This is a genomic window from uncultured Arcticibacterium sp. (genome assembly GCF_964021845.1).
GTDB lineage: Bacteria > Bacteroidota > Bacteroidia > Cytophagales > Spirosomataceae > Arcticibacterium.
Map to the genome: position 1 here is coordinate 115,344 of NZ_CAXHZC010000005.1, position 115,343 is coordinate 230,686.

At 36.8% G+C, this 115,343-nt stretch carries 84 protein-coding genes and 2 tRNA genes (2 of these 86 cut by a window edge); 44 read left to right on the top strand and 42 right to left on the bottom strand.

All coding sequences use genetic code 11. The features are described from left to right. Nucleotides 1-88, bottom strand: partial view of a LytTR family DNA-binding domain-containing protein gene (locus AADJ06_RS15025; RefSeq protein ID WP_341227298.1) — the beginning only. Its footprint begins 242 nt before the window's first position; 88 of the gene's 330 nt are visible here — the first part of the coding sequence; its start codon is at nucleotides 86-88; its stop codon lies off the left edge, out of view. 188 nt (nucleotides 89-276) lie between these two features. Here AADJ06_RS15025 and AADJ06_RS15030 point away from each other — a divergent pair, with 188 nt between their 5' ends. Together AADJ06_RS15030 and AADJ06_RS15035 are read left to right on the top strand one after the other, a co-directional pair. Continuing rightward, nucleotides 277-1,191: an ATP-binding cassette domain-containing protein gene (locus tag AADJ06_RS15030; protein WP_341227299.1), complete on the top strand. Its 915-nt coding sequence runs from the start codon at nucleotides 277-279 to the stop codon at nucleotides 1,189-1,191. Between the two features lie 5 nt (nucleotides 1,192-1,196). Beyond that, nucleotides 1,197-2,537: an ABC transporter permease gene (locus tag AADJ06_RS15035; protein ID WP_341227300.1), complete on the top strand. Its 1,341-nt coding sequence runs from the start codon at nucleotides 1,197-1,199 to the stop codon at nucleotides 2,535-2,537. A gap of 73 nt (nucleotides 2,538-2,610) precedes the next feature. Here AADJ06_RS15035 and AADJ06_RS15040 read toward each other — a convergent pair whose 3' ends face one another. Continuing rightward, nucleotides 2,611-3,333 carry a DUF6503 family protein gene (locus tag AADJ06_RS15040; protein WP_341227301.1) on the bottom strand — a complete coding sequence of 241 codons (723 nt, stop codon included), beginning with the start codon at nucleotides 3,331-3,333 and terminating at the stop codon, nucleotides 2,611-2,613. Nucleotides 3,334-3,558: 225 nt separating this feature from the next. Between AADJ06_RS15040 and AADJ06_RS15045 the strand changes: the two genes are divergently transcribed. Genes AADJ06_RS15045 through AADJ06_RS15055 form a run of 3 tightly spaced genes read left to right on the top strand, consistent with a single transcriptional unit; the run spans nucleotide 3,559 to nucleotide 5,257 of the window. After that, a complete protein-coding gene (locus AADJ06_RS15045) occupies nucleotides 3,559-4,146 on the top strand; it encodes a Crp/Fnr family transcriptional regulator (RefSeq protein WP_341227302.1) in 588 nt (195 codons plus the stop codon). A 51-nt stretch (nucleotides 4,147-4,197) separates the two neighbouring features. Next, nucleotides 4,198-4,536 carry a darcynin family protein gene (locus tag AADJ06_RS15050; RefSeq protein WP_341227303.1) on the top strand — a complete coding sequence of 113 codons (339 nt, stop codon included), beginning with the start codon at nucleotides 4,198-4,200 and terminating at the stop codon, nucleotides 4,534-4,536. Beyond that, nucleotides 4,523-5,257, top strand: a complete 735-nt coding sequence (locus tag AADJ06_RS15055) for an SDR family NAD(P)-dependent oxidoreductase (protein ID WP_341227304.1) — start codon at nucleotides 4,523-4,525, stop codon at nucleotides 5,255-5,257. The genes AADJ06_RS15050 and AADJ06_RS15055 overlap by 14 nt, the downstream gene beginning before the upstream one ends. Here the strand turns inward: AADJ06_RS15055 and AADJ06_RS15060 are convergent. The 9 genes from AADJ06_RS15060 to AADJ06_RS15100 all read right to left on the bottom strand — a co-directional run bounded on the left by AADJ06_RS15060 (nucleotide 5,254) and on the right by AADJ06_RS15100 (nucleotide 14,466). Beyond that, entirely contained in the window at nucleotides 5,254-5,913 is a 660-nt protein-coding gene (locus AADJ06_RS15060; RefSeq protein WP_341227305.1) for a peptidoglycan DD-metalloendopeptidase family protein, read from the bottom strand. The genes AADJ06_RS15055 and AADJ06_RS15060 overlap by 4 nt on opposite strands. Nucleotides 5,914-5,939: 26 nt before the next feature. Further along, a complete protein-coding gene (locus tag AADJ06_RS15065; protein ID WP_341227306.1) occupies nucleotides 5,940-6,395 on the bottom strand; it encodes a GNAT family N-acetyltransferase in 456 nt (151 codons plus the stop codon). Between the two features lie 6 nt (nucleotides 6,396-6,401). After that, a complete protein-coding gene (locus tag AADJ06_RS15070) occupies nucleotides 6,402-6,983 on the bottom strand; it encodes a hypothetical protein (RefSeq protein WP_341227307.1) in 582 nt (193 codons plus the stop codon). Nucleotides 6,984-7,070: 87 nt separating this feature from the next. After that, nucleotides 7,071-7,490, bottom strand: a complete 420-nt coding sequence (locus tag AADJ06_RS15075) for an energy transducer TonB (protein WP_341227308.1) — start codon at nucleotides 7,488-7,490, stop codon at nucleotides 7,071-7,073. A 25-nt stretch (nucleotides 7,491-7,515) separates the two neighbouring features. After that, the gene (locus tag AADJ06_RS15080; RefSeq protein WP_341227309.1) at nucleotides 7,516-8,253 is read right to left on the bottom strand and encodes a GLPGLI family protein; all 738 of its coding nucleotides are present in this window, start codon (nucleotides 8,251-8,253) and stop codon (nucleotides 7,516-7,518) included. Nucleotides 8,254-8,261: 8 nt separating this feature from the next. Beyond that, a complete protein-coding gene (locus AADJ06_RS15085; protein WP_341227310.1) occupies nucleotides 8,262-11,084 on the bottom strand; it encodes a TonB-dependent receptor in 2,823 nt (940 codons plus the stop codon). A 134-nt stretch (nucleotides 11,085-11,218) separates the two neighbouring features. Further along, nucleotides 11,219-12,649, bottom strand: coding sequence for a M56 family metallopeptidase (locus AADJ06_RS15090; RefSeq protein ID WP_341227311.1), 1,431 nt, complete (start codon nucleotides 12,647-12,649; stop codon nucleotides 11,219-11,221). A 190-nt stretch (nucleotides 12,650-12,839) separates the two neighbouring features. Continuing rightward, complete coding sequence (locus AADJ06_RS15095) at nucleotides 12,840-14,060, bottom strand: TonB family protein (RefSeq protein ID WP_341227312.1); 1,221 nt, start codon at nucleotides 14,058-14,060, stop codon at nucleotides 12,840-12,842. Between the two features lie 37 nt (nucleotides 14,061-14,097). Beyond that, nucleotides 14,098-14,466: a BlaI/MecI/CopY family transcriptional regulator gene (locus AADJ06_RS15100; protein WP_341227313.1), complete on the bottom strand. Its 369-nt coding sequence runs from the start codon at nucleotides 14,464-14,466 to the stop codon at nucleotides 14,098-14,100. A 211-nt stretch (nucleotides 14,467-14,677) separates the two neighbouring features. Here AADJ06_RS15100 and AADJ06_RS15105 point away from each other — a divergent pair, with 211 nt between their 5' ends. Then, a complete protein-coding gene (locus tag AADJ06_RS15105) occupies nucleotides 14,678-16,132 on the top strand; it encodes a peptide MFS transporter (protein WP_341227314.1) in 1,455 nt (484 codons plus the stop codon). Nucleotides 16,133-16,171: 39 nt separating this feature from the next. Here the strand turns inward: AADJ06_RS15105 and AADJ06_RS15110 are convergent, their stop codons facing one another. Next, nucleotides 16,172-16,510 (bottom strand): translation initiation factor, encoded by a 339-nt coding sequence (locus AADJ06_RS15110; protein ID WP_341227315.1) that lies wholly within the window; start codon nucleotides 16,508-16,510, stop codon nucleotides 16,172-16,174. Beyond that, nucleotides 16,507-17,376 carry a diacylglycerol kinase family protein gene (locus tag AADJ06_RS15115; protein WP_341227316.1) on the bottom strand — a complete coding sequence of 290 codons (870 nt, stop codon included), beginning with the start codon at nucleotides 17,374-17,376 and terminating at the stop codon, nucleotides 16,507-16,509. The genes AADJ06_RS15110 and AADJ06_RS15115 overlap by 4 nt, the downstream gene beginning before the upstream one ends. Nucleotides 17,377-17,421: 45 nt before the next feature. Here AADJ06_RS15115 and AADJ06_RS15120 point away from each other — a divergent pair, with 45 nt between their 5' ends. Then, entirely contained in the window at nucleotides 17,422-17,841 is a 420-nt protein-coding gene (locus AADJ06_RS15120; protein ID WP_341227317.1) for a MaoC family dehydratase, read from the top strand. Nucleotides 17,842-17,917: 76 nt separating this feature from the next. On the opposite strand, the gene AADJ06_RS15125 is transcribed toward AADJ06_RS15120, so the two are convergent. Continuing rightward, nucleotides 17,918-18,097, bottom strand: coding sequence for a histone H1 (locus AADJ06_RS15125; protein WP_341227318.1), 180 nt, complete (start codon nucleotides 18,095-18,097; stop codon nucleotides 17,918-17,920). A gap of 163 nt (nucleotides 18,098-18,260) precedes the next feature. Further along, nucleotides 18,261-19,523, bottom strand: a complete 1,263-nt coding sequence (locus tag AADJ06_RS15130; RefSeq protein ID WP_341227319.1) for a pyridoxal phosphate-dependent aminotransferase family protein — start codon at nucleotides 19,521-19,523, stop codon at nucleotides 18,261-18,263. A 335-nt stretch (nucleotides 19,524-19,858) separates the two neighbouring features. Here AADJ06_RS15130 and AADJ06_RS15135 point away from each other — a divergent pair. The 4 genes from AADJ06_RS15135 to AADJ06_RS15150 all read left to right on the top strand — a co-directional run bounded on the left by AADJ06_RS15135 (nucleotide 19,859) and on the right by AADJ06_RS15150 (nucleotide 23,936). Then, a tRNA-Ser gene (locus AADJ06_RS15135) sits at nucleotides 19,859-19,946 on the top strand. A gap of 48 nt (nucleotides 19,947-19,994) precedes the next feature. Then, nucleotides 19,995-20,069, top strand: a tRNA-Pro gene (locus AADJ06_RS15140). Between the two features lie 175 nt (nucleotides 20,070-20,244). Beyond that, nucleotides 20,245-22,560 carry a glycoside hydrolase family 3 N-terminal domain-containing protein gene (locus AADJ06_RS15145; protein ID WP_341227320.1) on the top strand — a complete coding sequence of 772 codons (2,316 nt, stop codon included), beginning with the start codon at nucleotides 20,245-20,247 and terminating at the stop codon, nucleotides 22,558-22,560. 77 nt (nucleotides 22,561-22,637) lie between these two features. Further along, nucleotides 22,638-23,936 (top strand): MFS transporter, encoded by a 1,299-nt coding sequence (locus AADJ06_RS15150; RefSeq protein ID WP_341227321.1) that lies wholly within the window; start codon nucleotides 22,638-22,640, stop codon nucleotides 23,934-23,936. 49 nt (nucleotides 23,937-23,985) lie between these two features. Here AADJ06_RS15150 and AADJ06_RS15155 read toward each other — a convergent pair whose 3' ends face one another. Continuing rightward, nucleotides 23,986-25,014, bottom strand: a complete 1,029-nt coding sequence (locus tag AADJ06_RS15155) for a mechanosensitive ion channel family protein (RefSeq protein WP_341227322.1) — start codon at nucleotides 25,012-25,014, stop codon at nucleotides 23,986-23,988. 73 nt (nucleotides 25,015-25,087) lie between these two features. Beyond that, nucleotides 25,088-26,464 (bottom strand): DNA repair protein RadA, encoded by a 1,377-nt coding sequence (gene radA / locus AADJ06_RS15160; RefSeq protein ID WP_341227323.1) that lies wholly within the window; start codon nucleotides 26,462-26,464, stop codon nucleotides 25,088-25,090. Between the two features lie 197 nt (nucleotides 26,465-26,661). On the opposite strand from radA, the gene AADJ06_RS15165 reads away from it, so the two are divergent. From AADJ06_RS15165 to aroQ, 3 genes are all read left to right on the top strand, one after another. Beyond that, nucleotides 26,662-27,282 (top strand): outer membrane beta-barrel protein, encoded by a 621-nt coding sequence (locus tag AADJ06_RS15165; RefSeq protein WP_341227324.1) that lies wholly within the window; start codon nucleotides 26,662-26,664, stop codon nucleotides 27,280-27,282. Nucleotides 27,283-27,389: 107 nt separating this feature from the next. Then, on the top strand, nucleotides 27,390-28,118 hold the full coding sequence (locus AADJ06_RS15170) for a hypothetical protein (protein WP_341227325.1): 729 nt from the start codon (nucleotides 27,390-27,392) through the stop codon (nucleotides 28,116-28,118). Nucleotides 28,119-28,516: 398 nt separating this feature from the next. Beyond that, nucleotides 28,517-28,936 (top strand): type II 3-dehydroquinate dehydratase, encoded by a 420-nt coding sequence (gene aroQ / locus AADJ06_RS15175; protein ID WP_341227326.1) that lies wholly within the window; start codon nucleotides 28,517-28,519, stop codon nucleotides 28,934-28,936. Here aroQ and AADJ06_RS15180 read toward each other — a convergent pair. Continuing rightward, entirely contained in the window at nucleotides 28,933-30,003 is a 1,071-nt protein-coding gene (locus tag AADJ06_RS15180) for a DUF4412 domain-containing protein (RefSeq protein WP_341227327.1), read from the bottom strand. The genes aroQ and AADJ06_RS15180 overlap by 4 nt on opposite strands. A gap of 176 nt (nucleotides 30,004-30,179) precedes the next feature. On the opposite strand from AADJ06_RS15180, the gene AADJ06_RS15185 reads away from it, so the two are divergent. Further along, complete coding sequence (locus tag AADJ06_RS15185) at nucleotides 30,180-31,379, top strand: hypothetical protein (RefSeq protein ID WP_341227328.1); 1,200 nt, start codon at nucleotides 30,180-30,182, stop codon at nucleotides 31,377-31,379. Nucleotides 31,380-31,382: 3 nt separating this feature from the next. Here AADJ06_RS15185 and ychF read toward each other — a convergent pair whose 3' ends face one another. After that, nucleotides 31,383-32,486 (bottom strand): redox-regulated ATPase YchF, encoded by a 1,104-nt coding sequence (ychF, locus tag AADJ06_RS15190; protein WP_341227329.1) that lies wholly within the window; start codon nucleotides 32,484-32,486, stop codon nucleotides 31,383-31,385. Nucleotides 32,487-32,628: 142 nt separating this feature from the next. Between ychF and AADJ06_RS15195 the strand changes: the two genes are divergently transcribed. Then, nucleotides 32,629-32,841, top strand: a complete 213-nt coding sequence (locus AADJ06_RS15195; protein WP_341227330.1) for a DUF2892 domain-containing protein — start codon at nucleotides 32,629-32,631, stop codon at nucleotides 32,839-32,841. Nucleotides 32,842-32,911: 70 nt separating this feature from the next. Next, entirely contained in the window at nucleotides 32,912-33,787 is an 876-nt protein-coding gene (locus AADJ06_RS15200) for an aldo/keto reductase (protein ID WP_341227331.1), read from the top strand. Nucleotides 33,788-33,861: 74 nt separating this feature from the next. Here AADJ06_RS15200 and bla read toward each other — a convergent pair whose 3' ends face one another. Both bla and AADJ06_RS15210 read right to left on the bottom strand, forming a co-directional pair. Continuing rightward, nucleotides 33,862-34,578, bottom strand: coding sequence for a subclass B1 metallo-beta-lactamase (gene bla, locus AADJ06_RS15205; protein WP_341227332.1), 717 nt, complete (start codon nucleotides 34,576-34,578; stop codon nucleotides 33,862-33,864). Nucleotides 34,579-34,652: 74 nt separating this feature from the next. Then, on the bottom strand, nucleotides 34,653-35,828 hold the full coding sequence (locus tag AADJ06_RS15210; protein WP_341227333.1) for a DUF4407 domain-containing protein: 1,176 nt from the start codon (nucleotides 35,826-35,828) through the stop codon (nucleotides 34,653-34,655). Nucleotides 35,829-36,069: 241 nt separating this feature from the next. Here AADJ06_RS15210 and AADJ06_RS15215 point away from each other — a divergent pair, with 241 nt between their 5' ends. From AADJ06_RS15215 to AADJ06_RS15245, 7 genes are all read left to right on the top strand, one after another. Continuing rightward, nucleotides 36,070-37,308 (top strand): DEAD/DEAH box helicase, encoded by a 1,239-nt coding sequence (locus AADJ06_RS15215; protein ID WP_341227334.1) that lies wholly within the window; start codon nucleotides 36,070-36,072, stop codon nucleotides 37,306-37,308. 363 nt (nucleotides 37,309-37,671) lie between these two features. After that, nucleotides 37,672-38,238 (top strand): hypothetical protein, encoded by a 567-nt coding sequence (locus tag AADJ06_RS15220; RefSeq protein ID WP_341227335.1) that lies wholly within the window; start codon nucleotides 37,672-37,674, stop codon nucleotides 38,236-38,238. A 60-nt stretch (nucleotides 38,239-38,298) separates the two neighbouring features. Then, the gene (locus AADJ06_RS15225) at nucleotides 38,299-39,078 is read left to right on the top strand and encodes a hypothetical protein (protein ID WP_341227336.1); all 780 of its coding nucleotides are present in this window, start codon (nucleotides 38,299-38,301) and stop codon (nucleotides 39,076-39,078) included. Nucleotides 39,079-39,210: 132 nt separating this feature from the next. Beyond that, nucleotides 39,211-41,826 carry a hypothetical protein gene (locus AADJ06_RS15230; protein ID WP_341227337.1) on the top strand — a complete coding sequence of 872 codons (2,616 nt, stop codon included), beginning with the start codon at nucleotides 39,211-39,213 and terminating at the stop codon, nucleotides 41,824-41,826. After that, nucleotides 41,823-42,341 carry a hypothetical protein gene (locus AADJ06_RS15235; protein ID WP_341227338.1) on the top strand — a complete coding sequence of 173 codons (519 nt, stop codon included), beginning with the start codon at nucleotides 41,823-41,825 and terminating at the stop codon, nucleotides 42,339-42,341. Before AADJ06_RS15230 ends, AADJ06_RS15235 begins: the two co-directional genes overlap by 4 nt. Continuing rightward, nucleotides 42,341-42,817, top strand: coding sequence for a hypothetical protein (locus AADJ06_RS15240; protein WP_341227339.1), 477 nt, complete (start codon nucleotides 42,341-42,343; stop codon nucleotides 42,815-42,817). The genes AADJ06_RS15235 and AADJ06_RS15240 overlap by 1 nt, the downstream gene beginning before the upstream one ends. 41 nt (nucleotides 42,818-42,858) lie before the next feature. Beyond that, complete coding sequence (locus AADJ06_RS15245; RefSeq protein ID WP_341227340.1) at nucleotides 42,859-43,335, top strand: hypothetical protein; 477 nt, start codon at nucleotides 42,859-42,861, stop codon at nucleotides 43,333-43,335. 42 nt (nucleotides 43,336-43,377) lie between these two features. Here the strand turns inward: AADJ06_RS15245 and AADJ06_RS15250 are convergent, their stop codons facing one another. After that, nucleotides 43,378-44,331 carry an alkaline phosphatase family protein gene (locus tag AADJ06_RS15250; RefSeq protein ID WP_341227341.1) on the bottom strand — a complete coding sequence of 318 codons (954 nt, stop codon included), beginning with the start codon at nucleotides 44,329-44,331 and terminating at the stop codon, nucleotides 43,378-43,380. Between the two features lie 427 nt (nucleotides 44,332-44,758). Between AADJ06_RS15250 and AADJ06_RS15255 the strand changes: the two genes are divergently transcribed. From AADJ06_RS15255 to AADJ06_RS15265, 3 genes are read left to right on the top strand one after another with little or no spacing between them, the layout of a single operon-like run. Further along, the gene (locus AADJ06_RS15255; RefSeq protein WP_341227342.1) at nucleotides 44,759-45,853 is read left to right on the top strand and encodes a VWA-like domain-containing protein; all 1,095 of its coding nucleotides are present in this window, start codon (nucleotides 44,759-44,761) and stop codon (nucleotides 45,851-45,853) included. 3 nt (nucleotides 45,854-45,856) lie between these two features. After that, complete coding sequence (locus AADJ06_RS15260; protein ID WP_341227343.1) at nucleotides 45,857-46,972, top strand: AAA family ATPase; 1,116 nt, start codon at nucleotides 45,857-45,859, stop codon at nucleotides 46,970-46,972. A gap of 3 nt (nucleotides 46,973-46,975) precedes the next feature. Then, the gene (locus AADJ06_RS15265) at nucleotides 46,976-49,717 is read left to right on the top strand and encodes a hypothetical protein (protein ID WP_341227344.1); all 2,742 of its coding nucleotides are present in this window, start codon (nucleotides 46,976-46,978) and stop codon (nucleotides 49,715-49,717) included. 112 nt (nucleotides 49,718-49,829) lie between these two features. On the opposite strand, the gene AADJ06_RS15270 is transcribed toward AADJ06_RS15265, so the two are convergent. The 10 genes from AADJ06_RS15270 to AADJ06_RS15315 all read right to left on the bottom strand — a co-directional run bounded on the left by AADJ06_RS15270 (nucleotide 49,830) and on the right by AADJ06_RS15315 (nucleotide 66,025). Beyond that, nucleotides 49,830-52,094 (bottom strand): aconitate hydratase, encoded by a 2,265-nt coding sequence (locus AADJ06_RS15270; RefSeq protein ID WP_341227345.1) that lies wholly within the window; start codon nucleotides 52,092-52,094, stop codon nucleotides 49,830-49,832. A gap of 270 nt (nucleotides 52,095-52,364) precedes the next feature. Further along, the gene (locus tag AADJ06_RS15275; protein ID WP_341227346.1) at nucleotides 52,365-53,585 is read right to left on the bottom strand and encodes a WG repeat-containing protein; all 1,221 of its coding nucleotides are present in this window, start codon (nucleotides 53,583-53,585) and stop codon (nucleotides 52,365-52,367) included. A gap of 467 nt (nucleotides 53,586-54,052) precedes the next feature. Further along, on the bottom strand, nucleotides 54,053-55,267 hold the full coding sequence (locus tag AADJ06_RS15280) for a WG repeat-containing protein (RefSeq protein WP_341227347.1): 1,215 nt from the start codon (nucleotides 55,265-55,267) through the stop codon (nucleotides 54,053-54,055). Nucleotides 55,268-55,487: 220 nt separating this feature from the next. After that, on the bottom strand, nucleotides 55,488-56,678 hold the full coding sequence (locus AADJ06_RS15285; RefSeq protein WP_341227348.1) for a WG repeat-containing protein: 1,191 nt from the start codon (nucleotides 56,676-56,678) through the stop codon (nucleotides 55,488-55,490). Between the two features lie 308 nt (nucleotides 56,679-56,986). Then, on the bottom strand, nucleotides 56,987-58,207 hold the full coding sequence (locus tag AADJ06_RS15290) for a WG repeat-containing protein (protein ID WP_341227349.1): 1,221 nt from the start codon (nucleotides 58,205-58,207) through the stop codon (nucleotides 56,987-56,989). A gap of 165 nt (nucleotides 58,208-58,372) precedes the next feature. Further along, nucleotides 58,373-60,139, bottom strand: coding sequence for an ABC transporter ATP-binding protein (locus AADJ06_RS15295; protein WP_341227350.1), 1,767 nt, complete (start codon nucleotides 60,137-60,139; stop codon nucleotides 58,373-58,375). Nucleotides 60,140-60,221: 82 nt separating this feature from the next. Further along, nucleotides 60,222-61,511, bottom strand: coding sequence for a glutamate-1-semialdehyde 2,1-aminomutase (gene hemL, locus AADJ06_RS15300; protein WP_341227351.1), 1,290 nt, complete (start codon nucleotides 61,509-61,511; stop codon nucleotides 60,222-60,224). Next, nucleotides 61,504-63,180 (bottom strand): ABC transporter substrate-binding protein, encoded by a 1,677-nt coding sequence (locus AADJ06_RS15305; RefSeq protein ID WP_341227352.1) that lies wholly within the window; start codon nucleotides 63,178-63,180, stop codon nucleotides 61,504-61,506. The genes hemL and AADJ06_RS15305 overlap by 8 nt, the downstream gene beginning before the upstream one ends. A gap of 71 nt (nucleotides 63,181-63,251) precedes the next feature. Continuing rightward, nucleotides 63,252-65,114, bottom strand: coding sequence for a membrane protein insertase YidC (gene yidC / locus AADJ06_RS15310; protein ID WP_341227353.1), 1,863 nt, complete (start codon nucleotides 65,112-65,114; stop codon nucleotides 63,252-63,254). 149 nt (nucleotides 65,115-65,263) lie between these two features. Continuing rightward, nucleotides 65,264-66,025 (bottom strand): SDR family oxidoreductase, encoded by a 762-nt coding sequence (locus AADJ06_RS15315; RefSeq protein WP_341227354.1) that lies wholly within the window; start codon nucleotides 66,023-66,025, stop codon nucleotides 65,264-65,266. 222 nt (nucleotides 66,026-66,247) lie between these two features. On the opposite strand from AADJ06_RS15315, the gene hslV reads away from it, so the two are divergent. Together hslV and AADJ06_RS15325 are read left to right on the top strand one after the other, a co-directional pair. Then, a complete protein-coding gene (gene hslV, locus AADJ06_RS15320) occupies nucleotides 66,248-66,787 on the top strand; it encodes an ATP-dependent protease subunit HslV (protein ID WP_341227355.1) in 540 nt (179 codons plus the stop codon). 48 nt (nucleotides 66,788-66,835) lie between these two features. After that, on the top strand, nucleotides 66,836-67,669 hold the full coding sequence (locus AADJ06_RS15325; RefSeq protein WP_341227356.1) for a helix-turn-helix transcriptional regulator: 834 nt from the start codon (nucleotides 66,836-66,838) through the stop codon (nucleotides 67,667-67,669). Here AADJ06_RS15325 and AADJ06_RS15330 read toward each other — a convergent pair. The 5 genes from AADJ06_RS15330 to AADJ06_RS15350 form a co-directional block, all read right to left on the bottom strand. Next, complete coding sequence (locus AADJ06_RS15330; protein WP_341227357.1) at nucleotides 67,661-68,359, bottom strand: hypothetical protein; 699 nt, start codon at nucleotides 68,357-68,359, stop codon at nucleotides 67,661-67,663. The two genes, AADJ06_RS15325 and AADJ06_RS15330, sit on opposite strands and share 9 nt — an antisense overlap. Then, on the bottom strand, nucleotides 68,334-69,404 hold the full coding sequence (locus AADJ06_RS15335) for an AMP-binding protein (protein WP_341227358.1): 1,071 nt from the start codon (nucleotides 69,402-69,404) through the stop codon (nucleotides 68,334-68,336). Before AADJ06_RS15335 ends, AADJ06_RS15330 begins: the two co-directional genes overlap by 26 nt. Further along, on the bottom strand, nucleotides 69,405-69,878 hold the full coding sequence (locus AADJ06_RS15340; RefSeq protein ID WP_341227359.1) for a Rieske (2Fe-2S) protein: 474 nt from the start codon (nucleotides 69,876-69,878) through the stop codon (nucleotides 69,405-69,407). Between the two features lie 102 nt (nucleotides 69,879-69,980). Next, complete coding sequence (locus AADJ06_RS15345) at nucleotides 69,981-70,556, bottom strand: MarC family protein (RefSeq protein WP_341227360.1); 576 nt, start codon at nucleotides 70,554-70,556, stop codon at nucleotides 69,981-69,983. Beyond that, nucleotides 70,546-71,631 (bottom strand): aminotransferase class V-fold PLP-dependent enzyme, encoded by a 1,086-nt coding sequence (locus tag AADJ06_RS15350; RefSeq protein ID WP_341227361.1) that lies wholly within the window; start codon nucleotides 71,629-71,631, stop codon nucleotides 70,546-70,548. The genes AADJ06_RS15345 and AADJ06_RS15350 overlap by 11 nt, the downstream gene beginning before the upstream one ends. Nucleotides 71,632-72,130: 499 nt before the next feature. Here AADJ06_RS15350 and AADJ06_RS15355 point away from each other — a divergent pair, with 499 nt between their 5' ends. The 4 genes from AADJ06_RS15355 (at nucleotide 72,131) to hslU (ending at nucleotide 90,801) form a co-directional block, all read left to right on the top strand. Beyond that, entirely contained in the window at nucleotides 72,131-84,091 is an 11,961-nt protein-coding gene (locus AADJ06_RS15355; protein WP_341227362.1) for a CUB domain-containing protein, read from the top strand. 117 nt (nucleotides 84,092-84,208) lie between these two features. Next, nucleotides 84,209-87,163 (top strand): hypothetical protein, encoded by a 2,955-nt coding sequence (locus tag AADJ06_RS15360; protein WP_341227363.1) that lies wholly within the window; start codon nucleotides 84,209-84,211, stop codon nucleotides 87,161-87,163. 128 nt (nucleotides 87,164-87,291) lie between these two features. After that, a complete protein-coding gene (locus AADJ06_RS15365; RefSeq protein WP_341227364.1) occupies nucleotides 87,292-89,289 on the top strand; it encodes a T9SS type A sorting domain-containing protein in 1,998 nt (665 codons plus the stop codon). Nucleotides 89,290-89,424: 135 nt separating this feature from the next. Further along, nucleotides 89,425-90,801 (top strand): ATP-dependent protease ATPase subunit HslU, encoded by a 1,377-nt coding sequence (gene hslU, locus AADJ06_RS15370; RefSeq protein WP_341227365.1) that lies wholly within the window; start codon nucleotides 89,425-89,427, stop codon nucleotides 90,799-90,801. Between the two features lie 10 nt (nucleotides 90,802-90,811). Here the strand turns inward: hslU and AADJ06_RS15375 are convergent, their stop codons facing one another. Both AADJ06_RS15375 and AADJ06_RS15380 read right to left on the bottom strand, forming a co-directional pair. Further along, entirely contained in the window at nucleotides 90,812-91,558 is a 747-nt protein-coding gene (locus AADJ06_RS15375) for a hypothetical protein (protein WP_341227366.1), read from the bottom strand. Between the two features lie 137 nt (nucleotides 91,559-91,695). Then, nucleotides 91,696-92,583: a pyridoxal-phosphate dependent enzyme gene (locus AADJ06_RS15380; protein ID WP_341227367.1), complete on the bottom strand. Its 888-nt coding sequence runs from the start codon at nucleotides 92,581-92,583 to the stop codon at nucleotides 91,696-91,698. A 38-nt stretch (nucleotides 92,584-92,621) separates the two neighbouring features. Between AADJ06_RS15380 and AADJ06_RS15385 the strand changes: the two genes are divergently transcribed. After that, a complete protein-coding gene (locus AADJ06_RS15385) occupies nucleotides 92,622-93,653 on the top strand; it encodes an RluA family pseudouridine synthase (RefSeq protein WP_341227368.1) in 1,032 nt (343 codons plus the stop codon). A gap of 12 nt (nucleotides 93,654-93,665) precedes the next feature. Continuing rightward, nucleotides 93,666-94,115, top strand: coding sequence for a GNAT family N-acetyltransferase (locus AADJ06_RS15390; RefSeq protein WP_341227369.1), 450 nt, complete (start codon nucleotides 93,666-93,668; stop codon nucleotides 94,113-94,115). 14 nt (nucleotides 94,116-94,129) lie between these two features. Here AADJ06_RS15390 and AADJ06_RS15395 read toward each other — a convergent pair whose 3' ends face one another. Together AADJ06_RS15395 and AADJ06_RS15400 are read right to left on the bottom strand one after the other, a co-directional pair. Next, nucleotides 94,130-94,504, bottom strand: coding sequence for a helix-turn-helix domain-containing protein (locus AADJ06_RS15395; protein WP_341227370.1), 375 nt, complete (start codon nucleotides 94,502-94,504; stop codon nucleotides 94,130-94,132). 4 nt (nucleotides 94,505-94,508) lie between these two features. Then, nucleotides 94,509-94,805: a type II toxin-antitoxin system HigB family toxin gene (locus AADJ06_RS15400; RefSeq protein ID WP_341227371.1), complete on the bottom strand. Its 297-nt coding sequence runs from the start codon at nucleotides 94,803-94,805 to the stop codon at nucleotides 94,509-94,511. A 172-nt stretch (nucleotides 94,806-94,977) separates the two neighbouring features. Here AADJ06_RS15400 and AADJ06_RS15405 point away from each other — a divergent pair, with 172 nt between their 5' ends. Together AADJ06_RS15405 and AADJ06_RS15410 are read left to right on the top strand one after the other, a co-directional pair. Beyond that, nucleotides 94,978-95,241 carry a hypothetical protein gene (locus tag AADJ06_RS15405; RefSeq protein WP_341227372.1) on the top strand — a complete coding sequence of 88 codons (264 nt, stop codon included), beginning with the start codon at nucleotides 94,978-94,980 and terminating at the stop codon, nucleotides 95,239-95,241. Between the two features lie 69 nt (nucleotides 95,242-95,310). Beyond that, nucleotides 95,311-96,495, top strand: a complete 1,185-nt coding sequence (locus AADJ06_RS15410) for a multiheme c-type cytochrome (RefSeq protein ID WP_341227373.1) — start codon at nucleotides 95,311-95,313, stop codon at nucleotides 96,493-96,495. Here AADJ06_RS15410 and AADJ06_RS15415 read toward each other — a convergent pair. After that, nucleotides 96,492-100,544 carry a two-component regulator propeller domain-containing protein gene (locus AADJ06_RS15415; protein ID WP_341227374.1) on the bottom strand — a complete coding sequence of 1,351 codons (4,053 nt, stop codon included), beginning with the start codon at nucleotides 100,542-100,544 and terminating at the stop codon, nucleotides 96,492-96,494. The two genes, AADJ06_RS15410 and AADJ06_RS15415, sit on opposite strands and share 4 nt — an antisense overlap. An 88-nt stretch (nucleotides 100,545-100,632) precedes the next feature. Here AADJ06_RS15415 and AADJ06_RS15420 point away from each other — a divergent pair, with 88 nt between their 5' ends. The 7 genes from AADJ06_RS15420 to AADJ06_RS15450 all read left to right on the top strand — a co-directional run. After that, on the top strand, nucleotides 100,633-103,902 hold the full coding sequence (locus AADJ06_RS15420; RefSeq protein ID WP_341227375.1) for a TonB-dependent receptor: 3,270 nt from the start codon (nucleotides 100,633-100,635) through the stop codon (nucleotides 103,900-103,902). Nucleotides 103,903-103,934: 32 nt separating this feature from the next. Beyond that, nucleotides 103,935-105,440, top strand: coding sequence for a RagB/SusD family nutrient uptake outer membrane protein (locus tag AADJ06_RS15425; RefSeq protein WP_341227376.1), 1,506 nt, complete (start codon nucleotides 103,935-103,937; stop codon nucleotides 105,438-105,440). Nucleotides 105,441-105,732: 292 nt separating this feature from the next. Beyond that, nucleotides 105,733-106,770, top strand: coding sequence for a GntR family transcriptional regulator (locus tag AADJ06_RS15430; protein ID WP_341227377.1), 1,038 nt, complete (start codon nucleotides 105,733-105,735; stop codon nucleotides 106,768-106,770). 1 nt (nucleotide 106,771) lies between these two features. Then, the gene (locus AADJ06_RS15435; protein ID WP_341227378.1) at nucleotides 106,772-110,062 is read left to right on the top strand and encodes a VCBS repeat-containing protein; all 3,291 of its coding nucleotides are present in this window, start codon (nucleotides 106,772-106,774) and stop codon (nucleotides 110,060-110,062) included. 1 nt (nucleotide 110,063) lies between these two features. Further along, the gene (locus tag AADJ06_RS15440) at nucleotides 110,064-111,713 is read left to right on the top strand and encodes a PKD domain-containing protein (RefSeq protein WP_341227379.1); all 1,650 of its coding nucleotides are present in this window, start codon (nucleotides 110,064-110,066) and stop codon (nucleotides 111,711-111,713) included. Nucleotides 111,714-111,924: 211 nt separating this feature from the next. After that, the gene (locus tag AADJ06_RS15445; protein WP_341227380.1) at nucleotides 111,925-113,154 is read left to right on the top strand and encodes an Hsp70 family protein; all 1,230 of its coding nucleotides are present in this window, start codon (nucleotides 111,925-111,927) and stop codon (nucleotides 113,152-113,154) included. Nucleotides 113,155-113,739: 585 nt separating this feature from the next. Next, on the top strand, nucleotides 113,740-115,343 hold the 5' portion of the coding sequence (locus AADJ06_RS15450; protein ID WP_341227381.1) for a patatin-like phospholipase family protein. 28 nt of this gene lie beyond the right edge of the window; 1,604 of the gene's 1,632 nt are visible here — the first part of the coding sequence; it begins with the start codon at nucleotides 113,740-113,742; its stop codon lies beyond the right edge, outside the window.

Consider the following 115,343-nt stretch of genomic DNA (forward strand, 5'->3'; position numbering starts at 1 on the left):
CAGTATAATTGGCGTCTGCTTTCAAACGAACAATTTGACTTGGTTTCACATGTCTTTTGCCTATTAATCGTATTTCTGATGTCATCATTGTAAGTCTATGGAAAGTTTCTGGTCGAATTATACTTTAATGACTCAAACTGATGAAGAATGGTTGTAAGCGGATACAAAAAAAGTTAAAATTCCGATTAAATCATTTTCTCTCCTTTTATCCCACATACTTTAAATGCTAATGAAACCTTAACTATTTTTGAGTAGATAACCACAAAATAAAAGCACGTGAGTAATATTTTAGATATTCGGCACATAGTTAAAAATTATGCCAACCATTTAGCCTTAGATGATGTAAGCATTTCCATACCAAAAGGAATCATCTTTGGACTTTTGGGACCCAATGGTGCCGGAAAAACATCATTAATTAGAATTGTTAATCAAATTACCGCTCCAGATTCTGGTGAAGTGTTGATTGATGGTGAGCCATTATCAGAGAAACATATTTATGATATAGGTTACCTACCAGAGGAGCGTGGTTTATATAAAAAAATGAAAGTTGGCGAACATCTTCTTTATTTAGCAAGGCTTAAGGGGCTGTCAAAGTCCGAGGCCATGGATAAGCTAAAGGAGTGGTTTGTCAAGTTTGATATAAAAACATGGTGGGATAAGCCAGTAGAAGACCTTTCAAAGGGGATGCAGCAGAAAATACAGTTTGTAGCTACGGTTTTGCACAAACCTAAATTGTTGATTTTAGATGAACCTTTTAGTGGTTTTGACCCTATCAATGCCAATATTATTAAAGACGAAATTCTAGAATTAAGAAAAGAAGGGAGTACCATTATTTTTTCAACACACCGCATGGAGTCTGTGGAAGAATTATGTGATAATGTGGCTCTTATAAATAATTCAAGAAAGATTTTAGATGGCTCAAAAGAGGCTTTGAAAGAGCAATTTAAGACCAATACTTTCGAAATAAATTATTTTGGCGAGCTTAAGCCCAATGAGAGTCTTTATAGTATAGTGAGTGCTGAGGATGGTGTGTCAGGTGAAAAAAGAGGTCAAATTAGGCTTCATGAAGGAGTATCTACCAATGCCATGATTAGTAATCTTATTAATCAAGTGGAGTTAAAAGGTTTTAATGAGAAGATACCTTCCATGAATGATGTTTTTATTGCTGCCGTAAACGGTCAAAAATCTTAAGGAAAATGAAGAATATTTTACTGATAATTCAAAGAGAATATCTAACGCGAGTTAAAAAGAAGAGTTTTATTTTATTGACATTACTGGTTCCTCTTCTAGTTTTTGGAATGTATGCCGGCATAATCTATGCCGCTCTAAGTGGTACAGACCAAAAGAGCATTGCGGTTATTGATGATAGTGGTTTGTTTATTGAGAAGATTGAAGATAATAAAGAATATACTTTTACTTACAGCACTGAAGACCTAGAAACGGCCAAGGGTGGTTTTGTGGAAGAAGGGACAGACGCTTTGGTATATATTCCGGAAGACATTCTAGATAATTCCAAAGGGGTTAAAATATATGCTGAAAATGGAATCTCTTTTGAGCTTCAGCAAAAAATAGAGAGTAGTATAGAAAGGGAAATTGAAAATATTAAATTGTCTGAAGCTGGAATAGCAAGGTCCGTTTTAAGAGATGCCAAAATAAATGTAGGTTCTGAAACTATCAGCATTAAAGAAGGAGAGGAAAAAACAAGTAGTTCAGGAGGTGCCACGGCCATTGGCTTTATCTCTGCTTTTCTTATTTATATGTCAATATTCATCTATGGCGTGCAAGTAATGCGTGGTGTGATGGAAGAGAAAACTAGCCGAATAGTGGAGGTTATTATCTCATCCGTAAAACCTTTTCAGCTTATGATTGGTAAAATTATAGGTGTGGCTTTGGTAGGACTCACGCAGTTTACCCTGTGGATTGTTCTGGTGTTGAGTTTAATGACAGTGGCTGGTAAGTTTATGACATCCAAGATGGATAATGTTTCTACTGTGGCTACATCTCAAATGCAAAGTTTACCGCCAGAAGCAAGAGAGGCTGTGGAGCAACAAATGGAAGGTAATGCGGCCGCCAGTCAGGTTATGCCAGATGTGATGAATGCCATCAATGCTCTGCCTATAGCCACCATTATTATCTCCTTCTTGTTTTATTTCTTGGGCGGTTATCTCCTTTATAGCTCGTTATTTGGAGCCGTAGGTTCTGCAGTGGATGGCGAGACAGACACCCAGCAGTTTGTTTTGCCCATAACACTTCCCATTATCGCCGCTTTTATAATGGCCCAGTTTGTTATAAAAGATCCGCATGGTCCTTTGGCATTCTGGGGCTCTATGATACCATTTACATCACCTATTCTCATGATGGTGCGTATTCCTTTTGGTGTACCGGTTTGGGAAATAGTACTTTCAATATCCTTGCTAATTGGAGGCTTTATTTTCACCACCTGGATAGCTTCTAGGATTTACCGTGTAGGTATTTTAATGTATGGCAAAAAAGTTACATGGAAAGAACTTTCAAAATGGCTTTTCTATAAGGCTTAAAAGGACTCATTCATTTATAAACAAACAAGGCGAATCATGAGATTCGCCTCGTTTGTTATAGACTAAATTGAGATTAAATGTTTTCAGTAAGGCCACCCTCCGGAACTTCAAAAATGCTATTATCAGGAATAGACTTTAAGAATTTATAGTCAGAGAAAACTCTTTGGTAATTAACGTTTTCTTCGCCCATTACACCGTCTTTCCATGCAAAGTTCCTCATGCTACCTGGCATCTTAATACCATCTACTTCTTGCCAATCAGAATAAACCTTAGCACTATTAATTCCTGCGTTTTCTTTGTCAAAAAACGACACAGAATAAGTAAGGATTTCTAAAAGAGAGGTGCTAGGGTCAATGTATAAATAGTAAACATCTTCTGGTGTCAAGCCTATTTCAGAGCCAAAAGTGACTTTTAAGGTTTCGTATGCTTTTTCATTGATAGTAGTTTCACCATCATAAAAAACATTGACACCATTGTCTTTCAAGACAAAAGGAATGGCTGCGAAATAGAAATCAAGGTTATAGTAAAATGCTGCCGATTTTCCAGGGACTTTTTCTGCGTTTGGTAAAGACCAAGCCACTTTACCATCAAAACCAATCTCAAAATCATCAGATTTTGTATAAGTACGTCTATCTTGTAATTGAGTTATTTGATAAAGGTTTTTTCCGGCATTAGCTAGGTTGTAAGACAAGCCTTCAAAACTATTCCAGGTATCTAATCCGCCATGGGCAGCTATGGTTTTATCCAAAAGTTCTTGTCCGGCTATTTCTTCTGGACTAAGATTTTTTTCTTGCATTTGTTCATTTTGACAAGACAATATGGCAAGTGTGAATATTGAAAATAGGACTGTTTTGATTGAAGTTAACATCTGGTTTCAGGAATAAATTGTTAAAAGAATAAGAACGATTTATATGTGTCAAAAGATTTACTAGAGGAGGCTTAAATAGACGAATCTTGTTTTCCTGATAATTAATGTTTGGAAACTATTATATTCACATCAATTTGATTGAGAAATAGGCAGATGAAACTTAAAATGCATGTTTTAGAACCATTATTCCAGTTTGTTAATAATATCTCGCCTATATCAAGGGAAACGAAGAAAATGCTTGAAAGTATCTTTAAGCAGAAGCACCTGAAAAAAGGAGAAGTTTTTATTGACGCTGGTGTCTATGCTAGAGAAATGGGTTTTCTAAAGTCAGGGATTTTAAGAGCATTTTATAGAACAGATGACGGAAAAGAGTATAATAAACACTTTTTTATAGAGCCATGTTTTATTGGTGGTTATGCTTCTTTTATCTCAGGCCAGCCAAATCAAATTATTCAGGAAGCATTAACAGATTGTGAGGTTTGGGTGGCTGATTATGCTAAATTGACCAGTCTATATGATAGTCACCCTGATTTAGAAAGGATGTCTAGAAAGTTGGCAGAGCATTTTTTTGTTCAAAAGGAAAAACGTGAGGTAGAAATTGTGCTCTTAGATGCTGATAAACGATATGCCATTTTTCAAAAACAATTTCCAGACTTAGAGCAGCAAATACCTCAATATCACATAGCTTCCTATTTGGGAATTACCCCAACACAACTGAGTAGAATAAGAAAACAAAAGTGATTTCTTAACATATGTAAATGTGTGGATTTTTTGAAGGGCTGATATTGCAGCATGAAAAAGAAATACACTGTCCTTATTTTGTACAGAGCTACTCATCTTTGGCTCGGATTGACACGTGAAGAGCGGTCAATTATTTTTGATAAGGAGTTAGCTCCTTTATTAACTAAGTATAATAAAAGTCTTAATGTTCGCTTTTTTGATAGCGAAGCCTTTCATGCCCATACGTCGGATTTTATCATAGTAGAAACTGCTGACCTAAACCAATACTATTATTTCATGGAACACTTGAGAGATACTTCTCTTTTTGGGAAACCATATATTGAACTAAATAATATAATAATGGGCCTTGAAGATGGTTTTAAGGATTTCGAATCGAATGAGATTAAGTAATAACAAGGTTCTCATAACGGGTGGAAGTAAAGGGATTGGCCTTGCTTTAGCAAAGAGGTTTTTAGCTCTAGATAACACGGTAATTATAGCAGCACGTAAGCTAGAAGACCTTAAAAGGGTCAAAGCGGAATGTCCTGAAATAGTAATTTATCAAACAGATTTAGGTAGAAGAGAGGATTTAGAAGGCTTGTCAAATTTTATAAAAAAAGAACACGCTGACACTAATGTGCTTATCAATAATGCTGGAATACAGTTTAATTATAGCTTTTTAAAAGAGCATGATTTATCGCAAAAAATAGATGAAGAGTTGGCGATTAACCTTTCGGCTCCAATGCATTTAACAGCTAACTTGCTTTCTCTTTTAGAGTCAAACGATAATTCGGCTATAGTGAATATTAGTTCTGTGCTGGGCATGGTGCCAAAGGCAGGTGCACCAGTATACTGTAGCTCAAAGGCTGGCTTACATATTTTTACTAAATCAATAAGATATCAGCTGAAAAATACAAAGGTTTTTGAGGTGATTCCACCTTTGGTAGATACCAGTATGACCAAAGGTAGAGGAAAGGGTAAAATGTCTCCTGAGATGCTGGTAGAAGCCTTTATTAAGAGTTTTGAAAAGGATAGGTTTGAGATTAGTTTGGGTAAGGTAAAATTACTTCGTTTCCTTCAAAGAGTAAGTCCGAAACTGGCAGATAAAATTATGCATGGTTCGGCAGATTAGGCTTCATTCAGGCCAAGAAACGGGTAGGGGTTAAGACAGATAGATTTATAATGCTCTAGCTCTGACGAAGAACATACGCCAGGAAAATCTCCTGAGCGGCCTTCCATAGAATTCATTACCTGAAAATGCAGGTGAGGCGGCCAATTGCCATTTTCAGGATAGTTGCCAATTTCTGCAAAGTGCTCTCCTTTTTTTATCACCTTTCTGTTTTGCAGTCCTTTTAAAGATTCTATAGAAAGGTGGCCAAACAGGTAAAAGACTTGGTCAGCCATTGATTTTAGAATGATGGTAGGGCCATAGTCTCCGTTTTGATCATTGTTTTGATAACTATGAATGGTACAGTTTTCAGGGCAAAAAATAGGGGAGTAGGCTTTCATCCAAATGTCAGCCCCCAAATGATGCGAACGTTGCTCTGTGCCTTGGAAATGTGTTCTTTGGTCATAAACTACTCTGTTTTCTAACCATCCGCCAATGCCCATTTTGACATTAGCAGCCGCCAATTTGTCAAAAACGTAAGCATTGAAGTTTTCAATATCCTCAAAATTTACGGAATCAAGCTTTTTGTTTTCTTTGCTGAAATCTAAAGATATATATTGACTAGAAACTAGGTCATAAGGCGTAATACTAGCGTACATGTTTTCTATAATTTGAATCACAAAGATTCAAAAGAAGTTATGATATCTTAAAGCAATTTCTGCATTTTAATATCTGACCTTGCATAAAGGCTGCTGTCAAGCGGTATTTCTTCAAAACCCGCTTTTTTATAGAGTGAAATTGCCGGTTTTAGAATAGAGTTGGTGTAAAGTATGAGTTTTTTTGCTCTTAATATTTCAGCATGAGTTAGGGCATGTAAAAGGATTTGTTTCCCTATTCCTTTACCTTGAATGGCTTCATTAACGGCCATTTTCCCTAATTCATAAGTGTGCTCATCCACTTTTAAAAGTGAAACCGTGCCTACTGTTTGGCCATTATAATTTGCCAGGAAAATATAGCCTCCTTTATCAAGTATTTCCGTTTCGGGGTTATTTAGTTGGATGACATCTTTTGGCTCTAAGTAGAAATATTTCTCTAGCCAGGCGATATTCAGGTCTTTGAAAAAGACTTTATTTTCAGCGTTTAACTGGGTGATTTTCAACATAAGAGCTTAGTCTTTTTTTGTCCCAGTTAAGACATTAACACCTGCGGAAAGAGGATTTCCAGAAGAACGCCTAAAACTTACTACTTGGCCAGTGTGCCATAGGGCATCGGCTATCGGACCATTTATCAAATTCCATAAGGGATATTCTGTGTTGCCTTTTTCATTCGCAAAAATCATTTTTTCTTGCTCGGGAGAAAGAGGATGAGAACTTAAGTATATAGAGGCGTCTTTGAGGTCTTGGAGTGTTTTCTCTCTAACAGATTTAAAATCTTTAGGAATGACTCTGTTGGAGAAATTCGTGGACTGCCCCAGTGCCGTGTTTTTTGTAATATCTGTAAGCCCACAAATATGCTGAAGTGTTTCTAGCGTAGTTCTTGACTCGGGATTTGGCTTGAAATCTAAATCATTGTCTTCCAGTCCTGAAGTAGCCCAATAATACCTAAAGCCTAATGCATCCACCATTCTAGCTAGCATATTAGCACTTGAAAAGGTTTCTGGAGCTTCAGGGATATTATAGAAATAAGCTTCTTTTTGGGCAAAAGAATTTTGGAATGTAAGGCACATAAGAAGTATAAAGAGTTTTTTCATGAAAGCAATTTAGTGTTAGCTATTCGAAAGGACAGCAAGTCTTATGTTTTTGTTGCTTTGAGGTCAAAGTTGGAAGTCTGATTCTAACTATTCAAGGCAAATAGAAATAGGCATTGTAAAATATGAATTTACAGGTTTATCATTTTGGTATGCTGGTTTCCATTTTGGCATAAGTTCTAAGACACGGATTAGTTCTTTGTCCAACCCAAAACCAATTCCCTTTATTACTTGAATGTCATCAATAGTACCATTCTTTTTTACCACAAATTTGACAAATTGACGACCGCCGATATTTGCCTTTTCCGCATTGGAAGGATATTTGAAATTTTTATATATGAAACCATATAGTTCCGAAGTTCCACCATGGTACTCGGCTGGTGTTTCGGGGGCAGTATATATATTCTCTTTTGATTTATCAAGTATAGCGTTTGGTATACTAGTCTGGGCATAAGTATTTATTATGCTTAATAGAACAAGAGAGAAAGTTAAGTAGAATATAGATTTCATTTTGTTAATAGTTATGAAACTAGCTCTAATATCGCATTGCCCAATATGGGTTATTTTGTGCTGCTGTGCTAGTTTTTATATGTTCCATAATTTTAACATTCAAATCATTTAGACTTATAACTTTACCCTTCATTTTCTTAGGAAGTTTTACTTCCATAGGTTCATCAAAAAGCTCTAATTTATCTGCTTCTATAATTACATTTCCATTATTAATATCTAGACCTAATATTAAACCTGGTAGCCCATAACATAATTCTGGGCCCATAGAAACTGGAATGTCTGCCGCAAACCATGCTACAATTTCTTGTTTTTTGACGGTGTCGGTTCTTATGGCTTTCATGCATAAATGGCCTTGAATTTCTTTGAGGTCATTCATGATACGCCATTGTTGGTTTGGCATACTTTCTTCTATTAAGTAGCTCTTGCCAAGTGTTTCTCTTAGTTCAACTATAGTTTTGTTTTCGAAATTTCGATAAATAACAAAATCTTCTTCTCGTTGAGCGTAGCGAACTACTTCGTCGGAAGTGCCATAGGTATAAAGACTTTCACTTGGATTGAAGATTAAATCCATATTAGTAGAAGTGCTCTCCTCTTTACCCCACACCAGTTGAATCCTGTCCTTTTCTTTTTGGCTTAAAAAGGGTAGCTCTTGATATATTTTTATCCAATTAAAAGTGTGTTTATACTGCACTTTACCAGACCTTTTTTGAGCGAAGGTGGTAGTGCTTGATAAGAGTAAAAATAGAATGATTAGCTTTTTCATGTTTGGGTTTAGCGTCTTGTTATTTTATCGGAAACTCCTCTCATATTATAAGTAAAACTAAGCATAAAGTATCTGGAGAGCGTTTGTACTTCTCTTGTTGAAATAAAATTTTGACTGGCGTATTGACTTATGCCCAAGTTCTTTTTGAAAATATCGTAGGCAGATAGTCTAAGTTCGGCCTTTTTCTTTTCTCCGAATAGTTTATAAACTGACATGTTGAGTATTGGTACTTTTTGGTCAAAGCCTAATCTTTCATTGGTGTAAATTCTATAATTCAAATTTGAGTTCCAAAAGAAATCTTTTGGGAGTTTAATATTCATTTCACCATTATAGTAATTACTTACTATTTTCAAATCCTGTTGATTATTTATGGAGTAAGATGTATTTCCTACACTCCAGTTTGCGTAGCCATAAAATGTAAACCAATCTACAGGGGTAAGGCTTAAACGTCCACCGAGGCTATATCTAGAAGAGTTTGTTTCGTTCAAAACCTCGTTTATGTTAGCCAAATAAGTGCTATAGCTAATATTGGCATTAAAGTTCATTGTTGCCTTGGTCTTCTTTATTGGGAAACCAAAGTATACGTAAGAACCTACAGATGAACCGCCAGTAATATTAATAGGTTTGGTAGAGGTTATAAAGGTTTCAGGGTCAATGTTTTGATTGTAGATAATTTGATTGACATTATAATTGTAATTCGCTCCGATATTTAGATTGACAAAGTTTACTGGATTGTACATATAAAAGCTACCGTTCACCCGATGCGTAACAGCTGGTAGTAAATCAGGATTACCTTCTCTAATATATAGCGGATTACTATTGTCTACTATAGGTTGAAGGTCATTGGTAGAGGGGGCATCCACTCCCATAGTGTAATTTAGATAAAAGTTTTTATTATTTCTAAGTCGCAATGAAAGGGCAGAATAAGGCGTCCAGACTTGATAATCTTTGTTTACTAAACCGTTTCCAGATAAAGTAGGAGGACCTGTCAATTTGCCGTCTATGTTGTAAAACACACGAGCCAAACCTGAGGTGAAGTTTAGGCCTTTATGACTATACCGCACACTTGTTCCTACTCGGTTGTAAAGAATTTCATTATCATATAATCTTGTCAAATTAAGGTTTTGCTCGTCGGGTTTGTCAGGAAATTTATCAGTAACATCTCTGTCAACCTCAGAACCGCTCAAACTGAAGTTATAAAAAGTTTCCCATGCAAACCTCTTTGCAAATGGTTCAATCCAGAGTAAACTTGATTTTATTTCGTCCGCTTTATTCAATGTAGCATTTATTTGATTTATAGACTTTATGATGTCATTAGGGTCTGTGCTGGAATAAAATTCATTGATAGATTGCTGAACATCTTCAGAATCAATATAACTCATGTTATAGGCTCCACTCACTGAGAAATTCCTACCTTTCTTCATAAACTTATGTCTGAAAAGTAAGGTGGGTGAGAAGGCGTAAGAAAGCCTATCTGAGGTGTTTTTGATGTCAGATTGATTAGCCTTAAAGCCATCAGACTTGAAAATCTCTTGTAAAGAGAGGTAGTCAACTTCCCTGTTTCCTATTCTTCCATTTCCAATAAAGGTTATCGTGTTGAGAGAATCTAATTCTTTTTGTCCTCTTAGACTTACTCGGTGGGTGCCATTAAAGTTGTTTTGATTGCTTTGGTCAGTAGTTTTGTTTGATAGACTGTTGGTAATAAAGTTTTGCCTGTTTTGGAATGCGTCTAAGGTTTGAGAACTTTGATTGTAAAAGTAGTTGGCACTGATTTCATCTTTCTTGTGGTTGTAATTATAGTTAATTCCACCAGCGGCATTTTTTGAAAAACCATCTCCGTTTTCACCTCCTACAGGAATAGAAAAACTATCGTCGTCAGCATTGAAAAAGCTGTTATATCGTAGGCTTCGTCTAAATCCAAAGTCTGCATCATCTCCCCAGTTAAATGAGTTGGAACCTTTAAATTCTTGATAATCTTCATAAGACATACCCGTTTGGTTTACGTTGTTCCCAAATCCTAATATCGAGAACTGGTTTTTAGAATCAAATTTATTATAGTTTCCGCTCGCCATAGCTCTGGAGTCTGTTCCAATACCCGCCGTGATTTTACCAAAACCTCCTTTTTTTGCTTCTTCTTTAAGTTCTAGGTTCACTGTTTTCTCTGTATTTCCGTCATCTATTCCAGTAAGTTTTGATGCTTCTGACTTATCATCAAAAACTTGTACTTTTTTGATTACATCTGCTTGTAAGTTCTTAGTGGCCATTTTGGTATCGCCACCGAAAAACCTTTTTCCGTCTACGGTTACTTTTTGTACGGTTTCACCCTGTGCTCTTAGGTTACCATCTTGGTCCACTTCCATACCGGGAAGTTTTCTTAATAAATCTTCTACAGACGAACCTGGTGGAACTTTGAATTTACTGGCGTCATATTCTATGGTGTCTCCTTTAATGCTAATTGGGGCTTTGGCAGTTTTAACCACCACTTCATAAAGTTCTTTGGAAATGGGTTTAAGTAGTATTTGACCAAGGTTAATATCTTTACTCTCACCAGGCTGTACAAGCATTTGATGAGGAAGGTAACTTATGTAAGTAGCCTTTACCAAATAGTCTCTTGAAGGAAGGTTTTTAAAAGAAAATGCTCCATCGTCATCAGAGAGCGTGTAGGTGACTAAGGCCGAATCTTCAGGCATCAATAGCAACACAGAAGCAAAGCTTAATACGTTGTTGGAACTATCAATTAGACTTCCGCTAATGTTTATACGACTAGATTGAGCTTTTGAGAATGTACAAGCAAAGCATAAAGCTATGCATAGCAAAGTTGTGTTTTTCATGGAAAGGAGTGCTTGGGTTGATTTCGTTGTATAAATATAACAAACTGATTAATAGGTAGCATACCTATTAATCAATTTTAACATTTGTTTACACTTTGTAAAGTGTTAATAGGGGTTATGTGGAGTTAGTGAATTTACTTCATTATGATTTCTACTACACCATGAGGTGTTTTACCATATTTGTCTATGGCATCTTGTTCTTCCAATACAGTAAGGGTGTTAACATTATTCATGTTTAATTTCTTGACGGCCTCTAAACTTGTTAACTTATTGTCAACATAGTATAATGGAGTGCCCTTTTTGATGGAAGGAGGAGGAGGAGGGGTTTGGCTGGTTTCAACTTCCTTTTCTAATTCGAAAAAGAAAGGCATTGTGAAATAAACATTAACAGGCTTTCCATTCTGAGTCCCTGGTTTCCAGGTCGGCATCGTCTCCAAAACTGATAAGGCAGCTTCATCGCAACCGAATCCAAGACCTTTTAATATGGTAGCATCACCCACTGTTCCATCTTTTCTTACCACAAATTTGACAAATACTCGACCTTCAATGCCAGCTCTTTGAGCTGTAGCGGGATAAATTATTTCTCTACTAATGTGTCGATAGAGCTCTTGGGTTCCACCTGGGAATTCAGGACTGTTTTCAACTGCGGTAAAAATCTGACCTTCTGTTTCTGAGCTTTTTTTTCCATAACCTACTACCACGGTTTCATTTAAATCAGTACTAGGTTGTAATTTAGAGTCATTGTCTACACAGGCGGTGGCCAATACCAACATTCCCAAAAATAGGGGGGCAGTAAAGCCATACTTTAATAAAGCCTTTTTCTTGGATTTTTCTTTTGATAACATCATGATGCGTGTTTTTAGGATTGATTTATTATAAAAATGATTAACTAATACGTTGGAGTTTGTTTTAAAATGCGAGCTTACTAGCACTTGTGCATAGGCTTTTTTAGAGCCCAATTGTTCTGATGCTTTGGCGTCTGCTATGTACTCATGCACTAGTTTTATCTCCTTTTGCATGAAATGTGCTATTGGGTTAAACCAGCAGAGTGCTCCTAATAACTCAAACCAAAAAACATCTAAAGAGTGAAACTCCTTACTATGTACTTCTTCATGATTTTTTATGACATCATAGTGGTCTAGTTTCTTGTCAATGAATATTTTACCAAAAACCGAAAAAGCCTGCCCGTCTATGTTACTAAGGCTAAAAAGCTGCTGAAGTTTAAGCAGACCAATGCTAAACCGTAATAAACCAAAACCAAAACCCAAGAAATAGATGTTGGCAAGCAATAGATTCCAGTCCCAAGTAGGAGTCTCTGCTAGGTTTGTCACGGTGAAACCTGCTAAAGGAATTGTTTTAACCACCGTAGAAACTTGTGCGGTAACCGCCCAAGACTGGATAATACCAGATTGCCAGAATGGGATGGAGAAAGACAAAATAGAGGCAGTCAATAAGTAAAACCTATTAGCATTATAAAAAGTCTCCTTTCGCAGTAACAACCAGTAAAAGCCGAAAGTGACGATTAGGTATAGATTGACCTGCAATATGTATGTTATCCAGTTCATAGGCTTTACTATATGAGTTATTCTGTACGACTTTTTGCGAATGATTTAGTGTTGTGATTGCCTCAATAAGCTTGATTAGCTCATATTTTTTTTGATATCTATTTCCTAAATATCAACAGAGCCAGACTTAAAATAGCTTTAAGTTTATTTATCGTTATTGGATATAGCGAGTTTAGTTTGCCATAAACTATTATTCTAATTGGTAGAAAATAGGCATTGTGAAGTAAGTATTTACGCGTTTGCCGTTTTGAATCCCTGGCTTCCATAATGGCATGGCTTCAATCACTCTCAAGGCTTCTTTATCACAACCAAAGCCTATTCCTTTTAGTACTTCAGCATCGCCAATGGAACCATCTTTTTTTACCACAAATTTGACGAATACCTTACCAGAGATATTGGCTCTATGAGCGGCCTCAGGATATTTAATTTCTTGACTAATAAATTGATACATTTCAGAGACTCCCCCAGGAAATTCAGGGTTAATTTCTACAGAATTAAAAACTTGACCTTCGATTACTGATTTTTTTTGTAAAGGGCTTATTACTCCTGTATCATTTGAATCTTTAGTTGGCTGAAGTGTTGAGTCATCGTCTACACAGGCGGTGGCCAATACCAACATTCCCAAAAATAGGGGGGCAGTAAAGCCATACTTTAATAAAGCCTTTTTCTTGGATTTTTCTTTTGATAACATCATGATGCGTGTTTTTAGGATTGATTTATTATAAAAATGATTAACTAATACGTTGGAGTTTGTTTTAAAATGCGAGCTTACTAGCACTTGTGCATAGGCTTTTTTAGAGCCCAATTGTTCTGATGCTTTGGCGTCTGCTATGTATTCATGCACGAGTTTTATCTCCTTTTGCATGATATGAGCAATCGGATTAAACCAGCAGAGTGCTCCTAATAACTCAAACCAGAAAACATCTAAAGAGTGGAACTCCTTACTATGTACTTCTTCATGGTTTTTTATGACATCATAGTGATCTAATTTCTTGTCAATGAATATTTTACCAAAAACCGAAAAAGCCTGCCCATCTAAATTACTAAGGCTAAAAAGCTGCTGAAGTTTAAGCAGACCAATGCTAAATCTTAATAAACCAAAGCCAAAACCCAAGAAATAGATGTTGGCAAGCAATAGATTCCAGTCCCAAGTAGGAGTCTCTGCTAGGTTTGTCACGGTGAAACCTGCTAAAGGAATTGTTTTAACCACCGTAGAAACTTGTGCGGTAACCGCCCAAGACTGGATAATGCCAGACTGCCAGAAGGGAATAGCGAAAGACAAAATAGAAGCGGTCAATAAGTAAAACCTATTAGCATTATAGAAAGTCTCCTTTCGCAGGAGCAACCAGTAAAAGCCGAAAGTGACAATTAGGTATAGGTTGACCTGCAGTATGTATGTTATCCAGTTCATATGTATGCATTAATAGGTTTTGACTTTAAAGAATGCTTTAGTCTTTCATTTTCTCAATAAGCTTCATTAGTTCATCGGCTTCTTTGATATCTATTTTCTGTTCTTCCACAAAATAAGAGACCATCTGGCCCACACTACCATTAAAATAGCTCTGCATAAGTTTATTAGATGCAAATTTTCGGTATTGGTCTTTACTCACTAAAGGAAAGTATTCATAAGTTTTACCGTAGGCCAAATGGTCTACAAAACCTTTCTGTTCTAAAATCCTTATGATAGTTGATACAGTGTTATACGCTGGTTTGGGTACAGGCAAACGTGCAATTACGTCTTTCACAAAGGCCTTTTCCAAGGTCCAGAGTTGCTGCATTATTTCTTCTTCTGCTTTTGTAAGTTCTCTTAATTCCATAATGGTTTTTGTTTATCGATATTCGAATGTATAACTAATTTTGTAGTTTACAAACTAAGTTGTTAGTTATTTTTACTTTTCAATTAAACAGATAGGGTACAAAGTTTTCTTTTGCTAAAGTCAGCTATAACAATATGCTCTGGGGAAGCGATAAGTAAAAACAATAGAAATTTTCACTATTTTTGAACAAAAACAAACTAACCTATAATATATGTCAACAAGCGAGAAAAGCCTTTTTGGGCATCCTAAAGGATTGTACGTCCTGTTTTTTACCGAGATGTGGGAGCGATTTAGCTACTACGGTATGCGGGCCATTCTCTTTTTATATTTAACAAAAAGTGCAAGTGAAGGAGCTTTAGGCTTGCCTGAGGATACGGCAGGAGCCGTTTATGGCCTTTATGCAGCTTCAGTTTATTTACTTACACTTCCTGGTGGATGGATTGCCGATAATATTCTCGGTCAGAAAAAAGCTATATGGTGGGGGGGGATCTGTATCATGATTGGTCATGGAATACTTGCTTTACCCGCTAGTCCTTCCGTTTTCTTTTTAGGTTTGGCATTTGTAGCTGTAGGAACAGGATTGCTGAAAGCTAATATTTCTTCTATAGTAGGAGAGTTATACCCAGAAGGTGGGGCCAAAAGAGATGCGGCTTTTAGCATTTTTTACTTAGGAATTAATCTTGGTTCTTTCCTTGGGATGTTTATAGTAGGTTATTTGGGAGAGAAAGTAGGCTGGCATTATGGTTTTGGAGCTGCTGCATTTGCAATGTTTTTTGGTCTAATAAACTTTAGAGTCAATGGGAAATATCTGCAAAATGTAGGGGAGAAACCACTCAAGAAATCTTCTTATACTTATTTATATGTAGTTATTGGCTTATTAGCAATAGCTGCAATTTCTGTTACGTCAGGGATGCTGGATAGTATTCAACTGGCTAATTCTATGAAATACATTATTTCAGGAATTACAATGGCGTATTTCTTTTATATTGGATTCTTAGATAAGTCTTTAACTATCATTGAAAGAAAGAGGGTAGGAGTTTTATTTATATTATTTGTAGCGATAGCGATATTTTGGTCTGGTTTTGAGCAGGCCGCTACCACCTTTACCATTTTTGCCGACAGGCATACAGACCGTGATTTATTTGGTTGGGAGTTGCCAGCTTCATGGTTTCAAAATGCCAATTCATTCTTTATTCTAGTCTTTTCAGCACCTTTTGCAGCTCTTTGGATATGGTTAAATAAAAGAAACCTTAATCCGAATGTGCCCTTAAAGTTTGGCTTAGGTCTTATTCAGTTGGGTCTTGGTTTCTTAGTGATGTATTTTGCTGCACAGAAAATACTTGATGGTTCATTGGCAGGAATGGGCTGGTTAACTTTTACTTACCTTCTTCATTCTTTAGGTGAGCTTTGTATAAGTCCGGTAGGATTGAGTTCGTACACAAAACTTGCACCTAAAAAATACTATAGCCAAATGATGGGACTATGGTTTGTAGGGGCCTCATTGGGTAATTTAATTGCCGGTCTATTTGCTGGAAACTTTGATGAGGGCAATGTAGATGCCATGCCAGACTTGTTTATGCAATTCTGTATGTATGGTGCTGCCGCAGGATTATTAATGATTCTCTTTCAGAAACAGATTAGAAAGTGGATGGGAGGGGTCGACTAATACCAATAATAAGTTATGTTTAAAGAAAAAGCGGGAGGGTTAACCTCCCGCTTTTTTTGCGGCATAGCCTTCGGCAATTAGTAGTGTCACCACTTTCTCTCTGTGGTCGCCTTGAATCAGTATTTCACCATTTTTTACGGCTCCACCTGTGCCGCAGGCACTTTGGAGTTTCTTTTTTAAAACGGCTAAATCAAAATCATTTCCTTCCCAGTCGGCTACTCGTGTAACCACTTTGTTTCCGCCTTTTCTATCTAGCCAAACTTTAAGTTTCTGGCTGTCTTTATCTGTTTTAAAAAGGCCGGAGTTGTCATCTTCGTATTTATAATCTGGATTCGTGGAGTAAACCACCCCACTTCTTTTCTTGTTTTTATTACTCATATCTTTATTTTTAAGGATTTAGGCTTTATTTCTACCTTAATTTCTTTGCTTTCTAATTGCATAGGTTCACCATCATAATGAATAAGGGCTGGCTCTTGCAATTTAATAACAAATGATTTTCTCCTATAATATTCCACGTACTTAGAAGTTTCAATTTTACCACTAAATAGTTTTTGAGTCAAGCCCAACCCTGCAGTTTTAGGATGCTCTTTAATGATGCAACAGTCTAAAAGACCATCTGTAACACTGGCAGTAGGGGTAATAAAGGCGTTGTTGCCATATTGTGATGCATTACCAAAAGTAATTGAGAACACTTTATGTGAAGTTCCATCTAGTTGAATTTGGAGTGGTTTATACTGGAAATAGGAACTAAGGCTTGCCCTAACGTAGTTTTTAAAGCCTCGCCCCTCCATCTTTCCAAACTTTTCTGCTCCATAAGCATCAAAACCCAAACCAGCGGTACATAAAAAAGGAATACCGTTTATGAGTCCGGTATCTATATCAATAACCTTTCCTTGATTAATTCTTTCTACACATGATTTCTCATTTTCAAAGACGCCTAAATGCCTAGCTAAACCATTTCCAGAACCCTTTGATATTAAATTAAGTACCACATCTGTTCCAATCAATTGGCTAGCAACTTCATTTATGGTGCCGTCTCCACCCACAGCCACCACTTCCTTTATGCCTTTCTTAAGGTAGGATTGAACTATTTCTTGTGCATGAAGTGGTCTTTTCGTGTATACGATGATGGCATTAGATTTCTCAGCTGATAGGTGAGATTTAATGCTATTTTCGAGGGAGCTTTTTTTTCTATCCGTTCCCGAATTCGGATTAATTACAAAAAGTATGTCTTGTTTTGACAATTTTGATAGGCTAATTTTGCTCAAGAAATTTTAACAATAATAAGAATGGAATCTAAGAAAATCCCAGTAGGGTCCGAATATAAATTTATTTTTAGCTTTAATCAGCAGCAAGTGAATGATTTTGCTGAACTAACTGGTGATCATAATCCTATTCATACTGACCCAGAATACGCCGCCCAATCTCGTTTTGGTAAATGTATCATTCATGGTCATTTAGGTAGCAGTGTTTTTACTCGTTTTTTAGGAATGAATGAGCCGGGTGGTCCTGGTTCTATCTATTTAAAGCAAGAAACGGAGTACCTAAGGCCAATGTTTGTGGATAAAGAATACGAAGTGGTTTTTAAGGTGATGAATATCCGTGAGGGTAAGCATATTGCTGAAATAGCTACTGAAGTTTACGACCCTGAAACGAAGAAAATAACCATTAGAGGTACTGGAACCTTGAAAAATACGGAATTGTACTAAACTATGTACAAAAAAGAAGTTCCGAAGCATTGCTTCGGAACTTCTTGAATTTCGTTGTAAGATTCACTTGTGCGAATTACATTCCAGAGTTTTTCATCTCTTGTACTTCACTTCTTGTAGCTTTAGCAAATACAGCTAAGTCTTGCATTCCTTTTCTTACTCTTGTGCCAGCAGCTTTGTTTTTCTTGTCATAAAACTTGTCAAAATCATCTTGCATAGATGCTACTAAATCCGATAGTTCCTGAAATTTACTCATAGAAAAAAGGGTTATTTTTTGTTATAATTAAGTTTAACTGAACGCAAGATATGCTAATTCTCTAATAATTCTAAGATTTAATAGAAAAAAAGTAATAAATAAATGCCCTCTCATTGAATGAGAGGGCATTTATTGGATTTATCTCTATACGAAAGACTGGTATTTAAGCACCAACTTTTGCTTGTTCTGCATAAGCTCCAGCCTTCAATTTGCTTTGAACTTCTTCAAAACATTTCATTGTATATTCTACATCTTCTAAGGTATGAGATGCCGTAGGAATAATTCTTAATAATATTACACCTTTAGGTACCACAGGGTATACTATAATGGAGCAGAACACATTCATGTTTTCTCTCATGTCTCTAATTAGATTAGTGACAATTCCTAAATTATAGTCTCCATGTAGAAAAACAGGTGTTACACAGCTTTCTGTCACGCCAATATCAAAACCTCTTTCTTTAAAGCCATTTTGAAGTGCTCTTACCACCGTCCAAAGGTTTTCTTTAAACTGAGGGTTCTCTTTTATTAATTGAAGACGCTTTAATGCTCCCTTGACAAAAGCCATTGGTAAAGCCTTAGCGTAAGTTTGAGAACGCATGTTGTACTTGAGGTACATGATAATATCATGGTCAGCTGCTACAAAAGCTCCAATCATGGCCATAGACTTGGCAAAAGTAGAAAAGTGGATATCAACACCGTCTTGAACACCATGATGTTCAGGTACTCCAGAGCCAGTTTTTCCCATTGTTCCAAATCCATGAGCATCATCTACTAATAATCTGAATTGGAATTTTTCTTTAAAGGCCACTATCTTGTCCAAAGAACCTACAGCCCCTGACATTCCAAAAACCCCTTCAGTAACTACAAGTATACCACCACCTTGCTCTTCTGCTATTTTGGTAGCACGAATAAGATTTTTTTCAAGGCTTTCCATGTCGTTATGCTTAAAGGTGTATGTTTTACCACCTTTAGCTCTATGAAGACGAACGCCGTCTATTAAGCATGCATGACTTTCGGCATCATAAACTACTACATCCCTAGAATCTACCATAGCTTCTACAGCAGACATTACGCCTTGATAGCCATAATTTAAAAGAAAGGCGTCTTCCTTTCCTACGTATTCGGCCAGTTGTTTTTCTAATTCTTCATGAAGGTCTGTGTTACCTGTCATCATTCTAGCTCCCATCGGGTAAGCTAAACCTGTTTCGGCAGCCGCTTCTGCATCTGCTTTTAGTACTTCTGGATGGTTAGCTAATCCTAAATAATCATTTAAAGACCAGTTAAGCATTCTAGTGCCACCAAAATTCATATATGGTCCAAGAGGGCCAGTAAGTTTAGGAAATGAATAATAGTGGTGAGAGTAATGGGCTTCCGAGCCAATCGGTCCCATATTATTTACAACTTTTTCAAAGATATCTTTTATCATTAACCTTTGGTTTTAGAGTTAATTTATTTTTTGCCCAAATGGGGCTTATATAAAAAGGTTCACAAATTTAAGGATTTAAATTGAATTTTGAAATTATACTATTCTAAGAAATGTGACCACTATTGATTTATTTTATTGCATTATACTCATAAAAGACTGTCTTAGGGTAATATAGGTAATTATGATGGCAAAAAATCATTGTTTTCGTAATTCATTGAAAAAGAGGATGTAATGTTTTGAGTGAATAAATAATTGAAAAAAAACTACACTTTTTTCAATTTCTATTTGATTTCTAAAAAACAATTGCTGTATATTTGCACTCCGTTTCGGACAAAGGAGGGATGGGTGAGTGGCTGAAACCAGTAGTTTGCTAAACTGCCGTACCTCTAAAGGGTACCGCGGGTTCGAATCCCGCTCCCTCCGCACGTTGTTTTTGACAATTTATTTTGTCGCTTGTGTGTTCGGAATTTTCGGGGTGTAGCGTAGCCCGGTCATCGCGTCTGCTTTGGGAGCAGAAGGTCGCAAGTTCGAATCTTGCCACCCCGACAAAAAGCCTGAGAGAAATCTCGGGCTTTTTTTATGTCCCAACTTTTGTTTTTTAGTCTTCATTTGAGCGGATGCGTAGAGTTTTTTCACTAAACGGTCTAATTTTTATAAAAAATAGGACTATTTTAATGATTTTTAGGAATTCGAATTTTACTAAAAACCTTTTAATTCCTAAATGAAAAAAAGAAATTTACTCTTGGCCTTATTGCCTTTAAGCATGGTGTTTTCTTGTCAACCAAGATGGACAGAAAATACCAAAGACAGTATTAACTATGTAGAAAATGATGGCGGTCAGAACTTAGCTTACTCCAGCACATCTGGTGTTAAACTGATAGAAGACAACCGTTTTGCTTTCAAAGACCTCAATAAAAACGATACCCTCGATAAATACGAAGATTGGCGTTTAAGCTATGATGAAAGGGCTAAAGATTTAGCGAGCAAATTGACCACTGAAGAAATAGCTGGTTTGATGCTTTATTCTTCTCATCAGTCTATTCCTGCTAGAGCAGGAGGCTATTTTGCTGGTACTTATGATGGCAAAACTTACGAAGAAGGAGTAACAGATGCTTCAAATTTGACAGACCAGCAAAAGAAGTTTTTAAAGGAAGATAATCTACGTCATGTGCTTTTGACCACCGTAAAATCTCCTGAAATAGCTGCTAAGTGGAATAACAAACTACAGGCTTTTTGTGAAGCTTTAGGTAAAGGAATTCCGGCAAATAATAGTACCGACCCAAGAAACGGAACCAAAGCGAGAGCAGAATATGATGCAGCCGCCGGTGGCGAAATTTCTATGTGGCCAAGTTCATTAGGTATGGCTGCTACTTTTAAGCCAGCCATGGTGCAGAAGTTTGGAGAAATAGCGAGTACTGAATATAGAGCTTTAGGAATAACCACAGCTCTTTCGCCGCAAGTAGATATAGCTACAGAGCCTAGATGGGGACGTTTCAATGGAACATTTGGCGAAAGTCCTTTACTTTCTGCAGCTATGGCAGAAGCTTATGTAAACGGTTTTCAAACGTCAACAGGTGATGACGAAAATCAAGAAGGTTGGGGAACCAGTAGCGTAAATGCTATGGTTAAACACTGGCCAGGCGGTGGTGCCGGTGAAGCAGGAAGAGATGCTCATTATGGCAATGGTAAATATGCCGTTTACCCAGGAAATAACTTTGCCCAGCATTTGATTTCTTTTATTGACGGAGCATTTAAGCTTAGCGGAAAAACGAAGATGGCATCTGCTGTAATGCCATATTACACTATATCCTATAATCAAGATAAAAAGAATGGCGAAAATGTAGGTAATGTTTATAATAGTTATCTAATAAAAGACCTTTTAAGAGGAGAGTATAATTATGATGGTGTAGTGTGTACAGACTGGGGAGTAACGGGTGACCATAAATCCATGGATTTTTTCATTGATGGTAAAAGCTGGGGAGTAGAGGGTTTGACTATTGCAGAAAGGCACTATAAAATCCTAATGGCTGGTGCAGACCAGTTTGGCGGGAATAATGATATGGGACCAATCTTAGAAGCCTATGAAATGGGTGTAAAGGAGCTGGGCGAAGAAAAGATGAGGGCTAGAATGGAAGCGTCTGCAGTAAGGTTATTAAGGAATATTTTTAGGGTAGGAGTTTTTGAGAATCCTTATTTAGATGTAGAAGAAACTAAGGTGACAGTAGGAAATTCAGAATTTATGAAAGCCGGTTATGAGGCTCAGTTGGCTTCTGTGGTTATGCTTAAAAATTCTGAAAAAACGCTACCAGTGGATTCTAAAAAGACAGTTTATGTACCAAAAAGATATGTGGCAGCAAGTAGAAACTTTTTAGGGATGGAAATTCCTTCAAGTGAAGGTTATCCAATGAATATGGAGTTGGTGAAGAAATACTTCATAGTATCTGACAATCCAGCTGAGGCAGATTTCGCTTTAGTTTTAATTGAGAATCCATCAAGTGGAATAGGTTATAACCGAGCAGATGTGGCTAATGGTGGAAATGGATATGTGCCAATTAGCTTGCAATATAATGATTATACCGCCTCAGAAGCCAGAGAAGTGAGTTTGGCAGGTGGTGACCCAATGGAAGATTTTACCAACAGGACCTATAATGGGAAATCTGTAAAAACCAATAATAAGACGGATGCGAAACTGGTAAACGATACTAAAAAGGCAATGGGCGATAAGCCGGTAATAGTTATCGTCAATACCACCAACCCTTTAGTTTTGGGTGAGATTGAGCCGTCAGCATCAGCTATACTTATTAGTTTTGGTTTACAAGACCAAGCTTTGTTAGATATTGTTTCTGGAAAAGCAGAACCACAAGCTTTACTTCCTATGCAAATGCCGGCAGATATGGTTACGGTAGAGCAGCAGGCGGAAGATGTACCTTTTGACCTTAAGGTTTACCAAGACCAAGATGGTAATCGATATGATTTCGCTTTTGGAATGAACTGGGAGGGGGTAATCTCAGATGAACGCATAAATAAGTTTAAATAACAAAATAGGAATAAGGCCGAAAATTAGATTTTTGGCCTTATTTTAGGCATTCATTTACAACCCTATAAAAAATAATAATGGATTTTTCCCCTTCTAATTTGATTGACAAGAGTCAATTAACAAAACTGCAATATGGTACTATCTTCATTTGCTTTCTAATGAATATGTTAGATGGCATGGATGTGTTAGTGATTTCATATACCGCACCCGCCATAGCAGAAGCATGGTCTGTTAGCCCCCAAACTTTAGGAGTGGTTTTTGGTGCTGGTTTAGCTGGTATGACTATTGGAACCTTACTTTTAGCCCCATTTGCTGATAGAATAGGGAGAAAGAGTATGATTCTTATTAGTGGAGTTTTGATGGGTATTTCTATTTACTTAACAGGTTTTGCTACCAGTGTTGAAGAACTGTTGGTTTACAGGTTTTTTGCTGGTTTAGGAATTGGCTGTATGCTAGCAAGTACGGCAGCTTTGACATCAGAATATACACCAAATAAGTCTCGTAATTTTTGGGTTAGTTTTGTTATTTCTGGGTATCCTGTAGGAGCAGTTATTTCCGGTTTAGTGGCAGCAAAAGTTATTCCTACACAAGGCTGGGAAGAGATGTATCATTATGCAGGATATGCCTCTTTGGTTTCCATTCCTTTAATTGTTTTCTTTTTGTCTGAATCAATGGATTTTTATATCAAAAAACAGCCTAAGGGAGCTTTAAATAAAGTAAACGCCATTTTGAAGAAAATGAATTTTGATGAAATTTCGGCTTTACCTCCAAAAGCCGAACCTCAATCGGCGATTGCAGTAGGAAAGCTGTTAGAGGGGAAATATAAAATACCTTCTTTGCAGCTGTGGTTAGCACTTTTTATGGCATTTGGAGCACTGTTTTTTATGACCAGCTGGATACCAAAATTAGCTACTGATGCTGGTTTATCTATGGAGTTGGCAATTTATGCGGGTACAGTCTTTAATGTGGGAGCTTTCTTTGGTATAGTTACACAGGGGTATTTTTCGAGCAAATATGGCTTAAAAAAGACCATTGGTCTAATACTTATTTTGACAGCTATTTTAATGGCTTGTTTCGGTTTATTTGTAGGCTCTGACTTTATCTTATTAGTATTTGCTTTCTTAGGCTTTGGAATACAAGGTGGTTTTGTGGGTCTTTATGCTTTTGCTGCTAGAATGTACCCTACAGAAATAAAAACTACAGGAATAGGCTGGGCAATGGGAGCTGGAAGGTTTGGCGGAATAGCTGGACCAGCTTTAGCTGGTTTGTTAATTGGTATGGGTTTAACCATCGGTACCAACTTCTTGATTTTTGCTATCCCTGCCGCTATAGCGGGGATTATGACGTGGATTAATAGTTCTGAAGACGTTTCTTAAATACATGAGTTTCTAAGCCAAAGGGTTTCCATTCTTTGGCTTAGAAATTTTATGCATCTTTCTTCATATAAACCGTTCTGATAGGGAATGGGATATCAATGCCTTCTTTATTGTATCGCTCATGAAGAGCTTTTACAAACTCATGTCTTATGAGGTACTGACTTGTGAAATCACTGCTTCTCAGTATCACATTGAAGTTTATACTGCTGTCCGCAAATTCATTATATCTAACAAATGGAATATGGTCTTCTACTGCTCCTGGAACAGTTTTCTGAATTTCTGTTCCTACCTCTATAGTGACGCGTTCCACTATTTTTAAATCAGAGGCATAAGACACACCTACGGGTATTAACACAGAGTTTTGCGAGTCGGGCAGAATGAAGTTTTTGACAATACTACCTGCCATGGTACTGTTTGGAACTATAATAATATGATTACCTAAGGCTCTAACTGTGGTGTTACGCCATGCTATATCTTCCACAAAACCTTCGTCGCCATTATCTAGTTGAATATAGTCACCAGGTTTAAGTTTTTTTGCGGCTAGCATCTGTAAACCAGCAAAAAGATTACTCAGGGTGTCTTGAAGAGCTAAGGCAACCGCCAAACCACTCACACCAAGGGCGGTTAATGCTGGGGCAATAGGAATTCCTAAAACATGCATCACAAAGAGAATACCAACGGAGTATACCAAGATTTTGATAATGTTGGTAAATATGGAGGTGTTAGGGAATACTTTCCCTTTTCTGAAAATATAGAGCTGAATTATTTCCGCAATAAAATGTGAAGAAGCCCAAGTGAAAATAATAATGTTAAACACTAAAATCCCTATTCTTATTTTAGGCTTGTACTCGGCAAATAAATCACTAAAATGATAAGCTACCCAAATGCCTACTACCCAGAAAAAAGGAATGACTAGCCTGGCAAAAAGGTCTATAACAGCGTCGTCAATACTGTTTTCGGTCTTTCTTGCTTTTTTGTGAAGCAGTGGAAAAATAGTGGACTTTATAAGTTTTCCTATAAGCCATCCGCTAGGAAATGCAATAATCCAAAGTAAAATATCAATATAGTTATCTGGCAAAGTATATTATTTTTAGTGCTACAAAGTTACAATTTTTAAAAGGCCAAAGCAGGCTTAAAGCTTATTAGAAATTTTAGCCAAAAAGGTCTCGAAAAACGTCTTCTAATTTTTCAGAGGCTATAATGTCAATTCCAAACTTCGCTTTATCAAGACCTTTCATGTTGTTCTGGGAAATGTATATTCTCTTAAAACCCAACTTTTCGGCTTCTGATATTCTGGCCTCTATACGGCTTATAGCTCTAATTTCACCACCAAGACCAACTTCTGCTGCAAAACAGTATGACTGGCTCACTGCCAAATCTTCATAGGAAGAAGCTACACTAACGCATACGGCAAGGTCAATGGCTGGATCTTCTACTTTCAAGCCGCCAGCTACATTCAAGAAAACGTCTTGCGTGCCTAATCTAAAACCACCTCTCTTTTCTAAAACAGCCAAAAGCATTTGAAGTCTTCTGCCATCAAAACCATTGCTAGAACGCTGCGGGGTGCCATAATTGGCTGTACTTACCAATGATTGGATTTCTATATTTAAAGAGCGGTTTCCTTCCATCATGGAGGCTATACTAATTCCACTAATTTCACTTGCTCTTTCAGATAATAGTATTTCTGAAGGATTGCTGACTTCCCTAAGCCCGTCAGTTTGCATTTCGTAAATGCCCAATTCTGATGTACTACCAAATCTGTTTTTAGTAGTTCTTAAAATTCTGTATGCCATGTAACGGTCGCCTTCAAACTGCAATACCGTATCTACCATGTGCTCTAAAACTTTTGGGCCTGCCAGGCTACCTTCTTTGGTAATATGCCCAATCATAATTACGGGCACATCAGACTCCTTGGCAAAAGTCATAAACTCAGCGGCACACTCTTTTATTTGAGAAACAGAACCAGCACCAGATTCTATCAATGGCGAAACCATGGTTTGAATAGAGTCTACTATCACCACATCTGGTTCTAGCATTTCTATGTGTTTAAAAACGGCGTCTGTAGATGTTTCAGTTAAAATATAACAGCGATCGTTCTCAAATTTGAGTCGAGTAGCTCTCATTTTTAACTGCTGTTCACTTTCTTCTCCAGAAATATAAAGAACATTATAATCTTTAAGACTCAAGGCAATTTGTAACATCAGCGTTGACTTTCCAATACCTGGCTCACCACCAATAAGTGTCAAAGAACCGGGGACCAAACCACCTCCTAGAACTCTGTTTAGCTCACTGTCTTCCGTTATAATGCGGTACTGTTCCGTAGTATGAATGTCATTTATCTTCTTCGGTTTAGACTTTGGCTTAGCATTTTGACTTCCAAATCGCCAGTTTCCTTTTTCTGGTTCGTCTTTTGTAATTAATTCTTCTACTAGAGAATTCCACTCTAAGCATGAGGGACACTTACCTAGCCATTTAGGAGCGTTATAACCGCATTTTTGACAGAAATAAGCAGTTTTTGGTTTTGCCATTTATTGAGTTTCCTTTTGTGAGGGTAGGTAATAAAAGAAATTTTCGGGTAAAAGGTTCATCGGTGCAACCGATAAATAAAACCTTTCATCTAAACTTTCAGACTCGGGTATTATTTAGAAATATTGTACTAAGATAAAAGCAAGTACCGTTTATTGACCAGAACAATACGCGAATTTAGAAACATAAAAATAGAATTATGAAAAGAGTTGCAGTAGTATTAATCTTATTATTAATCAGTTCGGTAGGTTATTCACAGTCAGCACTGGGTATAAAAGGAGGGGTGAACCTTACCAATATTAGTACAGACGCCGGTTCTTTTAACGATAATGTTAAAGAAAGTCTTGACACAAAAACGGGCTTTGTGTTTGGATTATGGGGGAGACTAGGGCAGAAATTATATTTACAGCCAGAGGTATTAATAGCTACAAAGGGCGGTGAAGTAGAAGTTAGCCCAGGTGGAGGAGCACCCGTTCAAGTATACGACGTAAAATATACAAATCTTGATATTCCGGTTTTAGTAGGTTTTAAACCTGCAAAGTGGCTAAGAGTGATGGGTGGTCCTGTGGCTTCTCTAAAACTATCTGAGAATGACAAACTGAAAGAAGCCCTCAACCAGTTTGCATCAGGTGATGAGGCTCTAGAGCAAGCCACTTGGGGATATCAGGTAGGTTTAGGAGTAAAACTTTTGGGTGTTGAATTAGATTTAAGAAAAGAAGGTAGCCTAACAGATATAAATGCTTTGAATTTTAAAGATGCAGATAAGTTCAGCCAAAGAGCTAGCGGTTGGCAGCTTACTTTAGGTTTTACCATTTTATAGTTAATTAGCCTTTTTTTAGGTTTAAAATCCTCACTGGTTTAATCAGCGAGGATTTTTTTTAGCATGAATTTTGATATGTTTAGGCTATTACTCAACCATCTTACTTAATGATATCAATACTTACTTATAAAACGGTTTTAATTTGCTGTGCACTCTTTTCTTTTTGTTCAGAAGTAAGGGCAATGGCATCGTTTCCTTACCTTTCTCACGCTAAATTTATTAATTCTAAGGCACTGGGCGACACCTCAAGTATGTATTACTACTCATTTGAACATCATAAAACTATTGAGTATCGGGAGTTATTGACTAACTCAGATGTTTCTTTTATAAAAACATGTGTAGGGCGAGAAATAGTTTTGACAGCTCCCAATTATGGGGAGAATGCAAAATATGTATGGGAAGGACCAAATGGTTTTACCAGCGAATCTTCAGAGTTGAAGTTTACAAGTGTAGCGTTAAAAGATGATGGACTTTATGTGGTTAATGTTTTAAAAGGTGAGCAAATAATTTTGGGTAAAATTAAACTGATTGTTAGACCAAAGCCTTTAGCCAGTGTAAATAAAGACAAATTTAAGGAAGATGAAGCTATTCAATTACAGGCTGATGACAACACTCTTAACGCAAAATATGAATGGCGTGATATGGATAAGAAGATTATATCTAAATCTAAAGACTTGTGGGTTTCTCCAAAGAAAAAAGGAAATTATAATTACTTTCTAACGGTAAATAAAGACGGCTGCGAGACTTCTAAAAACATTGAAATTTCCGTTGGTTCGGAGGATATAAATCCCGTATATAATAATGTGGTAGATGTTTTAAGGCATTCTAAAAATTAAACCTAAATACTTAATTTGCAGAAGAATCTTTTTAAGAAAGTGTGATAACCATTAAAGGAATAAAGTTGCCAAAAATATCGGGAATAGCCATCTTCCCTTTTATTCTAATTCGTTCAAAGGAACCATCGATTACACTTATCAATCACGAGAAAATCCATATTAGACAACAGCTAGAATTACTTGTTGTGTTTTTTTACATTTGGTATGGCTTAGAGTGGTTTATACATTATTTAAAAGTTCAGAATTTTTGGGCAGCGTATAGGATGATTTCTTTTGAGAAGGAATCCTATTATCATGAGAATGACTTAAACTATTTGAAAAATCGAAAGTTTTGGGCGTTTCTAAATCACATCTAAAAACCTACATTTGTCATAATTTAAAACTCACTAAATTTAATCATGAAGAAAATCATCATTATTAATGGTCCTAATCTTAACCTTTTAGGAAAAAGAGAACCTGAGGTTTATGGTAACAAAACGTTTGATGATTATTTCAAAGTGCTAAGTGAGTTATTTCCAGAAGTAGCTTTAAGTCAATTTCAGAGTAATCATGAAGGAGCTATTATTGACAAAATTCACGAAGTAGGTTTTAATTATGATGGTATAATCATAAATGCGGGAGGCTTAACACACACTTCGGTAGCATTGGCTGATGCATTGTCATCTGTTACTACACCAGCCATTGAAGTACATATTTCTAATATTCATGCCCGAGAGGCTTTTCGTCATCATTCTTACCTAACTAGCAGATGCGTTGGTATGATATGCGGTTTAGGGCTAAAAGGTTACGAGTTAGCTCTTAGGCATTTTCTAGATTAATCTTCAGAGCTCTCTTGTTGTCTTTGAGCATCTTGCATGATTTTGTTAAAATCCATCATGTTTTCATAACCTGCTGTTTGGATAGTATAATTGTCGCTCTCTTTGATGTCTGTTACTTCCATGGCTATCTGTTCGCCGTCTTCGCTAAGGCTATTCATTCCTAACATAGCTCTACCTTCAGTTGCAAACTTCATCATCTCGGCGTTTGCAGTGTTGTCGATATTAAAGAGACTTGTGCTTCCTGACGAAGCCATTTTTTGGAAAGATTTGTAATATGCAGAAACCACGGGCACTCGTGAACGGCTAATCCATATTGTGTTTTTGTCTTTTCCTTGAGTTAAAAGATATGCATCACAGGTATAACCCGAAATAGTCTTTGTCTCGCCAGTTTTAGTGAAAGTAGTAGCTTCGTTTTGTTCTTCAGCCATTTTAGCGGCCATGTTACCAGCAGCTTTCATTGACATCCCTATCATGTTTTTCTTCCCTTCAGCTTCCATAAAAGTGTACATACAATCTTTATCAAAGTCTATTATTATTGCTTGAAGTCCATGAGTGTCACCAGTCATTCCTGGGCTAGAGCCACTAATCATTTTAGAGCCCATATAGTTACCACTTTGAGTAAAGTAGTATTTGTTTTTCATGTTAAAGTCCCCTTCCGAATTTTTGGTTTTAATATCCATAACATAAGATGAGCTAAAACTGTAGCTATCAGAAGGAGGGGGAGTAGAACCCATTCCGCCAAGCATTCCACTTAACATTCCCATGGCTTGTTCTTGAGACATTTCAGCCGAGGAGGAATTGGTAGGAGTTGGTGTATTTGCTTTTGTCTCCGTTTGTGGTTTTGACTCCGTAGTTTTATTGCCAGAATTAAAAATACTGTCAAATACTTTGTCAACACCCTTGTCAATACTTTCATTTGCCTTTTGTTCAGCTCTTTGTTCTGCCCTTTGAGCAGCTCTGTCTGCCACTTTTTTGCCAATCCTCCTAGGGTTTAAGATTTGACCGTAGCTAAATACGCTACTAAATGCTAAGGCTATAACTAAGGAAAGTTTAAATATCTTTTTCATTTTTGCAGTTTGGAAAATTAGGTTTTCGCTTAAAAAGTTAAAGCAATTTACTTTTTTTTGAGAAGAGATGCCAAGAAATTATGTGATTGGTAAGTAATTCTTTATAGTTGGTATGAATATTAATTCAGTTGGCTAGGTAAATAATATTTTGAGCTAGTTTGAGGTTTTAAATAAGTATGATAAAAACTATTTTGTTTTGGTTGATGCCTTGTTTTTTATGGGCTCAAGGAGTGGCGACCGTGGTAGGAGTGGTGGAAGACAAAACGACCTTAGAGCGTTTACCTTCTGTGGTAATTGATATGCAATATGGTGGCTATGCATCTACTTCTAATATTGAAGGGAAATTTGCTTTTAAATTCCCAAACTTGGTGTTAGACTCCTCTTTTGTTTCTTTTTCTGCCATTGGTTATAAGACAAGAATTTTGCCTGCCAGAGAATTACTGAAACTTAGTGAATATAAAGTATATTTAGAGAAAGCAGACTCTATTAAGAGTACGCTAGGTATAGCTGAAGCAAAAGTTTTAGTACAAGCAGCTGTAGATTCTATCCAAAAGAATAATATTCATACTAACTTTTTTCAAAATGGATTTTATCAAGAAGTGGCCACTATTCAAGGAATAGGGGTGGTGAAAGTTAAAGAAGCCGTGCTTAGGGTAGAAAGGTTTCCTGAAGAAGAGGTGTTTAATGACAAAATAAGAGTAGTTAAGTCGCGATATATAGATTGGAAAGGGCAGAGCTCTAAAATAGAGGCCTGGCAGTTTGTGAATGGAATGCCTATAGCTAGCCGGAGTTTAGAGACGGAACTACCAGAATTTTTAACCAAAGGAAGTCTAGGAAGTTATAAGTTTAGGGTAGACTCCATGCAAACATCTTTTAACGATATTGAAATACTATCAGTTAGTTTTGAGCCTAAGTCTTCTAGGTTAAGGGGTGGCCGCACAGGGAAAATATGGATAGAGCCGTATAGCAAGGCTATTATTAGGTTAGAGTACGAATTGACTCCTAAAGGGCTGTTTGATGTGATAGGAGGAGGGAACGGTACCGTTAAGCTAAAAGGAGAAAGCTTAAAATATGTGAGTCAATACAGGAGGGCTGGTAAAAAATGGGTTTTACACGAAAATAACATCACAGTAGACCTTGAATATAAAGAGAAACTGGATAAAAGATTTGATGTAAATACCCGATGGGAACTGAAATTTTTGGCAACTGAGACAAGACAATTGGCGGCTAGAATGATTCAAGACGTCGAAGTGCCCAGTACTACCGAAAATTTCAGAACCACTGCTGGTTTAGGTACCGATTATTGGGAAACCTATAATTTCATTATGCCAACATTTGAAATGTTTAAGCTTCCTGATAATTATAGAAAACGTTAAAACTTAAACGTTAAAACGGAAGTGCATGATGTCACCATCTTTCACTATGTATTCTTTTCCTTCTATTCTTAAACGTCCTACTTCTTTACAGGCTTGCTCAGAACCATGTTTGGTGAAATCATCATAGCTCATTACTTCAGCTTTAATGAATCCTCTCTCAAAGTCTGTATGGATTACTCCAGCAGCTTGAGGTGCAGTCCATCCTTCTTGGATAGTCCAAGCTCTTACTTCTTGTACACCCGCGGTGAAATAAGTTTTTAAGTTTAATAAAGTATAAGCTGATCTAAGAAGCTTATCTAAACCAGCTTCTTTCATGCCATAGTCTTCAAAGAACATTGCTTTATCATCAGGGTCTTCCATTTCTGAAATATCAGCTTCAATGTTATTACAAAGCACTATCATTTGAGCTCCTTCCGCATCTGCTACTTTCTGTAAAGCTTCAGAGTATTTATTACCAGTATGCATGCTGGCTTCGTCTACGTTAGCTACATAGAGCGTAGGCTTAACAGTAAGTAAAAACATATCTGCTATGGCCGGAAGTTCTTCTTTACTAAGCTCTAATTCTCTTACATTTTTACCTTGCTTAAGCCATGCTTCGCACTTTTCAACTACGTCAAGTTCAAATTTCATTTTGGCGTCACCACCCACACGGGCCATTTTGCCTATCCTTTTGACCTTTTTTTCAATGCTCTCCAAATCTTTCAATTGAAGTTCATAGTCAATAATCTCTTTATCAGAAATAGGATTGATGTCTCCTTCGTCTCTAAGAACGTTTTCGTCTTCAAAACATCTAATTACATGAATGATGGCATCAACCTCTCTAATATTTCCAAGAAACTTGTTTCCCAAGCCTTCGCCTTGACTGGCACCTTTTACTAATCCAGCAATATCCACTACTTCTATTTGTGTAGGAATTACTTTTTGCGGATTTACTAGTTCTTCTAGTTTTACCAGTCTTTCGTCTGGTACGTCTACTAGAGCCTCATTAGGCTCAATAGTACAGAAACGGTAATTGCTCGCTTGAGCTTTTGCACTTGTGGAAACTGCATTGAAAAGTGTTGATTTTCCAACATTCGGTAAGCCAACAATTCCTACTTTTAAAGCCATCTTTTCTTTGATAAATATTAGGCTGCAAAAATAGCAGAAAAGGTCGAGCCTATCAAAATCATTTGGCTTTGTGATTTTTATCACTTTTTAAGACTTTGTTCAGGCTTATTTTTGATTAATTATTAATCAAAATGATACAGTTATGACAAAGAATATGGGAACTACAGATAAGATGCTCAGAATTGCGGTAGCACTAGTAATAGCCCTACTTTACTGGCAAAATATCATTACAGGCACTTTGGCTTTAGTATTGATTGCTGTTTCAGTAGTTTTTCTTTTGACCAGCACGGCAAGCTTTTGTCCACTATATAAGGTCTTGGGAATAAGCACTTGTAAGGTTAAAGTAAAAAAATAAATTTGTGCTATGCACATTTATCTAGTTGAGTCTTAAATTATCCTATTTTTGTACTACAAAACAGAAAGAGATGGAAAAAGTATATTTAAGTGATAGTGGACCTAAAGTATCTAAAGCTATTTACAGTTTTTGGCGTTGGGAAAACGAGAAAATGGCAGACCCAAAAAGGGCAGAAGAGATTCTCAACTTATGCCTAGATTTAGGCATTAATACTTTTGACTTTGGCGATACTTCTGAAAAACTAGAAACAGAGAAAATTGTCAATTCCGTATTAAGAGGTAAAGAACTTAACCGAAAGGACATTGTGGTTTTTGCCAAATGTGGTATCAGAGAGCTGCCTTCTGGGAAACCTTACTTTGATAATTCAAAAAACTATTTATTAGATTCGGTAGACAAGTTTTTAAATGACTTGCAGACAGAATATCTTGATATATTCCTTTTAAATGGCTTTGACTATACTGCAAATCCAGAGGAAACGGCTTTGGTATTGCAGCAGATAATACATACTAAAAAAGCAAAACACATAGGGATAGCTAATTTCACGGTAGACCAACATAAGCTATTGGCAAAGCACCTTAGTGTACCTATAGTAACTAGCCATATAGAATTAAACCTTTTAGATACCAGCCCAATAAGGGATGGTAGAATTGATTTCATAAAAGAACAATATGCCAAACCTTTAGTTTGGTCGCCACTTGCTGGCGGAGAAATTTTAGAGGGAGGTTCTGAACAAGCCATTAAATTAAGAAAGAGCTTAAAGGCCGTAGCTAAAAAACATGACGCCAATTTAGAGCAAATGGCCGTAGCATGGTTAATTGGTTTAGGCGTTTTACCTATTATTGGTTCGCTAAACCTAGAAAGAATTAAGAATGTGGCTACCGCTACAGATATTGTTCTTTCAAAAGAAGATTGGTACGATATCTATTATGCTTCATTGACAAAGTAATTACAAAAGAATGTATAAAAAATGCTGTTTGACTTTTAAGCCAAACAGCATTTTTCTTTTTAATACTTGCTAGCTTACTTATCAAAAAGCTCTATGGTATAATCTAAAAGGCTAACATCACCAGATTTACCATGACCCGGAACTATGTATTCTGCTTCAGGTAATTTCTTTTTGATTTCCTTCACTGTATTTGACCATTCATTTAAATCGGCATCTCCGGTATATCCTTCTCCAGCTCCAATCTCCTTTATAAGGCAGCCTCCGAAAAGGACTTTTTCAGAAGGTATGTATGCCACTATGTTATCCTTAGTATGTCCTGGGCCAAAATACTTTAATAGTAAGCTTTTACCCATAAAGTGCTTTTTGTTTTTGAAAGTATGCTCCGCTTGAGGCATTTCTTCACCTACAGCTAGCTCTTTAGTTAATTCAGTAGAATACGTGGGAATCTTACGCTCCATAAAAACTTCTAAACCACCCAAGCAGTCTGCATGAAAATGAGTGCCGACCACACCAACTACTTTTAAATCCTTTTCATTTTCAAGCCAATCAATCAATTCTTCTGAAGACACATTTTCAGTAGGGGAGTCAATAATGAATGCCTCTCCGTTTTTTACATATACCAAACCGTTGCACCTAACCTTACTTCCTTTATAAGGGAAGAAAGAGGTGTGTAAGTAAGTGTTTTCAGTCAGCTTTTCAATTTCTAAATTCTCAGATATGTAAGAGTCTGACTTTGGCGAGAATCCGAATGAAAGTAAAATTATAAATGCTAGAGAAGCTGATTTGCTCATGAATTGATGTTTTCTTAAACTTAATGAAAATGAAACTCTTTATGTCGCCAATTTGGTTTATTACCTTATTTTGTCTAAAAGTTTCTTTCTAAAGTTAATTTATCTTTAAAGCTGTTCCAGTAATGTTTGGCAGTTCCTGTTCCGTCTGATTTCCAGGCCTGTAAATGTTCGTCTACCTTTGTATTACTTACTTCTTTTGCGTCTTGGAAGTATTTTTTTTGCAGAGCCATTTCACTTTCAAGCCTTAAAGTTTTGAGTTCTTCTAATTTTGCAAGCACTAGTTCCTTTTCGTTTTCAACTGTCTTGAGTTCTTCTAATTCAATTAGACTTACTTTACTCTTATAGCTTTCCATTTTGAATAGCATTTTTGCTATTAAAGCAGAGAGCTCTATTAAAATTAAAATAAGGGAGAGTAGGTAGAAACGAAATTTCAAAGTACCAGAAGAGTCATTATCAATAATCGCTTTTAATGCTTCGGCCTGAATCAAAGTGCCGAAAACATTATTCTCACTTTGATAGAGGTCTATCTCGTTTGAAACCTTATTATTGAATTCGTCTATTTGTCCTTGGAGAGTTTCTATTTTGGGCAAATTAGTTTGCCTAATAGTATTAAAATCTTCTTGATAACGCTGCAAGATTTTCTCTTTCTGTTTGGCCACAGTACTATAGCCATACTTTCCTGTTCCGCCAGAACCATCCATTTCTATTTTGAAATCACTTTCGGCGGTAGAGAGCAAAGTCTGTGTATCGTCAATTTGAGTTTGGAGTATACTTTTTTGACTCTCTAGGTTTTCTAGTTCAGTTGTGTAAAGGTCTTCTAGTTTCGTTTTCCTTTCGGCCACTTTTTGGTCAGCCAGTATTTCTACCTCACGGCTTATTTCAGGTTGATAAAACTTTAGAATCATCGGTTGTGAAAGAAATACACCTAATAATATGGCTAACAAAAATCGGAAGCCTAAGGAAACATAGTTTGTTTTTCCAGAAGATAAAGAGGAAATAAGAGCTCTATCAAAAGCTAGGATAAAGAAACCCATAAAAAGGCCCGCCAAAACTGGGATATAAATGCTTTCGCTAAAGGTTTGGAAAAAGAAGGTCCAGGCAAGGGCGGCGTATAGGCCAACTATGATAAGGAGCACACTAATGATTTTTGCGTGAAATTTGTCAATACCACAAGAGGATATGATACTAGACTTAAAACCAGAGAGTGTCCATAGGAATCTGTCCAGCTTGGTGCTGTTGTTTTCGTTCATTTATATTAGAAGTTATAGCTAGTTAAATATATTGCTTGAAGCTTAAACGTTTATAAAGTTTATTTTGTGTGGTAAATAAAGACTTTAAATGGTTCTTTTTTTTGCTTAGAACGGTGTTATATGCTGGTTTAACTACCTGTTTCACTTTTAAAATTAACCAAGTGAGAATTTAGACGTACCTTTGCGGCTTAATCCGAAACAACTTTTAAGATTTGAATTGTTGTTTCATAAACAATTCTTAATGTCATTTGAAAAATTAGGTCTGACTTCATCATTACTACAGGCCATTGATAAAAAAGGTTATACGCAGCCTTCACCAATTCAAGAAAAAGCAATTCCAGAAGTTTTAAATAGGAGAGACGTTTTAGCTTCGGCTCAAACAGGAACAGGAAAAACCGCCGGTTTTACTTTGCCCATACTTCAGCTACTTTCAGAAGGGGAACAACCAAGAAAAAGAACAATTAGAAGTTTAATTCTAACACCGACAAGAGAACTAGCCGCTCAGATATATGATAATGTAAGAGAATATAGCGAGTTTTTGGATATAAGGTCTACGGTGATTTTTGGTGGTGTAAACCAAAATCCGCAAGTAAGAACTTTGAGACAAGGGGTTGATATTTTAATAGCAACACCTGGTAGACTCCTTGATTTACATAATCAAAAAGCCCTTTCTCTAAATAATGTTGAGATACTGGTTTTAGATGAAGCTGATAGAATGCTAGACATGGGTTTTTTGAGAGACATCAAGAAGATTATGGCTCTGCTTCCTAATAGAAGACAAAACTTACTATTCTCAGCTACCTTTTCTAAAGAAATAAAGAAAATGTCGGGTGAGTTTTTGAGAAACCCTGTTTTGGTGGAAGCTACGCCAGAAAATACAACGGCCGAAAAAGTAGATCACATGATTTACTTAGCAGATAAAGGAGATAAAACCGCTTTGACCATCAAATTGATTTCTGAGGGGGATTGGAACCAGGTCTTAGTATTTACAAGAACTAAGCATGGAGCAAATAGACTAAGTGAAAAGCTAGGGAAAAAAGGTATCTCTTCTGCGGCCATTCACGGAAATAAAACACAAAATGCCAGAACAAGGGCTCTTGCAGGATTTAAGAATGGTGAAATAAGAGTATTGGTGGCTACGGATATAGCAGCTCGCGGTTTAGATATTCCTCTTTTACCTTATGTTATCAATTTTGAACTCCCAAATATAGCAGAAGACTATGTACACCGAATAGGCCGTACTGGGCGTGCTGGTGCTAGCGGAAATGCCATCTCTTTAGTATGTATAGATGAGTATGATTATCTTAAAGGAATTGAGAAATTATTGAATCAAAAATTACCTAGTGAAATTATACCAGGGTATGAACCCGTAGATAAGCCGGAAACTAAAGCGGATAAGAAACAGAATAATAGAAGACCGAATAACAGAAGTAGTAGAGATGGAAATGCTTCTAGCGGAAGAAAGAATTTTAGAAGATAAGTGATAAATTATTCTTCATTTTTTGAAAATACCCTCTCTGGAGGGTATTTTTTTGACCAAACTGCTTTTTTTATCGATTAAGTATAAAAAAATGGGGATGAATAAGTAAGGGCCCGATTTGTTATATAACTAATTGATAATAAGTAATTAATGTTGCGTTTATTGCCTTATAATATCTAAAAATAGTTGAGTTTTTGATTTGTAATCACTTGATATATAACACTTTATGTATTAAGGGTTGTTCTGCAAGGAAATGACGATTGGCATGGTGTTTGTTTCGTATATGTCAAACGCTCATTGGTACTTAAAAAACTGAAGTTGCCACTCTGAGCCAAGTGATAATTATATAAAAAAAACAAAAAAATGAAAAGAAATTTAGGCTTGTTCACTTTCGCAGTTAGTTCTTTACTTTCAGTAGCTAGTATGGCTCAAGATACTGGAAGCGATAATCACACCATTACAGTAAAAGTACCTGAGGTTGCCATATTAGACCTTCACTCTTCAGAATCTGCTTTGGATTTTGACGCTTCTTTTGTTCAAACGTCGCCACTTGAAGCAGGAACAAAAATTACTGATGCTGAAGATAACTCAAACACTTGGTTAAACTATTCTTCTATACTTAAAGATGGTGGCGTTGAATCAAGGCACATTGATGTTAAAGCTAGTGAGGTAGTACCAGGAATTGCTATCAAAGTAACTGCTGGTTCGGCTACTGGTGGTAAAGGTACTTTAGGAGGGTCTGACGGTACGGTTACTTTAACTGTAGAAGACCAATCAATTGTTTCTGCTATAGGAAGTGCTTACACAGAGGACGGACCAAATAAAGGTCATCAATTGACTTATGTTTTTGAAGCTCTTGATGATAATTATGGAGATTTATTAGCGAAAGATTACGCCGTACAAGTTACGTATACGCTAGCAGATAATTAATATTGGAATAATACCTGGTGGCCAAGCCGCCAGGTATTAAAACTTCTAGCTTCTTTCCTAATGAAAAAAATTATACTTCTTTCGGTGTTATTGTTCTCTAGCACCTCCTTATGGGCCGCAGTAGTTATTCTTAATGGCCTTACGCATGTACACTCCGTATCTTCTGGTGACAAAATCACTGGGCAGGTAGTTCTTCGAAATGAATCAGAAGAAGCAAAAAGAGTCATTTTCTATAAACAGGATTTTACGGCTTATTGTGGAGAAGGAAATAAGTATTTAGACGCTTCAAAAACTGGTCGTTCGCTCGGCAAATGGTTAAGTACCACTTTAGATGAAAAAACACTAGAACCAAACGAGGAGTATACACTATTTTATAGTATAGAATTACCATCATCTTTAGAAAAGGGTTCTTATTGGTCGGTTTTAATGATTGAAGGAGCAGATCCTGTCAATAAAGTGCAGCCGAATGGAATTAGTGTAAATTCTGTTATGCGATACGCTGTACAAATTATAGCTGATAATGGAACAGCAGAAACGTCTGGTCTTTTAGTGAGTGACCTAAACATGAAAGATGCAAGCGAGACTATTAAGGAGATGAAAGTGACCGTGAAAAATAACGGTGAGTTTTCTGAAAAAGTTAGGCTTTATCTTGAAGTTTATGATGAAGACGGAAACAAAATTGAAACCTTCAGAGGGTTAAATAGAAGAATATATCCGCATATGTGCTCTACATATGTTTTGGAATTAAAGGATTTACCAAAAGGAACTTATGAGTCTGTTTTGGTAATGGATAATAGCAAAGATCTCTTTGCTTCAAATATTACGCTGGATATCGACTAGATATCTATTGCCTTTCAATAATAAAATTTGTTCAAGTAAACTTTGAAAAAATCAGTTTACATATTGTTATTAACGCTATCGAGTTTTTTTGCCTTTGGTCAAGAGCTCGAGAAAATTCGAGTTGTCAACAACTTGGACGAAGTAAAACCAGGAAACTATTTTTCTTTGTTTATTGAAGTTAATAAAGGTTTTCATAACTCTTTCCCAGAAAACGTAAGTGGCTTAAAACTGCCAGATGGCTGGGCAATACTTTCCGAAAAAAAATTGGTAAAAGAAACGGGTATAAGGTATATGTATACCATCTCTACTTCTAAAGATAGCCCGGCAAAAACTTACTTCTTAGAGTTTGGACTATTTGTGCGTGGACAAATTATAGCCTACAAGAGTATTGATGTAGGGGTTTCTGAAAACTATAAAATTGAAGTAACTTCCTTACGAAAAACCGAATATGTTGTAGAGGGAGATACGTTAATTACTCCTTTCTTAATTCAAAATTTAGGGAATACTTCTGAAAGACTAAAGCTTAATACGAATAGCGGTAAATTAGATTTTAATGATATTATTTTAGAGGCGAATGAGAGTAAAGTAGTTAAGGTTACTCAAATAATACCTAAGACAGAACAGTCAAACTGGCAAATGTCGTCAGATGTAACGGTACTTTTAGGAAACAAAAGGCCTGTTTACAGTGTAGTTTCAGTACCTGTATACAGTAATCGTGAAAAAAAGAAAGATAGTCATTTAAGATTACCCGTATCAGTTGGTATAACCTACCTTGGTTATAAACTAGGAAATACCAATTTAAATGCTTTGAGATTTGATCTAGAGAGTAGAGGTTTTTTAGATTTCAAAAAGAACCATTACGTAGACTTTATAGTTAGAGGTCCTAATAATTATGCTGTTCCAAACCTTGGAGGATATGATCAATATTCTCTAAAATATATATACAAAGAAAATAGCAGTGTAGTTATTGGTGATTTTACAAATAGGGTCTCAAACCTCTTGGAATTTGGAAGAGCAGGTAGAGGTATAAAGATTGAGCAAAAAACTATTGATGGTAATATTTCAGTATTCTATCAAAAAGCAAGATTTGCTTTAAATCAAAGATATGCGTTTGGTGGTAGCTATGAGAAAGGGATTAGTGAAAATGTAAAACTTAAGGTTAGTCAGATAACAAAAAAACTTTCCGACAAAAAAGGAGAGTTTATATCTAATCTAGTAAGTTCTTCGGGCTATTTTAAATGGAAAAATTTAGATATTGATGCCGAAGTAAGCTTTGGTTTAGCCAGAAACAAATTGGATATGGCCATTTTTACTCAGGCCAATTATAGAATTGGTAAACTAAGACTCCATAATAGAACCGTTAGGGCTGGTGAAAATTACCATGGTTTTTACAATAACAGTAATTTTTTCATGAATTCTGCAAACTATCAATTAAGCGATAAGATTTATGTAGGACTCAGTAGTAGTTTTTCTCGCCTTAACAGGAGTTTTGATATTACCGATTTCTCTGTGTCGCCTTTAAGTAAAGTACATACCGCTTATCTGTCATATAGGTTGAATGGGAAACACATGGTAGTAATTAACCGAACAAATCAAGAAAGAGAAGACAGACTGGAACCATCTTCTTTTCACTATAAGGAGAGTTTTAATAATTTAACATACAATTATAGTTCGCCTAGGTTGGAAGTTAACGCTCAGGTACGTTATGGAAAAGCTGCTAATCTTCTAGTTTCAGATAATCAGAAAAGTAGAAAGTCATATGCATCTAGCCTAGAGCCAACAGTAGCAGTAACTCCATGGTTAAGAATGGGAGGGTATTTGGAATATCAACATACCAACAAGTTTTCAAATGATAATTCTAGTCAAAACCTTTTCTATTACGGAGGTAATGTTAGCATGAACTATAAGGATTTCATTAAGTTAAACTTCATGTATAGGAATAACTATGCACCCGATGAGCTCTTTGAAAAAAGGAGTTTTTCTAACGTTTCTTTATCGTTTGATTTTAAAAATCAATCACTTTCACTAATTGGAGGTAGGTCTTTCTCTCCAGCGTTTACGGCTAGTAATCAGAATTCTTCTTTTTTCTCAATCAATTATGTTATCAAGCTGAACCCTATAATTTCAAAAAACAAGAATATAGGCCATTTAGGAGGGAAACTAGTAAGTACTGATAAAGACATTCCTAAAAATGGTGTTATGGTTAAATTAGGACCTTACAAAACACTAACAGATTCATCTGGGAATTTTTACTTTAATGATATTTATCCAGATAAGTATATATTTTCTATACCTCCTACTTTTGAATTGGCAGGAGTTAAATCCGAAATGAAAACTCCATTAGAAATAGATATAATTTCTGATAGTACGAGCTTTTTGGAAATTCCTTTGGTCAAAACTGGTGGAGTGGCAGGGGAGTTGGATTTTAGAATAGCGGATAAATACCACTATACTAATGAGAATCAAGAAAGGCCTATAGTGCTGGCAAAATTAACTAACGGTGAAGAAACTTATATGACCTCAGTTAATAAAAATAATACCTATTCTTTTAAAGAGGTAAAACCAGGAAATTGGAAATTGGTGGTTTATATTCCAGGAAATCAAGAGGAATACGAAATCTTGAATAATGAGTCAAATGTTCAAATTGAGTCTAGTAAAGTAGAAATGGTTAATTTTACTTTAGTATCAATAGAACGAAGAATTCAAAATACAGGTCAGCAGTTTCACTTATCTTCGGCTAATAAATGAGATATCTAGTAGTTTTTCTTTTTTTTTCTAGCACTATTTACGGTCAATCTACTGTAATGATAAATTTGACATTACCCAGTGTAGCGAAAATGGATGTGGAGCCTAACAAGAACGGGTTTAACCTAGCTCTTACTGCTCCTTCCGAGGCTGGCAATGGTATTACAAATCAAACTACTAACTCTTCTAAATGGATTAATTTCACATCGGCTGTTACTCCGGGGTACACTAGGGCAATTTCCGCTAATTATTCGGGAACGGCTTTAAGTGGTTTAGATATAATAATGGAAATAGCTAGCCATTCTGGTGGCGGAGCAGGTGCTAGAGGGAATTCTGTATCTTCCATAATTTTAAGTAATTCTTCCCAAACCATTATTAGCGGAATAGGTGGTGCTTATACAGGTAATGGAATAAATAATGGATATAATTTGACCTATTCCTTAGATGTTACAGATTTCAGTCTTTTAAGAAATGCTTCCAAAAGTTTAACGGTTGTGTTTACAATGTCTGATAATTAATGAGGCTTCATATTTTCATATTAATTTTATGTAGTTTTTATGGTACTAGTGCTCAAAGTATTAGTGCTAATTCAGGATGGAATGCAAATGTTTCATCTAGTGAAATCTCTGATGCCGGCTTAGACTATAACGGCACTTATCAAAGTTCTCAAACAGAAACATATGTAACCGCAAGTGGTTTTAATATTTTTAGGAATTATTATGTCTATGTAGAAAAGAGTGAATTAGATTGGAATTCTAATTTGATTCTTTCGGCAAGAAGAACTGGTAATGGGAGTGGAGGTTGGTTTGGAAGTATAAGTGGAGGTACAAATTATATACCATTGTCAAATTCAAGCCAGTTATTTTATTATGGCGGAATAGGCTTTTCTAACTCTAGATCAAATGTGCCAATACAATATCAAATAGAAGGTCTATCTGTCCTGTTGCCAGCGAAAACCTATACTATAAGTGTTATTTATACTGTTTCAGATTAACCTAAATAGTTTTAGTGCGAATTTAAAGTTTAAGAAAGTTAATGAAAGTATCTGTTTTTTTTACAATACTTCTTTTTTCTTTTGTATCCAATGGGCAGCAGATTAATGTAAAATCAGACTGGTCTGAGACCGTTTCATCTAATGAAATATCTGAAGCGGGTTTAGATTATGCAGGAACTTTGACAAGCGATGCCGCTCAATCATCAATTAGTTTTAGTGGAGGAAAATTTTTAGGCTTTTACTTTGTTTCCGTTAGTAAAGAGGAGATTGACTGGGACTCACGGTTAAGTGTTTGGATAAGAAGAACAGGAGATGGGAATGGTAGCCCATTTGCTACAATTAGTGGTGGGACAAATTACATGGAACTATCTGATTCTGAGCAAACGTTTTACTCTGGATGGAATGCTACAGGAGGTACAAGGCGAAACGTACCTGTTCAATACCAAATGAGAGGTGTATCGGTGGTAATTCCCGCTAAAAGCTATCTTCTTAATGTGACCTATACACTTTCAGATTAGGGTTCTAACTAGCTTTTAGACTAAGCTTTTTGTCTAAAAAGTTTAATGTTCCAAAAACGAAACTCCATCCAACTGTTCAGCTACCTTTTTGTCAAGTTGAATTTCCAAGAACTGAGCTACCGTAGGGAAGATGTCTACAATGGCAAGACCATTCCTAAACCTTTCGTTTACGTTTGATTTGTTTATGGCTATCCATGTGGTTCTTTCTCTGTCAGTTTGCCCTCCATGTCCTTTCCCATTTTCAGGACTTCTACCATGATCTGTAGTTATTATTAGAAGCCACTCTTCTTTATGCTTTTTCTCACGCACTTTAATAGCGTCATATAATTGACCTATTTGCTGGTCGGCAAGTTTTACAGCAGCAGTCATTTCAGGGCTATCGCCAAATTTATGACCCATATCGTCGGTGTATTCTAAATATACCCAAGAAAGGTCAGGGGTGTTATTTTTGATACTTTTGGTAGCCTCTGTTACCACAAGATTATCAATATTTTTAATGTATTCTCTCTGTTTGTCATGAGGGAAAGCTATGGTGTCAAGTTCATAGCCATCAAAAACATAGTCTAATTGAAGTTTGTTGGTTTCGGGTAATCCCTCGCCTAGGAGTTTGGTTCTATTGTCTTCCCAGGTAGAGTATATGCCTAATTTAATATTTGGATTTGAATCTTTGGCTGCTTTAAAAATGGTAGGGTAGGAGTAATTGGGTTTTTTAATGCTGTTTCCCCATACATTATGCTTGTTTGACCATGTACCGGTGAGCATGCTGTTATAGCCTACTGCAGATATTGTAGGTGACTCAGATATTCCACCTTTTTCTCCGCCAACGTAAGCTCTTGCATAGCCCCCTTTTTTAGAAACTTCGTCAATATTTGGTGTGAAGGTTTTCTCTAAAACATCTGCTGGAATACCATCTAAAAGAACCAAAAGACATTTTCTATCTTGGCCGATAGCATTTGTTAAAGAAAAGACTAAAAGAGCTAAAATTACTTTTTTCATATATGATAATTTGGGACTGCAAAAGTGATAAATCACTTAAGAGTAATTAGCGATACTTTATTATTTAAAGGTTATTTATAGCTTTTTTTGGTAACAGAAAATTAACATTAAATTTATATATTTCAGCTTTTTGAATAAAATTGTTGAGTACCCCATTCCTAAAAATATGACTTATTCCTATCATTACAGTTAAAAGCACTACACAGCATTTTAACCTTAATATGGTTGAAAGAATTAACTTAACTTGACGGAATAAGATACTGGAAAGAACAACACAATAACTAACGTATACTTGACTAACGACATAAAAATACTAGAAGAGGTTACAAAAACCAGTATAGACCTTTTATTAAAGGAGCCTTTTTATTCGCACATTTTCAGTACTTTAAATAAGGAAATTGTATCCGAAGATTCTTATATTGACACGATGGCCGTAGGTCTAAGATTTAAAACATTTGTTCTTTTTATTAACCCCAAGTTTTGGACAGAGTTTTTAATTGCTAGAAATCATAGATATGGGGTGATAAAACATGAAGTTTTACATTTAGTTTTTAAGCACGTTTTAGTTTCTGAACCTAGCAAGGATGCCCTGATACTGAATATTGCAATGGATTTGGTTGTAAATCAGTATATTGAAGAAAATAATCTGCCTGCTGAAAGTGTTTTTTTGAAATCTTTTCCCGAATTGAATTTACTGCCAGACCAGACTTTTCATTATTATTACGATAAACTACATTTTCTAAAAACGTCTATTGAGTCTAATGGCGACCTTAAGAACTCATCTAGTGCCCAATCTTTGAATTCCATTACAAATTCATCTCATGGATTGGACCGGCACAAACTTTGGGGAATTATATCTAAGGCTTCAAAAGTTGAAAAATCTGTAATGGATTGTCAGATTGACAATATTATTAATGTTGCTAAAAACAAAACTTCCCAAAAGGATTATGGAAGTTTACCTGCTGGTTTTAGGCTTTATTTAGATAATCTGTTTATTAAGGAAGAGCCATTTGTTAACTGGAAAAGGGTTCTAAATATATTTTCAGAAAGTAGTTCAAAATCTTACGTTAAAAATACCTTAAAAAGACCTTCCAAAAGATATGGGACAAGTCCTGGCATTAAGATAAAACGAAAGCATAAGTTACTAGTCGCTATTGATACATCAGGTAGTATTGCGTTAGAAGAATATTCAGAGTTTTTTACAGAATTATTGCAAATTTGGCGTGCTGGTGCTGAAATTAAAGTGTTAGAATGTGATGCTAAGATTGCAAAGCAATATGATTTTAAAGGCATAATACCCAAAATTATTCATGGAGGAGGGGGGACGTCATTTGACCCACCAATTCACTTTTCAAACAATGAGTATAAATGTGATGGTATTGTTTATTTTACTGATGGTTTTGCCCCAATACCTTCAAGTATTAGTAAAGTACCAATTCTATGGGTTATAAGTAAAAATGGGATTAATTTGAAAAATGAGGAATTCTTGAGATTTCCAGGAAGAAAAGCAAAAATAGTCTAATCTATGAGTAACAGTCAATTTAATTATCTGACATACGGAACAAAAACTAACAGTTTAGAAATTGAAAAATTGTTAAACCACATTTTCCAAAATTCGTTCCAACACAATTCCAATCCTACACCTATTTGTATATGGGGAATGCACGGTATAGGTAAAACAGAACTTGTAAAGCAAGTGGCTTTAAATAATGACTTTGAATTTACCTACATTGCCCCAGCTCAATTTGAGGAAATGGGAGATTTGATTGGAATGCCGAAAATAGAACTAAATGATGAGGAAAATGCGGTCACGAAATTTATTCCACCTTCATGGGTTCCTAATAAAAACGGGCCTGGCATTTTCCTGATTGATGATATTAATAGGGCTGATGATAGAATTTTAAGAGGTATGATGCAATTAATGCAAAATTATGAGCTTGTTAGCTGGAAAATGCCTAGCAAATGGTTGTTTGTTTTAACGGCAAATCCTGATGGCGGAGATTATTCCGTTACCACTATGGACGATGCCATGCTTTCAAGAATGCTGCATGTAACCATGGAATTCGATGTAAAAAGCTGGGCGAGGTGGGCGGAAAAAACGAAAGTAGATTCTAGAGGTATAAGCTTTGTACTTACTTACCCAGAGCTAGTAAATGGCAAACGAACTACACCAAGATCGCTTGTTCAATTTTTCGAAACTTTAAATGGAATTGATAATCTAAAAGAAAAGTTAGATTTGGTGAAAATACTTGGTGACGGTTGTTTAGAGTCTGAAACTACAGTTGCATTTATTAATTTTGTTCATATGGATTTAGATAGGCTGATAAACCCAGAAGAAATTCTGAATTCAAATCATTTTTTAACCATTAAAAATCGATTGAAAGATTTAGTAGAAGGTAAAACTAAAAGACTTGATATCCTGTCCGTAATTCTAACCAGACTAACAAATCATTTGATTTATCATAAAACATCTTTGGAAGATAAAGCCTTCGAAAATCTCAAAAAATTTATTCTATTGGAATTAATACCTAATGATTTAAGATTGGCGATGGCACAAGATTTAGTAATGTCAAGTAATAAAGGGTTAGTGAAATTATATTCAGTACCAGCAATTGGTAAATTACTTTTACAAAAAATGTAAGTTATGTATTTTCATCAATATTATATTAACGATTACTATAGCATAAGCTCAAAGCAGGTTACTCAAAATACCGAATACATTAAGATAAATAGGAAAATTAGCCCACAGGAGTTAAAAGAAAGGTTTCCTGAACTTAAAGGTGTTATTTTAGATGGCAGAATTTCATCAATAAGTAATTCAGAAGGTATTCTACAAAATTATATTAATGAGCTGTTTGAATTATTTCAATTAGAAGAGTTAAGTATAGAAAACTATAACCTAACTACGCAATTAAGTGCTGAGTTGTGGAAACCAACCTTAAAATTATTATTTGTCAAAAGGGTGTATTCACCTAATTCGCAACCTTTAATAGCTGATGTGGATTTTGAGCTAGAAGAGATGAGTTTCCAGAATACTAATCTATTGCCAAGTAAACGATTAATGTCGTTAAAAACTATCAAAAAGCTTACGCTAGACTTAGATGATTTTGATTTTCAACATATTTCTATTACTGAAAAATTGGAACGTCTTTCCATTAGTACTAAATCGAAAAATATTGACATAGATTTTAGAGGAATTCGAAGTTTAAAGGAACTGAATATTTATAGCGAATTTAATTGTAATACAAAATTTGATTTTTCAAAATGCAGCAATCTGAAACATATTCGTTTAATGAATTTATTGTACTTACCCTCCGGTATAGGAACTTTGAATGAATTAGAGATAGTTTCTCTGAATAATATTGGAAAACCAGGCTTGACGCAAACGTTTAACTTTAAAGTATTAGAAAGGCTTCATCAATTATCTATTGAAAATTGTCATTTTGATTATTCTAGCGAGATATTTCTAGGAAAACTACCTTCCATAAAATACTTTTCACTAGTTCAAAAAACGGGGATACAGTATACTATAAATGAACAGGTTTTTAGTAATTCATACATACAAAATATTGTTTTGGAAGGTTTTAAGTTGCCAAGATTTGCTCTTGAAATAAAAATTAGATGGTTAACAATTAGTAATGTAAATGAAAGTATAGCCACCAATGACTTTAGTAATTGTGAAGAAATAACACTAAAGAATATTACGGCAAGTAACTTCGGAAACTTAGATTTGGAAGGTTTTAGGAGTCTTAAAAGACTTACTATTTCAAATTCTGAAGATTTAATAATTTTACCAAAACTTGGCTTAAATAATGAGAACTTAATTGATTTATCTTTAAATCGTCTCACAAAATTAAAAGTGCTTCCTGAGTGTTTAAATGAATGCCCAAACCTAAAATCAATTAGGATAACTGAATGTCCTAACATTCAGTTATCTTCTAATAATAGATTAAATGAACTCGAATCTTTCAGTATTGGAAAATTGAACACGAAGATTTCAAAGGAAATAATTCATTGGCGAAAATTAAAAGATTTTTCATGCCATTTTGATAACTATCCAAAATCAAATGCTTCTTATATCCCATTAATAACTCAACTTAATAAGGATGAAAGCATAGCAAATTCTCTAAAGGAAGTAATCTGTGGATTAATTTTAGGGCAAGAAAATGAACTGAAACTTGCCTCTGATTTTAAGAGAAATTTATTGAAAGTGTTTGCCATTAAAAAAGTGAAAGTTCAGCAGCTTGCACTTCAATATATTAATTTGTTAAACAATAAAGAGTCTAATATTGTCGATGAATTACGAATTTCAAACACTTTGGTTTTTCTAAGCAGTACTTCACGGAATGCTAAAAAATATAAAGAAGACCTTGATTCTTTGGGTTATAAAATTTCATCAAAACTAAGCCCCGAAACTTATGTAGTTGTTCTTAATGGGTATTCAACCTTACCAGAAAAGTTTTTTGAACATGAACATTATTTCGTTTCTGAAGCTGATGTGACTGATTTGACAAAAGATATTAATCCGGGTTATATTCAAACCCTTGAAAGTCCTGAGTTAGAGAATTTGAAAAAAATAATTTATTCTAATAAAGAAGAAAATGATGTACTTCTTTATGAGATGATTAAAGTTGGAGGTTTTCCTGATTCAATAATTCCTGAATTATTAATAATAGCGAAGACTTCTAAAAGTAGCCGTGTCAAATCAGGATTGAGGAAATTATTAGACTCTGAGATAACTGTAGGGGCTAAGAAAATCCTTTCAAATAAAATTAACTTGGCAAAACCTTCCTTTCACTCACCATTTAGAGTTTATGAAAGCTACCAGCCAAATGTCAGTATCTCACAAATGGCTTTTACATACTTTAAAAGAAATGGTCAATATTTACATGATTTTTTTAATATTGAAGATGCAAAAAATAATAAGAATAGGAACCAGTTTTTTATAGATAACTGGCAAAAAATGGTGCAGAAGAATCATTATATAAACCTCCCTAATACTAATTTATTTCCTTCTGAAATCGACTTTATACTTAGTCAGGAGCAAATAAAGGGTAACTTAAAGAGGCTTACCTTATCATACGTAGATTCAAAAGAACTTTTTGTCTCACTTGCTAAAACAAACCCCCAACTTAGCCGGTTGGAGTTTAAATCCAGTGAAAGCTATATTTCGGACAAACTAGACGCTTTAAAAAAACTTAAATTTTTGAGTATAAATTCAAATGAACAAATTCAACTACCAGGATCTATACTAAACATGGAGAAACTAAAAGAAATCTATGTGTGGACATCTGGAAATAAGCCAGTCAGGTTTTTGAAATCAGATATTGAAAAATATGGTCAGCCTAAGTTTAAAAATAATTTTTTAATTGAACTGATTGATTAAGTTAATCGTGTATTCTTGAGGACTAAAGTCATAATTCTGATATTTTGTTCTCGAAAAAAGAAAAGACTCGCAGCAATGCGAGTCTTTTAAGATAATGATAATTAAGTACGAATTACTTATTCATCTCTTTAATCAAGTTTAATGCAGAACCTGCTTTAAACCATTCTATTTGAGCTTCGTTATAAGTATGGTTCGCCATGATGGTGTCTTTGCTTCCATCACTATGAACTAGCTCAATCGTAATTTGCTTTTGAGGAGCAAATTCAGCTAAATCTGGGAAGTTGAAAGTATCATCTTCTTGAATTTTATCATAATCTTCAGGAGTAGCAAAAGTCAATGCTAACACACCTTGCTTCTTAAGGTTTGTCTCATGAATACGAGCAAAAGACTTAACCATTACCACACTAACACCTAGGTGTCTTGGCTGCATAGCGGCGTGCTCTCTTGAAGAACCTTCACCATAATTTTGGTCGCCAATAATCACAGTAGGTATTCCAGCTGCTTTATAAGCTCTTTGCGTATCAGGTACTGCACCGTATTCACCAGTGATTTGACTCTTTACAGAGTTTGTCTCCATGTTAAATGCATTTACACCACCTATAAGGGTATTGTTAGCGATATTATCTAGGTGACCTCTGAAACGTAACCATGGCCCAGCCATAGAAATATGGTCAGTAGTACATTTTCCGTATGCCTTAATAAGAAGTTTGGCTCCTGAAATGTTTTTACCATCCCAAGGGCTAAATGATTCTAATAATTGTAAACGCTCAGAATCATCTTTTACTTGAATAGTAATACCGCTGCCATCGGCGTCTGGTTCTAGGTAACCCGCATCTTCTACATCAAAACCTTGAGGAGGAAGTTCAAGACCCGTTGGCTCTTCAAATTTCACTTGCTCCCCTTTATCGTTGGTAAGTGTATCTGTGATAGGGTTGAAATCTAAACGACCAGCAATGGCTACCGCTGCCACTAATTCAGGAGAACCTACAAACGCATGTGTGTTTGGGTTTCCATCAGCTCTTTTTGCAAAGTTTCTGTTAAAGGAGTGAACAATAGTGTTCTTCTTTTTGTCTTCAGCACCTGCTCTTGCCCATTGACCAATACATGGTCCGCAAGCGTTAGTAAAGATAGTGGCATCTAAATCTTCAAATACTTGAAGGAGGCCATCTCTTTCTGCAGTGTATCTTACTTGCTCAGAACCTGGGTTAATACCAAATTCAGCTTTAGTTTTAAGTCCTTTATCAATTGCTTGTTTTGCAACAGAAGCCGCTCTAGATAAATCTTCATAAGAAGAGTTAGTACAAGAACCAATTAATCCCCACTCAACATCTAAAGGCCAATCATTTTTAGTAGCCTTCTCTGTCATTTCACCTACAGGTGTAGCCAAGTCAGGAGTAAATGGACCGTTAAGATGAGGTAATAATGTAGAAAGATCGATTTCAATTACTTGGTCGAAGTATTGCTCAGGGTTAGCATAAACCTCAGGGTCACCATTAAGGTGCTCTCTTACTTCATTGGCAGCGTCGGCTACGTCATCTCTTCCTGTAGCTCTTAGGTAACGCTCCATAGAGTCGTCATAACCAAATGTAGAAGTGGTAGCTCCAATTTCAGCTCCCATATTACAAATAGTTCCTTTACCAGTACAAGACATGGAAGCGGCTCCTTCACCAAAGTATTCCACAATAGCATCTGTACCACCTTTAGCCGTCAAAATTCCAGCTACTTTAAGAATAACATCTTTAGGAGAAGACCAACCAGAAAGTTTTCCGGTTAATTTAACACCAATAAGTTTTGGGAATTTAAGCTCCCATGGCATACCTACCATTACATCAACGGCATCAGCTCCACCTACTCCGATAGCGACCATTCCTAGTCCACCAGCGTTTACGGTGTGAGAGTCAGTACCAATCATCATTCCGCCAGGGAATGCATAGTTTTCTAAAACCACTTGGTGAATAATACCAGCACCTGGTTTCCAAAAACCAATACCGTATTTTCTAGAAACAGATTCTAGAAAGTTAAAAACTTCATTGCTTGAATTTAAAGCGGCTTGCAAATCCTTATCAGCACCCATTTTGGCCTGGATAAGGTGATCACAGTGAACAGTAGTAGGAACAGCTACTTGTGGCTTACCAGCTTGCATAAACTGAAGCAAAGCCATTTGAGCGGTAGCATCTTGACACGCAATTCTATCAGGAGCAAAGTCTACATAATCTTTACCTCTGCTGAAAGCCCTTGGAGTTTCTTCTGAAGAAAGGTGAGAGTACAATATTTTTTCAGATAGGGTTAAAGGTTTCCCTGTGATTTTTCTTGCTGCCTCTACTTTACCAGCCAGTTGACTATAAAGAGCCTTTATGATATCAATATTGAATGCCATATAATATGATTTTGAGTGTTCTAAATGTGCGGCGAAATTAACTATTTATAGGTCTAGTTCCTAAGCCTGACGTTATTATAACCAAGTTTTCTAATGAATAATTTCAATAATTGAGCATCATTACTAAGCGGATTTAAGGAATAGTATGGAGCAGAGATGTTTATAAGTAGTGTTATAATAATGCGGGAAGGCGTTTTCAAATGCCCCAAAAAGCAAAATCCCTCCAGAAGAGGGGTTTGCTCGCTAACTTGCTTACTTAAAAAACTGATTTTATTTTTTTAATGATGCCGTAATCAACTGGCCATCATTGTATAGTAGTTCGTTTTGATTAACCTTTACAATTATGTTGTCTACCGAAGATTTTCCATCCAAAGAGAAAGCTAATTTTTCTGTTCCAAAATCATCAAGGAAGAAATAAGTGTTTCCTAGTTTTACAGATACCATGCCTTCTGAAAAATCTCTAGCAGAATCATAAATCAATGGTATTATTACTTCACCAAACTCGTTAATGAAACCAAATTTACCGTCCATCTGAACTTTGGCTAAACCTTCGTGGAAGTCGCCTACACTACTGAATGTAGGTGTAATTAATTCTTCGCCTTCGGCAGACATAAATCCCCAAAGATTATTTCTACTTATTGCATATAAACCATTATTTGATTGAACGGCTTTATGCAGGCCAGCTACTTTAATATTTCCTTTGTTGTTAATGATTCCGAACTTACCATCTTTAAAACATAGGGCATGACCGTTTACAAACTCAGAAACATTATCAAAATCTTGTTTTGTTAAACTATTACCTTTCTGATTGATAATGATAGTTTTCCCTTCTAATATTACTGTGGCTAAACCTTCTTTAAAAGTAGAAGCTACATCGTATTTATAGTCTAAAACTAGTTTGTTGTTTTCATTAATATAACCCCATTTCCCATCTTTCATTACTGGGGCTAAGCCTTCTGCAAATCCTAGAGCAAAATCGTATTCTGGTTTAACAATTAAATTTCCAGTTCCGTCTATAAAACCAGCTTTACCTTGAACAGAAATAACTGCAGTATTTCCCTCAAAACTCATGGCAGTGTCAAATGTATTTGGAATCACTTCTTCACCACTACTGTTTAAGAATCCAAATTTGCCATCTTTTTTGAAAATAGCTCTGTCGCCATTAAATGGCTCAAGGTAATCGTATTTAATTTCAGTAAGTTTTGTTCCGTTTTTCAAAACAAAACCAAACTTGTTCGCGGTTCTTACTATAGCAAAACCGTTTTTGAAATCTGAAGCGTATTCATAGTTACACGGAATAAGAATTCTTCCTTCTTTATTCATGAAGCCATAAAGACCATTAATTTTTATTTTACACATCCCATCATGAAATGAGTAACTAGCATTAAAACTAGATGCTGGGAGGTAGTTATCTTTTTCTTCATTAAAAGAAGCCATTGATGCAATACTTGTAAGAAGAAAGCAGATGGCGATAGATAATTTGAGTTTCATTATTATAATTTTTCAGATTCGATTAATTAGTTACCAAATACATGCCAAAACGTATAGGCATAAGTGATTAAACGGTGCATTTCGGATGAATGGGGTCTTTTTAAAGGATGAATTGGGCTTTGTTCTGTATACGTATAAATACCTAATAAAAAGAGTGAATTTTTCAGTTAGCGTGCCAATTTTTTTGATATGTCTCAAGGTTTGACGTATATGGGTTAATTGAATAAATTATCAGGACGAAGTTTGCTTTTTAAAGTATCAATATTTTAAATTTTCTAGCTGACCACTTTCGAGAAAAGAAAGTCTGATAATTGGTCTAGCGGCTAAGTTTTTTCATGGTTTAATATATTAGAAAGCAGTTAGTGTAATTCTGTTGTTGATTGTCAAAAGTAGGGTGCCCTAAAAAGCAAAATCCCTCCAGAAGAGGGGTCTGCTCGCTAACTTGCTTACTTAAAAAACTGATATCTTTATTTTAATGAGGCAGTTTCTAGTTTACCATCATTGTATAGTAATTTGTTTTCGTTGACTGTAATTATTATGTTTTCTGCTACAGACCTGGAGTCCAAAGAGAAAGCTAGTTTTTCCATTCCATTCTGGTCAAGAAAGAAGTAGCTGTTTGCAATTTTTACAGAGACCATACCTTCCGAATAGTCATTTGCTGAATCATAAATTAAAGGAATAACTACTTCTCCTCCCTCATTTATAAATCCGAACTTTTGGTCAATCTGTACTTTGGCTAGTCCATTATGAAAATCTTCTACATGACTAAAAGTGGGAGTAACTACCTCTTCACCCTCCGCTGTTATAAAACCCCAGAGGTTATTTCGTGTAAAGGCATATAAACCGTTACTACACTGTTTCATTCTATTTAAGCCCGATACAGTCACATACCCTTTCTTATTTATAACACCGTACTTTCCATCTATATAGCATAGGGCATATCCTTTTATAAATTCGGTTACATTATCAAAGTTTTTTCTGTTTTTAGACTTTCCTTTTTTGTTAATTATTTGGGTTGTACCATCATGTATTACAGTGGCTAAGCCGTCTTTAAAAGCGGAAGCAGCTTTAAACTTAAACTTAATAATTAGTTCGTCTTTTGAATTTATGTAACCCCACTTTCCATCTTTCATTACAGGAGCTAAACCCTCTGAAAAACTATTTGCCAAGTCATATTGCGGTGCAATCACTAATTTGCCTTCTCTATTAATAAACCCAGTTCTATTGTTTATTTTGATAATAGCGAGGTCATTCTTAAAAGCTCTAGCAAACTCATATTTGTTATCTATTACCTCTTCTCCTAATAAGTTTAGATAACCATATCTCCCATCTTTTTTGAAAAGAGCCCTATTTCCCTTAAATGGTTCTAAGTAGTCATAAGTCATTTTAGTAAATGTTGTTCCATTTTTTAAAATGAGACCATACTTATTATTTGTCTTAACAATAGCATATCCGTTTTGAAAGTCAGAAACGTATTCATACTTGCACGGTATAACTACCCTGCCATCTGTATTTATGAAACCGTACTGCTCATTGATTTTAATTTTACATCTTCCTTCTTTAAACGAATAGCTGGCATTAAAGCTTGACGCAGGAAGACCATTACTGTCCGCTTTCTCCGCCTGAACATAGAAAGTTCCAAGAATTAGGAGCGTGAGGGTTAATGTAATTTTAAGTTTCATAGTTTGTTAACGTATATATACTATAAGTACTAAATACGTGCCAAAGACTTATTCAATATTGCTAACGTATATACACGTGTATCAATAAGGGTATTTCTGGGTATGAATTGTAGGTTTTGAAGTATGAGTTTTAAAGCTGAAACCTAGCAGGTAAAGCATGCCAAATTTGCTTTTTTTAGCAAATTATAGTACTTAATTATCTAACGGTATCATTCCTAATTTACTTAGAAGCGAACTCTAATTTACCATTATTATAGACCATTAGATTTTCATTGACCGTAACGGTGATTGTTTCAGACGCATCGCTATCTTCAACTGAGAGTACGAGTTTTTCTGTAGCTCTATGGTCCAAAAAGTAGTAGGTACTATTAATTACTAAGGAAGTAAGACCATCCGAATAATCACCTGCAGCGTCATATTTAGTTGGAATAACTATTTTACCCGATTTGTTGATAAAACCATATTTTCCGTTCATGCTTATTTTAGCCAGGCCATTATTGAAGTCACCAGCTTTGGTGTATACTGGAGTAATAACTTCTGTACCATTTGGCATCATGTAGCCCCACAGGTCGTTCTTTTTATAGGCTAATATACCTGAGGAAGATTGAATGATTCTATCTAATCCGGATATTGCGATTTTTCCTTTTTTATTCATGGTTCCAAATTTACCTTCTTTGATAAATAATGCATATCCATTTACAAATTCCGAAATGTTTTCATATTCAAAGTCAGTTATAAAATGACCTTTCTTATTTATAATTGCGGCTTTTCCGTTTTCTCTAACCGTGGCTATACCTTCACTAAAGTTAGAAGCAAAGTCAAAATTTCCATTAATGACAGTTTGCCCTTTTGTATCTATATATAGCCATTTGCCGTCAATCATGACGGGTGCAAAGCCTTCTGTGAAATTCATAGCAAAGGTAAACTGTGGCTCTAGAATTATCTCACCCTCCCTGTTTATAAATCCAGAAAGATGGTCTTTTGAAAAGACCGCATAGTCTCCTTCAAAACCAAGGGCTGTCTCAAACTGTGCAGGGATTACCTCTTTACCGTTATTATCTAAGTAGCCGAATTTACCATTCTTTTTAAAAAGAGCTCGGTTGCCCTGAAAACCTTCCAAAGACTCGTAGCTTAGCGGAGTAAGTGCTTTTCCATTTTTAGAAATGAAACCAAAGTTTTTTCCTTGTCTTACTATGGCTTGTCCCATTTGAAAGTCAGAAACGTAATCATATAGACAAGGAATGATGATTTTCCCTTCTTTATCCATAAAGCCAAATTTGTTATCAATTTTAATTTTGCACCTACCTTCTTTAAAGGAATAGCCAGCATGGAAATCTTTAATTGGATTTGCAAACAAAGAGAATTGAGTTAAACAAAAAGTAATTAGGAATGAAGTGTATAGCTTTCTCATAGTTTCTGAAGTTTATTACTTATAGAGATGCTAAATGTATGCCAGAACGCTTTTAAAGTGTGTTTACTGACATTTTAAGGGATGAATGCTGAAATTAGAATTATGAAAGTGCAGTTGACGAGTATGCGTAAATTTTTTTTAAAAGAATGTATTTAACCATGCCAAAAAACGGCTTTTTCCTAATGTCTATACGAATAACAGTAATGTACATATTGTTGATTCTAACAGGATGAAGAAAGGTAGGGCAAAAAAGAAAGCCCTCCATTTAAGAGGGCTTTAAATATAATACCATGCAAAAGTTTGAAGTCCTAATTACGAGCCAATTCAAATTTACCTTTGCTAAACACCATTCTATTTTCATTAACATGAACAACAATCTTTTCTGGATTTGATGATTTATCAACAGCCACAGTGAGTTGTTTTTCAGCTTGAGCGTTTAAGAAATGGTATTCTCCATTCATTTGGACAGATGCCATGCCATCAGAGAAACTGTTTGCTGAATCATAAATGATTGGAATTACAATTTTCCCCATTTCGTTAATGAAACCGTACTTACCATTGCTCTGTACTTTAGCTAAGCCTTCTTTAAAGTCACCTACTTTATTAAATACAGGTATAACTAGTTCTTCACCTTTTTCATCCATAAAACCCCAAAGGTTATTTCTTTTGAAAGCATAAATACCATTATCAGACTGAACTATTCTATTAAAGCCAGAAAGGCTTATATTTCCTTTTCTTGTCATAATTCCGAAAGCACCGTCTTGGATAAATACTGCATTTCCATTTATAAATTCAGAAACATTATCAAAATCGTATTTCGTTATAAATGTACCCTTACTATTAATAACTGCTGCTTTTCCGTCCTTTCTTACTGTAGCCCTGCCCTCGTTTAGATTAGAAGCAAAGTCGAAATTATAATCTATCTCAGTTTTACCAGTTGTATTAATGTAACCCCACTTACCATTTTTCATTACTGGAGCTAAACCCTCAGTGAAGTTAAGAGCGAAATTAAATTGTGGCTCTATTACTGTGTTTCCATTACGATCTATATAACCAGCTAACATATTCTCAGTGAAAACAGCATAATCTCCTTCAAAAGTCAATGCTGACTCGAATTTGTTAGGTATTATTTCCTTACCAGAAAGGTCAAGGTATCCGTACTTGCCATCTTTTTTAAATAAGGCACGGTCTCCATTAAAATGCTCAAGAGCTTGATAGTTTAAAGGAGTAACCGGTTTTCCTGATGTAGCTACAAAACCATACATTTTACCTTTTCTAACAATGGTTAAACCATTATTAAAATCAGAAGCTTGATCATAATCGCATGGAACCACTACGTTTCCTGTTTTGTCTAGGAAACCAAATTTCCCGTTAATCTTTATTTTTGAAAGGCCGTCTTTGAAAACATACCCAGCTGAAAGTTCATAGGGCGTTTGGTTGTTGTCAACAGAAGTTGCGTTTACATTGGAAATTATACCCACTAAAAGTAAGGTGATAATTACTAGGTTTAATTTTTTCAGGGGTTTCATAATTTGCTGAGTTTATTCTTACTAGGAAATAAGCAAATTGCGTGCCAAAGCTGTCCTGAAGTGCGGATATAATAATTAGTGGTTTTAAAGTGCTATGAAGTCGCTACATTTTTTCGTTTTGTCGATATGTGGCTAAATGTCTATGTGAATATTCTAAGAAAAAATTTAATCTAAAGCTGCGGCATATTGCATTTCGTAGAGATTAGCGTAAGCGTTTTGGTTGTTTAGTAGTTCTTCATGAGTACCCATTTCTACTATCCTACCTTTATCTACAACCACAATTTTATGGGCTTTTTGTATGGTACTTAGTCTGTGGGCAATCACTATTGCCGTTCTACCCTTCATTAATTTTTCAATAGCTTTTTGAATCAATTCTTCTGATTCTGTATCTATAGAAGATGTCGCTTCATCTAAAACGATAATATTCGGGTTTTGAACCATAGCTCTAACAAATGAAATAAGCTGACGCTGACCTACAGATAAAGTAGAGCCTCGCTCCATAACATTGTAATCATAATTGCCAGGTAGTTGCATAATGAAATTATGCACCCCTACCATTTTTGCAGCTTCTATAATTTGTTGGTCTGTAATGGTCTCATCACCAAGTGTGATGTTGTTTCGGATGGTATCTGAAAACAAGAATACATCTTGTAATACCATGCCTATTTGTCTTCTTAAATGAGACATTTCATAATCTTTGACATCAATGCCATCTATTTTGATTTGTCCTTTGTTTATTTCGTAAAAGCGGGTTAAAAGATTGACAATAGAGCTTTTCCCTGCTCCAGTGGCCCCTACAAAGGCAACCGTTTCTCCTTTTTTAACTTCAAATGAGATGTCTTTTAATACATAGTTCTCATCCTTATAAGCAAACCAAACTTTATCAAAGCTTACTTCTCCTTTAATTGGAGCAGTAATACTTCCATTGTTCTGTATAAAATCTTCGCTATCCAAAACCTTTAAGATTCTATCAGTACTTACTATACCCATTTGAAGAGTATTTACCCTGTCGGCAATCATTCTTATGGGTCTGAAGAATTGATTGATAAACATTATGAAAGCAGTGATGGTACCGAAGGTAACGTTTGCTGCTGGGTTTAAAATTTCTCTAGCTCCGTACCAAACCACTAAACCTACTCCTAAAGCAGAAATTACTTCAACTACAGGATAGTAAATAGAATAGTAAAGTATAGAGCGAATATTGGCTTGACGATGATTTTTATTGATTTCAAGAAATTTCTTAAAAGAGATATCTTCAGAGTTGAAAACCTGAACCAAGCTCATTCCCGTAATTTGCTCTTGCATGAAGCTATTCAGGTTGGAAACCGCATTTCTTACCTTGTTAAAAGACTTTTTAACTTTTTCTTTAAAGATATATGTGCTGATGAGCATAAAAGGAATGGTGCTCAAACTAATTAAAGAAAGTCGCCAATCTGTATAAAACATAACGGCCATAATTAAGATTAGCTGTAGCACGTCACCCGCTATTGCGGCAAAGCCTGAACTGAAAACGTTTGACAGCGTTTCTATATCTGAAATAGTTCTAGTAACTAACCTTCCTATCGGTGTTTCATCAAAAAAGCGGAGTTTTAGGCTGAGAATCTTATCATATAACTGAACTCTAATGTCTCTAATGATATGTTGACCTAGCCAGCCAGCAAGATAAGTATTGAAAAAAGTTAAAATAGACGAGGTGAATAGTAAACCTATCATTAGCATAAGCATTTTGCTTAGGCCGGGGTAGTCTCCATTAGTAATAGGTCCGTCAATGGTATACTTTATCAGTAAGGGCATTATAGGAGAAAGTACTGCTCCTAGTAAAATCAATACCACTAATAAGATAAACCTAAACTTATAAGGTATAATGAAGGTCAATAACCTTTTTAGGACGGCCTTATCAAATATTTTTCCGCTAACTTTTTCTTCTTGCAAGATTTGGCTTTTTATAGTCTTATGCTAAAACCCGATACTAACGGTTTTCGTTCGAACTACCGGCCGTAGATCTTAGCAAATCCTATTTTGATATTTCTTCTAAGCTCTTTCTATTCGCTTTTAAAATAGTGCTGATGTCAGAAGAGCTTAGAGCTGTTGAGATAAATACGGTTTCGTATTGAGAAGGAGGTAGGTAAATACCTTTTTCTATCATTGCTCTAAAATATTTACCAAATAATTCGGTATTAGTAGTCTTTGCTGTTTCAAAATCTGTTACCTGCTCTGACGTGAAAAATAGGCTGTACATAGAACCCACATGATTCATAGTGTATGGTAATCCCATTTCTTTCAAGTCTTTTTGAATTCCGGCTACTATTTGGTTTCCGTTTTCTTCCAAAGTTTGATAAATAGCTGGGTTATCTTTCAAATGCTGGAGCATAGTAAGCCCAGCAGCCATAGCCATAGGATTACCTGACAATGTACCTGCCTGATAAACTGGGCCAGCTGGACTAACAAAGTCCATTATTTCTTTTTTTCCACCGTATGCCCCTACAGGCATTCCGGCTCCTATAATTTTTCCCAGAGTAGTCATGTCTGGTGTTACACCAAATCTTTCTTGAGCACCACCTAAAGCTAATCTGAAGCCAGTCATTACTTCATCAAAGATTAGAACTATCTTTTCTTCGTCACAGATTTTTCTTAATCCTTTTAAAAAACCTTTTTTTGGTAGCACACAACCCATGTTACCTACTACGGGTTCTAAAATAATGGCGGCTACTTCGTTTTTGTTAGCGTTTACTAAATTTCTAACAGCGTTTAAATCATTAAACGGAGCTAGGAGCGTATCTTTGGCTGTACCTTTAGTTACACCAGGGCTATCTGGTTCGCCCATAGTAACAGCTCCACTACCAGCGGCTATTAAAAAAGAGTCGCCATGTCCGTGGTAATTACCTTCAAATTTGATGAACTTATCTCTTCCGGTATACCCTCTAGCTAGTCTAATGGCTGACATGGTAGCCTCTGTACCAGAATTTACCATTCTTACTTTTTCTACGGAAGGAACTAGTTCGGTGATTAATTTGGCCATATCTACCTCTAAAGAAGTAGGTGTTCCAAATGAGAATGAGTTTTTTAGCGTTTCTTGAACTCGTTTTTCAACGGGTTTAAAAGCATGTCCCAAAAGCATTGGCCCCCATGAGTTTATAAGGTCAATATACTTTTCACCATCTACATCATATAAATAAGCTCCTTCTGCCTTTTCCATGAATATTGGGTTTCCTCCCACAGCTTTAAAAGCTCTTACGGGAGAGTTTACACCACCAGGAATATATTTTTGTGCTTCGAAGAAAAGTTGGCTGCTCTTATTAGTCATTACTATTTACTATTTCAAATCGTCCTCTGTTATACTTAACTATTGGTACTACTTTGTTTTCAAAACTCTTATTAGAGTAGTCAAAGCCACTAAGAAGGAGGTCGTCCATTTTTGGGCTTTCGTCTAAGTTAAGTCTAAATATTTCTTTTCCATCTTTTAGCATTCTGCCATAAAATAGCATCATGTCATAGCCAAGATAGGCGTAGTAAGATGGAATCATCTTCATTTTATCTATATAGGTTCTTCTGAAACTTTTCACCACACTCTTTTTCCCATCTATGTATTGGGGATAAACTAAATAGAGGTTTTTTGAAAGCAAATCTCTTGTGGATACCTCCATGTTAAAGCATGCATCTGTGGCTATCACTGTAGAGTCAGATTTTTGTTGACCAAGGGCTCTAATTATTTTTGGTCCAAATTTAGCATCACCTGTAATAAAAACATGGCCGGGATTTTTATTCGCAGAAATTGATTCTTTATCTATGAACCTTTTCTCTTCTATGACCTTGTAACCTCTGTTTTTTGCTGTTTCGGCATAGATATGAGCTAAAAGAGAGTCTTTTCTAGAGCCGTCGTGATACACACTTACTGACTTTTGTCTATCAAGTGTCTCTACAAAATCTAAGCACTTCTCCGCTTGAGTTTCGTTAGATGATTGAAGCAAAAATCTTGATTCTTCGTCTGATATTAGGCTCCTACTGTTAGAGATAGGGTGCACCTGGAAAATCTTATTTTTTGTGGTGTAGGTTTCTGCTACTTTATTAGGTCTACCATAAAGTGGGCCAATAATAAGGTCAATCTTTTTGAAGTTTTTGTCTTTAAGATATCCCTCTAAACTTTCAGAAGTTTTGTCAACATCAAATCCGTAGAGTCTTACAGGGACGTTTTCTTTAGTTAGTTTTTCTACGGCTAACTTCATGCCTATGAATAAATCATATACATACCTATTTTCACCTGTAGCCTCTTTTAAACTGAAGTCTTTTAAAGCAAATGGCAGTAATACTCCAAAATCTATTGTATGGTCGTCAAAAGCTCTTTCATAATTAACTCCTCCTTTGGAACCCTGTCCTTTAACATCTTCAGGAACTAGGTTAAAAAGGTTTGTCAATTGGTCTGAAAGCTCAAGGTCAGCCTTGGTATTGTATTTTCTAGCTTGAATTCTGTTCACCAATGTTTCTGCAACAATCCGCTGATTTGGGAATTTTTGATTCAATTCCTTCAGTAAAACTACATTTTCAATCGTTGGAATATTTGTTTGCATTAATCCATTAACATCCTTCTCTAGCGTTTTTGATGTGATCCTTTCTAAATAGGGGATACCCTCGGAGTAATACTTATCTTCAAAATTGACTACCCCATATAAATAATATGCCTCCTCTATTTTGTCCCAGTCTGGAAATCTAGTAAAAAGGTCTCTTAAGGCTCCTCTAGACTGATATGCTTTGTTTTCTTTTAGCGAAGCCAAGGCGTAATAGTAAAGAGCATATGGCACTACAGAGTTAGTATAGGTTTTAGAGGATAGGGGTGTGAGCTTTTGCAATGCTCCGTTAAAATCCTCATCTGCATAGAGTTGAACAGCTTCTTTATATTCTAGAAGATACTCCTCGTCCGTTCTTTGGGCGAAGGTCAACTGTGCCATGAATAGTAAAGCAATTACTAGATATCGCATATGTTTTTATTAGGTTCTTCGGTAAAAAAACGAAAATGTTCTGTGCTAATCAACACAGAACATCTTTATTATTATTTGCCTTTATTTTTACGCTTCTTAAGTTCTTGAGCTTTTACCTTATTTGCCTCTTCTTGAGCTTGCAATTGTTTTTGCATGTAATTGGCAAATTTGTTTTTCTTCTTAGGCTTAGTTGCGTAGTTCTTTTTGTTTTCCTCTAAAACGGCTTTAATCTTATCTTCATCAATAAATCTTTTTACTGTAAGCTGCTGAGCAATAGTAACTAAGTTAGAGACTAAGTAATAAAAACTCAAAGCAGCAGGGAAACTATTCAGTACAAAGAAGAATACCAATGGGAAGATATAAGAGATTTTCTTCATATCCACCGGACCTGGCTGAGCAGGGGTAATCTGATTATTGTAGTAAGTAAAAGCTAAACTGGAAATAGTCATTAAAACCACGAAAAGGCTTAGGTGATTGCCAATTACTGGTAAGTCAGTAGCCCAGCTAAGTGGAGCATCATAGGTAGAAAGGTCTTTCGCCCAGAGGAAACCTTTTTGACGGAACATCTCCATGTTTGGAAACAAAAAGAAAACCGACATCAGAATTGGCATTTGAAGTAACATAGGAATACAACCACTAAGCGGACTTACACCTACCTGTTGGTATAATTTCATGGTTTCTTGCTGAACCTTTACAGAGTCATCACCTACTTTTTCTTTAATCTCAGCTATTTCAGGTGCCAGAATTTTCATTTTGGCTGAACTCGTGTAAGACTTATATAAAAGTGGCGTTAATGTTAGTTTGATAATCAAAACCACCACAATAATAAGGAAACCGTAATTTGTAAAGAACTGCTCTAACCAGTTAAACAATGGTACAAAAACATACTTATTAATCGGTTTGATAATATCATAGCCTAAATAAAGGTTTTGAGAAAACCCGTCTGCTACGGTGTTAAGGTCTTTTGTAGTATTTGGTCCGAAGTAATACCTGAAATTACCTTTTCCAGAAGTAAGAGCCGAAATAGGGATAAGAGCCGAAACGGTAGCATCTTTAACTATAGTCGTATCGTTTTTTGGTGTTAGCAAGCTAATGCTAAGATTATCTAATCCTTCATTTTTACTAACAAAACCACTGGTGAAGTATTTCTGTTTGAAAGAAAACCAGCTAATAGGGCTTTCTGCTTGCTCTGCTTCGTCGCTTGTGCTGTTTAAACCAACGTCTTCAAAGTCGCCATCGGTTTCATAATAATTAACTTGAGCAGCTTTTCTATTTTCCTCTAAATCATTTTCAAGTCTTTTGAGCTTGTTCTCCCATTTAAAGTTAACAGCTTCATTATTAATCAAACCAGCAGTTCCGTCAAAAGCCAAGTCATAATCTAATGCATATCCACTTTCAGGAAGGCTGTAAGAGTGTCTTACAGTTTTTCCGTCAGCTAGTTTAAGCTCAAGAACCGCGGCACTTGCTGATTGACTGCTAACTGTAAAATATAAATCAGAAAGATTTACCTTCCCTGATGGCGTAGTTATTTCAAGGTCGATATCAGAATTACTCTCATCAATAATGACCATAGGGGCATCTATGCCTTTATCAAAATCATCATATGTTTTATGGTTTTTAAGGGCAACCTCTTTAATAACCCCACCTTTTGAGCTGATAGTTACTTTTAGTTCTGTGTTTTCTAAAACCACATCTTTAGCTTCACCATTAACTGCAGATGCAAAACTACCGTACTGTGCTTGTGCAGCAGCTGAGTCCAATACTACTGGAGTGCTTGCAATAGCATTTGAATTGGTGTTCGCGTTTTGAGTTTCTTGTGAAGTTTCTGTAGCCGGAAGCTCTTTGGGTACCGCAGGGTAAAAATACATGTACGAACCGTACATCAAAAACAGCAATACAAAACCTATAATATAATTTTTATCGAATTTTTCCATTGAGGATATTTGTTGAAACAAAATTTCGGCAAAAGTCGGAAAAAACTTTGACCTGAGAGAAGTAAAAAGTGATTATGTGAGATAAAACAGGATAATAGGCGTATATCAAGTTTGATGTTAGCCATGATTTACTAAAGTACACCCTTTAATTATATGGCTTCTGGCATAGGACTAACATTTAACCATCCTCCATCTATCGCTATGTTTTGACCGGTTAATTGTCCTGCTCCATCAGATAAAAGAAAGAGTGCTGTGGCTGCAATATCGGCAGTTTTAGAAACCTTTCGGGTAGGGATGAGCTTTGCCCAGCCTTCTTCATAACCCTTTACAGAGACGGTTCTTTCTGTTACAGTGGCTCCAGGGCTAATGGCGTTTACTGTAATGCCATGTGGTGCCAGTTTAGTGCCTAAAGATTTGGCTAAGAATGCAATAGCGGCTTTGGTCATGCCGTAAGCTTCTAACTCATCATGCGGCTGAATACCCGTGGTGCTAGAAAGCATGATAATTCTTCCACCAGTGTTTTGCTTAATTATTTGCTTGGCAGCTTGTTGAGCTATAAAAAAGGTACCTTGAATGTTTATATGGAGGAGCTGGTCTAATTTTTCTTTGGTATAATCTAAAAACGGACAAGAGGTAGTTATGCCAGCATTCGCAATAACAAAGTCTAAAGAACCAAATTCATTTATAGCCGTGTCAATAAGCTTTTTGATAATGCTTAAGTCTCCGGCATCGCCTTGAATAAAACGACAATTTCCTAAATTTTGTAAAACTTTTTGAGCGGCTAAGCCCAAATCATTATCCATATCATTGAAAACAATGTTTACTTCTTTTGAGGCTAATTGCTTTGCAATTTCAAATCCAATGCCCTGAGCAGCACCGGTTATTATCAATGTTTTGTTTTTGAAGGACATGAGGTTGACTGATTAATCTATTTCAAAGGTATAAATTCCTTTAATTGAAATTTAATATTAGTGCTTTTGAACTTACTAGAGCATATCAAGATTGTTTTAATTAAGAAAATAAGTTTGGATAGTTTTTTTATAAAGAAAGCTTTTAGAGCTATGCGTGAATTCAAAGAGAACTTAGTGCATAAATTTTTACTTTTGCGAAGCTTAAAATAGAGATAAAGAGAGATGACAAAGATAAAATCGACAACTGTACTTGGAATAATTCATAATGGTAAAGTAGCATTAGGAGCAGATGGCCAAGCTACCATGGGAAATACAGTAGCTAAATCAAATGTGAAAAAGGTTAGGAAACTAGCTGATGGTAAAATATTGGCAGGTTTTGCAGGGAGTACGGCTGATGCCTTTACGCTGATAGAAAAGTTTGAAGAGAAGTTAGGTGCCTATGGTGGAAATATGAAGAGAGCGGCTATAGAGTTGGCTAAAGACTGGCGTACAGATAGATATTTAAGAAAACTGGAGGCCATGATGATAGTGGCAAATAAAGATGAAATGCTGATAATATCTGGAACTGGTGATGTGCTAGAACCTGATAATCAGATAGCCTCAATAGGGTCGGGGAGTATGTATGCTCAGTCCGCGGCTATTGCTATTAAAAAACACGCTTCGCAGCTTACTGCAAAAGAGATGGTGGAAGAGGGTTTACACATTGCGGCTGATATCTGTATTTACACAAATCATAATTTAGTAATAGAAACGCTAGACTAATTACTGCTTAATTTATTAACTTCAAGCATATTAATTATTAGGTGAATTATGGCGTCGGTTTTTGCTAAAAATTTAAGGTTTCTAAGGGAGGAAATAGATATTTCCCAAACAGATATGGGAGAGCGATTAGGCCTTACCAGAGCCTCTGTAGATGCTTATGAAGACGGGAGAGCCATGCCGCCATACCCAAAGCTTAAAAGAATAGCCGACCATTTTAATCTCTCTGTGGAAGCTATGACCGAAGAAGAACTTTGGGGTAGCCCTTTAGAAAAGGAGATAGAGCGTTTAAAGCAAATAGAAGAGGAGGACGAAAAAGATATAATTCTAAGAGAAGAGGGGAGCGATGCTACCTTGGAAGAGCAATTACACTCGCTTAATATTAGTTTGACTGATAGTGGAGAGAGCAAACATGGTTTGCCACTTATTCCATTGGTAGAATTAAAGTATTTCGCCAAATATCTAAATAGCTCTTGGGCGTCTTTAGAACCCCAGCTTAAAAAAGTATCTTTTGACCTACCGAAAGGTAAGAATTATAGGGCTTTTGAATCTGGGCAAGATTTTCCTTTTTCTAAGAGTGTGCTATTCGTATCACCTATAGAAAATTTTAGTGATTTAGAGGATGGTGATAGGTATTTAGTAGTGTCAAAAACACATGGAATATTATATCGCACAGTTTTTAGCCAAATAGAGAGAAAAGGAACCATAATTTTAAGTGCCGAGGTAGGAGATATAGACACCATAGAAATTCCAGTTTCTGAAATTAAGGAACTGTGGGAAGTTAAAGCTTTCTTTTCAAAAACATTACCAAAGCCCACTAAAGACCTAAGTGCACTAAGTGATTTAGTAGAAAAGCTACAAGCGGAGTTAAAGCGATTAGGATAAGTATTGCTGTATTTTAGAAGGTTGAATTAAATAGCTTTTTCCTAATTCATACCAAAGTTCGTCTCCAATGCTAAGAAATAAGCCAGACTTTCTAGGTGCTTTTTTGCTTGCTTGCTCAGGTCTGAAATCTCCGGAAAATACATCTTTTAAGAAAATGTTTAGTTCATCCCATGGGTGACTTTTCTTTTGACCATTAAGCGTTTCAGAATATGTTCTTTCTTTGAACGAAGCTTCAAAAGAATAGTCTTTTCTTTCTTCATTAGAAATTCGTAAAACCCTGATTAGTAAAGGTGCTTCTCTTTCTGCTGCCTCAAAAGCTGCTTGCTGTAGTTCTTGAATAAAAATAGAAAGATGTTCGGTTTCGTCCGGGTATCCTGTTCTTTTATTATGCGTTATTTGCCAGAAATTGTCTCCAGAGCGTAGTTCCGATTTCTTAATAAGATGCAAATCGCTTTTTATGCTCTCAATGTATTCAGACCAATCCTCGTTTAAATCACCAGACCATTTCAAATCGTCGTCTTCTGAGAAACCTTCATCGTATATTTCTTCTTTAGATAAACCATCACGGTCTAAATAGCTTAGTTCAAAATCTAGGTGTTGTTCTCCATTTTCTTTTTTCTCTAGGTGTATTTCTACAGCATAGGCGTAAGGAGGAGGAACTAGGTCACTTGTTTGAAATTGAATATGCATTTACAGTTTTTATTTTATCTATTTTTCCAGAGCCAGTTTTTAAGAATGAATTGACAAAAACAATTTGTTTTGGAGCTTCAAATTTAGGCAATTCCGTTTTGAGATGGTTTACAAGAGCTTCATCTTTTAAAGAATCTTCTATAAAGAGATGTAATTTTTGACCAAGCTTTTCATCAGCTATACCAAAACAGAAAAATGGCTTTGTGATTAAACCTAATTTGTCAATTTTTGATTCAATTTCGTTTAAATTAAGTTTGACACCACCACTGTTTATAATACCGTCAATACGTCCATTTAATTGAAATTGATTGTTTTTTTTGAGTGTTGCAAGGTCATTAGTGACAATCCATTTATTTGCTGTAGCTTTATTTTTAGTACACAGGCAGCCTCGCTCGTCAAGTTTGATTTTGGTGTTAGCAAAAGCTTTGAAATATTTATCAGGGCTATCACCATTTAACCTTTTAGTGGCTAAATGTGTCACGGTTTCTGTCATGCCGTAGGTGGCATATACAGGCGATTTTATTTCTTGAGTTTTTTCTAATAGATTTTCACCAACTGCCGCACCACCTAGAATAATGGCTCTTGCCGAATTAAGTACCTCAATGGCTTGAGGGTTATTTAGCAATTTCTCTAACTGCATAGGTACAAAAGCGAAGAAGTTTTTGCCCATGTTTCTGGTCAAAAGGTATTTATGCCTTCCAATGCTGTCTATTAGGTCACCTTCTGGTGGTATAACTATCAGTTCGGCACCTAGCTCAATAGCCCTAATTATCATTAACTTGCCAGCAATGAAATCTACGGAAAGATTGCATAAGAAAATGCTGTCTTGGTCTAAATGAAAAGCTTTGGCAGTTTGCCTTACAGAGGCTTTTATTTGATCTTTTGAGATTAAAATGGTTTTTGGAGTACCTGTAGAGCCAGAGGTTTTCACTGCCAAATACTCTTGCCCATTTTCCCAGGCCACTATAAAAGCTTTAACTTTTTTAAAGTATTCTTGGTCCGATTTTGTGTTTAATAAATCTCCGTCTTGTGCTCTAATAATCATTTATTCAAAAACGCGGACTGTATTGGATGTTTCGTCAGTAGTAACCTTATATCGGGTTAGATCTCCGGTGGCAGGTCCTTTTTCTACAGCTCCAGATTCAGAAAATTCAGACAAATGTAGTGGGCAAAGGAAGTCTTTTTCTGCAGGTCTGTAATCAATAATGGTTCCTTGATGGGTACACTTAGCAGAAACTGCTATAAATTTATCTTCCAAAGTTCTGGCCACTATTACTTCATTACTGACTACGTATCCTCCCAGCGTATTCAACTTGTTATTCGCTGTTAAATTAAGGTCAAGCGTAAAGTCTACTTTATCTCCACCTCCACCTGGCATAGGGTCAGGTATTTCTGAGTCAGAACAAGCTTGAAGGCAGTTCATCAATAGGATTCCGCCGAAGCCGATTCCTACCTGTTTCATGAATTCTTTACGCTCCAAAGTGTTCTTTTTCTTAGGTGTTGATACAAGTTTTTCCATGTAATCGAGCTTTGAGATGATTTGAAATTAATAGTTCTAAAATAAGGAATTCATCTAATTAACGCATTTTAAGCTGGAAAGTATTCATGAAAATCTATGAAATCATAAAAGGAGATTGGCTTTGATAAGTTTAATAGCAATAGCTAATAGTATAAGGCCAAATACTTTTTGTAACACTTCAATACTTGCTGGACTTATTTTTCTTTCCAGCCATGAGGAAGATTTCAGTACGATATATACCAAAATAAGGTTAATTAGAATGCCTACTATAATGTTTTCTACATGATAGGCGGCTTTTAAAGATAATAATGAGGTCATAGTTCCTGCTCCAGCAATCATTGGGAAAGCCAAAGGCACCACAGAGCTAGAGCGAGCACCAGTGGTAGGGTTATGTTTGAAGATTTCTCTTCCTAAAATCATCTCAAAACCCATTAAAAGGAGGATTATAGCACCGGCTACCGCAAAGGAACTAACATCAACACCAAATAAAGCTAAGATTTTTGTTCCAAGATATAAATAACCAAACATCAAAACCCCAGAGATAATAGTGGCCCTTTCCGCTTCAATGCCGCCAGACTTTTTTCTGATATTCAAAATGATAGGTATAGAACCCAAAATATCAATGATGGAAAAAAGAATTAACGTTACAGATAAAATTTCTTTAAAATCAAATGGCATTACTTAAAGTGTCGCTTAAAAAAGCTTTTAGTTGATGATAATCTTGATTTGGAATAGCGGGAAAATTGGCCACTCTAAAGGTGTTATTTTTCCATTCTCCGTAACCATTCCCCAAAAGTATTTCATTTTGCTTGGCTTTAGATTTAATCATGGTGATTATTTTTTCTTCAGCTTCTAGAGTAATGACATTTGGAGACTGGGTTAGTTTGTTTTTAATCAATGGGTTAATTCTTTCAAAAGACGCAATATGTTCAATGAAGTCGTTTGCACGGGCTTTTAGCTTTGAAGAAACTACCTCTATATTTTCAGCTTCTCTAAGGATTCTGTTTAGCAAGAAAATGTTTAAAATATTTGGAGTATAATGGGTCTGAAATTTTTGAAAATTTTCTCTAATGAAAAGGAAGCTATTATAATGATTTCTTTCATTTAGCTTAATGGCTGCTTCTATTGCCTTTGGCGAAACTATCATGACGCCCATTCCAGAAGGAAGCCCAAGACATTTCTGTACGGAGGCCAAGAAAACATCACCTGCAGAAAAGTCTATGGCATAACCTCCTAGAGAAGAGGTTACATCAAAGCATTTAAGAAAATGTGATGGCAGGCTTCTTAAATTGTCATTATTTATATAACTACCGTTTGACGTTTCACTTTGCACGGCACAAAAGCAATCATAATTTTGGGCAATCTGAATTTCTGAAAGCTCTTGGTCTAAGAAAAAACGAGAACCCCTAATCCCTTTAATGGTTTCAATGCTTCTATCAATATTTGGACTAGGATTGGTAACGGTGTATTTAAACCATTTTTTACCAAAGGCTCCATTATAAGCAAACTGAACATTTCCAGAGAGTACTGACTGTGCTACTATTTCCCAACATTCGGTGGCAGATGAGGTAAAGTAGATTTCGTAATCTTTTGGAACAGCCATTTTTTGTTTAAACAAATCAATGGTTTCCCTTAGCAGCTCCATAAAGGAATCGCTTCTGTGGTTTTTCTCTAAAATGCCACAGTCAAAAGCTTCATTCATGAAAGCTTTTACAGAAGGATAAATTTTGGAGGGTCCTGGATAGAAATTCATCAAACTTTATTTTTCTCAAATGTCGGGAAAAATATTTCGGTCTCATTCTTTTCTAATAAAGTGCTTTCGGAGAAACTGATGGTTTTTCTGATGATTTAGATTTTATAATTTCAGAGAATGGCGTTTTTAAAAGTATGAAATAAGGCTTTTTCGGTACCAAAAAGGCCACTTTCTTTTCCTCAAGGGTATTCTTTGCTACTTTTTCTAGGCAAAAAAAATACTTATTTAAGCGACTGGTGTCAAATTATTTTTAAAGTATACTAAGATTTCTTTTTTTCAGGAAAAAGCCAGGTTAGGTGTTTTTTTGAAAATCATAAAGCAAGTTAATTTATTGGTAGTAAGGTTTTTGAGTGTATTTTTTCAGTAATAGTTTTTAGTCAGCTTTCTTTTGGCATGGTGATTGGTATTAAATAGGAGATTCTGCACAAGAAGGTGCAAAATTGTGCGGCAAGACTTGAGGTCTTCAAAAGCATATCTTGCTGAATACCAAAACCGATAAGTGAGTAATCCTAAAGGAGAAATACAAAAACTGATAAAATTACCTTGCAAAGGTTTAGCTCTTAACGCTAAATGCTGCAGGGCTTTTAGCGTTTTGGCCTTTCTTATGTTCTTATGTTTTAAAAGCTTTGCTTTTCCCATTGATTTAGTTACCAACGGAGATTTCTCAGATGGACGGAATGGTTTCTCGTCAGACTACGACTGGAACGGATTTAATAACGGCGACTATGACATTGACGACGAACCTGGTGATGTCAATAATGCTTTCTACGATTTTTACGACCATACGGTAGGTACTAGTGCTGGTGAAATGCTAATAGCAAACGGAAGTACAAATAGCAACGATGATGTTTGGCAAAACAATTTTTCTGTAACCAGTGGTCAAACATATACCTTATCTTTTTGGTATAGAAATGCTTACAATGGAAATCTGTCTACATTAGGTTGGACTGCCAATGGTTCCCAAATAGGAAGCACTGTGGTAACAAACAATAGTTGGCAAAAGATTACTGTGGTTTACACGGCTACTTCTACAGGTACTGTTACTTTTGCCATTAAAGAATTTACTCAAGAGTCTTCAGGGAATATTTTTGCGATTGATGATGTATCTATCCTGACCGATTTACCGGCTACATGTTCAGGAACTTTTTCGGATACTGGTGGAAGTGGAGGTAATTACTCAAACTATGAGGACTATACCACCACCTACTGTGCAAGTCCTGGAAATAACATTCGTTTTACTTTTACCAGCTTTAGTCTTGAGAATAGATATGATTATTTAAGAATTTATGATGGTACATCAGTTTCTGATGAATTATTTGATGACTACACAGGTAATTCAAGCCCAGGTACAATTACTTCTACAGAAGGATGTTTGACTATAAGATTTACTTCTGATTATTCCGTGAATGAATCTGGCTGGATAGCAAATATTAGCTGTGTGCCAGACCCTTCTTGCTCTGACATTGATCAGGTTTTAATTAATGATTTAGGCGGAAGTTCGGATATAGACATTACTGGTGGAGCAACTCTTTACACAGGTCAATTACCTATCAACTGGAATATTGAAGCTACAGGTACTGGTTCGGTAGGGAGTATGGAGTTTCAAGTAACTGGCGATGCTAATCAAAGCAATATAGAAAGTGCAGCTCCTTATAGAATGCCAACTGATGCAGTATCTCTAAATTGGGGAGTAGGTACTTATAGTATTAAAGTTACGCAGTATAGTGAGTCTGGTGGAAATGGAAATGTTTGTGCCGTTGAAGATTTTGACCTTATTATAGACGACTGTGCAATAAGTAATCTTACAGCATCCTCAAATTCGGAGGTTTGTACAGGAGAAACTTTAAATTTAAGTGTTTCAGGGGGTGGGAGCGGTGCAGTATATTCTTGGACAGGCCCCAATAGTTTTAGTTCTTCCAGTCAAAACCCTTCTATTGCTAATATTGGGGCTGCTGTCTCTGGAAATTATGTGGTCACCGCAACTAATTCAGGTTGTTCAGCTACGGCTTCTACTAATGTTTCTGTAAATATTGCTCCTAATGTTACTGTAACTAGCCAAAACGCCAATTGCGGATTAAATAATGGTGAAATTACTTTTTCTTTTCCAGACCAAAGTGGTAGAACTGGCATAGAGTTTAGCACTAATAATGGAAGTTCATACGGAAATAATGTAAATGATAATATTGGAAGTACCACCATTGGCGGTTTTGGACCAGGTACTTACGAGGTTTGGACAAGATGGGGCAATAATGAATGTCCTGTAGATTTAGGCTCTGTCAGTGTCGCTAGAGTTTCTGGAACGTTAAATACGTCAAACAGTGACCCTACTATCTGTCTTGGTGAAAGTTCTACTTTAGGAGTTTCTCTTTTGAATGGAGTAGGAAGCGTTAGTTATTCTTGGAGTAACGGTCTAGGAACTGGAAGTAACAAAAATGTAACTCCTAATAGTAACATCACTTACAGTATTACTGCTACAGACAGTGAGGGCTGTACTGCCACTAACACTATTGCGATTGTGGTGAATAATTTACCAACAGTTAGTATAGGGTCAAATTCACCAGTATGTGCAGGTGGAACTATTAATCTAACATCAGCTGGAGGGAATAATTATGCATGGACGGGCCCAAATTCTTTTAGCTCTAATAATCAAAATCCAAGCATAGCTTCGGTGTCTCCTTCAAATTCTGGGGTTTATAATTTGACAGTTACAGATGCCAATAGTTGTTCAAATAACGCCGCAGTAAATGTTGTAATTAATTCAGGTTTAACAGTGACGGCTGGTGTTGCAGATTCAAAAATATGCTCTGGCTATGCTTTAAACCTTAATGCAAGCGGTGCGAATACATATACTTGGACTGGGCCAAATGGTTTTTCTTCTAACAGCCAAAACCCCACTATAAATAGCTCTACAGTTACAAGCTCAGGAGTATATACAGTTACTGGAACTAATACTAACTCTTGTACAGCTACCGCTACTACTTCCGTAACGGTAGTTGCCAATAATAGAACAGCAAATAACGACGGTCCAAAATGCGTGGGCAGTACTATAAATTTAACAGCTTCAGGAGGGGATACTTACAGTTGGGCTGGACCAAATGGTTTTAGTTCTTCTTCATCAAATCCAAGCATAGCAAATGCTACATTAAGTAATGAAGGTATTTATACTGTCACGGTATCTATTAATGATGCCTGTTCTGAAACTGCCACTACGGAGCTTACCCTTTATAGTTTACCAAACGTTTCCGTAACGGACCCAGGCACCATTTGTCAATATGACGATGCACAACTTCAAGCTTCTGGCGGAGTTTCTTACGCGTGGGTAGGTCCAAATAGTTTTAGTTCAAATCAGCAAAACCCAACGGTCAGTAATATTACGAATGCCAAAACAGGTATCTATACAGTAACTGTCACTAATGCTTCCAGTTGTTCAGCATCGGCCACTACAGAATTGTCACTGTCGTTCCCAAGCCTTGTGGTTTCTAGTGATACTGCATTATGTGCTGGTGGCACTATAAACCTTAACGCTTCTGGTGGAATTGGATATAGTTGGGTAGGACCAAATTCATTTAGCAGTAGCTCGTCTAGTATAAGTATTGCCAGTGCTAGTTCATCCGAATCTGGTGTTTATACAGTAACAGTAAATAATTCACTAGGGTGTACCGCCACTACGGGCATAAATGTAACCATCCTTAGTACTTCTGACCCAATACTAACTTTACCATCTATTTGTACTGGAGATTCATTGAAGTTAGAAATGCCAGGATGGACAAATTATTCATGGACAGGCCCATCTAGCTTTAGTTCATCTGATGTAGATGCGTTTATAGTAAATTCTAATACCTCCAATTCTGGTGTATATAGTGTTACCGTGAATGTAGCAGGCTGTACCACTACGGCTACAACATCTGTTACGGTTAGGGCATTACCAGCCCCCGTAATTTCAAGTAATGAGCCCATTTGTTTAGGCACTAGTTTAAACCTTAGTACGGGTTCTCAATCTTCATATACATGGAAAGGTCCAGATAGTTTTACTAGCTCTGCTCAGAATCCAGTAATCTCGGTTTCTGATAGTTTGGTGCAAGGGATTTACACATTATCTGTAGTAGATACTTATGGCTGTATAGACTCTACCACTCATGATGTAGATGTTTCCGTGGTTTATCCTACGGCAAATAATAGTGGAATATCGTGCTTAGGAGATAATGTAACTTTGAATGCAACTGGCGGTTCTACTTATTCTTGGACAGGTCCAAATAGTTATTCTTCAAATTCTCAAAACCCAGTTTTGAGCAGTATTACCGCTTCTGATGCTGGAATTTATTCGGTAACAGTTACGGATGCAAATGGCTGTACAGGCACTGCAACAACAGAGATAGTAGTTTCAATACCAACAGCAAGTGCTACTACCAATGGGCCAGTTTGTGAAGGCTCTACGCTGATATTAAGTGGTTCTAATGCTGATTTATATGATTGGTCTGGGCCAAACTCATTCACTTCAAGTCTTAGAATTCCACAAATAAACAATGTAACATTAACAGCTGATGGTGTTTATACTTTTACAGTAACAGATTCAGTTTCGTGTACAGCCACAGCTTCTGTTATTGTAGTTATAAATCCATTACCTACGGTTTCAACCTCAAATAATGGCCCTACTTGTCAAGGTCAAACACTTAACTTGACTGCCAGTGGAGGTAATTCTTACAGCTGGGCAGGACCTAATGGATTCTTATCTTCAAGTCAAAACCCAACAATAGCCAGTGTTCCTGCTGGAGCCAATGGTATTTACACCGTTCAGGTTACTGATATTAATAATTGTTCATCCATTTCCACCATGGATGTTACGGTAAATCCAGCACCTACACCAGTGGCTTCGGCAACTATTGCAGATATATGTGTAGGGCAAACATTAGAATTATTAGGTAGTGGCGGAGGTACTTACGCTTGGACCGGTCCAAACTCTTTTTCTTCTTCTCAGGAAGACCCAAACCGTAGCAATGGTACTACGGATATGACTGGTATTTATACTTTGGTAGTAACTACAGTACCTCAGGGCTGTACAGCTAGTGCCACTGTAGCTGTTTCAGTTAATACTATTCCAGACCCTCCAATTGTAAGTGATGTAGAAAGGTGCGGGCCTGGAACAGTGACCATAACGGCTTCTGGCTGTTCTGGAATTTATAGTTGGTATAGCACCAATAGTAGTTCTACAGTTTTAGGGACAGGTGCATCATTTACAAGTCCATCATTAAGCAGTGATAGAAATTATTATGTTGATTGTACAGAGTTTACTTGTCCAAGTTCTACCAGAGCTGAAGTTTTTGTAGATATTTTACCCGTGCCAACCGCTACAGCTTCAGTGACTCAACGACACTGTAAAGGTTCTACCGCTAAGTTTACTGGTGGAGGTAATAACGTAAGTTCTTATAGTTGGTCAGGTCCTACTGGTTGGTCGAGTCCTGCACAGTCGCCTACTTTTTTGATTACAGAGAATTCGGATGCGGGTACTTATACTATTACTACTACCCGTTCTAATGGTTGTACCGCTACCGCTACTACAAATTTAACAGTAGTTAATAATTGTAATAATATCTGTGACCAGCAGTATGTTATAATTCCATCAAATCCAGCTTTTTGTACTTCAAATACTGGTCAGGTAACCATTTCTGCGACCAATGAGTATCAAACAAGCTTAGACGGAGTAAACTGGTATAGAGGCTCTCATACATTTGGTGGTTTAGGAGTTGGTAATTATTTCTTTTATGTAAGAGACTATGCTACACAAAACATCTGTAAGAATGTTAATAACACCTTAGTGTCAACCACATCTTCCTATTTTACAGGAGCAGATGTAGATGCGGCATCAGATTGTTATGCTGCTAATGGTTCTATACAGCTTGAAGGGGTTCGTCAATCTGATGATGTTACTTGGCTTGCCACGTTAAAAGGAGCCTCTGTACCAATATCAACATTAGATAATAGTACGATAGAAAACTTAACCCCTGGTTTATATTATGTTAAGGTAGCCAGGGCTAACGAATTCTGTTACGCAGAAAGATATATTGAAGTACCAAATAATGGTACAGACTGTACAAGTGATGTCTTCTGTGATGACGATTCGGTTCCAAACTTATTTCCAAATGGAGACTTTGGTTCTGGGACGGATGAAAATGGACCCGTTTTGACAGAGACGCAGTATGGTTATTCAAACTACACATGTTATTCTCCTTGGGATAGTTTTTACTCCATAGTATACGAGACCGATTGTGATAATAATAATCATCAAGCTTTTCAGTTTTCTCAAGCCACAGGTTGGTGGGATATTTTGGAGGAAGATCATACTCCAGGAGATACTCAGGGGTATATGATGGTAATTAATGCTGGTTATACACCTAATATCGTAATTGAAAAGGAAATTGGTGATTTGTGTCCAAATACGCAGTATAACTTTACAGCTTGGATGCGAAATATCTCCCCAGATTCGCCAATTCAGCCTGATGCTGCATTTATTATTGATGGTGTCATCATGGCGAGGTCTGGTGAAGTAAGAGGTACCAGTTGGCAAAAAGTAGGTTTCTCCTTTAAGACTGGAGATAATACAACCTCAGCCCTTTTTGCTCTTAGAAACATTGCTCCTGGAGGTTTTGGAAACAACTGGATTTTGGATGACATTAAAGTGAGTAAGTGTCCACTAGAAATTGAACTTAGTGGTACCACGGTAGCCTGCCTTGGCGGAGACAGTGAAGAAATTAATGCCAGTATCGGTGACCCATATTCGGAGCACACATTCTTCAAATGGCAGAAAAGTGATGATAACGGAGCTACTTGGGATGAAGTTACGGCTGTAGCCGAAGGAACTTACGTTTCTGGTGTTATGGACGTGAGTTTAACTTTACCAACTCCAATAGTTTCTGCCTTAAGTGGAAGAATTTATAGAATTAGACTTGCTACTACTGAAAGTACAATTGACGACCCGCAGTGTTCTGTTTATAGTGCTTTGACTCAAATTATTGTTCCACCTATTGAAGTTGTAGTAACTGAAGACCAAGTTAAATGTATTGGAAGTGGAGAAGTAACATTAGAAGCCATTCCTTCTGGAGGAAATGCTCCTTATACTTTTGAATGGGATAATGGTTTACCTACTACAGCCACGGTAAATGTTAATCCAAGTATATCTACGGACTATATAGTTACGGTAAGAGATTCTTCTGGGTGCCCAGTTACAGATACCATCAATGTGACAATTGAAGATCAACCTACACTTACAGTATCCATTGGTCCAGATTCAGTGTGTGTAGATGGGCTTGCAGGAATAACAGCTCATGTAGTAGGTGGTTCTGGCGATTTTGATTTTACATGGTTCTCTACCTATGATACCACAGGAACTTGGACAGAGATAGTAGGTGAAAAAGATTCTGTCTATCACCCAGAAACGTCAGTGGCTCATCAAATATATTATAGAGTTTTTGTAGAAGACCTCACGTTTGATTGTAATGATGCTCTTTCTAATGCGGTATTATTTAATGTTGTAGACGATCCTATTACAAACCTAAATCTTACAGATGTTAGTTTGTGCCTTAATGGTAATGTTGAACTTATTCCTACTATTACTGGAGGAACAGGTCAGTTTGAGTATCAATGGGAATACTCCCTCGATGGAAGTACCTCTTGGACTGCCATGCCGGAAGATACGCTCGCTAACTTGACTGTACCTTCTGATGCTGTTAAAGTGGAGTATTATAGGCTTACTACCACTTCTGATGGAAATGGATGTGATTCCCCTCCATCAGATGTAGCGAGAATTGAAGTATTACCAATATTTGATGTTGACGTTTCTTTAATTGATAATGTTGTTTGTATTGATGGTTTAGTTGTTTTACATGCGGATACCTCATCTGGCTCAGGAACCATTACATATCAGTGGTCTAGTAGTTCGGATGGATCTAACTTTAGCACCATTAGTGGGGCTACCGACTCCACATATTCACCAGTTACATCTGCAGAAGGTTTGATGTATTATCAGGTAGAAGCTACTGCTAGTGGTATAGGCTGTGGTAACGCCACTTCAGATATTGCAACTGTTACTGTTTTACCAGAATTCTCAGTGGATGTTACGGTAAATAACCCACTAGTTTGTATTGGTGGAGCAGTAGAATTAGTGGCAGATACTACAAACGGAACTGGTACAGTAACATATCAATGGTTCGATTCAACGGATGATGTAAGCTTTAGCCCAATAGCTGGTGCTACAGATTCCAATTATGTAGCTCCTACAGCCACAGAAGGCATTACGTATTATAGAGTAGAGGCAACAGCAGACGGGTCTGGTTGTGGAACGGTAGTTTCTCCGTCCGTACCTGTTGAAGTTTTACCGGTATTCTCTGTTGAAATTGCTGTTAATAATAGTATAGTTTGCGTTGGCGGAATGGTGGAAATATTGGCAGATACTACAAACGGAACAGGAACAGTAACTTATCAATGGTTCGAGTCTGACGACAATAGTGTATTCACTTTAGTACCTGGAGAAACAGATTCTTTGTTAAGTGTTAATACTTCTGTAGAAGGAACCCGCTATTATTATGTAGAAGCTACTGCTTCTGGGTCTGGCTGCGGAACAGTAAGGTCAGCCACAGCAACAGTGGAGGTTCTTCCTGTTTTTGAAGTAGAGGCGAGTTTGTTGTCAAATACAGTTTGTATTGGTGGAGCTGTTTTATTAAACACAGACACAACTTCTGGTACAGGAACAGTAACTTATCAATGGTTTAGTAGCACAGATGGTTCAAGCTTTAATCCTGTAACAGATTCTACCAGAAACGCATTTGTACCAGTTACTTCTGCAGAAGGCATGATGTATTATCAAGTTCAGGCCACGTCAAGTGGAGAAGGTTGTGGAACCGCTACTTCTGACGACGTCACTGTTACCGTATTACCAATTTTCGATGTTGAGGTTTCTGTAAATAATGCTGTAGTATGTATTGGAGGAGCGGTGCAATTAGAAGCAGATACAGTAAACGGAACAGGAAATATTACTTATCAATGGCTTTCATCAACAGACAACAGCTCTTTCAATGTAATAAGTGGTGCTACTGATTCAGTTTATGTACCAAATACAAGTTCAGAAGGTATATTATATTATCAAGTTCAGGCTACAGCAAGTGGTTCGGGTTGTGGAACTGTAACATCGGCTTCTGCTTCAGTAGAAGTTTTACCAGTCTTTTCTGTTGATGTTACTTTAGCAAGTAATACGGTCTGTGTAGGAGGAACTGTAGAGTTAGTAGCCGACACCGTTAATGGAACAGGCGTGGTAACATACCAATGGTTTGAATCTTCAGATAATAGCACTTTCACACCAATTAGCGGAGAAACAGATTCTAATTTGATAGCAAATACAGCATCTGTAGGAATTACCTATTATAGAATTGAAGCTACTGCAAGTGGTTCAGGTTGTGGTACAGTAAGTTCAAATTCGGCCTTTGTAGAGGTATTACCTGTTTTTGATGTAGATGTTACATTATTGTCAAATACAGTTTGTATTGGCGGAGCAGTTAAGTTATCCGCAGATACCACTTCAGGAAGTGGAAACGTGACCTACCAATGGTATGAGTCTTCAAATAATAGCACGTTTACACCAATTAGTGGAGAAACAGATTCTATATATTATCCTAATACTAGTGCAGTAGGCTCATTATATTATAGAGTTCAAGCTACAGCTGGTGGTTCAGGTTGTGGAACAGTTGATTCAGACAATGCCACGGTTACAGTTTTACCAATTTTCGATGTTGAAGTAAATGTCAATAACGCGGTAGTATGTATTGGAGGAGCGGTGCAATTAGAAGCAGATACTATTAATGGAACGGGAACAGTAACTTATCAATGGTTTGAATCATCGGATAACAGTACTTTCACTCCAATAAGTGGAGCTACAGATTCAGTTTACTTACCTAATACTTCATCAGAGGGAATCATCTATTATCAAGTACAAGCTACAGCAAGTGGCTCGGGTTGTGGTACGGTTACTTCAGCTTCAGCAAGTGTGGAGGTATTGCCTGTATTTTCTGTTGAGGTAGCTTTATTAAATAACACGGTGTGTTTAGGCGGAGCAGTTAGATTAGTTGCCGATACTACAAATGGAACCGGCACAGTGACTTATCAATGGTTTAGTTCTTCTGATAATAGTACATTCACATTAATGCCAGGAGAGACGGATTCTGCATTGACAGCTAATACATCCTCAGAAGGAATTACATATTATTATATAGAGGCTACAGCAAGCGGTTCGGGTTGCGGTACTGTAAGGTCGGCAACAGCTAGTGTGGAAGTACTTCCGGTATTTGAAGTAGACGTTTCTTTGGATGATAATATAGTTTGCCAAAACGGTTTGGTACAGTTGACCTCTGGTACTACATCAGGCACCGGGACAGTGACTTATCAATGGTTTAGTTCTTCAGATGGAAGTTCATTTAATCCAATAACAGACTCTACCGAAGCTACGCTTATTCCAAGTACAGCTTCAGTTGATACTTTATATTATAGATTAGAAGCAACTGCCTCAGGAGTTGGTTGCGGAACTGCCGTTTCTGATATAGCCTCAGTGGCTGTGCAGCCACAATTGTCAATTGACGTTGTTCCTGGAAGTTCTGAAGTTTGTCTAGGAAGCCCAGTAACTTTTGAAGGGAATCCTCAGAATGGCGTTGGAAATATTACTTATCAATGGCAAGCATTTAATGGCGTTACTTGGCAAAACATTGGCAGCGAAACGGATTCTGTTTACAGTCCATCTACAGCTATAGCTGGTCAATACCAATATAGAATTAACAGTTTTGCCGATGGGGTAGGTTGTACAGACGCATCTTCGGCACCAGCTATTTTAATCGTTAATGATTATCCTGATGTAGCAGTTAGCAATACTGACCCATTATGTATACCAAATAATGGTCAAATAGCTTTCAGTTTCTCAAATGAGACCTATCAAGATACTATTCAGTTTAGCATTGATGGTGGTCTAACATACCCTTACTTTACTTATGATTCATTAAGTACTTATAGTATAGATACGCTTAGTGCAGGCACTTATCAAGTTTTTGCTAGATGGGGTGATAGCAGCTGCCCTATTGATTTAGGAAATGTAGATTTAGAAGAGCGTCCAGCTCCAGCCGCTAGTGTAACTTATTTAGACCCTACATGTACTACGGATAATGGCCAGATAACTTTCACTTTTGCTGATGAAGCTACTAGAACTCAAATAGAATTTAGTTTAGACGGTGGAGTCACTTATGAAACCCCAGTAAATGATAATAGTGGCAGTGTTACTTATGCTAGTTTAGCTCCAGCTACTTATGACCTGTGGGTAAGATGGGCCAATGATGAATGTCCAGTAGATTTAGCCGATGTAACTTTAACAGACCATCCCGGTCCAGTATTGACAGTTTCAGCTGATACCACTATTTGCTTCGGCTCTACAGCTTTATTAACTGCGAGTTCAACAGGTGGAGATGCTCCAATAGTATATTCTTGGAATAATGGTTTACCTAACGGAAATTCTCATACAGTATCTCCTGCAGCCGACGCTAGTTTTATCGTGGTGGCTACAGATTCTAATGGTTGTACTTCAGAAGACACTATTCTAATAAGGGTTAATCCTTTGCCGGTGATTTCAATGACTGGAGGCGAGTATTGTGAAGGAGATTCCGTCTTTTTAACAGTTACAGGTGGTGATACTTATGCATGGACTGGACCAAAAGGATTTACTTCTACCATCCAAAATCCTAGCATTGGCAATGTTGATACCACGAATAGTGGTTTTTATATAGTGCAAGTCACAGATTTAAATTCGTGCCAAACTATTGATTCTGTTAATGTAATAGTGAACCCTGCTCCCGAGGCACCAATTGTTACAAATGCTAATAGATGTGGTCCTGGGGTGTTAACGCTCACGGCCTCAGGATGTTCAGGAACTATCACTTGGTTTGATAATCAATTTTCTAATTCAATCGTAGGATTTGGCACAACATTTGAGACTAAATCATTGGTGGCCACTGCGAATTATTTTGCTAGCTGTACATCAACAAGTAATTGTGAAAGCTTTAATAGAGCATTAGCGGTTGCTGAAATCAGGGAAACTTCTAATGCGGAGGTGATAACTGTAAATAGTACATGTGTTGGTGAGGTTCCTTTAGATAATGGAATTTTGATAGCAACAGGATTTAGAGAAGGAGAAACCTACTCTTTTAGCGAAGGCAGCACATTTGATGCTTCCACCGCAATTCCAGCCACACCAGCAGTAATACCATCAAATGGTAGAATGTACGAAACAATAGATAACCCATCAGGAGTTACCACTTATTATACCGTAAGGATTCTAAGTAGAGATGGTTGCCCTGTTGACCATACGGTTGAGTTCGAGAGACAATGTGACGATTGTTTGCCGTTTTGTGAACCAGCTAGTATAAATAAAGTAAAGTAAAAATTGATGTCGAGAGACTTACAATATAGATTTTCATAAGACACACACACCTAAAAGGTTTTGCAACCCCCATGTATAAAATAAATTTTAAACATTATTTAATTCAAATCAAATCAAATGGAATTATTGATTAAAAACAGAGAAAAGCTCGCCATGAAAGGGCTTGGACGGTTTGGATTCATTCTTTTATCTGCTTGCTTATTAATTTTAGCGAATACTAAAGTCTTCGCCCAAACTGAGTGTGCCGAAAAAATTGAATTTACTGTCCAATCTATTGACGAATCTGCGGAAGGCGTAGGTGACGCTAAATTAGTGTTGTCTGGTGTACCAGCCAATGATTATATTGTAGACTATTCTTCAGGTACTACCTATTCGGGTACACCTTCAGCCACTTACGGTTCGCTTACTGCAGCCTCTGAGACAAATACCTTAGGGCGTTATATTGCTACAGGTTTGGCAAATCCAGCAACTCCTGCCGGGCAGCAATACACAGTAAGAGTGCAAATGCCTGACAATAGCTGTTATTCTGATTCAACTATTGTATTACCTAGAGTTAACTGGTCAGCAGAACCAGATTATACTGATCTAGATGTGACGGTAGCTAAAAGTGGTGACGCCACTACAGTAGGTGCCACTGTGATAGTGACCGTCTCTGTAACAAACGACGACTCTAATGCAGGTGTAAATACGGTAGATGCTACAGGTGTTGAAATTGTTATAAACGAACCAGCTTCTGGATTGGTTTATAATGCGGGTACATCGAATACCGGAGGTAATGGAACTTACGATGAAGGTACGCTAATTTGGAGTGTGGGAACTGTTCCTGCTGGAGCTACTTATACGTTAGAATTAACTTATACAGTTAATGAAAGAGGTGTTTTTCAAATTGGTTCTGAGGTGAAAACTACCACAGGGACAGTAGAAGAATTAGATTCTATGCCTTTAGATGAAGGTGGAGGAAGTGCTTTTGAAGATGAAGACGATGAGAGTTCTACGTGTATCTCTACTCCTTGGGATTGGTGTACCACTGATTCATTTGATTTTACTTTAATAAGTGATGTTTATACAGGTATTACATGGCAGAAAGATGGTTCCGATATTACAGTATCTGTACCAGGAGAATATACAATTAATGCTGATGGATCTTTAACTATATTATCTGTAGGTTCTTATAATTTTAGATACGATCATCCAACGAATACTAGTTGTGATGCAGTAGGATGTTGTCCTATAGATATTGTACAAGGTGTTAGACCTGACTTATTAGATATGCCGCCAGCAGCTATCTGCTTAAGTGAGACACTTCCTACAGTATTAGCTCAAGATGATACTGCTCCTGGAGATTATGATTCTGATAGAGGTCAAGTAGTTTATCAGTGGTTTAATGATAATGGAACAGATAATCCTACTACAGATACTATTGTAGGTCAAACTACTTTGACATTAGATTTATCTACCTTACCTCAAACTGCAGGTACATATCATTATAAAATTAAAGCTTTAGACGAACTTCATGCCACATGTATAGACTCTACTACATTTGAATTTGTAATTACTGATATAGAGAAGCCAATCGCTTCTTCTAATACACCTATTTGTGAAGAAGAACAGATTGAGTTAACCGTTACCAATATGACAGATTACCCTGGAGTTGATTATGACTTTAACTGGTGGTATGAAGCCGATTCTGCTGTTACATTTGCAGCGGTAGGTGATAGTGTTGGAATTTTAGATGCGGATCCTGTAACACATTCTGGAGATTATGTAGTACAGGTTTCTCAAACTTTTACGAGTCCATTTACTTCTGGTTCCGTTGATACATATTGTGCAAAGACGGATACCGTAACTATGTTAGTTAATCCTCTTCCAGCTCCTCCTGTAATGAAAGATAGTACTTACTGTCAATTTGAGGAGATTGCTGAATTGATTGAACACGTTGTAGATTCTACAGGTGGTGATTTCCTAAGTTGGTATCAAACTACTGCTTTAGACCCACCATTTTCAACAACAGCTTTCGCCTCTAATAAACCAGATTCTTCTATAGCTGGACAGTTCGGACCATATTATGTTACGCAAACTGACGGCAATGGTTGTGAGTCTTATCCTGATTCATTTGTAGTAAATATTAACGCTTTACCCGAACCGCCAGTGGTATATGACTTGGCATACTGTGAAGGTGCCGAAACTACCTTACCTTTAACTGCAACTCCACTTTCTGGAGACTATACACTAACTTGGTATGATGACACATTAGCTACTGGAGCTGGAGGAACGCCAGCAGATCCAGTAATTCCTACACCAGATGCTTCTGCAGTAGATACACTTAGGTTTTATGTAACACAGACCTTCGGAACTACAAGTTGTGAATCTTACAATGCGGAACTCATAGTCTATATTAAAGATACGCCAGAGAGACCTGGCTTTGAAGACCCTGTGTATTGTTTAGATGAAACAGCAATCTCCCTAGATAATCATTTAACGCCATCTCCAGTAAGTATAACGTCTCCTTCAGATACATATACACACTGGACTTACCCAGGCTTTACAGATGATGGAGTGGCAGTACCAACACCTACCACTACTGACGCTGGTTCGAGTTACGGGCTGGTATGGGAAGAATGGGAGTATTCAGTTCCGGATGGAGCAGGAGGTTCTACTACCTTATCTTGTGAAGGCCCAATGGAAGATCTTCGTGTGATTGTTAATCCAAAACCGAATATTGAGCCTATCGCAGTAAACGCACTTTGTGTGGGTGATGCAGCTCAAGACGACGCAAGGTTATATATTACGGACTATCGTGATTCAGATGTGTTATTATGGCACCCAGGTGCTGTATTTGACGCTGGTGCTGTGAGTGAACCTTCTCAAACAGGAACTGACATGAGAGCAAACGGTGGAGCCTTTGCTTCTAACTTAACAAACCCTACAGTGGGGTCTGGCCCAACTACTTATGCTATTCAAATAACAAATGAGTTTGGTTGTGTAGAAACTGGCACCGTGGATTTAACAGAGAAAGATTGTGTGTGCCCTGGAGGGTATTGTGAGCCAGCAAGCATCACAAGAACACTATAAGATTTATTTTATACTTTGAAGCTAGTCCAGGAGGAATCCTGGGCTAGCTTTCTTTAAAGCCTTTGATTTTTTTAAAAGGCATTCTACTACTTACTTAAAAACAACTTCCTGATATAATAAGAATTAGAATGAATTATGGAAACCCAAATATTTTGAGTTCCGCTGTCACTACAATAAAACAAGTGTTTATTGGGTGTCTTTTTCTTCTAAGTATTCTTCCAGCTTTTTCTCAGCAAGATGCCAATACCCTAAAGATAAACAGTTGCAAAGTTCCTACGTTTAGCGTAGGAGGAAAAAACGTTACCAACGCTAAAACTAGTGATGGTAAAATTATTATTTCCGGTATTGAAAATGCTACTCATTTTGAAATCCTAGAAAACAACACACCATTCGATTTTTCACTGGCTTCTGAGCTAGTTGAAGGTCAGTCAAGCGTTGAGATAAAAGGTATAAAAAATCCAAGTCTTGATGCTGTATACAAAATAAAGCTCTATAATAAGACAGAGCAATGTTCTACAGAGCAATCCGTACATCTTTCTCATATTAATTTTGCTGAAAAGCTAGACTATACACAGATAGAGGTAATTCAAGGAGTAGATAACCCTTCCCCTGAAATTGGCGATATCATAACCTTTACTACCATAGTTCAAAATAACGGAGGGCAAGCAGCTACTAATCTTGAGCTAAAACAGTTCTTTTCCGAATCATTAGAACTAGTTTATTTCTTTGCAGATATAGGAGAATTTACACCCATAGGTAATGTTTGGCAAATAGGAAATTTGAAACCTGGACAGCAGCCGAAGCTTATCATAAGAGCTCGAGTTAAAGAGCAGGGTTTGTCATACCTTACCTCTTATGTTTCAAAGGCAAATAGTTATACTATTTTTTACGGACAGCAGCTACCTACACAAGATAACTCACACGCTATTGCAGCTACCAGTTGTGTATCAGTGCCCATTGCCATAAAAAAAGACGAAGTGTATAGAGTAAGTTTAGACAGTTATGCTAACCTTACGTGGTATTATAAAGACGCGGCAGGTAATTTTTCAGCCATTAATGAAACTACAAACTCAACCATTGCAGAAATTAATGCCGACAGCTCTTTAAGTATAAAGCAAGGTGGCGAGTACACCTATACTAAACAGATAGGAGAATGTACATTTAACTCCTGCTGCCCTATTCTAGTGGAGAGCTGTAAGGGCCCTGCCATTGTAGTAGATTCTGTTTATTGTAACACCACAGTAGATAGTTATAGCATGGTGGTTCACCTTGTTAATGATAATTGGAGTGTGGTAGAGAAAGTTTACTATGCCTTATCTAACCTTAGTTTTCCTGTATTAACAAACTTTTTAAGGCGATTGAATATTTTACCACTTACCTCAAGTTCAGGATATGTTACTTCTCTTGGAGGAGGGTATTATAGGGTAGACAATATTCCAGCTTTTATGCCTAATGTAACTCTGGTGTCCACCGATATGAGTGGTGAGTGTCGTTCTTTCAAAATTGTAAATGCTCCAGATTGTAATGGACAATTAATGCAAATGCCAGAACTGGCAAGTACAGTAGAATATTACAGTCCAGCTAGAGTTATGCCATCGCTCAAAGTAGAGAATGATGGAGGTAAAAAAGTGAAGACTTATTGGTATTCTGACGAGCTTGGTATTAACCAGGTTGGCAAAGGGAATTCTTTCCGACCAGATAAAGTAGGGAAGTATTTTGTAGCTTTTTATGATAAAAAGAATGACACAAGGAGTGCCTTGGTAGAAGCCGAAGTGAAGAGCTTAGTAGACGAGGTTCCTGGTGAATTTGTAAACATAAGTGTTTGTGATTGTGAAAGCTCATCAATGATTCCAACAGGTACTTCAGAAGCTATAACAGTAGCCAAAATTTATCCTAACCCGGTTAAAGATGACTTAAACGTGGATTATTTAATTCCTAAGACTGCTAGAAGTGCTGATGTGTTTGTATTCAGTATTAATGGGAAGCAGTTGGGCTCATATGTTCTGGATTTGAAAAAGGATTCAGAAAAAATTGATGTTTCTTCTTGGCCAGATGGTTTGTATATTCTTACCATGGCGGTAGATGGCGAAAAGAAGTTAACACAGCGTTTTGTGGTCCGTCAGTAAAGTAAGCATCTAATTTTCCGACTTAAACGGAATGATTTCTCCCTCATTTGATGTTCTTCCATTCCAGAATCCTTTCTTTTGGAAAGACCGAAAGATTGATTTGCTTTGCAAACTCCAAATTAAAGAAAAACCTAGATGTCAAAAAAGATAGAGAATCTCACGCCACGCCAAATCGTAGAAGAGCTTGATAAATATATCATTGGTCAAACAGACGCTAAGAAAAACGTAGCGATAGCTCTTAGAAATAGATGGCGTAGGATGAATGCTGACGAAGGGATTCGTGGCGAGATAGTTCCTAATAATATATTGATGATTGGTTCTACGGGTGTGGGTAAGACAGAGATTGCTAGAAGGCTAGCAAAAATAGCAGACGCCCCTTTTACAAAGGTCGAAGCCTCAAAATTTACAGAAGTAGGTTATGTAGGACGTGATGTAGAAAGCATGGTACGTGACTTGGTGGAACATTCGGTCAATTTAGTTAAAACAGCCAAAAAGGAAGAAGTAAAGATAAAAGCAGCAGATACGGTAGAAGAATTAATATTGGATATTCTTATCCCACCAATGTCTAAGAAAGCTCAAGTTGGCATTCCTGAAGGTGTAGCTTCAACAAAAGAAGAAGAGCTGAATGAGAAAACGAGGGAATCTTTTAGAGGAAAACTGAAGAGAGGAGAATTAGACGAAAGGAAGATTGAAATCAATGTTCAAAACTCTTCTGCTTCGCCAATTGGTGTAATGGGCGGGCCTATTGATGATGTTTCCATGATGAATATTCAGGAAATGATAGGTGGCATGATGCCAAAGAAAAATAAGAAAAGGAAGTTGCCTATTTCAGAAGCTAGAAAGATTCTTTTAGAAGAAGAATCTGCAAAACTCATTGATATGGATGAGGTAAAAGAAGAAGCTATCTGGAAAGCTGAAAACCTTGGGATGATATTTATTGATGAGATAGATAAGATAGCAGCAGGTGGAGGTAAAAGTGGTCCTGATGTAAGCCGTGAAGGTGTGCAGCGAGACATGCTACCCATAGTAGAAGGTTCTACGGTAAACACAAAACATGGATCTATAAATACAGACCATATCCTATTTATAGCTGCGGGAGCTTTTCATGTTTCCAAACCTTCTGATTTAATTCCTGAACTACAAGGGCGTTTTCCTATAAGGGTGGAGTTAGAGTCTTTGACAGAAGAAAACTTCTATCAAATACTTAGTAAACCTAAAAATGCCTTAACTAAACAGTATGTAGCTATGCTGAAAGCCGAAGGAGTAGATTTAGAATTTAACGATGAAGCTCTTAAGGAACTTGCAAAAATAGCTTTTGAGGCAAATAGCGAAGTAGAAAATATAGGAGCAAGGAGGTTACAAACGGTCATGAGTCATTTACTAAATGAAATCCTGTTTGACGTTCCAGATAAGATAGAATCAGGCTCTAAATTGCTGATTGATAAAGAAAAAGTAACGGAAAGGCTTTCTGGTCTTGTTAAGAATAAAGATTTGAGTCAGTACATTTTGTAGTTAATTCAACTCATATTTCACTTAGAGATTTAGACAGGGAGAGAATATCTCCTTGTTTTTTCATGTTTAGTTTATCCTTTTTGACAATAGATGAGGCAGTTTCACTATACTTCCCCAAATTCTTAAGGAAAGATTTCTTATGACTTACTAAGACCATTTTATTGTCAACTACAAGGTAAAAGCGTTCTCTTTTCTCGAATTCACCCTCATAAATGCTAGAATTAGAAGAACCATACCCAGTACTTACTCCAGAGCTAGAAGGTATAAATTTACAGTCATATAGTTTTAGAAGCATGGGTTCAGAATAGGAAAGAGTTTCATAGTAATAATCGCCAGCTCCTTTTATCTCATCTTCATATCTAGAAAAGTTATGTCCGTTTATTCGAAATTCTAATGGCTTTAACTCCACAGAAGGTGTTGACTTGTTTTTGGAGTAATAAAGCGTGTTTTGTTCTAAATTAAAGGCTATTAGGCCTTCTACAGGTTCTCCACCTTCTAAAAGCACCTTTTCTTTAAACCAACCATTTTTGAAATAGGGAGTGCCTAAATACTTCTTTTCAAAGGCTTGTGTCGTGTTTAGTCTTACATTTTTGGCATTATATTCAGAAACAAGTATGGTATCTCCATCTGCATTTACATCTATTCGTGAGCCTGATGATGCTGTAGAAATTTTATCCAAAAAGTAGGCAACATTATCTTGCGAGAAAGATAAAAATGAAATTGAAAGTAGGCTTAGGAAAAGAAAAGTTCGCATCATTATTTTTTTGTGAAAAGTTTGTAGTGTATTGATAACGAAGTTAATAAAAAATATTCATTTTGTCTTATGAAAAAATAAAGTGTAATGGAGGGTATTGTCAAATACTCTTTCTGTTTCTTGAATTATTTCAATCGAGCTTAAAGACCGGATAATCTTCCTTGAAGCCCTCCAGAGTGATAGAGGACTATTTTGGAGCTAGTAGGGAAGTGCCCCTTTTCTATCAAATCAAATATGCCGTAAAATAGTTTTGCGGTGTAAATTTGCTCTAATTGAATATTAAATTCGTTCTCAAAATATTTGATAAACTTCAGAAGTGTATCATTGTATTTGGCGTAGCCGCCAAAATGATAGTCGTCAAAAAAACGAAGCCTGTCAGTTGGTTTTTGAAGTAAGTTTTGAATTTCATCTATCAAGAAACCTCCGTTTTTTAGAGCAGGGAATCCGTAGACTTCGCCTTTATAATTCTTGTTTGATAATACACCCGCAGCAGTGCCCCCTGTGCCTGCGGCCAAACAAAAATGAGTTGGTGTAATTTCTTTTAAAACTTCATCAATAATTTCAGCACAGCCAGGTAGGGCGTAAGGATTGCTTCCACCTTCAGGAATGAAAAACTTGCTTTCACCTGAGAATTTAGAACTTAAAGTCTTTTTATCCCTATAGTCAGTACGGGTGACAAAATGCATTTTCATCCCTTTTTGACTGGCAAATGCCAGCGTAGGGCTTGATTCCTCATTGAGCTCTTGCCCTCGTATAATAGCCTCTGATTTAAAATTAAATAAATTGGCAGCGGCTGCTAAGGCATAAATATGGTTAGAGTAAGCTCCGCCAAAACTGATTAGCGTTTCTTTTTTGTTCTCTTTAGCTTTTAAAAGGTTGTACTTAAGTTTTCTAAATTTGTTTCCAGAGACCTCTGGATGGCATAAATCGTCCCTTTTTACCCATACCTCCAATCCTTTCTGGTCAAAAAGAGGACTAGATAGTTTTTCTAATGGGGTAGGATATAGGATGTGTTTTTCAAAAACCAATTTTAAAGAGGTAACTTGCGGGCTAAAATTACATCTTTTTGGAAGAGAAACATATAGAAGACGATTTGGAAGACGATGAGTTGTACGAACATCTCAATCTTACCGCGGACCCCGGACAAACACCACTTAGGCTTGATAAGTTTATAGGACACCATACTAATAGCTCTAGAAACAAGATTCAGAACGCTATAGATAGTGAGTCTGTAAAAGTTAATGGAAATTTAGTAAAATCAAGTTATAAGGTTAGGCCTGGCGATAATATCATTATTTCTTTGGCAAAACCGCCAAAAGAGCCGTCAGAAGTTATTCCGCAAGACATTCCGCTTGATATTATTTATGAAGACAATAGTGTCTTATTGGTAAATAAAGATGCCGACATGGTGGTGCATCCTGGTTTTAACAACTGGGATGGTACTTTAGTAAATGCATTGGTTTTCCATTTTAAGAACCTTCCCACGTCTAAAAACGGAACTATAAGACCGGGCTTAGTTCATAGAATTGATAAGGGAACCACAGGCCTTTTGGTAATTGCTAAAACGGAGTATGCTATGCAATATTTGGCGAAACAATTTGCCGACCATAGCACCGAAAGAACATACTACTGCATGGTGTGGGGCGAACCTAAAGAGGATAAAGGTACCATAAATGCTAACCTAGGAAGAGGTTTTAAAGATAGAAGGATATCGGAGGTTTTTCCTGAAGGAGAACATGGCAGAGTGGCCATTACGCATTATGAGGTTATAAGAAGAATGCGTTATGTAAGCCTTGTGAAGTGTAACCTAGAAACAGGGCGTACCCACCAAATTAGAGCTCATATGAAGCATATAGGTCACCCGCTTTTTGGAGATACTACGTACGGGGGAGACAGAGCATTAAGAGGGAATATGTTTTCAAAGTATAAGCAGTTTGTCGACAATTGTTTCAAAATTATGCCACGTCAGGCTCTGCATGCTAAGTCTCTTGGGTTTAAACACCCTGAAACAGAAGAGTGGATGCAGTTTGACTCAGAACTACCTGAAGATATGGTAGACCTGATAGCCAAATGGGACCATTATGTACAACACAATTAATTAGAAATTTAGATGAATACGGTTATAAGAGAGGCCATAGCGGCTGATGTGCCTGCTATGATGGGTTTGGTAAAAGAATTAGCTCTTTATGAAAAAGCTCCAGAGCAGGTAACTAATACGGAAGCGTTAATGCTGAAAGATGGGTTCGGAGAGAATCCTATTTTTGGGGCTTTTGTGGCGGAGGTTGACGGTATAGTGGTAGGTCTGTCTATATATTATTACCGATATTCGACATGGAAAGGTAGACGTATTTATCTGGAAGATTTGGTAGTAAAAGAGTCCTTAAGAGGTAAAGGAGCAGGGAAACTACTTTTTGAAGCGGTTATTGAGAAGGGAAAGGAAGTGGGCTGTACAGGTATGATGTGGCAGGTGCTAGACTGGAATGAATCAGCCATTGCCTTCTATAAAAAATATGGAACCACTTTTGACGAGGAATGGGTGAACTGTCATTTGGATTTTTAAATTCCGCAGATTATTTAAGAAAGTAAGGTCTCAGCAGAAATACCTAAACCACGATGTATCTTTTTAGCCATTTCATAAGAAAGAGGCCTTCTTCTGTTTAATACTTCGGAAACTCTGCTGACGCTTCCAAAGTATTCAGCTAAGTCTTTTCGTTTTAGGCCAAGTTCTTCCATTCTGATTTTAATGGCTTCAATTGGGTCTGAAGCTTCAATGGGGTAGTGTATGGATTCGTAGTTTTCTACTAAAATTGAAACCAGCTCTAGTAGCTCCTCTTCTGGAGTATTTTCTTCACAGTCAATCAGCTTATCTATGATTTTTAGATAAACTTCATACTGTTCTTCTGATTTTATAGGGGCAATTTTTGATTTTATTTCTGCTATAGTTTCCATGTTTCTAAATATGTTTTATGTCGGTTATTCTATCGTACTCTTTATGGGTTCCAATAAACCGAATGTAAACCCTCTGTAACCCGTATCTAAAGACCACAATTAACCTGTATTTGTTTCTACAAATGTTAAAGACATACCTATTGTTGCCAACATTATCTGCAGAGGGTGTGTCACTTTTAACCTCATTAGGATTTTTATAATTTGCCAAATTCATTTTCCGATACCAATACTTAAGTTCCTGTTCACTGTCTGGGTATTCCTTCCAAAAGCTTCGCAGGGTTCCTTTAGTAATCACTCTCATAACCAAATGTATGAATTAAAGTTCTCATTTTTGTATATTTATATACGTTTATGTATATTTTTAGAATGTAAGACATACTAAGTGAGTTTGTAGCAAAATAATCAAATGTTAAATAATTTGTTGGCTATAAGTTGATTGTCTAAATTTATTAATACATCATAAATTCATAATAATGAAACACTTAACGCTACCTTTTATACTAATCGCAACTGCAGCTTCCGCCCAAATTCCTTATTCGCATGGGGAGTCTTTAATTAAGTCAGAAGAGGCTAAAGTTAAGAGCTATACTGTAAAACCACTTAGTACTTCTTCTACTGTAGTTGAAAGTTCACTTGACAATATGCCTATTCTTTTTCCGGGGTTTAAAGTTTCTATGATGTTAGAGGTTCTGCCGCCTGAAAATATGCCCAATCCTTTAATTAAGGAAGAAGAGTAGGTTACTTGTGATAAAAATCACCTAAGTTAAAAATGCTTTGATGTATTTTTGTTAAAAACATAAATCTATTTGAAGCGAATAATCTATTTTCTTATTGCCATTGGTTTTATAGGAGCGGTGGTTTATGCCATTTTTTTTAGAGAAAAAGTGACTCCTTTGACGGAGTCATGGGAAAAACCAGTGCCTCATCAAGAAATTCCTGAAGGTTTAATTTCACTGAAATCGGAAGATTGTGGCGTTTGTCATCAAGAGCATTACGCCGAATGGAAACTGGCTACGCACGCTCACGCTTGGACAGACCTACAGTTTCAAGCAGAACTTCAGAAAGAATCAAGTCCGTTTATGTGTATTAATTGCCATATTCCGCTTCAAAATCAGCAAGAAGAAATAGTGACGGGCCTTATCAATGGCGATATCTACAGACCAGTTAAAGAGAGAAATCCGTTTTTTGATAGAGAATTGCAGCAAGAGGGTATAAACTGTGCCAGCTGCCATGTCAGGAATAATGAAATTATTGGAACTAAAGGTACCGGCATGGCACCTCATAAAGTGAATGTGGCCCCCGAGTTGTTGTCCGAAAACCTGTGTATCTCTTGTCATAATGCCAATGCTGTTATAACACCAACACTTGCCTGTACTTTTGAAACGGGTGACGAGTGGAAGGCAGGACCTTTTTATGGCGAGAAAAACTGTAAAGATTGCCACATGGAAGAAGTAGAAAGAAGTCTTGTACCTGGTTATCCTGTAAGGAAAAGCCACAGGCATTTCTTCTCAGGTTCGGGTATTCCAAAGTTTGATTCTGTTAAAACTACTATGCTTAATGGGTATAATTTTTATCCAGATAAGCTAGCGAAGTCTTATTTATATGAGGAGGCATTCATTTATAAACTAAAGTTAAAAAATGAAAATGCAGGGCATAAAGTGCCTACTGGCGACCCTGAAAGGTTTTTTATGATTGAATTAACGCTTTCTACAGAAGCTGGGAAACTGATAAAAACCGAGCGTTTTAGAATAGGAGAAGAGTGGGAATGGTACCCCGAGGCAAAAAAGCTGTCTGACACTAACATGCTTCCGGGTGAAGAAAGAACCTTCAGATTAGAGACTGATATAAATCAAAAAGGCACTTACGTTTTAAAAGCTAAAGTCACCAAACATAGATTAAATAAAGAAAACGCAGAGTTTAATAATCTAGGGGAAAATTACCCACTATTTATTACGGTTTTTGACGAGTTACAAACTTTTGAGGTTAATTAGAATTTATTGTCGTCTGATTTTTCGCTTCTATATTTTAGTGGAGATACGCCAAATTCCTTTTTGAAGCATCTGCTGAAGTAAGAGGGGTCGTTAAAGCCTACTTGCCAAGCTATTTCCGAAACATTAAAATGACCACTATCCATTAATTGAATAGCTCTTTTAAGTCTTACTTGTCTTATAAACTCTGTTCCAGAAAGATTCATAACGGCCTTTAATTTTCTGTAAAATTGCATTCGGCTCATGTTCATGGCTATTTCTAGTTGCTCAGAATCAAAGTTGGAATCATCAATATTCTTTTCAATTATAGAAACGGCTTTTTTGATAAACTGTTCCTCCATAGCCGGAAGCTCTATTTCAGAAGGGGAGGCTAGTATTTTCTTACTCCACTTGTCTCTCAGTAGTTCACGATTTTTGATAAGACTTTTTACTTTAGTCTCCAGAATATTCAGGTTAAAAGGTTTGGTGATATAATCATCAATACCCATATCAAAAGCTTCCATTTGACTGGTATTGGCAGACCTAGAAGTTAAAAGCAGAAATGGAATATGACTTGTTTTTTCACTCTTCCTGATGGCTGTGCAAAACTCAGTTCCATCTATTTCGGGCATAAGCCAATCAGAAATTATCAAATCAGGCACTTGGCTTTTAGCTTTTTCTATTCCCTTTTTACCGTTTTCGGCAGTAATGACTCTGTAATCTTGCAGGAAGCTTTCCCTTAAATATTGACGTAGCTCTTCATTATCTTCTACTATGAGAAGGAGAGGTTTTAAAGTATTGGTTAATATTTGAGAACTTTGTGTGGTTTCAATGCTGTGTTTGACAGTTTTTAACTGAGGTACATCCAGGTCTTTGGCGGAGTTTAGCCAGTCTTGAGGATATGCCGAAACGGCCATGGGAAGCTCAACCTGAAACATGGTGCCTACTCCTTCATTACTTTCTACTTTTATGGTTCCTAAATGTAAATCAACGAGTTCTTTGGTAAGTGCCAGTCCTATTCCGGAGCCTGTTTTCTTCTGTTTAGTTTCTCCCTGAGCCTGATAAAACCGTTCAAAAAGGTGCGACATATCCTCTTTAGAAATGCCAATTCCAGAATCTTCAATTTGAAAGCTTAAGGCTTGAGATATTTCATTAATATTTACTTTGACTGTGATATCCCCATTTTCGTTCGTGAATTTAAAGGCATTTGAAAGAAGGTTATAAATGACTTTTTCTACAATATCAGCATCAAAGTAACCTTGATGGCTCTTCACATTTGTGTGGAAAGTGAGACTAATGTTTTTGTTTTTGGCTAAATCTTCAAAGTATTCTACAATTCGTATAATAAACGCAATGATATCATTTTGAGTGATTTCAGGTTTCAGGCTTTGGCTTTCTACTTTCGATAAATCTAATATTTGATTAATAAGCCTTAGCAGCCTTTGAGCATTTCGCTGCATAACTAAAAACTGGTGTTTGACTTGGCTCTTTTGACTTCGGTCGTTTATGAGTTTATCTAATGGCGTTAAAATAAGGGTTAGTGGCGTTCTAAATTCATGAGAGATATTGGTGAAGAAGTTTGATTTGGTGTCGTCAAGAGCCTTAATTGCTTCAGTTTCTAGTTGCTTAATTCTGATATCGGCTTTGAGTCGCTCTCTTACCAGAATGTTTTGTCTCCAAGCTATTATTAGTCCTAGAAACAAAATGGTATAAAGTCCGTAGGCCCACCAGCTTCTATACCAAGGGGGTAAAACAGTTATTTTTACCATTTTAGGTTGACTCCATGGGCTATTACCTTCAGAAGCTTTTACCATAAATGTATAGGTGCCTTCCGTCAAATTAGAATACGGAGCGGTACGCTGAGCACCTACGAAATTCCAGTCAGTATCAAAACCTGAAAGTTTGTAAGCGTATTTGATATTGTGATAGGGGTGAAAAGAGAGAGCAGTGTATTCTATAGTAAAGATGTTTTGAAAAGGAGAGAAAATTAGTTCGGTAGCTCTAGTCATATCGAGTTTAGTGGGAGCATTACTATTTTGTTGGTCTATAGACTCATTAAATATCTTTAAGTCGGTTAAAAATAAATTGGGGGCAGATGTCTTCTTTCTAACTTGTTCTGGCTTGAAAACCACCATGCCTTGCATATTACCAAAGGCCAAGTCTCCGTTGGGTAATTGTGATGCTGCTTCTTTGACAAATTCATGGCCTACCAAACCATCAGATTGATTATAGTTTTCAAATTTCTCAGAAAAAGGATCGTATAACGATATGCCAGAATTAGTAGCTATCCATAGATTTTGCTGGCGGTCTTCTAAAATGCTGGCTACATTATTATTTATTAGGCCGTCTTTGGTGTTTTTGCTTTGGAAAATTTCGGTTTTTGGGTCAAATAGCAGCAGCCCACAGCCACTGGTACCTATCCATATTCTTTTTTGAAGGTCTTCATGTATGGCAGATATGGCATTACAGGGCAAAGAGCCAATTTTATCGTTGGCGGTAAAAACTTTGACCTCGTCTGTTTTTAAATTCCATTTTACTAAGCCTGATATATAAGTCCCAATCCAGAGATTATGGTTAGAGTCTTGAAAAAGCAGGTTCACGTCATATTCTTTTAGTATTTTTTCAACAGTGCTATGCGTAACTTTTTCAACAGACTTGGTATTTTCATCAAATAGATAGAGTTCTCTTTGCATGGTACCAATCCAAATTTTCCCGTTTCCTGCCCGTGCAAAGGTTTTGACAGATTTACTTCCTTCTAGTTTAAAAGGGAGGAATTTACGTGTTTTAGTTTCATAAAGAGAAAAGCCTTCTGTCCATGTGGAGATAATGATATTTCCGTTTTCAGTTGCTAAAATGGCGTTAATATCATTTGCTGGCAAGCCAGAGTTTTCGGAAGTGTAGCGGTCAAAGTGTTTTCTGTTTTTTGATATTACGGTTAGACCTTTAGTAGAACTTACCCAAATTTTATCTTCCTCATCATGAGCTAGAGCCGTCACCCGGTCTGTGAGTAAACTTTGAGCATTAAAAGGCTGATGTCTAAACGAATTGAATTTTTTAGTTTCGGCATATTTTATATTGATACCACCTTGCCAGGTCCCTATTACTATATTTCCATCCCTATCACATATTCCCTTTTTTAAGGCGTGTGTGCTTAAACCCTTCTCATTATCAGGGTCTGGGAGCAAGTATTTCTTTTTTTTGCTGTCTCCATTCGGGTAAAAATATGCTCCATAATCAGTTAGAACCCATAAATTTCTGTCATGGTCTTCTATGAGGTCGGTGATGAGATTAACAGTTTCATATAAATTAGGGTCAAGAAGCTCTTGTCTAAAGCTTTTTGATTGAATGTTAAATTCAAAGAGACCTCTTCCTGCTGTTCCCACCCAAATTCTTCCACGAGAATCTTTTTTTATGAAATTGATATTATAGTGAAAAGACTTGTTGTTTGATGTTCTAGGTATTTTAAAGGTAGAAACAGAATGAGAAACAGTGTTGTAAATCATAATTTCTCCATCGGTGTTTCCTATCCACATAAGGCCTTGCTCATCTTTAAAAAGAGCTGTAATTGATTTTCGAAAATCAGGTATTTCACTTCTGAAAATTTTCTGTTTTTCATAGTCGTAATAGAAAAGACCAAAAGTTACAGTGGCTATCCATAATTTACCATCTTTCTCCTCAAAGGCCGAAACGCTTATATTTTCAATTTCATTTTCGCCTAACTTAAAAGGGATACGCTCAAAAGTTTTTCCGTCATCATTTAGCCTACATAGTTTATTGTTTCGAGTAGAAACCCAAATGTCGTTTTTAGAATCGGCAAATACATTGGTGATGTCATTAATCGGTAGGCTGTTTGGGTTGTCTAGTTCATGCCTAAAAACCTTGAAATCATAACCGTCAAATCTATTTAGGCCATCAGATGTAGCAAACCAAAAGAAACCATTTTTATCCTGAATTACTTTCCACACATTACTCTGAGATAGACCATCTGCTGTAGTTAAATGTTCAAAGTCTATTTGAGCATAAGACTTGGTAATGAGCAAGCTGAAGAGTAAAATTTTCTTAAATAAGGACATGGTCAAACAGACAGAATAGGATAAAAAAATCTCCTAAAGTTACAATTTTAGCATTTCAATCATTTATTCTCACCTATTAAAATAGATTATGAACCAAAATTACTCTTGTTTTAAATTTCTGGTTTCGATGGCAATCATGTTTCTCTTATGCATCGAATCTCAGGCTCAAACCAAAACTGTTAGCGGAACCGTTAACGATGGTTTAGACAACACACCGCTTCCCGGAGCCAGTGTTCTGGTGAGCGGGACCACCATTGGTAGCATTACTGATGTTAACGGAAAATTTAACTTATCAGTACCCGCCTCGGCGGAGTCTCTTGTTTTCTCTTATGTGGGTTATGTAGATCAAACAATACCAATAACGGGAGCAAGCCAGTATGATATTGTTTTAAAACCTGAAGAAGGAGCACTGGATGAAATTGTGGTTATTGGATATGGTTCCAAGCAAAAGAAAGATTTGACTGGAGCAATTTCCACGGTGTCAACTGAGGAGATTTCCAAAAGTGTAGCACAGTCTCCAGAGTTAGCCATGCAAGGTCGTATGGCCGGGGTTTATGTCTCCACACCTGGCGGTAGTGCATTTGCAAGACCTCAGGTTAGAATTAGAGGGATTAGTACTTTTGGCTATGCCGAACCTCTTTACGTGGTTGATGGAATTCCATTGACAGAATATGGAAGTGGTATAACAGACGGCTTGACGGGTGATATCAGAGGAGGTGTCAATGTTTTAGCCATGATTAACCCCAATGATATTGAGTCTATGTCTGTTCTTAAAGATGCATCTGCGGCAGCCATTTACGGTGTAAGGGCGGCAAATGGCGTTATTTTAATTACTACAAAGAAAGGAAAGTCAGGAGCCCCAAAGATTGATATGTCTATTTCTCATAGCATTCAGAATGTTGTAAAGAAATTAGATATGCTAAATGTAAATCAATATGTTAATCTGTACAGAGAGGCCTATGCTAATAATCCGAATGAGGCAGAAAATATTCCTGAGGAGTTTGTAGCTTCTAGCCCTAATTACTTAGGAAATAGTGAAACTTATGACTGGCAAACACCATTGATAAATTCAAATGCTCCAAATACAGATTATAGTTTAAGAGTGTCTGGCGGTAATGAATTTACCAAATACTATGTTTCTGGAGGCTATTCTACCACGGAGGGCTCTCTTCAAGGTAATGCTATGGACAGGCTTTCATTGGCCATGAATGTTGATAGTAAAGTCAATAAGTATATCTCCACAGGGGTTAATTTTAGATTGTCACATAATCAAGTTATTGACCAAGGAAACGCTTACGGAGACTTAAGATATGCTGCCGAAACATCTCCTTGGCAGCCAATTTATGACCCTAATGGACCTTATGGGTTTGCACCGTCTATCAATGCTAATTTCATTCCTAATCCTGCACTCGGTCAGGTATTTGAGAATTTCACACGTCCGCAGTATTTGCCTTCAATACCTCCGTTTATTTTTGACGGTGATGTAGATTTATTATACGGGCCTGAAACTAACAATAATAGTTTTGGTAGAGCAGCCACTTCAGATACCAGATACACTTTACTTAGAAATATGGGTTCGGCTTTTGCTCAGCTAGAGCCTATACCAGGTCTAAAATTAAAAGGAACTGTGAGTGTTGACTGGCTTTATAACAGAAGAAATCAATGGTCGGAATTTGACAATTATCTTTTCTCGCAAACAGCCGGAAATCCTTATAATATAGGAAATGGCACTTCAAAAGGTACTTATGGAGAGCGTCATACAAAAAACCTCAACATCATAAAAGAGTTTAGCATTAACTATACTAAAGTAATAAATCAAAATCACCATTTAGATTTATTAGTTAACGCAATGGACCAAAAGTATTCTTATGAATTCATGAGTGGGAGTTCTTCTCAAATCTTATTTTCGGAAGAGGCCTTTAGAAATATCAATACAGTTATTCCGTATGTTAATTCTGCTTCTTTTAGAGAAAATAATGCTCTTCAGGGCTACTTGGGAAGAGTTAGCTACCATTATAAAAGTAAGTACTATTTAGACGCTACCGTTAGACGAGATGGAGCTTCTAGGTTTGCCCCAGGTTATAAATGGGGTACATTCCCTGCCGTTTCAGGAGCATGGAGAATTAGCCAAGAATCTTTCATGAAGGATTTAACGTTTATCGACGATTTGAAAATTAGAGGAGGCTGGGGTAGGTTAGGAAACCAAGAGACGCGTTCTTTTGCATACCTATCGTTAATCTCAGATGCACCTGATTACGCTTTTGGTTCAGGAAATGGAAACGGAATTGGTACACTTTTGAATGGTTCTTCTTTACCTGATTTTCCTGTGGAAGATTTGAGTTGGGAGATTGGAGAAACATATAGTTTGGGTTTTGATGGTTCTTTTTTTAATGGAAAAATGACTACAACCATAGAATACTATAATAGAATTACATCAGGTATTCTTCAAGCAGCGGCTTTGCCAGCTAGTGTGGGTAACCAAAATGCTCCCATTTTAAATATTGCCGCAGTCAGAAACAAAGGAATGGAGTTTCAACTGGGCTATAACGGTAATTTAGGAGAACTTCAGTATAATTTTAGCGGTAACCTAACTACGGTAGACAATACTGTAGAAAAGACATTCCGTGACCAGCCTTTCGGCGGTGAGTTTGGAAGAATTGAAGTGGGTATGCCTATGAATTACCTATGGGGTTATAAAGTAGGTGGTATATTCCAAAATCAGGCTGAAATAGACGCTTGGAAAGCAAATAATACAGATGGCAACAATAATGACAATTTTCAGCCAGGTGATATGTATTTCCAAGATGTAAGCGGACCAGATGGTGTTCCTGATGGCGTGGTAAATGCAGAAGACCGTACATTCTTGGCCAATACTATTCCTGGTTTTTATTATGGATTTAATTTAGGAGCCAATTATAAAGGCTTTGATTTAGCTGTGTTCTTCCAGGGAGTTGGAGATATATATAGGTATAACGGAGCAAGAGCAAATGGGGAAGGAATGTCGGGAGCTGGAAATAACCTTTGGACAACCACTTTAGATAGATGGACAGAAGCTAACCCTTCTACCACCATGCCAAGAGCAGTAAGGTCAGACCCTGCTGGAAATAATAGATTCTCCGATAGATTTATTGAAAGTGCAGCTTTCTTACGCCTTAAGAATGTGCAATTGGGCTATGCAGTGCCCGGAGGTGCTTTAGAATCATTAGGCTTTATAAATGGAGCTAGAATTTATGTAGGAGGTACCAACTTATTTGTGGCTTCCAAATGGACGGGACTGGACCCAGAAGATACTAGCCCAAATGGAGGATTAATTCCGCCTGTAAGGTCATTCACAACGGGTATAACAGCGTCATTTTAAAGAATTTCAAAACGATTTAAACGAATAGATCAATGAAAAATAGAATATTATTCATTTTTACATTTTTAAGCTGTTCCATGTTCATCTACACAAGTTGTGATGATTCAAGAATAGACTTAGAACCGCTTTCGCCCACAGAGGCATCTTATTTTACAGAAGAAGGCCACTATACCAAAGCCATAATTGGAGTTTACGCTAAGTTAACTGACCTTTATTGGTATAATGGAGGAAATTCACTTCATGCTTTTTGGGAACTTCCAGGGGATGACATCACCACTACGGGTACGGTTTCCTTTGAGTTGTTTGGTACTTTACAGCCAGCAGATGGTAAAGTAAACGGTGTTTATCAAGTTACCTATCAATTAATAAATAGGGCTAATACCGCTATCCAAAAACTTAATGAAGAGTCAGGACTCATTAGTACGGCAGCTTATAAAGACAATATGATGGGCGAGGCTCTCTTTTTAAGAGGGTATGGAAACTTCTTGCTTTGGAATTACTTTGGAACCGCTCCACTTGTAAATGAAAGAATACAATCTTCGGAAGATATAACACCTCCTAATTCTAGTGGAACAGAGTTATTAGATCAAGCTATAGCAGATTTTACTGCCGCTGCTAATCTTTTGCCAAGTTCATGGGACATTAATAATAAGGGAAGAGTCTCAAAAAGCTCAGCTAATGGCATGTTAGGTAAGGCATTGGTTTTTAAAGGAAGTGCTACGCAAAGCACAGAGAGTTTTTCTGCCGCAATAGCAGCCCTTGATAAAATAGCAGACAAGTCTTTAATGGATGATTTTGCCGATAATTTTAATGCCTTGACAGAAAACAATGACGAATCTTTATTCGAATTTCAGGCCTCACAGCCAGATAATGATAATGTATGGCTGCCAAATGATTTTCAAGCGGGTGGCGTAGGTTCTACTTCGGCGTATTGGGGTTTTTACGAAAACCACTATTCTTTATTTGGTTCTGCACCGTTTATTGGAACGCAGAAACTTATGGATGCTTTTGAAGAGGGAGACCCAAGGATAGCTTCAACCATTGACACTGAAGATTTAAGTTTTAAGAAGTATTGGAGTACTGGAGAATTAAAGACTAACACAGGAGTAGGTTCTGCCAATAACCCAAGAATTCTGAGATATGCAGATATACTATTGCTTAAAGCAGAAGCTATTTTAGAAAGCGGCGGCTCTACTGCAGCTGCCATTGATTTAATTAATGAGATTCGTACCAGAGCCAGAAATATGAATCCAGAAGGGACAGTTCCTGCCAACTACAGTACTTCAGAATCGGACAAAGCGAAAATATTTGACTGGATTAATCAAGAGCGATTCCTAGAACTAGCAGGCGAAGAAGGAGCCAGATGGCTTGACCTTAGAAGATGGCACATGGCTGGTAAAATTAACCTGGGAGCAGGCTATGACTTTAGTTCAGCCAGAGATGATGTCTCTTTTGATATATCGAAAAACCTTTACTACCCAATACCCCTTAATGAAATTGATTTGAACCCAAACGTAGTACAGAATACAGGATACTAAAGCTTATAGTTTGAGTAAATTTCGAGTAGTTTTTTTTGAATATGGCCCAGTCTTTTGACTGGGCTTTATCTTTTATAATCAGTGTTTTACAATGTACCTGTGAGCAATGTCCTATTTTTTGTGCGATTTGTCCTAATGCTTTAAGAGCTCTGAAAGTAGTTTTGAATTATTGAAAAACAACCCGAATTGAATTACGTGCTAGTGTTGGGTTTTTCCTATTGAATTAGGATTTACCAGCTTCGCAAAATTCAAGCCTGATAGAATAATTACTTTACTTTAACTACTTGAAATAATGAGAGAATTAGCCTACCCTACGGACGCATGTTTTGCCATTGATGAGCGAAGCGAAACGCCAAAGTTTTTACAAATTGCTAACAGGATTTTATCGCAAATAGAGGATGGTGTTTACCAACCAGGCGATAGATTGCCCTCCATAAACGAAACCAGTGAAGAGTTTCTCATGGCCAGAGCTACCGTTGAAAAAGCCTACAAAAAACTCTTTCAAGGTGGTCATATAAAATCTACTTATAGAAAAGGCTTTTTTATTACTGAACAGCAAAAGGTTAAAAGAGTATTGCTAGTGCTAGGCGAAATAACAGAAACGAGCCTGGCCATTTACAATAACCTGTCAAAACAGCTTGATAAAACCTATAAAATAGATATTTGCCTTCATCAATATAAAAAAGAGTACCTCCAAGAACGGCTGGAAAAGCAGGCTGGAGATTTTCATTACTTCGTGGTGGTATCTTCACATTTGAACGAAATTCAGGAGATGAATAACGTGTTTAGTAAAATACCAAATGAGCGATTGATTTTTCTAGATGCTGAAAGTTCCAACAGGAAATCCGTTTCAAACTATTCCACTATTAACTACAGTAGCTTTTCTAATTTTAAGAATGTTCTTTTAAAAAATGCAGAGGCCTTTAAACAGTACAAAGAACTCTATTTTGTCACTACTGATAATGACTACATTCCGGCAGAGTGGTACACTGAGTTTCTGTTGTTTGCTCAGCTGCATAACCTTGACGGCAGAATCATTGATTCACCAGATGAAGTAGAGCTTAAAGACGGTGCTGCTTATTTGGTTTTTGATAATAATCACTTGGTTTCTTTAGTGAAAGAGTCTAAGAAAAAGGGTTTAACTATTGGAGAAAATGTGGGTTTGGTTTCATTTGGCGACTCCATTTATAAAGAGTTGATTGCAGGAGGCATTTCCGTTATAAAAACTGACACGGCTGCTGTGAGCTCTTCTCTAAAAACTATTATCACGAGCAACCAAAAGCAAAGTGTGAATATTCCGATGGTGCTTATTAAAAGGAACTCGCTTTAAGATGAGGCTGATTTTATTACTACTTGGCTTCAGTCTTTTGATAGGCTGTAAACCAGAAACAGAAAAACGCTTTGAACTCATTTCACCAGAAGAGTCTGGAGTACATTTTTCTAATAATATTCAGGAAAGCGAAAGCTTTAATGTATTGGAGTTTGAGTACCTCTATAATGGGGGAGGTGTAGGTATTGGCGATTTTAATAAAGATGGTTTCCAAGATGTATTTTTTACGGGAAATCATGTTTCGTCAAAGCTTTATTTAAATACAGGAAAGAATTTTAAGTTCGATGATGTTACCGAAACTGCTGGTGTCGCCACATCTGCTTGGTGTACGGGCGTAACTGTGGTGGATATTAATCAGGACTCGTGGCCTGACATTTATATCTCTGTTGCAGGTTTTGTAGAGGATACCACCAAACGTGCAAATCTACTTTTTGTAAATCAATCTGCTCAAAATAATGGCGAACTTACGTTCAAAGAAATGGCCAAAGAATATGGTTTGGACGATATGGGCTATAGCACCCAAACAGCTTTTTTTGACTATGATCATGACGGAGACTTAGATGCCTATGTACTGACTAATGCTCTGGAAAAGTATAATAGAAATGCCTTAAGACCTAAAAAAGTAAATGGTGAAGGAGCATCCAATGATAGGCTTTATCAAAATAGCGGAGGCAGTGAGCCGTATTTTAAAAATGTTTCTGCTCAGGCTGGAGTTTTAATAGAAGGATATGGCTTAGGAGTAGCTATTGCCGATTTAAATAATGACGGCTGGGAAGATATTTACTGTTCTAATGACTTTCTGTCAAACGATTTAATCTGGGTCAATCAGCAGGACGGCACTTTTAAAAACATGGCTGCCAGTTACCTCAAACATCAAACCCATAATGCCATGGGTGTGGATATTGCCGATTTTAATAATGATCTCCTACCTGATATTATGGTGGTAGATATGCTACCAAACACCAATGTTAGGCAAAAAATGATGCTTCCTGGCAGTAATTATGAGCGTTTTAAAATGGATCTTAAAATGGGCTATCAACCGCAATACATGCGTAATACCCTCCAAATGGCACAAGAAGGGCAGTTGAAATGGAGCGAAATATCACAACTAGCAGGTGTAGAAAAAACGGATTGGAGTTGGGCTCCACTATTTGCCGATTTTGATAATGATGGCCTTCGTGATTTATTCATTTCTAATGGGTATAGAAGAGACGTTACCAATCTTGATTTTACAGCCTATTTGCAAGAGTTACACGGTGGAGGCTTTGGCGACCCTCAGGCGAAAAGAAAAGAGGCTTATTTGAAATTGATGAATTTGCCAGAAGTCAAAATTCCTAATTTCTGCTATCAGAATACGGGAGATTTGGTTTTCGATGATGTATCTGAAAATTGGGGTCTTGATACACCAAGTTTTTCAAATGGTGCCGCCTATGCTGACTTTGATAATGACGGTGATTTGGACATAGTGGTAAACAATATTGACAGCCCAGCTGGTATTTATAGGAATAATACTAAAGGAAACAATTGGTTTAGGATAAGCTTAGAAAGTCAAATCAGGCAAGGCACAAAAGTTAAAATCTATAGCGATTCTCTTGTCCAAGAAGCTCATTTTAGCCCTACACGTGGGTTTGTGTCTTCTGTAGAGCCTTTTCTGCATTTCGGTTTGGGTAAACTGACCACAGTAGATTCGCTTGAAATAGTTTGGCCTAATGGCGAAAGTCAAACGGAGAGAAACCTGAAAGTAAATGAGCTTTATAATTTGGCCTATAAGCCAAATTCAGAAAAGAAAATTAGCGTGGATGCAGCTTCAATGTTTGTAGAAGTGTTTAAAAGCGACTTGGACTTTGAGCACTTTGAAAACGAGTTTAATGATTTTGGCAGAACCCCGCTTCTAATTAATAAATTATCAGAAAATGGGCCTCCTATTGCTGTGGCTGATGTTGATAATAATGGTTTAGAAGATTTCTTTATTGGCTCTGACTACGGACAGAAATCTTACATTTATTTTCAAACCGAAAACGGAAGCTTTAGGAGCGTTGAAATACCCAAAGAAGATTATTATGAAGATACAGATGCTCTTTTTTTTGATGTAGATGGTGATGGCGACCAAGATTTATATGTGGTAAGTGGGGGAAGTCATCTAGAGGGGAATTCGCAAGCATACCAAGATAGGCTGTATTTAAATAATGGAAAGGGCGGTTTTGATAGGTACGAAACCAGTTTGCCAAAAATGGATTTAAGTGGTTCTTCGGTAGTTGCTATTGACTTTGACCAAGATGGAGACCTAGATATTTTTAGAGGAAGCAAGTGTTTGCCAGGGAAGTATCCTTTGCCAGTGAAGAGTTTCTTATTGGAAAACGAGAATGGCATATTTAGAGATGTCACAGCCTCAAAGGCCCCCGAGTTACAGAAATTGGGTTTGGTAAATGATGTCGTTATTGCAGATTTTAATAAAGACGGTTTGCCTGATTTAGCAATAGCAGGTGAGTGGATGCCTGTTAAAATACTCTTTGGTTCAAAACAGGGAAATGGGGAGTATATTTTAACTTCAGAAAACGATTTTAAAAGTGATTTCCCTTCCGGATGGTGGAGCAGTTTAGCTGTTGGCGATTTTGACCAAGACGGAGACACGGATATCATGGCTGGGAATTTAGGTCTGAACACCAATTTACAAACAGCCAAAAATGAACCAATAGAAATCTATGCTGCTGATTTTGACCAAAATGGCTCCTTAGACCCTATAGTCACCAGATATCTACATCATAAAAAATGGATGCTTTCTACCAGAGATATTCTGACTTTTCAAATTCCCTCCATGAAAAGGCGTTTCCCAGATTATAGAAAATATGCTGATGCTCGTTTTGAAGACTCTTTCACGGCTGAGGAAGTTACGGCAGCTTACCATGCTGAAATTTCAGAATTAAGAACCCTTTATTTTGAGAATACGGGTAGCGGTTTTGTGAGCCATGTGCTGCCCATTGAAACTCAGTTAAGTCCTGTATATGGTATTCTGCTTAAAGATTTTAATGGAGATGGTTATCTGGATGCTTTATTGGTAGGGAATTCTACGTCCTCAGAAACCATAGGTGGCTGGTATGATGCCAGCTCAGGAACGCTCCTTTTAAATGACAAAAAAGGGGGCTTTACCGTGAAACGAAACAGTGGTTTTATAGCTGATAAAGAGGCCAAAACTATTAAGAAAATCAAAGCAAAGGATAATTCGGAACTCCTGCTGGTAGGAAATAATAATGCTCGGCTTCAGGTCTTTAAAGAAATTGATAATCAACCTTAATATGAAATATAACATTTTGCTTTTTATGTTACTTTTTTTGAGCTGCAGCTCAAAAGAGGAGACTAAACCAAACTTAGCTCCAATAGTAAAATTAGAGTCAAAACTAATTAGTACCAGTCCATTTACTTTTGAGTTTGTGGCAGATGCTCTTGACCAAGAGTTTGACCCACTTACTTATAATTGGGATTTTGGCAATGGCATCACCAAGACAGGCTCAGATAGGGAGACGGTCACTTTTGAAGAAGGGCAAGACTATACCGTGTCGGTGTCTGTAACAGACGGTAATTCTAACCCTGTGGCTGTTCAGGTAAGCATAAATACCAATTTTGAGCTCATTACGGTAAATCCATCTACTACTTTTCAAAAGATAGAGGGCTTTGGTGGTTTTGGAGGGCAAACGGAATATTGGAGAGCAGGGCCCTTTAACTCAGATAGATTCATTAAAGATTTGGTAGAAGACCTAGGCTTAACCATTATTAGAGATGATGTGCCTACTAACTTTGAAATAGAAAACGATAATGACGACCCCTATGATACCGACTTGTCACAATTCAATATTGATAAAGAAATTGACGGGCATCATAAGCCATTTGCAGCCAGAATTCCTCACTTAAAAGCTCTAAGAGAAGCAGGAGTGGAGAAATTTATTGCTTCGGTTTGGTCGCCTGCTCCATGGATGAAGTGGAATAATGATATAGACAACGGCACTGAAAGTAATTCAGCCCCCCCATTTTCTAAAACGCCAGACGAAACAGCAAATCAGCTCAAAGAGGAGAATTATGAGGAGTTTGCGGAGTCTATGGTAGCGTATTGCCGAATTTTTAAAAGAGAAATAGGCATTGACTTATATGCACTTAGTGTGCAAAACGAGCCTCGTTTTTCTCAGTTTTATCAGTCTTGTATTTATGATGGAGAGGCTCTGAATGAGTTGTTAAAAGTGGTGGGTAGAAGATTAAAAAACGAAGGTTTAAGCACCAAACTATTTGCACCTGAAGATGTGGGTTATTTTGACGGAGTAAAATCTATGACACTGCCTATTTTGAATGACCCAGAAACTAGAGAATACGTGGATATAATAGCCACACATGGTTACGCTTTTGACGGAATCACCGCCGGCAGTGTTGATGCCACCACCTGGGAGACAATGTACGGCTGGGGTGCGGAATATGGCAAACAACACTGGATGACAGAGACCTCAGGCTATGAAAACAGCTTGGAAGGTTCCAATAAATTAGCAATAGCCATGTACACGGCCTTAAAATATGGGCAGGTTTCTGCTTGGGTATTTTGGACTTTAAGTACAGAGAGTCTTGATGCCTACAGCTTGATGAATTCGGTGGGTGAAAAATCAAAAAGATATTATGTTAGTAAGCAGTTTTACAAATACATTAGGCCAGGAGCTTTAAGAGTGGAAGCTAGCAGTACAGATGATATTTTAACGCTTGCCTTCGAAAATGAAGGTGCGTCTACGGTAGTTATGATAAATATTTCTGAAACAGGGAAAGCAGTAAAGCTGTCTGGCGGAGCAGATGATTATAGGTTAATTAGGACGGGTTCTGAGAGTAATGCGGAAGAATTAAGCCCTATATCAAAACAAGAAATTTTTGTGGTACCAGCCAAAGGCGTGGTGACGCTTTATTCAGGAAATTAGAGGTAAATTAAGCTTAGATAAGCCTCTTTAGGGGCTAGATATCGGTAGAAAACGGTTCAAACATTAATCACAAATATATTCTAGCATATTTTCATCTATAAACCATAGCTACTGATTTATGAATGGAAAGCTTTTTATGAATATTTCAAAAGGTATAGGCGAGTTTAAAATCTGAAAGGCTAATTTTGCAGCCCATTTTTCATTTACGCTCATGTCCAACTTTATTTACGGTGTTGATTTTGGAACTACTAATTCCGCCTTGGCCATTCTAGATTTAGAAAAGAATGAAGTGGTGAAGGTTTTTACCATGCCATCCGTTTTGTTTTTTCCTGATTTAGAACACGGTTTTGCCTTTTCTACGGGCCAAGAAGCCATTGATAACTATGTAAAAAGCAAATCAAATGGTAGACTGATGAAGTCAATAAAGTCGGTGCTACCAATAAAAAGCTTCACGCATACGGTGATTTCAAACAAGGTTTTCAAATCGGAAGATTTAGTGGCATTGGTCATGAAAGCTTTAAAGAAGCAAGCCGACGATTTCTTAGGAGAAGAGGTCAAAACCGCCGTAATAGGGAGACCCGTAGTGTTTAGTGAAAATGCAGAGAAAGAAGCTATCGCTCAAAAGCGTTTAGAAAACGCTGTAAAACTTTCTGGTTTTGAAACGGTGTCTTATCAAATGGAACCCATAGCGGCCGCATATACTTATGAACGAACTTTAAAGAAAAAAGAGCTAGTTTTGGTGGCGGATTTTGGCGGTGGTACTTCTGATTTTACACTCATGGAACTAGGAGCAAACAAAACGCATGATAATATAGTACAGGGGGGTATTTATATAGGTGGAGATAATTTTGACTCCAAACTCATGTGGCATAAAGGAACGCCGCATTTCGGAAGAGGAGTAAAGGAGAAATTCTTCGAAAAATGGGTGCCGCTGCCACTTTCATACTTTGTCAATATTACCACCTGGGCAAAGATGAATTTCCTGAATACCAATAAGATGCGTGAAGCTATTCGTAAATCTTATTTTAGGTCGGGTGATAACCCAAAGGTTAAAAATCTACTCACGCTTATAGAAAAGAACTTAGGCTATGAACTCTTCCAACATGTAGAAAAAGCCAAAATAGAACTTACCAAAAACGATACAACGGACTTTGCATTTTCAAACGAAGAAATAGACTTTAAAGAGCCAGTTTCTGCCAAAGAATTTGAAGAAGAAATTATAGAAGAAGAACTTCAAAAAATAGGCAACTACCTAGATGAATTCTTGGCAAAAAACAATGCAAGTTATGAAGACATAGATTCCATTTTTATGACCGGTGGAACCTCTATGGTGAGAGGACTGAGAAACCTATTTACTGCACGTTTCGGAGCCTCCAAAATCAAATCCGGCGATAACTTTAACAGTGTAGCCATGGGCTTGGCGTATAGTTATAAGAAATAGGGCATTTGAAAAAAAATAAAATCAGCAGAGTTTATAAAATAGCTCATTCAAGCTCAAGCGGAGCAAAATGTCAATAGCGACTCTACCTTAAATAACATGTTTGTTTGGCGATATTTTGGCCTTAAAAGCCAAAATCATGACAAACGGTTCATTGAATTTGATATTGTGGGACAATATGCGAAGTGACCGATTTAACTCGCTTTATTTTAGTATTTTATGTAATTTGTAAGCATGAAAACTTTAATCATCAGCATATGACGTATTAATAGAATGTATTCCATATATCGCCCTGTACTGTTTGAATACGGTCTAAATTCAATTTCTAAAACTATAATTACACTTGGCTTTTTAAATGAATTTTGACTGTGTGAGTTTACAGGGTGCTGTTTTTTTTGCGTCGTTTTTTTTCGAAAAAAAATGATGTCCCCGCCGGAAGGCGAGCCAAGTTAAAGGAAGGGGTATTTTTTGAGAAGCCGGAAAAGGTATTCAGGCTGATAAAAGGCATTTGGTTGACTTGTTGAAGTCTAATTTATTCGTAATTTGTTTAAATGAAAACTATAACGAAATATTAAAAATTAAATCGCCATGGAAGAAGATTTAAAACCATTTGAAACTATCGGACTCTGTTTTAGCGGAGGAGGTTACCGAGCCACATTTTTTGCGTTGGGTGTAATAGCCTATTTAGACAAAATTGACTTTGACGGCAAATCATTACTGAATAGGGTGGAGGCTTTAAGTTCCGTCAGTGGAGGTACACTATTGGCAGCTGCTTATACCAAAGAAGTACAAGACCCAAACTTTACTTTCGTTTCATTTTACAAGAAATTTTATAATGCCTTCACGCCAAAGGATGATAGGCTTCTAGAAACAGCCGTGGATAAACTAGAAGATGAAAGCCTATGGAAAGCACACCCTCATAAAAAGCGTTCACTTATCAATGCCTTCGCTCTCACTTATGCCGACTTTGATTTTTTTAAAGGAGGGCTAGATATTTTTGAAAAACCAAACAGCCAAGGCCCAAGTGCCTTTTGTTTTAATGCTACTGACTTCTCTTTCGGTTTGGCTTTTAGGTTTCAAAACACGGGTAGGTTTGGAAACAAACCGCTGTATTGTGCAGAACTTAACGCCATAAAAGGTCAAGTGCAAATAGCCGATGTAGTGGCATCTTCCTCTTGTTTTCCTATGGGTTTTGAACCCCTACTTTTTCCTGACGATTATATTGCAGAGCAGACCAAGCCCGAATACAAAGCACTTAAGAGGCTAGAACAATTTACAGATGGCGTAGGCGTTATGGACGGCGGCATTGTTGATAATCAGGGGATTGGAAGTATGGTGAATATTGACAAAGCTAAAAAGCTAGATTTAATCATCATTAATGATGTAGGAAGTTATAAAATGGAACCTTGGCAGCCAGATACTACAAAAGCGGGTTCTAAAAAGTCACTGAAAGATACAGTGCTAAAGATTCTTGGCCATTTCGGCTTAAACTGGACTTATTGGGTAACGCTAGTAGTTGGGATTCTTTTACTAATACTAAACTCCTTACAAGTATTCAAGGGCGAATCTTGGGTGTCGCTTTATCTGGTAGGTGGAATTTTGACAGGTATTGGACTGACTTTGACAGTACTAGGTGTAGGCTTAGCGGTGGTGAAAAGTACTGTGATAGACCGTCTCAAACTTATTTTCAGGAAAGTAGTACCAGAGGTGCTTTTAGATGATGTGGTTTCTTTAGATGGGCTAGATGTGGGCACTATAAAGGTTTTGCTCACCGAGCGTATGACTTCAACTGTCAAGATGGTCAGTGATATTTTTCTGAAACAAATTAGGCGACTAAACTATGATTTAGTTTATGCCAAAGAAGCCTTACGAAACAAAGTTATTAGCTCAACGGTCTATGAGTTAAACGGGCAAGAAACGCTTTATAAGAAAGATGACGCTGATGCAAAAATAAAACCGATGCCATCTAAACAACTAAAAAGAGTGGCCTTGATAGCATCCGAAGCCCCGACTTCACTTTGGTGGGATGAGAACGATGTGAAAAATGACAGAATGGATAGCCTAATAGCCTGCGGTCAATTCACAACCTGCTATAATCTAATTGATTACATTTTAAAGTTAGAGGGGAAAGGGAAGAATACCGCAGCCACGGATGCTCTAAAAAAGGCATTAATAAAAGATTGGAAAGCATT

Excerpts from the sequence above, each read along its gene's own strand:
- AADJ06_RS15035 (WP_341227300.1), top strand. The coding sequence starts at position 1,197 with ATGAAGAATATTTTACTGATAATTCAAAGAGAATATCTAACGCGAGTT.
- AADJ06_RS15040 (WP_341227301.1), bottom strand. The coding sequence starts at position 3,333 with ATGCAAGAAAAAAATCTTAGTCCAGAAGAAATAGCCGGACAAGAACTT.
- AADJ06_RS15045 (WP_341227302.1), top strand. The coding sequence starts at position 3,559 with ATGAAACTTAAAATGCATGTTTTAGAACCATTATTCCAGTTTGTTAAT.
- AADJ06_RS15050 (WP_341227303.1), top strand. The coding sequence starts at position 4,198 with ATGAAAAAGAAATACACTGTCCTTATTTTGTACAGAGCTACTCATCTT.
- AADJ06_RS15055 (WP_341227304.1), top strand. The coding sequence starts at position 4,523 with ATGAGATTAAGTAATAACAAGGTTCTCATAACGGGTGGAAGTAAAGGG.
- AADJ06_RS15065 (WP_341227306.1), bottom strand. The coding sequence starts at position 6,395 with ATGTTGAAAATCACCCAGTTAAACGCTGAAAATAAAGTCTTTTTCAAA.
- AADJ06_RS15070 (WP_341227307.1), bottom strand. The coding sequence starts at position 6,983 with ATGAAAAAACTCTTTATACTTCTTATGTGCCTTACATTCCAAAATTCT.
- AADJ06_RS15075 (WP_341227308.1), bottom strand. The coding sequence starts at position 7,490 with ATGAAATCTATATTCTACTTAACTTTCTCTCTTGTTCTATTAAGCATA.
- AADJ06_RS15080 (WP_341227309.1), bottom strand. The coding sequence starts at position 8,253 with ATGAAAAAGCTAATCATTCTATTTTTACTCTTATCAAGCACTACCACC.
- AADJ06_RS15085 (WP_341227310.1), bottom strand. The coding sequence starts at position 11,084 with ATGAAAAACACAACTTTGCTATGCATAGCTTTATGCTTTGCTTGTACA.
- AADJ06_RS15090 (WP_341227311.1), bottom strand. The coding sequence starts at position 12,649 with ATGAACTGGATAACATACATATTGCAGGTCAATCTATACCTAATCGTC.
- AADJ06_RS15095 (WP_341227312.1), bottom strand. The coding sequence starts at position 14,060 with ATGAACTGGATAACATACATACTGCAGGTCAACCTATACCTAATTGTC.
- AADJ06_RS15100 (WP_341227313.1), bottom strand. The coding sequence starts at position 14,466 with ATGGAATTAAGAGAACTTACAAAAGCAGAAGAAGAAATAATGCAGCAA.
- AADJ06_RS15105 (WP_341227314.1), top strand. The coding sequence starts at position 14,678 with ATGTCAACAAGCGAGAAAAGCCTTTTTGGGCATCCTAAAGGATTGTAC.
- AADJ06_RS15110 (WP_341227315.1), bottom strand. The coding sequence starts at position 16,510 with ATGAGTAATAAAAACAAGAAAAGAAGTGGGGTGGTTTACTCCACGAAT.
- AADJ06_RS15120 (WP_341227317.1), top strand. The coding sequence starts at position 17,422 with ATGGAATCTAAGAAAATCCCAGTAGGGTCCGAATATAAATTTATTTTT.
- AADJ06_RS15125 (WP_341227318.1), bottom strand. The coding sequence starts at position 18,097 with ATGAGTAAATTTCAGGAACTATCGGATTTAGTAGCATCTATGCAAGAT.
- AADJ06_RS15130 (WP_341227319.1), bottom strand. The coding sequence starts at position 19,523 with ATGATAAAAGATATCTTTGAAAAAGTTGTAAATAATATGGGACCGATT.
- AADJ06_RS15145 (WP_341227320.1), top strand. The coding sequence starts at position 20,245 with ATGAAAAAAAGAAATTTACTCTTGGCCTTATTGCCTTTAAGCATGGTG.
- AADJ06_RS15150 (WP_341227321.1), top strand. The coding sequence starts at position 22,638 with ATGGATTTTTCCCCTTCTAATTTGATTGACAAGAGTCAATTAACAAAA.
- radA (WP_341227323.1), bottom strand. The coding sequence starts at position 26,464 with ATGGCAAAACCAAAAACTGCTTATTTCTGTCAAAAATGCGGTTATAAC.
- AADJ06_RS15165 (WP_341227324.1), top strand. The coding sequence starts at position 26,662 with ATGAAAAGAGTTGCAGTAGTATTAATCTTATTATTAATCAGTTCGGTA.
- AADJ06_RS15170 (WP_341227325.1), top strand. The coding sequence starts at position 27,390 with ATGATATCAATACTTACTTATAAAACGGTTTTAATTTGCTGTGCACTC.
- aroQ (WP_341227326.1), top strand. The coding sequence starts at position 28,517 with ATGAAGAAAATCATCATTATTAATGGTCCTAATCTTAACCTTTTAGGA.
- AADJ06_RS15180 (WP_341227327.1), bottom strand. The coding sequence starts at position 30,003 with ATGAAAAAGATATTTAAACTTTCCTTAGTTATAGCCTTAGCATTTAGT.
- AADJ06_RS15185 (WP_341227328.1), top strand. The coding sequence starts at position 30,180 with ATGATAAAAACTATTTTGTTTTGGTTGATGCCTTGTTTTTTATGGGCT.
- ychF (WP_341227329.1), bottom strand. The coding sequence starts at position 32,486 with ATGGCTTTAAAAGTAGGAATTGTTGGCTTACCGAATGTTGGAAAATCA.
- AADJ06_RS15195 (WP_341227330.1), top strand. The coding sequence starts at position 32,629 with ATGACAAAGAATATGGGAACTACAGATAAGATGCTCAGAATTGCGGTA.
- AADJ06_RS15200 (WP_341227331.1), top strand. The coding sequence starts at position 32,912 with ATGGAAAAAGTATATTTAAGTGATAGTGGACCTAAAGTATCTAAAGCT.
- bla (WP_341227332.1), bottom strand. The coding sequence starts at position 34,578 with ATGAGCAAATCAGCTTCTCTAGCATTTATAATTTTACTTTCATTCGGA.
- AADJ06_RS15210 (WP_341227333.1), bottom strand. The coding sequence starts at position 35,828 with ATGAACGAAAACAACAGCACCAAGCTGGACAGATTCCTATGGACACTC.
- AADJ06_RS15215 (WP_341227334.1), top strand. The coding sequence starts at position 36,070 with ATGTCATTTGAAAAATTAGGTCTGACTTCATCATTACTACAGGCCATT.
- AADJ06_RS15220 (WP_341227335.1), top strand. The coding sequence starts at position 37,672 with ATGAAAAGAAATTTAGGCTTGTTCACTTTCGCAGTTAGTTCTTTACTT.
- AADJ06_RS15225 (WP_341227336.1), top strand. The coding sequence starts at position 38,299 with ATGAAAAAAATTATACTTCTTTCGGTGTTATTGTTCTCTAGCACCTCC.
- AADJ06_RS15235 (WP_341227338.1), top strand. The coding sequence starts at position 41,823 with ATGAGATATCTAGTAGTTTTTCTTTTTTTTTCTAGCACTATTTACGGT.
- AADJ06_RS15240 (WP_341227339.1), top strand. The coding sequence starts at position 42,341 with ATGAGGCTTCATATTTTCATATTAATTTTATGTAGTTTTTATGGTACT.
- AADJ06_RS15245 (WP_341227340.1), top strand. The coding sequence starts at position 42,859 with ATGAAAGTATCTGTTTTTTTTACAATACTTCTTTTTTCTTTTGTATCC.
- AADJ06_RS15250 (WP_341227341.1), bottom strand. The coding sequence starts at position 44,331 with ATGAAAAAAGTAATTTTAGCTCTTTTAGTCTTTTCTTTAACAAATGCT.
- AADJ06_RS15255 (WP_341227342.1), top strand. The coding sequence starts at position 44,759 with ATGGCCGTAGGTCTAAGATTTAAAACATTTGTTCTTTTTATTAACCCC.
- AADJ06_RS15260 (WP_341227343.1), top strand. The coding sequence starts at position 45,857 with ATGAGTAACAGTCAATTTAATTATCTGACATACGGAACAAAAACTAAC.
- AADJ06_RS15265 (WP_341227344.1), top strand. The coding sequence starts at position 46,976 with ATGTATTTTCATCAATATTATATTAACGATTACTATAGCATAAGCTCA.
- AADJ06_RS15270 (WP_341227345.1), bottom strand. The coding sequence starts at position 52,094 with ATGGCATTCAATATTGATATCATAAAGGCTCTTTATAGTCAACTGGCT.
- AADJ06_RS15275 (WP_341227346.1), bottom strand. The coding sequence starts at position 53,585 with ATGAAACTCAAATTATCTATCGCCATCTGCTTTCTTCTTACAAGTATT.
- AADJ06_RS15280 (WP_341227347.1), bottom strand. The coding sequence starts at position 55,267 with ATGAAACTTAAAATTACATTAACCCTCACGCTCCTAATTCTTGGAACT.
- AADJ06_RS15285 (WP_341227348.1), bottom strand. The coding sequence starts at position 56,678 with ATGAGAAAGCTATACACTTCATTCCTAATTACTTTTTGTTTAACTCAA.
- AADJ06_RS15290 (WP_341227349.1), bottom strand. The coding sequence starts at position 58,207 with ATGAAACCCCTGAAAAAATTAAACCTAGTAATTATCACCTTACTTTTA.
- hemL (WP_341227351.1), bottom strand. The coding sequence starts at position 61,511 with ATGACTAATAAGAGCAGCCAACTTTTCTTCGAAGCACAAAAATATATT.
- AADJ06_RS15305 (WP_341227352.1), bottom strand. The coding sequence starts at position 63,180 with ATGCGATATCTAGTAATTGCTTTACTATTCATGGCACAGTTGACCTTC.
- yidC (WP_341227353.1), bottom strand. The coding sequence starts at position 65,114 with ATGGAAAAATTCGATAAAAATTATATTATAGGTTTTGTATTGCTGTTT.
- AADJ06_RS15315 (WP_341227354.1), bottom strand. The coding sequence starts at position 66,025 with ATGTCCTTCAAAAACAAAACATTGATAATAACCGGTGCTGCTCAGGGC.
- hslV (WP_341227355.1), top strand. The coding sequence starts at position 66,248 with ATGACAAAGATAAAATCGACAACTGTACTTGGAATAATTCATAATGGT.
- AADJ06_RS15325 (WP_341227356.1), top strand. The coding sequence starts at position 66,836 with ATGGCGTCGGTTTTTGCTAAAAATTTAAGGTTTCTAAGGGAGGAAATA.
- AADJ06_RS15330 (WP_341227357.1), bottom strand. The coding sequence starts at position 68,359 with ATGCATATTCAATTTCAAACAAGTGACCTAGTTCCTCCTCCTTACGCC.
- AADJ06_RS15335 (WP_341227358.1), bottom strand. The coding sequence starts at position 69,404 with ATGATTATTAGAGCACAAGACGGAGATTTATTAAACACAAAATCGGAC.
- AADJ06_RS15340 (WP_341227359.1), bottom strand. The coding sequence starts at position 69,878 with ATGGAAAAACTTGTATCAACACCTAAGAAAAAGAACACTTTGGAGCGT.
- AADJ06_RS15345 (WP_341227360.1), bottom strand. The coding sequence starts at position 70,556 with ATGCCATTTGATTTTAAAGAAATTTTATCTGTAACGTTAATTCTTTTT.
- AADJ06_RS15350 (WP_341227361.1), bottom strand. The coding sequence starts at position 71,631 with ATGAATTTCTATCCAGGACCCTCCAAAATTTATCCTTCTGTAAAAGCT.
- AADJ06_RS15360 (WP_341227363.1), top strand. The coding sequence starts at position 84,209 with ATGGAATTATTGATTAAAAACAGAGAAAAGCTCGCCATGAAAGGGCTT.
- AADJ06_RS15365 (WP_341227364.1), top strand. The coding sequence starts at position 87,292 with ATGAATTATGGAAACCCAAATATTTTGAGTTCCGCTGTCACTACAATA.
- hslU (WP_341227365.1), top strand. The coding sequence starts at position 89,425 with ATGTCAAAAAAGATAGAGAATCTCACGCCACGCCAAATCGTAGAAGAG.
- AADJ06_RS15375 (WP_341227366.1), bottom strand. The coding sequence starts at position 91,558 with ATGATGCGAACTTTTCTTTTCCTAAGCCTACTTTCAATTTCATTTTTA.
- AADJ06_RS15390 (WP_341227369.1), top strand. The coding sequence starts at position 93,666 with ATGAATACGGTTATAAGAGAGGCCATAGCGGCTGATGTGCCTGCTATG.
- AADJ06_RS15395 (WP_341227370.1), bottom strand. The coding sequence starts at position 94,504 with ATGGAAACTATAGCAGAAATAAAATCAAAAATTGCCCCTATAAAATCA.
- AADJ06_RS15400 (WP_341227371.1), bottom strand. The coding sequence starts at position 94,805 with ATGAGAGTGATTACTAAAGGAACCCTGCGAAGCTTTTGGAAGGAATAC.
- AADJ06_RS15405 (WP_341227372.1), top strand. The coding sequence starts at position 94,978 with ATGAAACACTTAACGCTACCTTTTATACTAATCGCAACTGCAGCTTCC.
- AADJ06_RS15415 (WP_341227374.1), bottom strand. The coding sequence starts at position 100,544 with ATGTCCTTATTTAAGAAAATTTTACTCTTCAGCTTGCTCATTACCAAG.
- AADJ06_RS15420 (WP_341227375.1), top strand. The coding sequence starts at position 100,633 with ATGAACCAAAATTACTCTTGTTTTAAATTTCTGGTTTCGATGGCAATC.
- AADJ06_RS15425 (WP_341227376.1), top strand. The coding sequence starts at position 103,935 with ATGAAAAATAGAATATTATTCATTTTTACATTTTTAAGCTGTTCCATG.
- AADJ06_RS15430 (WP_341227377.1), top strand. The coding sequence starts at position 105,733 with ATGAGAGAATTAGCCTACCCTACGGACGCATGTTTTGCCATTGATGAG.
- AADJ06_RS15435 (WP_341227378.1), top strand. The coding sequence starts at position 106,772 with ATGAGGCTGATTTTATTACTACTTGGCTTCAGTCTTTTGATAGGCTGT.
- AADJ06_RS15440 (WP_341227379.1), top strand. The coding sequence starts at position 110,064 with ATGAAATATAACATTTTGCTTTTTATGTTACTTTTTTTGAGCTGCAGC.
- AADJ06_RS15445 (WP_341227380.1), top strand. The coding sequence starts at position 111,925 with ATGTCCAACTTTATTTACGGTGTTGATTTTGGAACTACTAATTCCGCC.